Source organism: Gammaproteobacteria bacterium, from assembly GCA_029862005.1.
Taxonomy (GTDB): Bacteria; Pseudomonadota; Gammaproteobacteria.
Genome location: JAOTYD010000007.1, coordinates 1 through 115,343, shown reverse-complemented (window position 1 = coordinate 115,343; position 115,343 = coordinate 1). Strand labels below are relative to the sequence as shown.

The window sequence follows — 115,343 nt, the reverse complement described above, 5'->3', positions numbered from 1 at the left end:
TGGCAGGCCGCGTTATTGAGTTCCATTAACGGTATTGCAGCCGGGCTGCGTAACACCGGGTAAGCTGATATCACCCAATAATTCCAGGCCGTAAACAACAGGGTAAATAATATGAAACTAGTCAGCTATCAGTCAGCCGACAACGAGACTCACCTCGGCGCAATACAGGGTGATCAAGTTGTCAATTTGCATCAGGCCAGCGGTGGAAAATTGCCGAACGACATGCTTGAGTTTCTCAAGTCCGGTGAAATCGCAATGCAGGCTGCAATCGAAGTACTTACTGAAAACCATGAAGGATTAGCCGCGAAATCGGTGAACCTGCTATCGCCAGTGCCCAATCCCAGCAAGGTCGTCGCAATCGGTTTGAACTACATGGACCATATTAGAGAAGCCGACATTGGTGTTCCCGAACTCGCGACCATGTTTTGTAAATTCCCGTCCTCGATTATTGGCTGCGATGCCCACATCCGCTGGTCGAGTGCGCTGACACAACAGGTCGATTATGAAGCCGAACTGGCGGTGGTCATCGGCAAGGCGGCGCGGAATGTCAGTGAAGCCGAGGCCTACGGTTACATCGCCGGTTACATGAACTGCAACGATGTCAGTGCCCGCGACCTGCAGTTTCGACCCGGCGATCAGTGGCTGCGCGGCAAATGCCTGGACAGTTTTTGCCCGCTCGGCCCCTGGCTCGTTACCACCGACGAAATCGAAGATCCGCATAACCTGTCGATCCGCTGCAGTCTGAATGGTCAGCTCATGCAGGATTCGAATACACGCGAAATGATTTACCGTATCCCCTACCTGATCCAGTACCTGAGCGAAGCTTTTACCCTGCTGCCCGGTGACGTCATAGCCACCGGTACTCCTCATGGCGTTGGCGCATTTCGGGATCCGCCGATCTGGCTCGGCGACGGGGATATTGTGACGGTTGAAATCGAGGGCCTGGGTGTGCTCAGCAATCGCTGCATGATCAGTGACTGAACCCGCTATTTTAACCCTGTCTCGCGGTGACGGGGCCGGGCTTTGTCGAAAAAGTTCAACTGGTCGAAAAAACAGTTTCCATACCGCGTTCCGGCGCACCCGGCACCAACTGTGACAGTAGCAGCGACGCAAATGCAATGGCCGCACCGATAATGAATACCAGGGACGGTGACACCACCCACAGCAGGCCCAGTGCAAATGGAAGCACCACGGCGGCGATATGGTTAATGGTAAAAGAAACCCCGGCAGTGGCAGCCATATCGGCCGGATCGGCAATTTTTTTCAGGTAACTCTTGAGCGCGATCGCCATCGCGAAAAAGATGTGATCAACGATATAAAGTGATGCCGCGAACCAGGCGTTTTCGGCAAATGCATAAGCCGTAAAAATAATCACGAGGCCCGTGTACTCGAGGGTCAAGGTGCGCTTCTCCCCCCAGTAACTCACGAGACGACCGATGCGAGGTGCCAGGTAAATCGTCAGTACTCCGTTGACCAGGAATAGCAGCGTCATTTGTCCCACCGTGAAACCGAACTTCTCGACCATCAGGAAGCCGGCAAAGACCACAAAGATCTGCCGTCGCGCACCCGACAGGAAAATCAACAGGTAGTAAAGCCAGTAGCGTTTGCGCAGCACCATATGCTTGTTTTGTTCGGCTTCACCCGTGAAATGCGGGCAGCCGAAATACATTACGCAGGCGAGCAATAGCGTTCCACAACCAAACAGCAGGTATACCCACAGGTAATCGAGTGCCAGCCATTCGGCCAGTATGTAAATGGCGGCAAATACCGCGAGGCCGGTAAACGCGCCGACCGCGATTTGTCGACCAAGCACCTGCGGCAGGCGCTCACGGCTGATGAGCTGCAGCGACAGCGATTGCGAGATGGTTTCCGCGTAGTGGAATCCCACCGACATCAGCACCGTCGTAAAATAGAGTCCCAGCACCGAGGGCAACATGCCGGTAATCGCGGTGCCGATGCCCAGTGCCAGCAACGATACGAAAGCAATGGTTTGCTCGCGCATCAGGACCAGCAGGAATACCACTCCAAAAGCCAGAAAACCCGGAACCTCGCGCAGGCTTTGCATGATACCGATTTCGATCCCGGTAAAACCTACCTGCTCGATCGCAAAGTTATTAATCAGCGCCTGCCAGCTGGCGAAGCTGATCGGAACCGCCGCGGCGAACAGGTAAAGAAAAACCTCGGGTTTTTGCAGGTGCTGCTTTAACATGCGCGCATTCTGGACCGTAATCGAGTTTTGTTCAATGCACGCACTGGTGTTCGGCTTCTCGCTCGGATTATCGCTGATTCTGGCGATCGGAGCACAGAACGCGTTTGTACTCAAGCAAGGTTTAAAGAACGAGCATGTCTTGCTGATATGCCTCATTTGCGCACTGTCCGACGCGGCGCTTATCCTCATCGGCGTCAGTGGATTTCACGTACTGGTGGCGTCGTTTCCCTCGCTGGTAAACATCGCAAGATTCGGTGGCGCCGCGTTTTTGTTCATCTACGGATTGATCAGTTTCTATAACGCTGCGCGTGTGCAGCAAGGTTTGCAGCCAAGCGAAATCAAGAGCAGTAGCGCATGGCAGTCGGTACTGACCTGCCTGGCCTTCACCTGGCTTAATCCGCATGTCTATCTCGATACGGTGGTTTTACTGGGCTCGGTTTCGAGCCAGTTTGGCGCGCAGGTTACCTGGTTTGCGGCAGGTGCCACGACTGCATCCTTCGTATTTTTCTTTGCGCTCGGGTATGGTGCGCGCCTGCTACGCCCCCTGTTTGCCAGGGCCAGGTCATGGCAAATTCTGGATATTCTGATCGGATGCATTATGTGGGGAATCGCGCTGCGGCTGGTGTTTATGACCGGAACCTGAAGCCACGCGGGCGACATTCCGCCAGGCCCCGACCTTCTAGATCGACCTGACAACCAGGTAAGCACCGAGAGCCAGCAACGCAACAAAGAAAATTTTTCGGAACAGAACCTCGGGGAGCTGTCGGCGTATTTTCTGGCCCAGCATCATACCAACCAGGGCCGGCACTATCGCGCTGGCGGAATACAAACCGAGTTCAAGGTTCAACAGGTCATTGGTCTGCAAAGCAACCGCAAGTGCGAGTGTCGATACCAGGTACAGCATTCCCATCGACTGCACCAGCATGTCACGCGGCAAATCCAGGGCTTGCAGATAAATGGTTCCCGGTACTACCGATGACCCGGTCATTCCGGTAATGATTCCGTTGACAACGCCAACCATGGGACCGAGCCAGGTTTCGAAGCCTGGTGAAACCTTGAAATGAACTCCGAGCAGACTGGCCGACGAGTATGCAATCATGACCATGCCCAGGAATGCCGTCAGCAACAACAGGTCAACTCGAGTTAATGCCATCGCACCGATCAGTACTGCAAGTGTCACTGCCACGAAAAATGGCCACAGGCGAGAGGTCAATTCACGTGCATAACCACCGACCATAGCCTGCCATATGTTGGTTGCCGTCGCAGGTGCCAACAGCAGGGCCATTGCAGTAACCAGATCTAGCGCGATAGTCAGGACGGCAAGCGCCACTACCTGGATCCCGAAACCGGTGATGCCTTTGGCAGCACCAGCAATCAGGAACGCAAGGACGACGATTGCCAGGATATTAAAATCGATCAACGGGTGATCCCATGCTCACTTCCCCGTTGCGAGCTGCTGCTTGGCCTGAATTATTTTTTGTATAGTTTCCAGAGGTAGGTTCTTGCAGTCTTCACCGTATTGAATCAAATACTGTGCGTACATGCCCTGCTCAAACATCAGGTTACTTTCCGCGATACATTCATCACGACAAGCCAGGATTTTCTGAGCCAGGTGCTCCGCATTGCTAACCGGTTCAAATTCGAAATCGGATATCAACTCGATACGGGTGATTGTCTCCAAGATCACGCAGGCCTCGGCCCAGTACCTGGCAAACGATTCCCTGCCGAAATGGCGCTGGAAAATTTCGTCCCCCTCCAGCTCGACCTCAATGAAGGGTTTACGAAACATGACGCAACAGGCGCGAACGCTTTTGATTCTGTAGCTCTTCGGAGGCCAGAAAACCAGTTCATCGATAATAGGGTTGTCCGCGTATCGATCAAGCGCTAAGTTCATGCTGGCCTGTTAGCAGCAATCATCGAGCAGGCTCGGTGGTACCAAGGATCGCCGCATGGTTGGATATCAGCCAATACTCCTGCTCGGGAGTTTCCGGTACCCGGACACCTCGCATCTTGGACACATGGGCAAAGGCCTGCCGTGGGTCCAGATCGCATTGCAGGAGTATTCCAGCGGCCAACAGCCCGGACCGTCCGATTCCCGCATGACAGTGGATCAGTGTATTCACTCCGCCGTCGACCTGTCGCAGCAACATTTTCGAGAGGCTGGCAAATTCATTTACCGACGCCGGTAATCCCATGTCCGGAATCGGAAAAGAAACGAAGTCCATGTCGTGGGCCTTAACCAGTTCACGCTCGCCTTCAAGTCCCAGCACGCGGGTCTCGCCGATTTCAAGTAACGAAACCACCATGTTTATGCCGATGCGCGCAATATTAGCGATCGATGCAGGATCGCCGGGATCAAGCGAGGGTCGCGCCATGATGGCGAAAAAACCTTTACCGATTGTTCCAACCTTGTACATTTCGGCTCGCATCATAGGTCCCTTAAAGTGCTGTCCTCAAAAAGGCCGTAATCAACGGGTGAACGCAGGACTTTAGCGCTGAACGTTCCGGTTGAAAAGCAGTACCGATAAAAAATCGGTGGCCGGGTATTTCACACAGACGCGGCTCGCCGTTGTTGCCATGCCCGCTAAATTTCAACCCGCTATCGTCGAAGATATGCATAAGCTCCCGATTAACCCCGAAACCACAATGGTACTCCTCCATTATCCTGTCGGCTTGATAAATATCACCTGCCCTCGATTCGCGCTCAATATTAATTGCCTCGGATTCATCATAAAGCCTGCAGCCGAGTGCCGTAATCACCGGCATTGTCGCACCGGGATTATCCTCGATGCTTTCGGCCGACTCTAGTCCAAGCGCATTCCTCGCATATTCAATCACGGCATGCTGAAAGCCGGCACAGGTACCAAGAAACGGTATATCATTTTCACGCGCAAACCTGATCGCGCCGATAACCGCTCCCGGTTTTTCGTAGGGACTAAAAGGAACGCACCAAATTGCATCACAATCAGGCATGACAGTCGGATCCAGTTCCCGGGTTCTAATCCAGACCTGCCCGGCTTTTGCCTTCAGTAATCGCGCCGAAAGTTCGATCGCCCGTGGAATCGCCTGGTGGGCAACAACTTTTTTATCATAGTCTCCAACGAGTAAAATTTTCATTGCATCGGGTCAGCTTTCCCAGCCGACCTGTTTCTCCATGAACACGCTGAACGGATCTGCAACGTAAGATCCGAATGGGCCGCGTTCCCGGTACCCGAGTTTGCGGTATAAGCCCAGTGCCTCGGGTTGTTTAATCCCGGTTTCGAGGCGAAACAGGCTTATCCCGCGGCTCTGCAATTCAGTCTCCAGGTGACGCATGATCTCGTTCGACAAGCCCTTCCCACGATATCGATCGAGCACGAATAACCGCTTTATTTCAGCGTAGTCAACATCGTCCTGCAGGATCCTGGCCGCGGCACTGGCTACGAGTTCTCCATCGATGCGACAGCCAAGCAGAATTACGTCCGGCTTTTTCAGATCTTCGCTACTTGCGAGATGATTACTCTCGGCTGGATAAAGGTCAATATAGTACGCATCGGCAACCGCGATTAATGCCTGCACCTCAGACGAATCAGGATCGAGACTATCGATTTCCATGTTATGCGTTTTCGTTATCACCATTAATAAACGAATACATCTCGATCTCGTTGCGGTGTATCCAGCCCAGACTGGACCAGAATGCAATTCCGTCCGCGTTGGCACCGATGACATGCACATGCGATTTTTCGATGCCCTCTATTTTCAGTGCACCGAGACACAATTCGACGAGCCTGGCACCTAGACCCTGTCGGCGAATCCCGGGGGATATGGCCAGGTGCTGGATATAGCCGCGTCTGCCGTCGTGTCCAGCCATCAAGGTGCCAAGGATACCGGTCCTGTCCTCGGCAACGAAACTGAGCCCGGGATTACGTCGCAGGTACTTTTCCATGCCTTCGCGGGAGTCTGCGTCGCGCAGGCTGAGGCCGCCACATCCACGCCATAGCGCGATGACGCCATCGTAATCGCTAATTTTCAGGTTGCGGAAATTCATACGGCAGATATGTTAACGGATTGATTCGCTGAAGCAACTTTCCGGTCGCAGAACAGGAAACCACGCCTCACATGTCTGTCCCTACAAAAAACCGTGCCGTCAACCAGAATGTGGCTCTGCCCCCCAATCTTGGCCTCGTGCTGATCTACCGGAATTATAGACACGCGTCCCAGGCGCCCGATACAAGTACCCTGCGCCACGGTAACCGCTGAATTGAGACGACCTTCCACCTGTAACCAGTGGGCGAGCGCGGCATTGAGCGAACCGGTAATCGGGTCTTCACGCATGCCGCTAGACGGTGCGAGCATGCGCACTTCATAGTCACATTCGCTGCCCACAGGGTGCGCACCGATCAACCCGATTCCCTTGAAAACCGGCCAGTGCACGCGGGCGGAATCAAGCTTCAAAACGGTCTCGGCTGACTCCAGCTGCAGTGCCTGCCACACCGACCCATTATCCAGTTCCGCGCTGTGCAGGATTTTGTCGCGAGGTATTTCCAGCTGATTGACAATTGCCTCGAAACGATCAGAGTGCATCGCCCTTATTTTGGTGGGGGGCGCCAAGAATGCCGGCAGTTCTGGATTGCTGATATCGATTTCGACGATCCCGACACCACACTCCTGCCTGACAATCCCGGTTTCGCGCGGCGTTGCGCCACAGTGCAACCAGGCCGCGCAGCTTCCCAGAGTCGGGTGACCGGCAAACAACATTTCCCGTGCAGGCGTAAATATTTTCAGCCGGTAATCGGCGCCTGTATCTTGTGAAGGCAATATGAATGTCGTCTTGGCCAGATTTGTCCACGCAGCAAACCGCTGCATGGTCTCATCCGACAGGCCTTCTCCATCGACGACAACCGCGAGCGCATTGCCAAAAGTCGGCATAGGTGTGAAAACGTCACATTGAATAAATCGACGGGTGTGCATTCTTGCTCTCCTGGAAGGCTAGATTCAAGGCGAACTTGAGCCGAATTTCACTATATCGTTTGTTTCAGGTGGCTGCCTGGTTTTTAGCGGTTACCCGGCGCCAAGACGCTTCACCATGTTTTGTGTTTATGCTTTGGTTCGTTTGGCAAATAATTCGCAAAGTTCGGCATCGGGGATTTGTTGATTGGCAAAATTAAAGCTGCCCTGCTCGAGCATTTCCTGGGCAGCATGACGGACCAGGCCCAGGGTTGCTCTTGCCAGTGAACCACCGATGCTGATACGAGTGACACCGGCGTGGCGTAATTCTGCCAGAGAAACCGGTGTGCCAGATAATCCCATTACAACGTTGACCGGCCCATCGACGGCAGCAACCAGCTCCTGTATCGTTTCACTATCTCTGATGCCAGGAACGAAAAGGCAATCGGCACCTGCTTCCCGATAACGGTTAACCCGTTCGACCGAGTCTTTAAACGGTTTCGGACTACCATACAGATAACAGTCGGCGCGCGCTGTCAGGACAAACGGGTAATCAAGTTCCGAAACGGCCTCTTTTGCAGCGCGTACGCGATCAACGGCCAACTCGATATCGTAAAGTGGATGTCTCCTATCGCCGCAATAATCCTCGATACTGGCACCAACAACCCCTGTTGCAGCAATACGCTTCATATTATCGAAAACCGCCGTGGGTGCGTCGGCATAAGCATTTTCCGAATCCATGCTAACCGGGATACAGACAGCATTGGCGATTTCGCCGGTTTCCTGCAATGCCAACTCAATTGAGACTGCTGCTTCAGCGTCCGCATAAGCATGGCTGTAAGCAATGCCTGCACTGGTAGTACCGATAGCGTTGAAACCGGATTGTTCAAGCAGAACAGCACTACCTGCATTCCAGGCATTCGCCATGATGAAACAATTCCCACCCGCATGCAGTTGCTGAAATTCGATGGCTTTTTGTTCAATCATTTAATTCTCGCTGGTTTCATCCGGTAACACATGACCTGCCGTAATTCTTGCCTGGCGTTTACGCTCGCGTTCCACCTCACGACAGGCGTTACATCGCACCGCGGTTGCAAAAAAATAGCCTCCCGCCTCTTCGTACCACCATTTCTGTTGATCCGCGTTCCAGACCTCGATTTTTCCGCAGTCAATGCATTCAAATTCGATATCGTAATAAAATTCTGGCGCCGAGTCGTAGCTATTCCCCATGTTCAGCTTCTCGGCATTGACCGGCAGACGCGAGGCTGCCTTGTTTTTAGATCTGATCTTTCGGCGTTTAACTGTCATTACCATATATTCAATTGCCTCAAAAATTAATCCAATAAGTGAATATTATTTAACCTCATCAATAATTAATTTATTTTATGGTTAGCAGTGCTGCGGTTCCATCCTAATCCTCCCGGATTTTCTGCCTCATCGAGGAAAAACACCAGCCCCACCTTCCACGACAACGGTTCACGACCGAACGCTGTTTCACGGGATATAATTGATCAGAGTCAGTTGAGATCGAAATTCATTTGATCTTTGAGCGATATACTGTCAACCCAGACTTCCACCCCTGATAAACTTGGAGAATGTGAAAATGATTGATAACGAATCGAAAATGGCTGCTTAAAGCAGCCTCTCTGTACCGGCAAATAGAACGACAAACGACCGAGATGACCGACCAAAGACCCGCCATCAGACCAGAAGGACCGCTTAATCCCGAGCGGCAACCGCTGCCGTGGTGGCGTTATCTTGCCTGGTTTCTTGTGCTGGTTATTTTCAGCTATTACTTTTTGAACACTGAAACCAGTGAACAACAAACGCTCTCCTATAGTGAATTTAAAATCAGCGTCGCCGAAGACCAGGTCGCATGGGTAAGATTACAGGGCGACCAGGTTATGGGCGAATTCCGTCAACCCCGCATGGCTTCAGCAAAAGGCGACGCTTTATCCACTCACTTTGTGACCACCCTGCCGCCGGTACAGGATCCAGAACTGATCCCGCTGCTCGAACAGCACGATGTCGAAATACAGGCGGTTTCGGGTGAAGCTAACTGGTTGACCAAGGCACTGATCGGGGTACTACCCTGGATCCTGATCATCGGTCTGTTCTGGTACGGCAGCAGTAGAATGCAGCGCAGCCTCGGTGGTCTTGGTGGTCCATCCGGATTGTTCGATTTTGGTAAATCCAAGGCCAAGCGCTTTCGCCAGTCGGACTCAAACCTGAGCTTCGACGACGTTGCCGGACTGGAAAACGCCAAGCGGGACCTTTATGAAATTGTCGGTTACCTCAAGGATCCCGAGCACTATCGCAAGCTCGGTGCCAAAATTCCCAAGGGGATTTTGCTGATGGGCCCCCCGGGTACCGGTAAAACCCTGCTGGCCAAGGCCGTTGCCGGCGAAGCCGGGGTACCTTTCTTCAGTATCAGCGGTTCTGAATTTATTGAAATGTTTGTCGGAGTCGGTGCCTCCCGGGTCCGCGATATGTTTGCCAGCGCGCGCAAGGAAGCACCCGCCATCATATTCATCGATGAAATCGACTCGGTGGGCCGGGCAAGGGGTACCGGCCTCGGAGGTGGTCACGATGAGCGCGAGCAAACGCTGAACCAGATCCTCGGCGAAATGGATGGTTTCGATCCGCACGAAGCCGTCGTGGTGCTGGCTGCAACCAATCGACCCGACGTGCTGGATGCCGCACTGCTGCGCCCCGGGCGCTTCGATCGCAAGGTCACGCTCGACCTGCCGGACAAAAAGGCACGCCGCGCTATCCTCGCAATTCATTCAGCCGATGTGCCGCTTACCGACGATGTCGACCTGGACCGTATTGCGGCCCTGACGGTCGGGTTTTCCGGAGCAGACCTCGAGAACCTGGTTAACGAGGCCGCCTTGTTGTCGGGCCGAGAAAACCGGGAGAGCGTCGATATGGCGTCACTGCTGAACGCCCGCGACAAGGTTGTACTCGGGGGCAAGCGTGAACTGATCATTGGTGAAGACGAGAAAAATCTGGTCGCCCATCACGAGGCGGGGCACGCGCTGGTCGCCAGCCTGTTGCCAACCGCCGATCCGCTCGACAAGGTCACCATCATTCCACGTGGACGCTCACTCGGCGCCACCGAGCAGATCCCGGAAGAAGAACACTATAACCTGCGGCAAAGTTATGTACGCGATCGCATCGGCGTAATGCTGGGCGGCCGGGTCGCGGAGCAACTGGTATACGGCGAAGTCAGTTCCGGTGCCGAGGAAGACCTGAAACAGGCAACCCGCCTGGCGCGACACATGGTGACGCACTGGGGAATGAGCGAAAAGCTCGGGCCGGTCGCGTTCCGTCGCGGGGAAGAACATATTTTTCTGGGCCGGGAAATGACGCAGCAACGCGACTTCAGCGAACATACCGCGCAAATTATCGATGACGAGATTAGTCATTTACTCAAACATATCGAACAGGAAATAACGATCTTGCTGGAGCAACATCGAGCACAGCTGGAAGCCCTGGCAACGGCATTACTGGAAAAGGAAACGCTGGAAGCAGGCGAGATCCAGTCGATTTGCGGAAAGTAAAACAAGGTTAGCGACATGGCTTTTGAACGCGAACGGCAGCAAATGATCGCCGATATCGAATCCGGCGTTGCCTTCACGCGTTCAATGACGGGAAGGGATCATCTTGATCCAAGGGTTCTGGAGGCCATGCGCCGTGTACCCAGGGAGGATTTCGTACCGGATGATCTGCGTCGATCGGCCTTTCGGGACGGTGCCCTGCCCGTCGGCCATGGACAAACCATATCTCAACCTTACATGGTGGCGATAATGACCGACCTGCTCGATTTAACGCCGGATAGCGTGGTACTGGAAATCGGTACCGGAACCGGTTATCAGGCCGCAATTCTGGCCAACCTGGCGCAACAGGTATACAGCGTTGAACGGATTCCAGCACTGGCCAGGGCGGCGCAACAGAGGCTAAACGAAATGGGTTACGCCAATATCGAAGTCCGCTGCAGTGACGGTTACCTGGGTTGGCCGGAAAAGGCTCCGTTTGACGCTATCGTGGTTACCGCAGCAGCACCGGATGTCCCGGCAGCACTGCTGGAACAGCTTGGACCCGGTGGCCGTATGGTTATTCCGATCGGTTTGCCCTATAGCCACCAGGACCTCAAGCTGCTTACCCGCGACTCGCAGGGACAGGTTCACAGCAGTAAACTACTCGGCGTCGCTTTTGTGCCGATGATCGAGGGTACCTGACGCTTCAGCCGCTCTCGCGTTCCAGGCCGCAACAGCCAGCGTCTGGTGCGATTGCCAATTGGTCCTGCTGGCTCGATAAAATCGCCCCGGTCACTTCGTTGGGCCGAAAGGTAGTGCAGCCTTTTAATCCTTGCCGGTAAGCCTCGAGATAAAGATCCTTGAAGGCGCCAAACTCGTATTCACCCGGAACGTTAATGGTCTTCGAGATCGCGCTGTCGACATGTGGCTGCACTGCCGCCTGCATCGCCAGGTGTGCCCGTGGTGACAGGGAAAGCGCACTCGCGAAGTAATCGGGCAGATGCTCATTACCCTCCTGCTGCTGCCAGAGCCGCCAGGCATAATCACTGATTGTATGTTCGCGGTATTCACCATCGGCATCTCGAATCCGACGTCGGTATTGAAAATCGAATACCGGTTCAATACCGCTGGAGACATTATTCGCAAACAGGCTGATCGTGCCGGTGGGTGCGATGGCTGTCAGGTGACTGTTGCGAATGCCGTTTTCATGGATTGCCTGCTGGATGGCGTCAGGCAATCCCAGTATGAAGGGAGAGCCAGAATAGGCATCGCGTTCGAAAAACGGAAAAGCACCTTTTTCCCGGGCCAGTGCTGCCGACTCGCGATAGGCGTTAACGCAGATCTGCCGCATGACTTTCGCCGCGAGCTTGCGGGCAGATTCGTCTGCGTAGTGCAGCCCCAGCATTATCAGCATGTCGGCCAGGCCGGTAACGCCCAGGCCAATACGCCGTGAGCCCCTTGCCTGCTCAGCCTGTGCATTGAGCGGAAAACGGGATAGATCGATAACGTTATCCAGCATGCGCACGGCGATGGCAACCGTTGCTTCAAGGGCATCGAAGTCCAACCTTGCATTTGACGTGAAAGGCTGCCGCACGAAACGAGCCAGGTTGATCGAGCCGAGGTCGCAGGCGCCATAGGCCGGGAGCGGAATTTCACCACAGGGATTGGTGGCACTGATGTCTTCCCGGTAGTTGAGGTTGTTCAATTGGTTAATGCGGTCGATAAACAGTACGCCGGGTTCCGCCATGTCATAGTTAGCCTGCATGATTCGCTCCCACAACATGCGGGCGGAAACTCGTTTCACGACCCGGCAGGGAACGACCTTGTCCATGCCGGACCAGCTTCGGTGGACGATCTCCCCGTCATCCGGGCCTGGCTGATCAGCGATCACAGCGTGCGGAAATACCAGAGGCCAGGGATCATCATTCGCCAGGGCCTGCATGAATTCATCGCTGACCAGGATTGACAGGTTGAAATTACGCAGTTCGTGCGGATCACGCTTGGCGTCGATAAAGGTTTCGATATCCGGGTGATCGCAACGCAGCGTGGCCATCATCGCACCGCGTCGTGAGGCCGAGGATATCAGGGTGGCGCACATGCTATCCCAGATCCGCATAAAAGATACCGGACCCGATGCCATACTGCCGACCCGATGAGCCACCGTACCGGCCGGCCGCAAGGTCGAGAAATCGAAGCCTACACCACCACCCTGCTGCATGGTCACGGCCGCTTCTTTCAGCCCGCCGAAGATGCCCTCCATTGAATCTTCGATATGCCCCATGACGAAACAGTTAAACAGCGTGACATCGAAATCGGTGCCGGCCCCGGCGAGGATCCGTCCGCCAGGTAGAAAGTGGAAATCATTAAGAACTGAAAAAAAACGCTCGCGCCAGAGTTCCCGGTCCTGATCTTCCACCGCGGCCAGTGCCCCGGCTACCCGATGCCAGCTTGCCTGTAGCGATTTATCTAGCGCTAATCCGTCACGGACATAGCGATAACGCGTTTCCCAAATTTCGCGCGAAATATCGATATCAAACAGATTCTCGTTCATGGCTGGTTTTATCCGCTCAACTACCAAGCTTACACACCATTCCGGCTACGGGCTACCTGATCAAAGGCATCATATGCGCGTCTTCAGGGTCGATCGATTATATTTCGCGTTCATAAATCGAATTCGCTAACATGCAGTGCAACCGGACAATAATTAGTTTGTTACTGTGATTACCATGTTAGTTTACCTTGTTCGATGATTCGGATTGAAAATGTTTGCAAGCACTTTGGTGGCTTGAAAGCGGTCGATCATGTCTCGATAGAGATTGCCGAGGGTTCGATCACCGGCCTGATCGGCCCCAACGGAGCTGGCAAGACGACGCTGTTCAATACCATAGCCGGGCTCTACGAGCCGAGCGCAGGTCGAATTTATCTCGATGATGAAGAAATTACCGGTCTCAAGCCACATCAACTGTTCAACAAGGGTCTGCTGCGCACTTTCCAGATAGCACAAGAATTTACAAGGTTGTCGGTAGTCGAAAACCTGATGATGGTGCCGGCGCATCAATCCGGGGAAAACCTGGTTAATGCATGGTTTCGACGCCGGCAGGTCGATCGCGAAGAACAGCGCATCAATGAACGCGCGATGGAGGTGATCGAATTTCTGAACCTCGGTCACATCGCCGACGAAATTGCCGGCAATCTATCCGGGGGACAAAAGAAACTGCTTGAACTCGGTCGAACCATGATGGTTGATGCCAAGGTGGTTTTTCTGGACGAGGTCGGTGCCGGCGTGAATCGAACCCTGTTGCGCGAGATCGGCGATGCGATTATCAAGCTAAACCGCGAAAAGAATTACACCTTCTGCATGATCGAGCATGACATGGACTTCATCTCGCGTCTTTGTGAGCCGGTGATCTGCATGGCCGAGGGTGCGGTGCTGGCGCAGGGTACGGCTGACGAGGTAAAAAATAACGAGGAGGTCATCGAGGCCTATCTCGGGCGCGGTTTGAAAAACAAGGGAGCGATCGCGTGAGTTTTCTCAGCGGAGAAAACATGGTTGGCGGTTATGGCGGGGCGGATATTCTCAAGGGCTGCAGCATCGATGTCAACGAGGGTGAAATCGCGGTCATCGTCGGTCCTAATGGCGCCGGAAAGTCGACCGCCATGCGTGCCCTGCTCGGCATGCTCGACCTGAAACAGGGTGAAATAAAGTTTCGCGGCAAAGACATATCGCGGCTGTCACCGCAGGATCGCATCGCCGAGGGAATTGCTTTCGTCCCGCAGATAAGCAACGTATTTACTAGCATGACCGTACTCGAAAATCTCGAAATGGGTGCATTTCTGCGTAATGACGATATCAGTGAAACACTCGAACAAATTTACGCGTTGTTCCCGATCCTGGGGGATAAAAAAGATCAACTTGCCGGCGAGCTCTCCGGCGGACAACGCCAGCAGGTTGCAGTCGGGCGTGCGCTGATGTCACAGCCCGAAGTACTGATGCTCGATGAACCCACTGCCGGGGTCTCACCAATCGTCATGGACGAGTTGTTCGATCGCATTCTCGAAGTGCGACAAACCGGTGTCGCGATTCTCATGGTTGAGCAAAACGCTCGCCAGGCACTGCATATCGCCGATCGCGGGTTTGTAATGGTGATCGGCGAGAATCGCCATACCGATACCGGTGCGGCGTTGCTCGCCGATCCGGAAGTGCGACGCTCCTTCCTCGGGGGTTAAATGGAAGCCGTTACCGATTTTGCCAGCGCGGTGGTCCTGTTACTCAACTTTGTCATAATCCCGGGACTGTCATACGGTTCGCAACTCGCGCTCGGTGCACTTGGTATTACACTGGTGTTCGGCATCCTGCGTTTTGCCAACTTCGCCCACGGCGATACCATGGCTTTCGGCACCATGATTACAATCCTGGTGACCTGGTGGCTGCAGGCGCAAGGTATCAACCTCGGGCCCCTGCCGACCGCCCTGCTGGCACTGCCGATCGGCATCGTGGCGACCATCCTGTTGCTCGTGGCCACTGACAAAACCGTCTACCGTTACTACCGGCATAACAAGGCCGTGCCGGTAACCTTCATGATCGCTTCGATGGGTGTCATGTTCATGACCAACGGTATCGTGCGCTTCGTCATCGGGCCCAACGACCAGCGTTTTCTCGACGGCGAGAGATTTATCGTGCGTGCCCGCGACTTCAAATCCATGACTGGTTTAAGCGAGGGGCTCAGTATCAAAGTCTCGCAAGGACTGACGATCGTGATCGCCATTATCCTGGTCGCCCTGTTATTCTGGTTTTTACAAAAAACCCGCACCGGTAAGGCGATGCGTGCTTTTTCCGATAACGAGGACCTGGCGCTGTTATCGGGTGTCGATCCCGACAGGGTTGTAATGGTGACGTGGATCATTACCGCCATCCTCGCAACTATCGCGGGCACGCTCTACGGTCTCGACAAAAGCTTCAAACCGTTCACCTACCTGCAGCTATTGCTTCCCATGTTCGCGGCCGCAATCGTTGGTGGTATCGGCAATCCGATCGGCGCCATTGTCGGTGGTTACGTGATCGCATTCTCCGAAGTCATTGTCACCTATGCCTACAAGAAGGTTTTCATCTACCTGTTACCGCAAAGCCTCGAACCAGACGGCCTTTTGCAACTGCTGTCGACCGATTACAAGTTCGCGGTATCATTTGTCATCCTGGTGCTGGTGCTACTGGTAAGACCGACCGGCATACTCAGGGGCAAGGTGTTATGAGTAATTCGCGAAAAACCCAGCTCGCCTTTGCCCTGGTCGCGGTGTTACTGATCATCATCGGTGTGGTGCAGTCCTGGAATGTGTCGCTAGGAATCCTCAATCTATGCCTGATATCGGCACTGATGGCGCTCGGCGTCAACATGCAATGGGGATATGCAGGACTACTCAACGTCGGCGTAATGGGATTTGCGGCACTGGGCGGTATGAGCGCTGTACTGGTTTCCCAGGCTCCCATCGCCGAAGCGTGGCAAGCGAGCTGGAGCCGGTTGTTAGTCGCCGCACTTTGTTTTGCCGCGACCATTGCGTTATCGATCCTGTGTTTTCGCAAACTCGCAGCTGGTCGGCGTCGTGGCCTGGCCTTGACGGTGGTCATTGTCGCCGGCCTCGCGCTGACCCGCCTGTTCCTCGACCCCGCGGTTTCCGCGATCGAATCGATCGAGCCCGCCAAGACAGGATTTCTTGGCGGCATGGGATTACCCATAATTTTTTCCTGGATATTTGGTGGTCTCGTTGCGGCTGGAATTGCCTGGTGTATCGGTAAGGTAGCGCTGGGCTTGCGCGCCGATTACCTCGCCATCGCCACGCTTGGTATTTCCGAGATTATTCTTGCCGTTTTGAAAAATGAAGACTGGCTTACCCGCGGGGTTAAAAATGTAACCGGTTTAACGCGGCCGGTACCTTACGAGATCGACCTGCAAACCGCTCCCTGGTTTATCGAAATGATCAGCTGGTGGCATCGCGGTTCGCTCGAGGTTCTAGCCGAAGCAGATCAACAACAGGCGCTTAAACAGTTTGTCATCGACGGATCAAGCATCTTCGTCAAGCTCTGTTACACCGGGCTGTTTGCCGGTGTACTGATCATCATCCTGCTGCTCAGCGTCAAGGCACTCCATTCGCCCTGGGGACGAATGATGCGGGCAATCCGCGATAATGAAACTGCAGCCGGGGCCATGGGCAAGGATGTCACCCGGCGGCATCTTGAGATTTTCGTAATCGGTTCCGCGGTCATCGGAATCGCGGGCGCGATGCTGACCACGCTGGACGGACAGTTCACACCGACTTCCTATCAACCGCTGCGCTATACCTTCCTGATCTGGGTCATGGTTATCGTCGGCGGCTCGGGCAATAACATGGGTTCAGTCCTCGGCGGATTTTTAATCTGGCTGGTCTGGATAGAAGCCGAACCAATCGGGGTATGGATAATGGAGTTCGGCACCAGCTGGCTCGATGAAGGCAATGCCATTCGCGTTCACCTGATCGAAAATGCCCAGCACATGCGGCTGTTCTTCATGGGCCTGGTGCTGCTACTGGTACTGCGATTCAGCCCCGGCGGCATTCTGCCCGAGACCATCAGAAAACAGGGGGCATAAAAAAGCCCGGCCACGAAAACCGGGCCGGGCTTCAGATCGAATCGAGCCGAACTTAATGGATTTTAATGGTATTCCACTTGCCGTTACCGATTTCCAGCTCCTTGTAGGATCCAAATACCTCTCCCACATCGTTGAACTCAACGTTGGTTGCGCCCTGGTAATCGACATCACCGCCCGCGGCAATAATCTTCAATGCCTTGTCAAGTTCCCCCGGACCAATTTTCTTACCCGGTGAATTGGCAACCATCATCATTTTGGACTGTAATGCTGCTCGATCCGGGGAGCCCGCAGCCTGCATGGCCAGCACCAGCAGCGCGGCAGCATCGTAGGATTCCGGAACGAAAGGACCATCGGCGGTAATCCCTTTGGATTCGGCATAAGTCATGAAGGCATCAGCGCCGGATGCGCCGCCTGGCAAGGTTGCGATCGACCCGTCGAGCGCCGATCCGATAGCGGCAATCAATGAATCACCCACCATGCCGTCAGCCATGACGAAACTGTCGAACGCGTCGGCATCGACTGCAGCCTGGATAATCCCTTTGCCGCCCTGGTCAACATATCCAAAAACCGCAAGATGCTTTGAACCCGAGGCAGACAGGGCACCGACTTCGGCCGAGTAATCAGCCTTGCCATCTTCATGCGCGGCACTGATTGAAACCTTGCCACCCAGCGCCTTGAAAGCCGCAGTAAAGGAGTCGGAGAGGCCCTTGCCATAATCATTATTGGTATAGGTGACGGCCACTTCATCGATACCCCGGCTTTGTAAAACGGATGCCAGTACCTGACCCTGACGTGCATCAGAGGGTGCGGTACGATGGAAATAGCCCTTGTCGTCGATGGTCGACAAGGCCGGCGATGTTGCCGACGGTGAAACCATCACAACACCATTTGGCACCGCGACATTATTGGCGATCGCAGTGGTGACACCCGAACAATCGGCACCCATAATCGCCGCTACGCCATCAGCAGTTATTAAACGCTCGGCGACAGACGATGCGGCAGCGGCATCGATACAGGTCGAATCACCACGTACACTGACAATCGTTTTACCACCGAGAAAACTACCCGATTTGGAGGCTTCTGAAAGTGCGAGTTCCGCACCCGCAGCCATTCCGGGCGTAAGCGATTCAATCGGCCCGGTAAAGCCGAGAATTACCCCGACCTTGACATCCTCAGCAACAACTGATGCTGACAAAGCCAGCAGGGTTGATGCAATTATTAATTTTTTCATTACGAACTCTCTCCGAATTTATCTGGATTTATATGCGTCAGGTCATATTTTTTTATTCCGAACACTTCGGCCAATACTAACACCATTTTTCAGGGTATGCATGTGACCAGGAAACGCCAGGAGCCACGAAATCCACTGTTTTTACTAGCCTTTTTCACTAAATTCAGGCATTTTCAGGTGTTTTTGCCAGGCCACTAATTTAGATGCCGAAAAATGACAAAATGAAGGGTCATACCGCGCCTGCAAGCTGGCGGGATTTTCCGATTTCGCAGCAACCCGACTATCCAAATCAGGCCCGTTTAGAGGACGTGGAAAACCAGTTGCGCGCGCTGCCACCGCTGGTATTTGCGCAGGAAATTCGCGACCTCAAACAAAGCCTCGCCAGCGTTGCCGCGGGCAAAGGATTTGTTCTTCAGGCGGGAGACTGTGCTGAATCCTTCACCGAATTTAGCGCCAATAAAATACGGGATACCTTCAAGGTGTTATTGCAGATGGCCGTGGTCCTGACTTTTGGCGGTCGACGGCCGGTCACCAAAATCGCACGGATGGCAGGCCAGTTCGCCAAGCCACGTTCGGCCGATTTTGAGGAGATCGACGGTCACTCCTTACCCAGTTTTCGAGGCGATATTATCAATGCACCCGATGCTGACCCCAAAGCCCGGATTCCGGATCCTGAACGTATGCTGCGCGCCTATAACCAGAGCGCATCGACGCTAAACCTGCTGCGTGCTTTTGCCCAGGGCGGATTTGCCGATCTGCACCAGGTACATCGCTGGAACCTGAGTTTTGTCGAAGCCAGCCCCAGCAAGGATCGCTATCAAAAGATGTCGGAGCGTATCGAGGACGCGCTCGGTTTCATGGAGGTGTGCGGGATAACCTCGCAAACTTCTCCTCTGATTCGTGAAACCCAGTTATACACGTCACACGAGGCACTGCTGCTGAACTACGAAGAGGCTTTGTCGCGCATCGATTCGTTCACCGGCAGATGTTATAACTGCTCGGCACATTTTGTCTGGATCGGCGAGCGCACGCGCCAACTCGATCATGCGCATGTCGCATTCTTTAGGCAGATCGAGAATCCGGTCGGTGTCAAGATCGGTCCAGCAACGAAATCCGACGACCTGCTACGTCTTATCGATGCGCTTAACCCGGACAACGAACCCGGTCGATTGACCCTGATAACGCGCATGGGTGCAGACAGGTTACCCGAGTTGCTTCCGGGCCTGATTCGCGCTGTACAAAAAGAAGGGCTCGAGGTGGTCTGGTCTTCGGATCCAATGCATGGCAATACGGTAAAATCAGCCTCCGGATTCAAAACGCGGCAATTCGACGATATTCTGCGCGAACTCAATCAGTTTTTCGAGGTGCATCAGGCCGAGGGCAGTTACCCGGGCGGTATTCATCTTGAAATGACTGGTGAACATGTTACCGAGTGCACAGGTGGTGCCTACCAGATCTCCGACTCCGACCTGGCGACCCGTTATCTGACCAGTTGCGATCCGAGGTTAAACGCTGACCAGGTACTGGAACTGGCCTACCTGATCGCGGACGCACTCAAGCACGCCAAACCCGAAAATATAACCCGTTAACCCATCATCTCCCCGGAATAAGCGTTATGACAGAAACAGTCCCGAGTAAACTGGCCCAGGTATTGGCCGACGGCCAGTTCGCGATGACCGCAGAAACCTCACCTCCGGATTCTGCCTCAGCGCAGTTAGTTCTCGATCGCGTGAAATGTCTCAAAGATCTGGCAGACGCGGTAAACGTGACGGATGGCGCCAGTGCCCGGGTACATATGTCCGCGTTGGCGGCGGCAGCGATTATGGCGCGCGAAGGTATCGAACCGGTACTTCAACAAACCACACGCGATCGCAACCGTCTCGCTTTGCAGGGTGATGTTCTGGGCGCTGCAGCCCTTGGAATACACAACTTCTTATGCCTGACCGGCGACAAGATGTCGGCCGGAGACCAGCCCGAGGCCGCCGAGGTATTCGAGATTGACAGCGGCGAACTGATGCGCCAGATGCGTGATATGCGCGATTCCGGTACCTATCCGTCGGGACGTGAAATCGATCCCGCACCTGCTATTTTTCTCGGGGCCGCGGAGATGCCGGCAGAGCCGGGCGAAAACTGGCCCGCTGCAAGGCTGCAGGCCAAGATCGATAACGGTACCCAGTTTTTTCAGACCCAGTATTGTTTTGAACTCGACAAGGTCAAGCGTTATTGCCGGGCCCTGGTGGATGGCGGATTTACCGAGCAGGCGCATTTCCTGATCGGCATCGGTCCATTGGCATCGGCCAGGTCGGCGCGCTGGATGAACGACAACCTGTTCGGCGTGCATGTTCCGGATGCAATCATCGAGCGTCTCGAGGGTGCCGATGATCAAAAAACCGAGGGACGCGCTATCTGTGCCGAGCTGCTGCAGGGTTTCTCTGAAATCGAGGGCTGCGCGGGCGCCCACTTGATGGCGCCACATGGCGAGGCTTCCTGCGCGCAGGTTATCCTGGAGTCGGGATTGCTAGAACTCAGGAATTGACCAGGTTGAGAATAGAGTTCGATTCGGTTCTTTCGATCACACGTCCAACAACCTCAGCATGGTTATAACCCTGGTTTTTAAGCTGCATTAAGCATTCATCTGCCTGCGCTCCGGCAACACTTGCGAGCAGCCCCCCCGCAGTTTGCGGGTCATATAGCACCGGATAACTGGCGTGTGCGGCGAGATTGGCGCTGTCCCGGATACTGTGTCGAATCCGGATGTTCTGTGGCTGCAGTGAACTGGCGATACCATGACGCGCGAGATTCGCTGCACCGGGAAGCAGCGGTATCCGATCGATGTATATCTCGACTGCACAAGTCGAGTTGCGCGCCAGTTCGAACAGGTGTCCGGCAAAGCCGAAACCGGTAACATCGGTACAGGCGCTTGCCCGAAACTGTCGCAGGCAACTGGCTGCATCCCGGCTGGAAACCAGTAACTGCTCGATGGCGACATCGACCCAGCTACCCCGGGCTTTGCCGCGCATATCTGCTGCGAACAATATGCCACTCCCGAGCGGCTTGGTTAAAATCAGTTGATCGCCGGGCCGCATACCCGATTTCAGGAGCAAGTCCTCGGGCCTCGCAAAACCGTTAACGCTGAGACCGCAGCTCATCTGGCTGGCCTCGCCACTATGGCCACCAGCCAGGCGCGTGTTGTTTTGCTGCAGGGTTTCTGCGACACCCGACATCAACTGGTACAGGTCCTGGGATTGCTTGGCCTCGCTGCCGTAGACAACATTTGCAATCACCAGGGCGCTGTCTGCATTCACACCCATGGCGTGCAGATCCCCGAGGGCGTGGTTGGCTGCTATTCTACCGAACAGATAGGGATCATCTATGAAGCTGCGAAAATGATCGATTGACTGAACCAGTTCCTGTCCCTGTGGAACTTTTATCAGTGCGGCGTCATCGGGATGTTGGAGGCCGTCAGCGAACCCGGTTTCATATTTACGGCTTATCTTATCAAGCACCTGCTGCAGAATCTCACTGCCGACCTTGGAGCCGCAGCCACCGCAGCGCATCGGCGCGATTTCCGCGCTGGCTTCGTCGCTCCCAGGCATATCGGGTAGCTCGCTAAAGCGTCGGATAAACTGACGATCGATACGGTCCTTGAGCCACCAGCACCACTTGCCGCTAAATGCCCAGGAACCGCGACTGGCCACCGCGAAACGATCCCCAGTTGAAATTAGGGACAGGTACTGGGCTTGTGGTCTGAATGGTTTGAGGGGCCGTCGCTGGTGTCTGAGAACCAGGTTGTGCGCCAGCGGGACGCTCTGGCGAACGGCAAACACGCCAGATTTCGGCCTTGGGTAGTCGGCGACCGAGGCCACGTCGCCAGCAGCGAAGACATCTTCATGCGAGAGGCTCTGCAGACAGGGATTGACCGCGATAAAACCGCGCTCGTCGCATTCCAGGCCAGAATCGCTCAACCAGGTAGCGGGGCTTGCGTGCGTCGCCCAGATCGCCACATCGGCAACGATCGGGGTACTGAAGTTTCCTTGCAGGCAGCGTTCGTGAAAATGCGTTACCGAATGCTGGTAGTACACCTGGATCGAACGTGCCTGCAGAATTGCCGTAAACAGTTCCCGCACCCGCGGATTGTGACCTGGCAGTAACCGGTCGCGATCGGTAACGATGGACAGCTGAAGCCCTGCCCGGGACTGCGTCACCTGCGCTGCACGATACTGTAATGACAGGGCTAACTCGACGCCACCCGCGCCGCCGCCGATCACAGCCAGCTGCAGATCCCTGTCACTTGCCAGCAGTCGTTGCTCGAGTCGATGCCAGGATTCAAGAAATCGATCGACCGGCTTCACGGCAAACTGGTCGTCCTCCAGATCTTCACCGAGGGGGCTGGTGGGCGTGGAGCCGGTGTTGATCGACAATATGTCATATTCGAGGGGCGGACGTCCCGCAATCGCCACTTGCTTGCAGTCGGCATCGATAGCGGTTACCTCGGCATGAATAACGCGCGCGCCGGCGAATCTTGCCAGCGGTAACAGATCGATGTGCACCTCGTCGAACTGGTAGTGTCCGGCGATAAATCCCGGCAACATGCCCGAGTAAGGCGTGTGCAGATCACGCGTCACCAGGGTAATGCGTAACCCGGGCTGTGGATTCATCGCCAGGTGCTTGAGCACGAACAAATGGCTGTGCCCTCCCCCGATCAGCACCAGGTCGGAGGTTACAGGTGACTCATTTATTTGCATCGGCAATCGGCATCATCATATTGCGAGGAGTTCAGGCTTTCACGTCGCTCTGGTATTATGCGTGCAGCTTTTGTACTGTAAAGTCATGTTTACATTTACCCGATCATTTAACCGCGGCCTGTTGCTGGTACTCGCCTGTATCGCGACAGCACCGCTGGCAGCGCAGCAGCCTCGCGAGATTGAGCAAGGCTATCCCGGAATTCTTGTCGAAGAGCTGGTTGATGGCCTGGGCGTTCCCTGGGGAATGGCTTTCCTGTCCCCACAGCAGATCCTGGTGACCGAACGCGCCGGCCGCGTACGCCTGCTTGATATCAAAAAACTCGGCGTCGTCGAAATCGGGGGTGCCCCCGAGGTCGTCGCCGAAGGCCAGGGAGGCCTGCTTGATGTTGCGGTCGGGCCCAATTACGTCGACGATGGCTGGATATATTTTACCTACAGTAAGCCTTCGAAAGGCGAAGCGGCGACCACGCTGGCACGCGCACGTCTTGATCAAAACCGCCTGGTTGACTGGCAGGATTTGCTGGTCACCGATTCTGCAACTGACAGCAGAAGGCACTTCGGCAGTCGCATCACGTTTGACGACAGCGGGCACGTATTCTTTGGCGTTGGCGACCGCGGTAAGCGCCCCCTCGCCCAGGACCTGAGCAATCATATTGGCGGGATCATGCGACTGAACCTCGACGGCAGTGTTCCAGCCGACAATCCCTTCTTTGCCAATCCGGGCACGCGTGCGGAAGTCTGGAGTTTCGGTCATCGCAATCCCCAGGGACTGGTTTTTGATACGCAGACCTCGAGCTTATGGGAGATCGAGCACGGACCCCGTGGTGGTGATGAAATCAATCTGGTGGAAAAAGCTCGTAATTATGGTTGGCCTGTTATCAGCCACGGCAAGGAATACTGGGGGCCGGTTGCGGTAGGCGAAGGCACCAGTAAGCCCGGCATGGAGCAGCCGCGAAAGGTATACATTCCTTCGATCGCGCCTGGCAGCCTGGTTGTTTACCGTGGGGATGCGTTTCCGGAGTGGCGCGGGGACCTGTTTACGGGCGCGCTCAAGCTACGGCACTTGAACCGGATAAAACTCTCCGAATCAGGTCAGGCCATCGAAGAGGAGCGGATACTCGAAGATCTCGGCGAACGCATCCGCGCCCTCGCTATCAGTCCCGAAGGCTGGATTTACTTCTCCACCGATAGTGGCCGCATCATGCGTATTCTTCCCGAGGAATGATCAACCAGATCATTGAGGTGGCATCGCAGTGTCCCTACTGCTGGGAGGAAATTACCCTGCTCGTCGATGGTTCGATCGAAAACCAGGAATATATCGAGGATTGCGAGGTCTGTTGCCGTCCTATCGATTTTATTGTCGAGGTCGATGAACAGGGGTCCGCCAGCGTGCAGGCCCGTCTTCAACATGAGTAGAACCGGCCATCTGGTGCCGGGCACAGGGCAGCCGGGTTTCGGGTAATTATCGAATAACGAAACCGTTTGTCAGCGGCGTCTTATCCGTGTGTTCGACCACCAGGTCACTTACCCGCGCATGGGCTGGGCCGATCCGTATCTTCTCGATTACCTTAGCCACCGCACCGGCTTCGCCCTGCAGCAGAAACTGGACCCGACCATCGTCCAGGTTGCGCACGAAGCCGCCAAGGTTTTCAGCCTGTGCATGGCGCATCACGAAGTAACGGAAACCCACGCCCTGCACCCGACCTGACACAAAGCCGGTTACGCTACGAACCTGATCCATCTTGAACCTCGATGAAGGCTTTCAGTTGTGCAATGATAAGTGGCAGCTTCGGTTCGTCAATCTCGGTAAAAAAAGGTCCTGCCGGGGCAATTCGCATGGTCGGACCCTGCTCACAGCGGCCCAGGCATTCGCGCCGGACAATCGGAACCTCGAGACCCTCGTCAGCGATCATGGCCTCGATGCTCTGGATCAGGCCAAGGCTGCCACTCCCCACGCAAGAACGCTGGCCAGTGCCAAGACGCCGGTTGACGCAAACAATCAGTCGTACCGGTTTCGTCATGCTAGCCGGGATTCAACCTTGCCTCGATTGCCTGGCGCTCGCTATTCCAGAATTCGCCCCACCGCGCCAGTAACTGCAGGCCCCGGCGTTGCTGTACTTCGTCGCCGGCTTCGATCCCGACCCGGTAATTTTCAACACCCTTGATGAAATAACGTTCAAAGTTTTTCCCGAGGCGCAGGTCCAGATCATCGAGAAACTTGCGTTCGACCTGGAACGCCAGTTTCAAACCCTGGTCAAGCATCGCCAGTGCCTGCTCGAGTTCGGCCTGCTGCAGCGCAGAGGACTGCAACTGCCTGCCGCCCGCCTCAACCTGCTTAAGGGATTCAAGGAAATAGTATTTCTGGTCCTTCGCAACCTGTTCGTCGTCCGAAGACGAGCAGGCCACAAGATTGCAAAGCAGCAGGCAACCCAGCAGTATCCGGTGCAGTGCCGGGTTCATCTGTTTCCGGCGATACGCATCCGCAGCGCGTTTAACTTGATGAAGCCCTCGGCGTCTTTTTGATCGTAGGCGCCACGGTCGTCTTCGAAGGTTACGATCGCTTCATCAAACAGGCTGTTGGTTGCGGATTTACGACCGACCACGTTGACAGAACCCTTGAACAGCTTGACCCTGACTTCACCGTTTACCGTGTGCTGAGACGCATCAATCATCTGTTGCAGCATCTTGCGCTCCGGACTCCACCAGTAGCCGTTGTAAATCAGGTGGGCATACCTGGGCATTAGCTCATCCTTTAAATGCGCGACCTCGCGATCAAGCGTAATCGACTCGATTCCGCGGTGGGCCTTGAGCATGATACTGCCTCCGGGCGTTTCGTAGCAGCCGCGTGACTTCATGCCGACGTAACGGTTTTCGACGATATCCAGACGTCCGATACCATGTGCTCCACCCTCCCGGTTCAAACGGGTTAATGCCTGGGCAGGAGTTAAACGCTCCCCGTCAATCGACACGATATCACCATTTTCAAAACCCAGCTCCAGGTAGGTCGGTTTGTCCGGCGCGTTTTCCGGAGATACCGAACGTTGCCACATGTCATCCCGCGCCTCGTACCAGGGATCTTCCAGCTCTCCACCCTCGTAGGAAATATGCAGCAGGTTAGCATCCATTGAATACGGGGACCTGCCGCCCTGTTTCTTTTCGATTGCGATCCCCGCCGCATCGGCATAGGCCAGCAGGCTCTCGCGTGAATTCAAATCCCATTCACGCCAGGGTGCAATGACGCGAATATCGGGGCTGAGAGCATAGGCACCGAGCTCGAACCGGACCTGGTCATTACCCTTGCCGGTGGCGCCGTGCGACACCGCATCGGCACCGGTTTCGGCGGCAATCTCGACCAGGCGCTTGGCAATCAGCGGACGTGCAATCGAGGTACCCAGCAGGTACTCGCCTTCATAGACCGTGTTGGCGCGAAACATCGGGTAGACGAAATCACGCACGAATTCTTCCTGCAGATCTTCGATGTAGATTTCCTTGACCCCGTACTTTTCCGCCTTGATGCGCGCCGGCTCAAGCTCTTCACCCTGGCCGATATCCGCGGTGAAGGTAACGACCTCACACTCGTACTGGTCTTCCAGCCATTTAAGAATAACCGAGGTATCCAGGCCGCCCGAATAGGCCAGCACTACTTTGTTTACCGTTGTTTTGCTCATGTCTTTCCTGTTGCCGTCTGGCCGCGGATCCCGGGCCTCGAAAAAGGTGGGTATTGTCTTTAGAATTCGCACAAAAATCCAGCATAAGCGTATAATGCAAGCTTCGAAAATGGAGGGAAATCATGTCAGATCCTGGATTCAAAGTGCACGCGATGGAATTGGGCCCGATGGAAAATTTCGTTTACCTGGTCGAGGATGTTGCCAGCCGTCGATGTGCAGTGGTTGATCCCGCATGGGAAGTCGGCAAGATCGTCGCCAAGGCAAATCAGCATGATCTCAATATTACCGATATTTTGTTAACCCATAGCCACAATGATCACATCAATGGTATCGAGGAACTGCTCAATCACGCGAGTGCCGAGGTGCATTTGCTCAAGCCCGAGTACGAATTCTGGCAGCACGAACTGGACAAGCCCAGCCTGCACCATGGCGGCGACGAACTGACGCTGGGCGAAACCACGATCAAGATCCTGCATACACCGGGACATACGCCAGGCTCCGCCTGCTACCAGCTGGGCAATGAAATCATTACCGGCGACACGCTGTTTGTATTTGGCTGCGGCCGCTGTGACATGAGCGGTGGTAGCCCGGAAGACATGTTCATCACTCTCAAAAACATGAAGGAACGCCTGCCGCAGGATATGCTGATCCATCCTGGACATAATTACTCGGTATCCAAAACCTCGACCCTCGCCGACCAGCTCGAAGGCAATCCGTTCATGCACTATGAAGATGCGGAATCGTTCGTCCATTATCGCATGCAGGTGCATGACCGGACCCGAAATGAACCCTACGATGCGATCAGCAAACAGCAGTTAAAAATCGCCAATCTGCTATAACCGTGGCTTTGTCGTGAAAATCAAAAACATTATCGCCATCGTCGCGCTTGGGCTGCTCGTCGGTGCCTGTGCCAACAAGCAGGCACTTGTTATGGCCCCTGATACCGGGCCGGGTGATCAGTTGAAGCCGGAATATGTGATCGGTGACTGGTGTACCAATCGAGACCTTACTTCGCAAGCGAACAAGGATGCCGGGCATAGCGCACTTTCCAATCTATCCCCGCATTACTGGCGTTTCAGTAATGGAGGAAGCTGGCAGAATGCGGAATCAGGCTGGTTGTACCGTGATTACGGAAAATGGCAGCTTGAAAGTTTAAACACGATGATCCTGGCCAGGACGGAGGCCGATCCGCGTCGATACCAGGCCAATTTCAAGAACGAGGGAAAAGACCTTTACCTGACAGATGATGAAGACAAGTTTCTTGTCCTGTCGCGCTGTGAATAGGTTCATGAGGTTCGGACCGTCACCCGTCTATAATTCGAGCGGGCGCCTTTCTACCATCTCTGACTTAATCTGACTCAGATTACGCTCCAGACGCTCGATTATCGCTTCCGATTGCTCGGCGATCGCCTCCCGTATCATCCCGTGCAGCGCCTTAAAATGATCTTCACCAATCACTTCTCGTGCATCGCTTTCCAGCAATGCCTGAAATGCACCTACTACCTCGCTCGCAAGTGCCTTTGAATCGCTTCCCATGGCATTCCCCTATTTGGTATCAAACTATATTTCAGCCACTATTAGCGATGCCGAAGCTCGCAACATTGATCGGTGTCAACGTTATTAAATATATTGCGTACAGAATGAATATAAGCGATTTAATAGAGAATGCAGATGAACGACATTTTTAAGCTGGCTGACGATCTTGGTCCCTTAAAAGTAATCCATGTGCATGAGCCCGGTTCTGGCCTGAAAGGTGTACTGGTAGTCGATAATGTTGCCAGGGGGCCTTCGGTCGGTGGCGTGCGCATGGCGGTCGACGCTACCACCGAGGAATGCGCAAGACTGGCGCGCGCGATGACTTTTAAGAATGCCGCGGCAGATCTGCAGCACGGCGGTGGTAAAGCAGTCCTGGTCGGTGACCCGAAAATGCCACGGGTACAAAAAGAAATCCTGATTCGAGGATTCTGCTCTGCACTGCAAGAGGTGGAACAGTATATTTTTGCGCCCGACATGGGCACCGATGAAGAATGCATGGGCTGGGTCAAGGACGAAATCGGCCGCGTTGTCGGCTTGCCCCGTGAGCTTGGTGGTATCCCGCTCGATGAAATCGGGGCAACCGGTTTTGGGTTGAGTCACGCGGTCGACGTTGCACGGGAGTTCTGCGACTTCGACATCAAGGGGGCGCGCACTGTAGTGCAGGGTTTCGGCGCGGTCGGCAAACATGCGGCCAGATTTCTGTGCAAGCAAGGCGCGATCGTGGTCGCCGTTTCGGATACTGCTGGCACCATACACGATCCCGACGGCCTCGATGTTGACGCCCTCATCGATTTAAAGGCTGCTGGCCGCAGTGTTACCGAGCACGACGCGGGCGAGAAACTGGATGGCGATGCGATTATCGATATCGAATGCGAAATCTGGATTCCGGCGGCCCGGCCCGATGTCATTCACGAGGGCAATGTAGATCGGCTTAACGCCAGGATGATAGCTCAGGGTGCCAACATACCGATCACCTACGCGGCGGAAAAAATCCTGCATCAAAAGGGCGTCTTAAATATACCTGATTTCATTGCTAATGCAGGTGGCGTGATCTGTGCCGCGACCGAGTACCAGGGCGCCGGTGAAGCAGCAGCGTTCACCGCAATCGAGGAGAAACTGCGTCGTAATACGCGCGAGGTGCTGGAAACCGCAAACCGGGAACAGATCCTGCCGCGTGATGCGGCTTTAGCGATGGCACGCCGGCGAGTGGCGCAAGCAATGAGTTATCGCCGCTGGCATATATTTTAAAGAGACCAGAAACCATGTTCCGTATTCGATTTCATGGTCGCGGTGGGCAGGGAATGAAGACTGCAAGCCGAATTCTCGGCACTGCATTCTTCAGCGCTGGTTACGAAGTGCAAGATGCACCACGCTATGGCGCGGAAAGACGTGGCGCCCCGATTTTTGCCTATGTGCGGGCCGCTAAAACCACCATCAACGAGCGCGGCATAATCGGCCATCCGGACCTGGTGATCGTTGCCGATGACACCTTGGTCGGCATGCCCGCAGCCGGGGTCACCCAGGGCATGGACAGACATACCGTACTCTTGATTAATACCCGTGAAAGTGTCGAAACCTGGCAGCAAAGGTTAAATACCGATGCCCGGATCTTGATTCTCACGGCACAGGAAGAAGTCGAGGATCGTGCCGCACTGCCCTACATCGGTAGCCGCTGTGCCGCCGCGGCCGCTGCTCTGACAAATGCCGTACCTTGTAAAATCCTGCTGGCAGCGATCGCTGAAGAACTTGGTCACCTGAATCAGGATGTCATCGACCAGAATCTCGATATCGCTGGCAGGGTTTTTGATGAAATGACCTGCCATGCGGGTCTCGTCGAACAAAGCGGCCTGCCATCGGCCAAGGATTTCGTCAAACCTGACTGGATCGACTTTCCTTTTGAAAATGCCGAGATTTCTAATCTTGCCATACATGCTGGCGCAACCAGCGTCCAGGTTCGGACCGGCCTGTGGCGAACCATGCGGCCGGTTATTAATTACCCAAAATGCAACGGTTGTGCGTGGATTTGCAGCACTTACTGTCCTGATGGTGCGATTAATGTGCGCACGGACGGTTACCCCGAAATCGATTATGACCATTGCAAGGGCTGCCTTGTTTGCGTCGCACAATGTCCGCCTCATGCGATCGAATCGATAGCAGAACACGTTGCGCGCGAGCAGGAAAACGGAGCGACAACATGACACGTAAACTGTTAACCGGTAACAGCGCCGCGGCCTGGGGAGCTCGACTCGCACAGGTCGATTACATCCCGGCATTCCCGATTACACCACAGACCGAAATTATCGAGGATCTGGCCGCTTGGATAGATCGGGGTGAACTGGATGCCAGGCTGGTAACACTTGAATCCGAGCATTCGATGATTACTGCGGCTGGCAGCGCGGCATCGACGGGGGTGCGCGCATTTACCGCGACGTCTAGCCAGGGATTACTCTACGGCATGGAGATGGTGTATACCGTCGCGGGCTGGCGTACCCCGTTTGTCATGGTCAATGTCTCTCGCGGACTGGCATCTCCGATTACGCTCGAATCAGACCATAATGACATTATGGCTGCCCGCGATAGCGGCTTTCTGCAGATACATTGCGCCACTTGCCAGGAAATTGTCGATAGTATCCTGATTGCTTACCGCCTGGCCGAACATCCGGACGTGCGCATGCCCGCGATCGTCAATCTTGACGGCTTCTATCTTTCCTTTACGCGTGAACCGGTCGATCTGGCCGATGCGTCGAAGGCGAAGTCATTCGTTGGGGAATACGATCCGGAAAACTTGCAATTCAAAGGGAAGTCACCGTTGAGCCAGGCCATGGCCGTGCTCGGTGGTGGACCCTATTCATATTTTCGCTACGAAGCCCACCTGGCGGTGCAACAGGCCCTGACAGTTTACGACGAGATTGCGGACGAATTCGCCGAAGTTTTTGGACGGCGTCACGACATACTCGACTGCTACCGGATGGACGACGCCGAATATGCGTTTGTTTTGGTGGGATCATTCTCGACCAAGGCACGCGATGCAGTTGACAGCCTGCGCGGCGCTGGATGGAAGATCGGCTTGCTGCGTCCGCGACTGTTTCGTCCGTTCCCGCAATTGCAGATCAGGCAACAGTTACAGGGCTGTCTTGCCGTGGCCATCATCGATCAAAATATATCGATGGGTATGGGAGGTGTACTACACAGTGAATTCGCGACCGCGCTTTACGGTACCAGGAATGCACCCCTGCTGGCGAGCTACATTGGCGGACTCGGCGGTCGCGATATCAGCCAACAGGAGTTCTTTGCAATCGCAGATGAGTTGCGGAAATCAGATCAGCGCGGTGAATCTCCGCCTCCACGCCTGCTTTATACCGCGAACGAGATGACCGAAATGCGCAAATTGCAGGCGATTGCGAAGGCGGAACACGCGGAAATTCATCAAACCTGAGAGTGTTGTTATGATCAAGCAATCACCCGTTCACTTCCACCGCATGAAGGATATGCCCTCCACCCATCTGCTCGGGACCGGCACCCCGATGTGCGCAGGTTGTGGCGGCCTCGAAACCCTGCACACGATGTACGATATTCTTGGTCACAACACGGTATTCGTCAACGCGGCTGGTTGCATGACACTATTGTCGGTATACCCCTTTACACCGTTTCGCGGAGGCTGGCTTTACACTTCGATGGCATCAGCGCCGGCCGGTGCCCAGGGCGTCCGTGATGCGTTCGATATCCTGATGCAAAAGAACAAGTTGTCCGCGGACGAAAATGTCGAAGTGGTTGTAGTCACCGGCGATGGTACTGCTTATGGAATGGGAATGTCTGCCACCTCCGGCGCGATGGACCGCAATCTCGATTTCATCTACCTGTGTTACGATAATGAAGGCTATGGTAACACCGGTCAGCAATACTCCGCCGCCACCCCGCACGCCGCACTGACCTCGACCAGCAAAGGATCTCATGGCTACCCCGGCTACAAGAAAGACCTGTTCGCTATCTGGGCAGCTCATAATCCAGCCTATGTCGCCACGGTCATCGGCGCCGAACCGCTCGACCTGGCGAAAAAAATAGAACGGCTCCAAACCATGTCGGGTCCACGAATGTTGATCTCGCTGGCACCCTGCCCTACCGGTTGGGACTACGATCCCGAACTCAGCGTGGAAATCGGGCGACTCGCAGTACAGACCGGCATCTGGCCGCTAAAGGAATATATCGATGGCAAAGTGCGACATACCAAGATTCCGAAACAACGCAAATCCGTCGATGAATACCTTAAACTACAGGGACGCTTTCGACACCTGTTTGAACCAAAGCGAGACGAACCGGGCATCGCGGAAATCCAGGCGCGCGTTGATGATTACTGGGTTCGTGTAGAGAGTAAATGAATGCAATCGCTAAAAGCTACTTTCACCGTGGTGGCGAGCATCCATTGCTCGGGACGACAATCGCCGAGCATTTCCTGTCTATCGTAGGGCGCTTTTCCGACCGGGAAGCGGTAGTCTCTTTACCACAGCAACGTCGCCTGAATTACCGGGAGCTCAGCGAAGCCGTCGACCGGCTGGCGCGTGGAATGGCAAGTCTCGGCTTCGGCCGGGGGGATCGCATCGGCCTCTGGTCAACGAATAATATCGAGTGGCTGCTGGTACAAATGGCAACGGCACGTATTGGTGTTATCCTGGTCAATATCAATCCTGCCTATCGATTACAGGAATTAAGCTATGTACTGCAACAATCAAAGCTGCAGGGGTTATTTGTTATCCCTAGCTTCCGCAGTAGTGACTATGTCGCGATGCTACTGGAACTTATCCCCGAAATAAGGAATGCCGGGCCAGAAATCGACTCAAAGACCTTTCCGAATCTTTCACGTGTGTTCCTGTTTGATCCCGCCAATGCCGAAAATACGGAATCGCCCGCGCCCGGATTTACCCCGTGGCAGGACCTGATCCTGGCCGCTGAAACATTCTCCGAGGAGAAATTACAGCAGCTGAGTGCAGCGCTGGATCGGGATGACGTCATCAATATCCAGTACACCTCCGGCACCACCGGCTTCCCCAAGGCGGTAATGCTGACGCATCACAATATTCTCAATAACGCCTGGTTCAGCGCCCAATCGATGTATCTCGATGAACGCGATCGGCTTGTTGTTCCAGTACCTTTCTACCACTGCTTTGGTATGGTACTCGCAAACTTGCTGTGTTTTTCAGTTGGCGCCTGTGTGGTTATCGGTAGTGAGCATTTCGACGCGAAACGGGTACTTGAGGCAATTACTTCTGAACGTTGCAGCGCAATCCATGGTGTACCGACCATGTTTATCGAAATACTCGAACACCCTGAATTCGAAAGATTCGATCTCTCCAGCTTACGCACCGGAATCATAGCGGGAGCGCCCTGCCCGCCCGAACTGATGACCCGCGTGATCGAGGAGATGCACTGCAGTGGGATCCTGATCGGTTACGGTGAAACCGAGGCATCACCCCTGACCCACCTGACCACGGGCGACGACAGTTTTGAGCGGCGTATCGAAACTGTCGGGCATAACCTGCCCCACCAGGAAGTCAAGGTCGTCGATACCAAGACCGGTGCTACCGTAGCGCTGGGTGAGATCGGCGAGATCTGTTTTCGCGGATACCACGTCATGCGCGGCTATTACGATGAACCGGATAAAACGGCTCAAGCCATCGATCCGGCGGGCTGGTTATACTCCGGTGACCTTGGCACCATGGACGTAGACGGATACATTCGCATTACCGGGCGTCGCAAGGAGATGATCATCCGTGGTGGTGAGAATATTTACCCGCGAGAAATTGAAGACTTTTTGTTCAGCCACCCGAAAATTGCCGAAGTTGCGGTATTCGGAGTACCCGACGAACGTCTCGGAGAGCAGGTCGCAGCCTGGGTCCAAATGCATTCGGGGCAAAACGCCACCGAGGACGAGATACGCGCTTTCTGTAAAGATAGAATCGCGCATTTCAAGATTCCAGAATACATCCGTTTTGTTGATGAATTTCCAATGACAGTAACCGGGAAACTGCAAAAATTCAAAATGCGCGAAACCATGCAAAGTTTCCTGCAGCAGGAAACAGCTGTCGAGGGCTAGCCGGATCAGCTGCTTGCAGTAGTCGATTTAGCCAACGACTTTGATACTGGTCAGTTTGTTAGAATTGTTTTTTGCCATTATGCCTTTATCAATTAAAAAGGGGGGTTATATTCAATGCCTGCGCAAATATTGAAGCAAAAGCTCGACGACAACAAAATTAAATATATCAGTATTAACCACTCTCCTGCTTATACAGCGCGCGAAACGGCAGCTTCAACTTTTATACCCAGGCGCGAGTTTGCCAAAACGATCATCGTCGACCTCGATGGTGAAAAAGTCATGGCTGTGGTTTCGGCATCGCGTCACGTCGATATTGCCGCACTCAGGAGCCTTGCGGGAGCAAACATGGCCCGACTGGCCACCGAGGATGAATTCAGATCACTTTTCCCGGATTGCGAGGTGGGTGCCATGCCACCGTTTGGATCACTTTACGATGTGCGGGTATTTGTCGATGAAATGGTGACCGAGGTCGACGACCTCTGTTTCAATGCGGGTTCACATGAACAGATATTGCGCATGGACTGTGGCGACTACCTGAAACTGGAGCAACCTGTCGTCGGTTCGATTGCGATCAAGGAATAGCGACACCAGTGTAAACATGGATCGAGCAGACCGACCGGTTATGGCAAATTCGGCGCTAATCCAGGCTGCCAAAAACACGCCGCAATAGCTCGGTGGTACGTGCCGCGGGATTGGCGCGAATCCTGCCTTCTTCGTCCGCAATTAACACAAAAAGCCCCGCTATCGCCCGGTCGGTCGCATAAGACTCAAGATCAGGATCCACATCGTCCACCAGTGGCAACTGGTTATACTTGTTAACGATATCGCCGTAGTATCGAGTTGCCTTGGTCTGCTGCAGCGTGTCACTGACAATCGGTAGAAATTGCCGGCGCAGCTCACCACCCGTGGTCCGTACCAGGTACTGTGTTGCCGCGTCATCCGCACCGTTTAATATCTCGAAGGCATCTTGAATGGTCATCGAAGTTATCGCTTTTATAAATATCGGCTTGGCTTTGGTCGCGGCTTTTTCCGCACCACGGTTGAGCTGCTTGACAAATCGATCGACATCATTGCCCAGGCCGATTTTTCGCAGAGCCTCTTCCACCTTGCTGACTTCGGGGGGAAACTCGATTTTTAGCCGCGGATTGCCATAATAACCGTCTCTGGCCGATGCAATAAGAGCGCCCTTCGAAATTCCCTGTGAAAGCGAATCCTTGAGCGCAGCCGCGACCTCGGTTTTCGTCAGCGGCACGTCTTCGGTGCTATCGGTAATGATTTCATAAGCCTGCCGCAAGTCCTTTTCCGAGCAACCCGCTAGCGCCAGCACTGTGAACACAACCGCAACCAGACTTGTTATATTTTTCATAGGTACTCTATCAGCTCACCGAGTTCTTCAACCCGGATATCGGTAAATTCAGACCAGTCTACATCGCCGCGGGTATCCAGGTGTACCGTCGCCACACCCGCGCCCTTGCCAGCTTCAAGATCATACAGATAATCGCCGACCATTACAGTATCGTCCGCTTCGGCCTGCCACAGATCCAGCAATTGCCTGACGCCATCCGGTGACGGTTTCGGCATGCAGGCGTCGCGATCCAGAATGTGATGCAGCGGAAAAAAGTGATCGATCTTACAGGCCTGCAAGGTCTGCTTGACGACCGGCATGGTATTGCGCGTCAGGATTGCCAGCTGGCGACCATTATCATGCAATTTCTCCAGCAAATCACTGGCGCCCTGCATCACGGAGGCCTTACCCGCATAATAGAACTCGAGCTCGTTCAGGGAATCCCATAACGGTTCAGCCTCGCCTTCCGGCATGGCATGCAGGGCTTCTAGGATCGGTGTCTCCGGTGCCAGTCCCAGTTCGCGGCGTATGTGGTCAAAATCGTGCGCGCTCACGGTCAGGGTACCGTCCAGGTCAAAGATCCAGTGACCACGATGTTTGAGCAGATCAGGTTGCTGCATAAGGGCATCCATTATCGTTGGGAATTACCGGATTTCAAGGTAGTATCACGGTTCAACAATTTATCAAAAAGGAGTCGAATATGACAATCCAGGTGGGCGACAGATTACCCGCGGTCGATGTACAGCACAAGACCGACAGCGGCATCGAAACAATTAACACCGGCGAGCTGTGCGCCGGTAAAAAAGTGGTTCTGTTCGCACTTCCCGGCGCATACACACCAACCTGCTCGGCATCCCATCTGCCGGGTTACGTCGTCGCCTCGGATGAGCTGTTTGCTAAGGGCGTCGACCTGATTGTGTGTCTCTCGGTCAATGACGCCTTTGTCATGGATGCCTGGGGCAGAGAACATAATGCCGATGACTGCGTCATGATGCTGGCAGACGGCAGTGCCCATTTTACACGCGCCGTGGGCCTCGAACTCGACCTCGATGCAGCAGGTATGGGACTCCGTTCACAGCGCTACGCAATGGTAGTCAACGACAACGTGGTTGAAGTGTTGAACGTGGAAGCACCCAAGCAATTCGAAATCAGTGATGCGCAGACTATTCTGAGCTGTCTTTAAAAGTCATGCAGCATGCCTGATCCTAAAGGACCCAGTGAATTCGTCGACGCCGCCTATCATCTGGATGACGAGGCCAGTATGGTCGAGTTCTACCGGAAATGGGCCGCCGACTATGATCACCAGATGCTCGATGAGCTCGGCTACACATCGCCAACGAAAATTGCCCGGCAACTGTGCGATAACCTGCCCGATACCGATTCGGAAGTATTCGATGTCGGTTGCGGCACCGGCTTAACCTGTGTGTATCTGGCAGAAAAAGGATATACCAACCTTGATGGCATCGATCTCTCGCCCGACATGGTGCGTGTCGCCGGTGAACGCGGCATCTACCGTGAGCTGCTGGTTGGTGATATCAACCACAAGTTGGAACGCGATGACGCGAGCTATGACGCGGTCATTTCATCGGGGACCTTTACCCATGGTCACGTGGGTCCGGAACCCCTCGACGAAATATTTCGAATATTGAAACCAGGCGGCATTCTGGCCTGCACGATCCACCAGGATCTCTGGGAGTCGATGGGATTCGAATCGAAACTGGAGTCCCTGGTGGCTGCAGGTACCGCGCACCAGGTCAGTTGTGAAATAGGCAGTTACTACAAAGATCGCGAATCCGAAGGCTGGTTCTGTGTTTATCGAAAATTGCCTAGCTGACGTCCCGGGCCTTGATGAAATGTTCGAGTAACGTGGTCATATAGCATCCGGACGGTAGATCCGCCTGTAATAGCAGCGATCGGTTCCCGGCATCGTAGTCATAACTGAAGTTATCGACCACGGCACGCAAGGCGCGCATCTGTAATTTCGCGCCCTGCTGATCGAGACAGCTCGTGATTTCTTCACATTCAGCATAAACCCGTGCCTCGATCGAACGGGGTTCTCCGCTCAACAGGTTTTGGCCAGTGCCGTAAAGGCTTCCGGTACACGCAATATCCAGCAGCCGGTATCTATCGAACAGTGTATCATCGAGCGTATCAGTGAATATCGAGTGCGTTCCGCGCAACATGAATACATCTCCGTTCAACGGCAGATCCCAATGCCCGAGGTGAATACGCTGGGCCAGAACCCGGTTAAACAGGTAACTGCGCAATGCCGATATCAGCAGGCTCCTGCGGGACCGTTTTAGCCTGCGGCGAGGTAATTCGTTGAGCGCCAGTTTGACGTTGTCCTGCCGGCGACCAAATCGCTGTGTCCCAAAATAGTTTGCAAATCCCCGCCCGGCGATTGCGTCAAGTTGTTCACGGGCTGGTTCAGAAAAGTCGACGACGTCGTGTAATCGTACCTTGAAAGCGTTGTAGCTGTGGCTTCCCGGGCGCAGTTTGCGGGTGTGTCGGGCCTGTTTTAAAACCTGGTATCCGCTACCTTCAATCAACCCGCATGCCGGACTTTTACCCGGCAAATGCAAGCTTAGCCATTGACGGGTGAGCGCGTGCTTATCCTTGAGTCCACTGTATCCGATTAATTTTGGATCGAGCGAGTAATCCCTCGCGATACAGTCAATCAGTTCCCGCGTGCTAAGTCCACTCTTTTCAACCAGCAGGAAGAGGTGCTCACCCTCTCCTGCGGGTTCGAATCCGAGTTCCTCGCTTACCTCGAAGTCACCGGGCCTGGATTTGAAAACAGCGCTTGCAACCACCGGGCCATAGGGAAATACCGGCTCATGCATCATCAAGGTCGAGCTTTTTCGGCAACCTGGTTGCGAAGGTAATTGATATTGATCCGGCCTGCATCAACCACGAGACCCCGATCGATCGCTTGTTTTGCAAGCTTGAGTAGTGACCTCGCATCGGGCAATAATCCGCTATCAACTGGAAACACGACACTATCGCGTAACGCGTCGAGCCAGCCATGTCCACCACCGAATTCGATTGCCGAATCGATTACAACCTCGCTTAAGCTGCTTAACCGCTCCGTTCCAACGAGCTCGGCACAACCGTCCCCGCCTCGATGATAAACAGCCCAGTATAACTCCTGCATCCGCGCGTCCAGCGCTACCAGCGTACTATCGTAGTCGGTTCGATCCAGGCAAACCTGCGCCAGAACCGCCAGTGTTGAAACGGGTACCAGCGGTATGTTTAACGCGAGCGCAATTCCCTGGGCCTGAGCGGCGGCAATACGAATACCGGTAAACGCGCCCGGGCCATTACTGAAAGCACAATGCGAAAGCATCGACTTTTGCAGGTCAGACGTGGTGATCACCCGGTCCATCATTTCGGGTAACAGCCGCATGTGCCGGCGCGGAGCAATTTCAAATTCGTGAAAAATCACGCCATCGTCGCGTAACAACGCGGCGGAGCAGGCCTCGGTGGAAGTATCGATGGCGAGAATATTCACGCCGGTATGATAGGGGAAATCCCCTGATTTTGGCTAGCAGCCCTTTCCGGCCGTACGGTTCAATTCAGTTGCTTGATAACCTGTCCGGCATCCTTGCGCAGCGGATGATTTGGGTTTTCGTCGATGAATTGCCGCATGATAGCCCGGGACTTTTGTTTCTGACCCAGGCCGGCCAGGCTGATACCCTTACCAAACAGGGCATTCGGGCGCATGGCGCTTTGTCGATAGGTGCTGAGAAAACCGTCAAACAGTTCCACGGCCGATTCCAGTTCACCTTCGTCCATCATATTCTGCGCCTGGCTGAAATCTTCCAGTTCCGCCTGAAAACGCTCGTCCTGGGTTAAATCAGCTTTCCAATAGGGTTTCAATAGCGTATCGGTCGATTCTGCACCCCGAATTCCCGCGACGTAGGTCTGGGTCGATTTGGCAGACTGCTTTTGAGTTGGATTATATGACTTCAGATGGGTCCATACCGATTTAAACAAACCCTTGAACACGCTATGGGAGCTGGTTTCGTTAATCGTAGTCGCCGCCTGGGCGATAGTTGGCAGGTTGAAAGCAAAAACGCCAACAAACAATAATATAGTCACAATTTTCTTCACAATTTTAGTTCCTATTGGCTCAGAAGTTTACTAAACGCATCATACTCTTTTTTCAGATCTGCGTTCAACTGAATCGCCCTCTCGTAACTGGTTTTCGCCTGCTTTAAATCGCCAGCCTTGTACTGCGCCATTGCCAGGTTGATCCAGATACCACCATCGTCACTGTCCAGTTCAGCCGCCCGCGAATAATTCTCAATCGCCTTGTCATACGCCTGCTGCAGGAAGTACAGGTTACCCTGGTTGGTCTTCACCGCACTATTGTCCGGTGCAAGCTCATCCAGCGCTTCAAACGCTATCTCTGCATCTTTATATAGACCATAACGGGCATAAAGAATAGCGATCTGCAAGCGCGCCTTAATATTACTGGGGTCATTGGCCACCATGGTTTTGTAAGGCAATACCAGGCGATCGATGCTTTTTATCAATAATTCGTTTCGCGCCTGTTTTACCAGGGTTTCGGTACGCCTCTTTTCGGGCATTTTGATCGAATAGCTGGCCTTGCGCAGGGTTACCGGTTTATATTCCTGCCAGGCTTGTTCCAGATCAATGATACTGAGCTCACCCGCTGCCAGCGCCGCCTGGTATTTGTTCGCGCCCTCAGCCCAGGCCTCGATGAAATTGGTATTGATCATGGTCGCTTCCAGCGGTATCCACACCCTGTCATCCTTGAAAGCAATTAAACTGCTATCCTGGCTGATTAAACCTGAGTCGCTCGCGGCAATGCCGGTATCAAACATCAGGAATAAATGCCCGGGTATCTCGATCAATGCGGTTTTAACGCCGAGGTTTTCAAGGCCTGCGGAGAGCAATACCGATAAATCATCACAATCGCCGCTCTTCAGGTGCAGGGTTTCGCGCGGAAATTGCACATAGTCAATTTGATCGTCGCGTAAATCGGCAAAAGGGGTATTGGGATCGATAATGTAACTGGTTCCTGCCGCCGTCAGGCTGCTAAAAAACGCCATCGCCGAGACCAGTTTGTTGTTTAGTGGACCCGGATCTGGTTCAAAGGCATTTGCTACCTGGCGTACATAATTTCTAAGAGTGTCATCCTTTGGCGTTACGAATGAACCAACCATAGCCGGATCACCCCAGATAATCGCATTCTTTCCATATATCGTCATCGGCTGAGTCAGCGATATCTCGTCTTTCTGACCATCTTGCGAGTAAACAAGTTTGACTTCCACCTGAACACCGGTGTCTTCGTCCACTTCAAGGATCTTATTGTTGAAGGTCGCTTTGATCGGGATCTCCTGGATTTCGTTTCCCTTGATCGTCGCAATATCGACTGAAGATGGGAAATCCATAAACTCCTTTATCTCAAACGATAATTTCAGGTTTTTATAGTCGGTAGCTCCAGCATTTTTCAGTTTCACGCTGCCGATTGGCTGATCCTGGTATTTTTTATAGGCAGCCGAGAACAACCTTTGCAGATTCAAATCCGACAACAATAGCTGGGGTGCATTGTTGGCGAATTCGAGTGACTTCTTGCGTTCGGCAAAAGCCACGTTCAGGATCGCTCGATTTTCTACTGACGGATCCAGTGCGACCGCTTTTTCGAAGGCCATGACCGCCTCATCAAACAAGCGCCGTTTACGATAGAGATTGCCCAGGGCAGCATGGGGTTCTGCCCACGACGACCGCATGACCGCAGCCTTTTCAAGATGTTCGCGCGATGCATCGAACAAGTTGGCATCCTGATAAACTCGACCGATGCGATATTGAAGTTCAGGTGATGCCGGATCGAGGTTGATCGCCGTTTTCAGAAATTCAATAGCCGAAACGATCTTGCCCTGTTGATTGGCGATATCAGCCTGCAGCATCAGTACATCAATGTCCTCGGGCGACATACGCGCAACGGCTTCAGCATGGATCCTAGCGGTTCGATAATTGCGAGTCGCAAACAGTCCCTGCGCATATAACTTCTGTGCCAACAACGAATTGGGTTGCAGCACTACTGCTTTATTGAGGTAGACGTTGGCGTCCGGGTATTGCTGGCGTTCAAGTTCTATTTTGCCAGCAAGCAGGTATAACTCGAAGGCTTCGGGATTATGCCCGATGCCCTTAGCGAGAGCCTTTACTGCCTTCGGGAGCTGATTGATTTCTGAATAAGACCGTGCAAGCGATACCCAGACATCTGTGAGATCTGGCTTGTCATTACCAGCACGGGTTAAGCGTAATATCGCCTCCTTGTGATTACCCTGTTTTGCCGCAATTTTACCCAGCAGATAATGACCATCGCCTTTGGTATCCTGCTTCCCAGACAGTTTCAGTGCAATCGCCTTGGCCTCCTGATCACGATCCAGCTTGAGTAAAGCGTTCGCCTTGCCGACAGCCGCCTGGCCAGATTTGGGTTGTACGCTGAGTATCGCCTCATATTGGGTAAGGGAATCCTCATAGCTGCCAAGGTTGTAAAAATCCATTGCAATTCTGAGTCGTATTTCATGCTCATCCGGATTGGTTCTAACAATGGTCTGATAAGCCGTTCGGCCCTTGTCGGCCAAACCCGCGTCGATATAGGCTCGACCCAGCAAATACCGCAGCTCGACATTTCCCGGATGTAACGCCAGGCCATCTTCGGCACAGCCGACAGCGCCTATCGCATCAGCGAGTTCAAGGCTTATCCGGGTGCAAATCATATAGGGTTCCACATCGGGTGGGTTTCGTTCCAACAGAGCTTCGATTAATTCGCGGGCATCGAGGTACTGCTCGAGATTGTATAAGGCCAGTACCTGATAACGAATCGCCTTGTCGCGGTAGGATTCAACTGCTTCCAGTTGCTTGAACTCGGTAATCGCCCGCGTATAGTCCTTTATCTGGTAAAGGCTCAAACCAAGTATGTTTCGCGCATCGGCATTGTCTGGTGCAATTGTCAACAAACGATCCGCGAGTCTGACAACTTCGTCAAAATTACCTGCAAGGTAAAGCGAGGCAATTCTCTGGAATGAATTTTCCTTGGGTGCCGATGGCGATGCCCTAATTTCATGCGCACTCACTGACACAACCCTGAACCAGCTATAACTTCCTGCCGAGCTAACCCAAAGTGTTTGATTTAGATCGTAACTATTTGAAATCGCCTCAAATGGCCCTTTGCTATCCTTAGCACCCTGGATTTCATACCAGGCAATAAGCGGTGATTTACTGCTACTCCATTTAAGCTTGATCAACGTATTATCTGCCGAGATCCTTAATCCAAAGGCAGCATCGGGATATTCGAGTAAATCGAAGCGAGTGTTCGTTTGTAATTCGGAATCGTATACGTAGACACTGTTTTTGGCACCCGAATCCACCGATACCGAAGTTGCCTGCTTAAAATACGCCGCGGTTCCATTTTCACCTCCGGCACCAAATACCTGGTAAGGCTTCAATTCTTTGTAAACGATCACCGAGAAATCATTGAATTCGGTACTGGCGAGCGCATAGAGTCTATCCTGCTTGTCAATATCCAGTCCGTAAAACTTGTTTATCTTGTGGATCGGTCCACTATCGATATCGATCGTCGCGATCTTTCTTCGATCCTTACTGATCACATAGATTTTGCCCAGGGTACCGCCATCGGCAACATAAAGATTTTGCTTACTATCGACTACGATCGGTCCGATTTCGATGAAAAGACTCTCTTCACCTTGACGGGATTTGATTTCTTCGAGAAATTTTCCATCGGCAGCAAATACCTGCACCCGATTGTTACCCCTGTCGGCAACGTAATATAAACCGCCATGTATGAAAACATGACTTGGTTGCTTAAAATCTCCAGCCGCTGATCCACGCCGTCCAATCGAAAATACATGTTTGCCGTCGTGATAAAAGGCATGCAAATAATCCCTGTCGAGTACCGCGACTGTTTGATCACCAACATCGATTGAAGAAGGTTTCTTGGCTAATTCGGCAAACCTGCCCAGTTCCGTGCCATCGGATCCTAAAATAACGATACCCTGGTTATTTGGCTTGATGCACAGGATTTTGTCGTCGATAAAAGCCTTGACCACCGCACACGATGCCTGAGTCCTGGCACCAATCTTTATCCTGTCCCTGGCAAGCGGGGCCTTGAAACGGGTTTGATCCAGCTGATATACCTCAACTTTGTTATTTATTTTGTCGAGTACCGCGAGTTGTCCAAGCGCATTGACAGATAGATAGCTGATATCACGGTATTGCCTACGTTCTTGACCGAATACTCCAAATACGTCCAGCATCTTTTTTTTGCGCCAGTCAAAAATCGATATTCGATTGCTTACCCGGTCGCCGAGATACAGATTTCCATTCAGGTCCGTAGTCATCGCGCTTATTTCTGGAACATTGCCGAAAAGTTCTTTTAGCTCGCTGAACTTGATCCGCGATATCAGCTTTCCATACAAATCGAATATAGACAGGCGATCCGTGCCTTCGAGGACGTATACGTTTTCCTCGGCGTCGATGCTGACGTGGGTTGGTTTTAGTAGCTCGCCAACGCTGGAATCATGCTTGCCAAAACTATGCAAGTACAGACCCTGATCGTTAAATACGCTGATTTGCCTGTTTTTTACATCACCGACATAAATATTCCTATTGATCGATGCGGTGATCGGCCCGGGAGCTTTGAGTTCACCCGGACTGCTACCGGACCGGGAGAACCGGGTGATCAGTCTCAAGTCCGAATTGAGAATAGCAACCTGACTCGAGCCTTCGTTAACGACGACAAGGTTACCATCAGGCAATACTCCTATTCCGCCTAGATCGAAATCTGAAAATGCCGAGGGTACTAAACCGTTAGCTTCAATCTTGCCGTCGGCAATCTTTAAAATGGTTCCGTTTTCCTGGCTGGTTAGGTAAACGATACCATCATCGGTGAGTTTTAGTCCTGAGGCATTTTTCAATGCCTGGATATGCTCCTTCGCCTCGATGAAATGCAAGATTTCAAACGCCTGGGCCTGGCCTACCAGAATGGACAGGAAAACCGCGTAAACAATACCCAAAACTCGGGGTGGTACTTTCATGATTGTGCTCTTCGTTGCTACAGATGTTCTCGTTTTTTAAATATTATACTATTTCGAGAAACTCACTAACTGGCTATTCCTCTCTTACTATTTTTAACAAAATCGACGAATTCTTTAACCTCTGGGTACTGATCACATAGAGGCTGCAAATTCTCAAATGCCTGCTGCTTAGATCCTTTAGATTTTAACAGTTCACGAAATGATTTATGCAAGGCGCGTATTAAATTCTCGGAAAAACCTTTTCTTTTTAGTCCCTCTTTGTTAATTCCGACAACCCTGGCACGATTTCCGGCCGCGGTAGAAAAAGGTGGGATATCCTGGGTAACAACCGAGCCAAGGCCACAAAAAGCCTTGCTTCCGATCCGGGTAAACTGGTGCACCGAGGTAAATCCCCCCAGAGTCGCATAGTCTCCTACCTCAACATGCCCGGACAGCGAGGCAGCGTTGGCAAAAACAGTGTGGTCACCAACGACGCAATCATGCGCAACATGGCTATAGGCCATAAAAAGGTTATCGCTACCGATCAATGTTACCCCGTTACCTTCATCGGTGCCGCGGTTGAGAGTCACGAATTCGCGGATTACGTTACGATCGCCAAGTTCCAGCCTGGTTTGTTCACCCTGATATTTTTTATCCTGCGGCGCTTCCCCAACCGACGAAAACTGGAAAATACGGTTATCCCGTCCTATGTTGCTCGGGCCCATAATTACAACGTGGGGGCCGATTACGGTTCCCGATGCAATCTCCACGTCCGCTCCGACTATACTATAGGCGCCAATTTCAACGTCCTGCGCAATGCGTGCGCTGGCGTCGACAATAGCGGTTTCGTGGATCATGGATTACGGTCCTGGGCAGAACACATCATTTCAGCCTCGGCAACGACCTCCCCGTTTACGCTTGCATGGCACTGATACATGCCGATACCTCGCATATTGCGACTTAGAGAAATACTCAATACCAGTTGATCACCCGGAACGACCTGACCTCTGAATCGAGCCTTGTCAATGCCGACAAGCATGTAAAGCTTGGATTTATGCGCGTCCCCCATCGACGAAAAAGCGAGCAACCCGGTTGCCTGTGCCATCGCTTCGAGTATCAAGACTCCAGGCATAATAGGATGGCCCGGAAAATGCCCCTGGAAAAAGGGTTCGTTGATCGTAACATTCTTGATCGCCGTCAAACTTTTCCCCTGCTTGAATTCGCTAACCCGGTCCACCAATAAGAACGGATAACGATGCGGCAACAATTCCATCACCTTGTGAATATCAAATTCCAAATCAGTTCCTCAGTTAATCCAGCCTGCCCTTAAGTTACTTGCCTGTTTTATCAAGCCTGGTCACGGTTTGCGCCAGTTTTTCCAGCGATTTGTAGCGCGCGTTGCAACGGTGCCAAAGGCTATTTTCCAGTAACGGTGTACCCGATGAGTAAACGCCTGGTTCACGGATATCTTTTGTCACCAGAGACATCGCGGTGATCGTCACATTATCCGCCACGCTGAGGTGCCCCAACACGACCGCGGCTCCTGAAATCTTACAGTGGCTGCCAATAATTGCACTGCCGGCAATTCCGACGCAGGCTGCAATCGCAGTATGTGCGCCGATATGCACGTTATGGGCTACCTGGATCTGGTTATCGAGCTTGCACCCATGCTCGATAATCGTATCGTCCAATGCACCTCGATCAACGGTTGTGTTGGCACCTATTTCGACATCACCCCCGATATAAACGCTCCCGAGTTGCGGTATCTTTTCCCATCGCTGCTCATGCATCACCAGCCCAAAGCCATCAGAACCAATTACTACCCCTGGGTGCAATATGCAACGATCTCCCAGGGTTACCGATCGACCCAACGTAACACGACTATGCAAAAGGCACTGGTTCCCGACAACCACTCCAGCTTCAATTATTGAACCGGCCCCGATCGAGGTTCCTGCGCCCACCTCAACATCATCCTCGATTACAACCTGGGCACCGATTTTTACCCCACTGCCCAGGCTGGCGCTATCGGCTATTAATGCGCTCGGATGAATATTGTTGGTAGCGTCATGTGTCGATTCGATCTCAAGCGCCTTTATCGCCTGTACAAAGCTGTATTGAGGATTCTCGGAAAGCAACAACGACTTGCTTTCAAGCTTCGCTGCGAGTGCTGCCGGCAGAATAACAACGCTGCAGTGACTGGTGCTGATTTCATCCAGGAATTTTCGATCCTGAATAAAACACAATTCGCCGGGCTGTGCCGACTTTGGAGAAGCAACACCGTTGATCTCCAATCCGGCTTCACCGCGATACTCGAGTTCCAGGATCTTGGCCAGTTGTTGCAGGTTTAGACTCATGATCTGGTGGCGATTGGTCCTGGCGTGGTATCAGTGCAGATCGTTGAAGAATCTATTGCGCTTCTTCGCCGGATTCTGAAATCTGCTTCAACATTTCGATGGTATCTGCGGTAATATCGATCCGGTCAGAGACATAGCTGACCCCTTCGGTCAGTATCAGATCGAACTTTTGATCATCGCCCTGCATTTTTAGAACCTTGGAAATGACCTGCTGCAACTCGCGAATCTCTTCGTTACGTCGCAAATTCTGATCTTCACGAAATTCCTGCTCGAGGAATTTCAACTGGCTCACCTTGAGCCTGATTTCACGTTCGAGCTTTCGGCGAGCGTTGGCACTTAGCGTGCTATCCGATTTCAACTGGTCTTCAAGTGCAAGAATTTCCTGGCGTTTTTGTTTTAACTGGGCTTCACGAGGCTCGAATTCCGCCTTGAGGCGCTCTTCGACCCGGCGTGCCTGCGGTGCTTCTTTGAGCACGCGAGCCGTGTTTACAAAACCTATTTTGTAGGTCGGCTCCTGTGCAGGTACCGGCTGAAAAAACAGCAAAGCAGGCAATATTAAGAATGAGTAGATGAAGCGCTTCAATGTATTCTCTAAAATGTTGCACCCAGCAGGAATTGAAAGTTTCTGGTGTCATCACCAGATTCATCATTAACCGGAAACGCATAACTGAACTCGATCGGTCCGATAACCGAGAACCACTTGGCCGACAGGCCGACCGATTGTCTTAACTCGTCCAACTCGTAAGCATCGACATCTTCAAATACATTCCCGGCGTCGAAGTATACCCCAAGCCTGAAAGTTTCTGAACTGCCGAGATACTCGAGAGGAAACAGGACTTCCGCTGAGGTAACAACCTGGAAATTACCACCAAGAGGATCATCGGTGCTGTCCAGTGGACCCAGGCTGTTTTGTTCATAACCCCTGACGGAGCGCGGGCCACCGGCGAAAAACCTTTCATAGATCGGCAGGTCGTCGTAATCCTCCAGGCCTTCACCATAGCCTATTCTGCCCTTGAAAGAAAAGGTGAAGGTTTCGCTTAACTTATAGGCCGTTTGGTGACGGTATCTCACTTTATAGAAATCGAGATCCCCGGTCTGAACTTCCAGGCTGACACTGTTGAGATGTCCCGAATCAGCAAAGACTCTTCGGTTACGAGTATCCTTGGCCAAACCAACGGTGCTGAAGAAGGTATCGAAAGTTTCGTCTTCAATCTCGGACCGAGGTGTTGATTCGTCGTACTCGTCACTGTTGGCAATAATAAATTCGAATACCTCGTCGGACGATTCGCTGCTGGTCTCGATTTGAGTTTGCAGTGCGCCGGCCTCGAACCTGAGTGTATTAAACTCGGACAATGGAATACCATAATCGACTGACAGACTGATGCGATCGAGCAGATAATTACTGGTATTGTTTTCTGACGCATCTGTTTCGGCAAAGGAGAAATTGAAACCTCGACTAACCCCGTTGGCTGTGTAATATGGATTCTCATATTTAAAACCATAGCGCTCCGTCGAGGCGGAGTTATCAAACGTTAAGTCAACGGAGTTACCGGAGCCAAAAATATTCTCGTGTTTAAAACCAAGATTCACTATTACGCCCTGCACCTGGGAATAACCGACGCCGAGTGACAGGTTGCCTGAAAATCGCTCAACCACTGTCACTTCGATATCAACCTGGTCCTCGACACCGGGAACTTTTTGCAGGCTGAGATTAACCGTTGCAATGTAGTTCAACCGCTGCAAGCGAACCTTTGAACGATCGACTTTCGAGCGCTGATATATCTCTCCTTCGAACTGGCGCATCTCTCTTCGCAACACGAGATCCTTGGTTTTTTCGTTACCGTAAAAATTGACATAGCGAACCCGCATTTTATTACCCGGTATAACAAGAAACTGCAGCGAAACCGTTTTATTCTCCTCGTCAATTTCGTTCCGGACCCTGATTTTAGCGAAGGCATAACCATCTTCACCAAGGCGCTTTTGCATTGTCTCGATTACCTGGTTAATTTTCTTACGCGAAAAAACCTCCCCCTCACGAATATTTATTAGCGCCAATAATTCAGCGGCATCGACCACCAGTTCTCCGCCAACCTCGAGTCTGCTAAGCTTGAACTGCTCGCCCTCGCGAATACTGATAGCAATGCTGAAGTCCTTGCGGTCCGGGCTGATGGTAACCTGTTGAGAGATGACGTCAAACTGGATAAACCCCCGATCAAGGTAGAATGATTTGAGAGTCTCCAGGTCGGCAGATAGCTTGGTGCTGGAGTACTCGTCGGACGGGAACATACCGGCGCTGGATGGTTCCAGTTCGAAAAGATCGAGTAACTCTTCTTCGTCGTAGGTTTGATTACCGGTGATATTAATCGACCTTATAGTTGCTGACAGACCTTCGGATATGCTGATATCAATAGCCACGCGATTCTCATCCAGAACACGCCAGCTGGCCTCAATCCTGGCCGCATATTTACCCAGCGAGTAATAAATCTGTTGTAACTCCAGTTCAAGTTTTTCGAGCTGGTTTTCGTTGAATATTCTGCCCTTGGACATTCCCACCTGGTCCAGTGCCTGTTCCAGTGCCTCGTCTTCAATATCGTCATTACCTTCAAAATTAACTTCGGCAATCGACGGCCGCTCGACCACCTTGATGATCAGGGCATTACCGCTTCTGAGCAATTCAATATCGTCAAAAAAACCGGTAGAGTAAAGTTCACGGATGAGTTCGGGCGTGTTGTCCGTATCGAGGGCCTCACCCACATTGACTGGAAGATAGCTAAGGACCGTACCGACGGTAATCTTCTTGTTACCGATAACCTCGATACTTTCGACCGTAAAACTGTCAGCATGCGCCCAGCAGGAAATCGTCCACAGCGCCACTGCACCGACCCAGATGGAAATTCTCAAAATTATTCTACCAGGCGCAACAAATCGTTATAAATTGCGATGGTCATCAGGCAAAAAAGCAGCAAAATGCCAATCTTTTGCCCGATAATCTCGGTTGCCTCTGATACGGGACTGCCTTTTATTGCTTCAACCAGATAGTAAAACAGGTGACCGCCGTCCAGCATCGGCACCGGTAGCAGGTTTAAAACACCGAGACTAATGCTGATAATTGCGAGGAATCCCATAAAGGGTTCCAGTCCAATGCGCGCCGAGAGCCCGGCATAGTGCGCAATCGTGATCGGACCACTGAGGTTTCTAACGCTTGCCTCCCCGGTCACGAGCTTACCCAGTACCCGAAGGGTAAGCCAGGTCATGCGCCAGGTCTTGTCCAGGGCTTCTGTTAGCCCATCCAGTGGTCCGTAGCGCTCGGTCACCATCATTTCGAGACGGATCGACTCGGGTATTTCGATTCGGTTGCGAACGCCGATGTAGCCATAGGTTTCGCCGGCCTCGGTACGACTTCGCGGCATCAATCTCAGTTCAAGTTCCCTGCCGTCGCGTAATACCCTAAGCTCCATCTCGATGCCGGCATTATCACGAATTAAATCAACCCATTGCTGGGCGCTTTCGATCTTAATGTTATCTAGCGCCAGGATTTTGTCTTCGGCGCGTAAACCGGCCTGCTGTGCAGCGCCATCGGGGAGCACTTCAGCGATAATGGGTGGAACCCTGGGCCTCCAGGTAGACATGCCGAGGTCCCGCATCAGATCGATCTGCTCTTCCTGAAGCAGCTCCAGGTCGCTTATATCAATCACCTTGTCGCGAATTTGTAAATCCTGATCCTGTACCTGCAGGACAAGCTCCTCTGCACTCACCGATTCCTCCAGCATTGCGAATCGGGCTCGCTCCCAGGTCCTGGTTTTGAGCCCATTGACCGAGAGTATAAGGTCACCTTGCTGAATCCCAGCTGTATAGGCAGGGCTCGGATTATTGATTTCCCCGACAACCGGTTTGAAACCGCTGACACCAGACAGAAATATCAGGTAGTAGGCGACAATGGCAAACAGGAAGTTAAATGCCGGTCCAGCCGCCACGATCGCAAAGCGACGCCATAATGATTTTCGATTGAAAGCCCGCTCCAGTTCGTGTTCCGCTACGTCGCCTTCGCGCTCATCCAGCATCTTGACGTAACCACCAAGGGGGATCGTGGCAATCACGTATTCAGTTTCATCGGCACCGGCTTTTTTGAGCCACATTGGTTTGCCAAAACCAACCGAAAATCGTAATACCTTGACGCCCAGCTTGCGAGCAACCCAGAAATGACCAAATTCGTGCACGGTAACCAGCACGCCGATTGCCACTATGAAGGCGAGAATACTGTAGATAATGCCAAGGAAGTCCATATTGCTCAGTTCCGTATTTAAATAAGCTTGCGTGCCAGTTCACGCGCATTCAAATCCGCTTCCAGTATAACGTCCAGATCATCAGCGGGTAAGCTTGCTGCCTGCTCCATGACTCTGGTAATCATTTTCGGAATCTCGGTAAATTTTATCTGCCTGTTCAGGAAATGTTCAACTGCAATCTCGTTTGCAGCGTTCAATACCGTCGTGCTGGTACCACCCTGATGCCAGGCCTCTCGCGCCAATGCAAGGCATGGGTATCGCCTGTCATCGACCTGCGAGAAATCCAGGTGACTGACCTGCAAAAAATTCAATGGTTCAACTCCACTTTCCATCCGGTCGGGCCACGCAAGGGCATTGGCAATAGGCGTTCGCATATCAGGATTGCCCATTTGCGCAATGACCGAACCATCATTATACGCAACCATGGAGTGTACTATGCTTTGCCGATGCAGCAGAATTTCAACTTCGGTATGATCGACAGCAAACATCCAGCAGGCCTCGATCAATTCCAGCCCCTTGTTCATCATAGTAGCTGAATCCACCGATATTTTTGGTCCCATATCCCAGTTCGGATGGTCACAGGCCTGTTCCGGGGTGGCGTTTTCGAGCGATTCTAGCTCGGTATCCCGAAATGGCCCACCCGAACCGGTCAGGAAAATTTTCCGTACACCCTCACCCGCAACGCCCTTACCAATCGATCCTGGCGGCAGACACTGAAAAATTGCATTATGTTCGCTGTCAACCGGCAACAGCTCAGCGTTATATCGCTGAACCTCATCCATGAACAGGGCCCCTGCCATAACCAGGGCTTCCTTGTTGGCAAGTAACACGCGCTTGCTCGCGCGAACCGCGGACAAGGTCGGCATCAGGCCCACCGCCCCGACGATGGCAGCGACGACAACATCGACTTCATCAGCTGCGGCAACCCTGGCCAGCCCATCTTCGCCAGCCAGAACTTCAGTTGCCAGATCTGCGATCGACTCGTGCAGCTGCTGGGCACTGTCGGGATCACGCATCACCGCGAAATCTGGTTCAAACTGACGGCACAGTTGCACCATCTTTTGATGATTACTATTCGCGGTCAGTGCATAAAGTCGAAACCGGTCGGGGTGTCGTGCAACAATATCGAGCGTGGATTGCCCGATCGACCCGGTCGCACCCAGCATCGTAATCTGCTTCATAACGACCCCGCCAGAAAAGTACCAGCGACGAATACCGGAGACGCGGCGATCAGGCTATCGATACGATCCAGCACACCGCCGTGCCCCGGCAGCAACTTGCCGCTATCCTTCACGCCGGCTTCTCGCTTGAGAACACTTACAAATAAATCACCAACGACCGAAATCAACGACGTTGCCACACTGATCAGGAAAAATTCCGCTAATCCCAAACCCCATCCCGAACTCAGTTGATACACGCACGGTATCCAGAACAGGTTGGCGACAAGGCCACCGCATAAACCTTCCCAGGTCTTGCCCGGGCTGATGGTCGGGGCCAGCTTGTGTTTACCGAACCTTCGTCCGCTGAAATAGGCGCCAATATCGGCAATCCAGACCAGGCTGAACATGTAAAGCAGCATCCCGGCACCATACACGTAATGCAGGTAGATAAGACCATGTAAACAAATCCACAACAGGTCCAGTCCGAGACCAAGCAAGAGCACCCGCACCAGCAGCGGCAAGCGACCGCTGTGTCGATAAGCCATCAGTCCAAACGTGATCAATATCCACAACGCCATTCCTGCCAGTGCCTGCCAGTAAATCAGCAGTGGATTGACTTGCGTTAGCGACCACCAGAAAAGCAGTACAAATGCACCCGAAGCAATTGCAGTCGCCACAGCGGGCGATTTGATCGTCAGCCGCAACAATTCGGTGGTCGCCGCGAAAAGCATTGCGACGAACAAGAGGCTGACCCAGAAAGTATCGGGTACCAAAATTGTACCGATTACCACGACCGCAAGAACAATCCCGGTAATAATGCGCTGCTTGAGCACTAGTGTGCGGCCTCTATCTGCTCGCCCGTTTTGCCATAACGACGCTGCCGTCGAGCATATTCGGACAAAGCAAGACGCATATCATCGTCCGAAAACTCGGGCCAGAGCCGGTCACAAAAATAAAATTCTGTGTAAGCGAGCTGCCATAGCAGAAAATTGCTGACTCTCTGCTCACCCCCAGTGCGAATGAATAAATCGGGATCCGGACTGTCACCCAGTGAAAGTTCCTGTCTGAAAAGCTGCTCGTCAATTTGCGACGGCAATAATTCGCCAGCACTAACCCGCTCGGCAAGGATCCGGGCTGCATTGACGATGTCCCATTGGCCGCCGTAATTAGCCGCAATATTAAGTGTCATGACATCGTTTTCACAGGTCATGGTTTCAGTTTCGTCGATCCGTTGCTGCAGGTCTGAAGAAAACCTGGCCCGGTTACCAATGAAGCGTATGCGGATACCCTTTTCATGCAACTCGCTTGAGTATTTTTGCAAAGACTGCATGAAAAGATCCATCAACCCGTGTACTTCCTCGTCGGGACGATTCCAGTTTTCACTGCTGAATGCGAACAGGGTGAGGTGCTTGATTCCAGCACCTGCGAAATATTCAACGACTCGACGGGTTGTTTCGACACCTTGTCGATGACCGAAACTGCGAGGCATCATTCTTTTCTTTGCCCAGCGACCGTTGCCATCCATAATGATGCATACGTGGCCGGGAATCGATGCCTGTGATTGCGAAGTCATGATTCCTTTTCAATACCGCGATCAAATTTCCATCAATTCCTTTTCTTTGGTTTGTAACAATGACTCAACCTCGTCGGTAGACTGATTCGTTACTTGCTGAACGAGGTCTTGTCCCCGCCTTTCTTCATCCTCGGAAATGTCCTTATCTTTCAACAGGCCTTTCAGTTCATTGTTGCCGTCACGGCGAATATTTCTGATCGCAACTCGTGAATTTTCGGCAAGTTCCCGTACTACCTTAACCAGTTCCTTACGTCTCTCCTCGGTAAGTGGCGGCATCGGCACGCGAATAATGGTACCGGCCGTGGTCGGATTGAGCCCCAGATCGGAGGTCAGAATCGCCTTCTCGATCACCGGCACCATGCTCTTGTCCCAGGGCGTTACCGCAAGGGTGCGAGCGTCTTCAACCGTTATGTTGGCGGCCTGGCCAATCGGGACTTCGCTGCCATAGAAATCAACCGTAATATGATTGAGTAAACTAGGGTGCGCGCGGCCGGTTCTGATCTTACTGAGTTCGGCTTTAAAGGCTTCGATGCTCTTGCCCATTCGATTGCGCGCATCTTGTTTGATATCTTCTATCATTTTTCTACCTCTTTACGGGTTACCCGGGTTCCCACCTGCTTGCCCTTTGCCAGGTCGAGCAACGCTCCCGGCTGATTGATGTCGCAAACGACCAGGTCCAACGCGTTATCATTGCATAAAATCATTGCTGCGACATCCATGACCGCCAGGCGTTTATCGATTGCCTGGTCAAAAAACAGGTGCGTGTAGCGCACTGCATCGCCGTCTTTGACCGGGTCCCGGTCATAAATCCCGTCAACCTTGGTCGCCTTGATCAACAGGTCAGCCTGTATTTCTATGGCACGCAGACTCGCCCCGGTATCAGTCGTGAAATAAGGACTACCGGTCCCGGCAGCAAATATAATGATCTCCCCGGCGGCAATGCGTCGACGGGCATCGCGTTGCGTATAAAACTCGCATACCTGCGGCATCTCGAGTCCAGACATGACCGCGGCAGCCGCACCATGTTGCAGTAACTGGTCATTCAGAGCCAATGCATTCATTACCGTGGCCAGCATCCCCATATGATCGGCAGTAACGCGATCCAGCCCCTTCAGCGCCAGGTTAGCGCCGCGCATCAGGTTGCCGCCACCGACGACGCAGCCAATTTCGACGCCGTTGTTGTGTAATACAGCTAGCTCCAGGGCGAGTTTTTCGATCATTCTTGGATCGATACCCGTTTCATTATCGCCCTGCAGCGCTTCGCCACTGAGCTTTATTAATATGCGTTTATGTTTGATTTTCGCCATAGGATCGTGATCTGTGCCCGGCTTCATCGACCCGGTAAAGCCGGCACAATTTGCCCACAACTGCGGGAGTTAAAATAACATCGCGGCATTATAAGTCCATTGCCCGGCAAAGTACTTGTCAACAGCGCTTTTCGTCAAAAAAAAGCCGCGATTCTCGCGGCTTTGCTAACGTCAGGCATTTAGCTGAGAGGCCACTTCTGCGGCGAAATCTTCGACTTTCTTCTCGATACCCTCACCCACTTCGTAGCGAATAAAGCGATTCACCGAGGCACCCGCATCCGACAGTAGCCCCGCAACCTTCTGGTCCGGATCCTTGACAAACGGTTGTCCCAGCAGGGTTACCTCGGCCAACAACTTATCAAGCCTGCCCTGAATCATTTTTTCAATAATCTCGGCCGGCTTGCCGCTGGATTCAGCTTGTGCTACCAGTATCGATTTTTCGCTTGCAATAAAATCGGCTGGAACAGATTCCTGATCGACAAATTTCGGATTAACCGCCGCGACGTGCATGGCGATATCGCGAGCCAAATCGGCATCGGCGCTGGAATCAACCAGCACGCCAATGCGAGCGCCATGCAGATAAGCGGCAATCGAGTCACCGGATTCCAGAATTTCGAAGCGGCGTACCTGGATATTTTCTCCAACCTTGGCAATCAGTGTCTGGCGAGCTTCTTCCACCGATTGACCGCTTGCCAGTGACAATGCAGACAACGCGTCGATGGATTCCGGTCTATTTTGAGCAACAGTCTCCAGCACTTCATCGGCGAAGGCCTGAAAGTTATCATCCTTGGCGACAAAATCGGTTTCAGAATTAATCTCGAGAATAACAGCCGATTTACCATCCTCGTTAACCTTTATCTTGATCGCACCATCCGCCGCGACACGACCGGCTTTCTTGTCGGCCTTGGCCGCGCCGGACTTGCGCATCAGCTCTGCTGCTGCGTCAATATCGCCACCGGTTTCGACCAATGCTTTTTTACATTCCATCATGCCCGAGCCGGTTCGCTCGCGCAGTTCTTTTACTAGAGATGCTGTTATAGCCACTTCACTACCTCGTTATTCCCTGCTACTGGACAGGTGCCTGGTTAGTCCTTACTGGCGGCCTTTTTGGTCGCCGCTTTTTTCGTTGTTGCCTTTTTGGTTGCCGCTTTTTTCGTTGTTGCTTTTTTGGCCGCTGCTTTCTTGGTTGTCGATTTTTTGACTGCTGCCTTTTTAACCGCTGCTTTCTTAGTCGCCGCCTTTTTCACTGCCGCCTTCTTGGTCGCCGCTTTTCGGGTCGTAGCCGGTTCAGCACTGGCTTCCGGGGCCGCCGTCTCCGGCATCGCAGCATCTGCATCAGTTACCGCCTCTGCATCGGCTTGCTCTGGCTCTGGCTGGCCAGGCGACTCGTCTGCTAACGCGACGTCCTGGGCTTCAGCTGCTGCAGGCGCGTCAGGCCCAACTTCCCGTTCCGGCGCCGCGGCCTGTTTTACGGGAGCAGTCTTGCGAGCAGTAACTTTTACCGCGGGCTTGTCACTGACAACCTCTTCTTCGTTGATTTCGATGAGTTCGTCTTCACCGTCGTCAGCGGTAACAATGCTCTGCTTGCCTTCCAGGATCGCTTCAGCTACCAGCTTCGTATAAAGCTTGATGGCGCGCATCGAGTCGTCGTTACCAGGCACGATGTAGTCAATGTTCTCGGGTGAGTTATTGGTGTCGACAATGCCGACGACTGGAATGCCAAGCTTGGCGGCTTCCTGTACCGCAATTTTTTCGTAACCGACATCGATAACAAATAAGGCATCAGGCAAACCGCCCATCTCCTTGATACCGCCCAGGGTCTTGTGCAGCTTTTCCTGCTCGCGCGCGAGTTGCAATATTTCCTTTTTGCCGATTTTTTCATAGCTATTGCTCTCGGCCATATCTTCCAGTTCTTTGAGCCGCTTGATCGAGGCGCGTACCGTTCTGAAATTGGTTAACATGCCACCCAGCCAGCGGTGATTGACAAATGGCATGCCACAACGCTGCGCTTCTTCTCTTATGGAATCGCTGGCGGCACGCTTGGTGCCGACAAACATGACCTTGCCTTTCTTGGAAGCGATTTTACCGAGGTAATTAACCGCGTCCTTGCACAGCGGCATGGTTTGCTCGAGATTGATGATGTGGATCTTGTTGCGCTCCCCAAAAATAAAGGGAGCCATTTTTGGATTCCAGAAACGGGTTTGATGGCCGAAATGCACGCCCGCTTCCAACATTTCACGCATGGTGACGTTAGACATAAGTTTCTCCAGATGTCTGTGGACAGCACTTGTACGACTGTCCCGGGTTAAGCCTCCACATACCCGACGCTTACGACCCGCTCTCTGGTAAAATTCGGGCACCCATAAGCGCGTTATGGAATGTGTGTGTCGTTTAAAACAACGGGCCAAGGCCCGATGTCCTGTATATTTCCCGCGGCGGTTGCCGAAGGCGCGCGCTTTATACCATAATCCCGTATCCTCAACAACCAGTTAGCTCTGTTTTTATGGGTGTCACGATCAAATCCAGTGAAGAAATCGAGAAAATGCGCGTTGCCGGGCGCCTGGCTGCCGACGTGCTGCGCATGATCGAGCCCCATATCGAGCCCGGGGTTACTACGCAACAACTCAACGATATCTGTCATGAATTCATGGTCAATGAGCAGACCACCGTGCCAGCGCCGTTGAACTACCGGGGATTTCCGCGTTCGATATGCACCTCCGTCAACCATGTTGTTTGCCACGGTATTCCGGCCGAAAAAAAGTTGAAAAATGGCGATATCATTAATATTGACATTACCGTCATCAAGGACGAATACCATGGCGATACCAGTCGCATGTTCCTGGTCGGCAAACCTACGGTGCAGGGACAACGGATATCACGCATCGCCTACGAATGCATGAAAGTCGGAATTGAAATGATCAAGCCCGGCGTACGCCTCGGTGACATCGGGCATGCTATCCAGCAACACGCGGAAAAAAACAACTGCAGCGTGGTGCGCGAATATTGCGGGCATGGGATTGGTCGGGTTTTTCACGAGGATCCGCAGGTACTGCATTATGGCAAGCCGGACACCGGGCTGGTACTGGAGCCTGGGATGACCTTCACCGTGGAACCAATGATCAACCTGGGCAAACGTTACGTAAAGCTGCTGCCGGACGAATGGACCGTTGTTACCAAGGATCACAGCCTTTCGGCGCAATGGGAGCATACCAACCTGGTGACTGAGAATGGTTTCGAAATTCTGACCTTGCATCCCGATTTTGGATTCTGAACCCGTGAACGGGGTCATCGAGCAATATCTGCAGCAGGCCCTCGATGGTGACAAGTTAAACGCGAAAACGATTGCGGCTGGCCTCAGTGCTGCGCGTCAGCAGATTTACCGTGAATTCGACGAAGGCGTCGCGGTCGAAAAACTGATCCATGGAACCGCGGGGATGATCGATCGGGTCCTCGTATTCTGTTTCCAGCATTTGATCGCTAATCAGGATCAATGTGACTGCTGCCTGGTGGCTGTCGGCGGCTTTGGCAGGTCTGAATTATTACCGGGTTCCGATATCGACCTGATGATTCTGCTGGGAAAGAAGCCAGGCAAGGCCCAGCAGGAGGTACTCGCGGCTTTTCTGACCTTTTTGTGGGACATCGGCCTCGAGGTCGGGCATAGCGTGCGCACTATCAAGGACTGCGTTCGCGAAGGCAAATCCGATGTCACGGTCATGACCACGATGATCGAGTCGCGCCTGGTTTACGGCGACACCCGGCTCTACGAAAAATACCAGCAGGCGATTTCGCCGAGAAAAATGTGGTCATCACGCAAGTTTTTCGAAGCCAAGCTGGAAGAACAACATGATCGCCACCTGCGCTTTAATGACACCGCTTATAACCTCGAGCCCAATATTAAAGAAGGCCCGGGCGGCCTGCGTGACATTCAGATTATTGGCTGGGTGGCGAAGCGGCATTTTAATGCGGCTTCTTTCAAAGAGCTGGTTGAACACGGCTTCCTCACCGATGCGGAATTCGATCTGCTCGATACGGGCCAACAGCATCTGTGGCGCGTTCGTTTTGCACTGCATCGCCTGGCGGGTCGCCGCGAAGACCGCCTGTTATTCGATTACCAGAAAAAAGTCGCCGAATATTTCGGATTCAAATCTGGCGAGCACAACCTGGCGATCGAACAATTCATGCAACAGTACTATCGCACCATCATGGAACTCGAGCGACTCAGTGAAATGTTATTGCAGATTTTCAGGGAAGAAATCCTGTTAACGGCATCGCAGCGCAAAATCAAACCGATCAACGAACGTTTCAACTTGCGTAACAACTATATCGAGGTCGCCAATCCTGATGTTTTCAAAGCGCACCCCGAAGCACTGGTTGAGCTATTCCTGCTGATCTCGTTGAATGAACGCTGTGAAGGTGTTACCGCGTCGACGATCCGCCTGGTGCGTGAACATCTTTACCTGGTTGATGATGAATATCGAAGCGATGACACCGTCAATCACTTGTTCATGCAGCTGATGAGCGCGCCCAACGGCATGACCCACCAGATGCGCCGCATGAATTCCTACGGCTTTCTGGCGGCGTACATCCCCGCCTTCGGCAAGATTACCGGGCGCATGCAGTACGATCTATTCCATGCCTATACCGTTGATCAGCACACGATCTTCGTCATCCGTAACCTGCGCCGCTTTGCACTCGACAAACACGAGGACGAGTTTCCGTTCTGTAACCTGGTTTACAGCAAGCTCGAAAATCCCTGCCTGCTCTACCTGGCGGCTTTATTTCACGATATTGCCAAGGGCAGGGGAGGTGATCACTCGGAGCTCGGGGCTGAAGAAGCGACCCAGTTTTGTGTACAACACAAATTAAATCGCAAGGATACACGGATCGTATCGCAGCTGGTACGCCATCACCTGCTGATGTCTGTTACGGCACAGCGCAAAGATATTAGTGATCCCGACGTGGTGCGGGATTTTGCCCGCCAGGTGGGCAGCATGAATATGCTGAATTATCTATACCTGCTGACTGTCGCCGATATTCGCAGTACCAATCCGAAGCTGTGGAACAACTGGAAGGACGCGCTGCTTAAACAATTGTACCGCGCGACCAAAACCGTGATCAGGCGCGGCATCGAGCACGCACCCGACATCGATGAAATCATCCAGGAAAACCGCGATGCCGCACTCGAGGAAATGTCCGACCTGCCGTTTAGCGTGGTGCAAATCAATTCGGTTTGCGACCGGGTGCCGGGCGATTACTTTCTACGACATCATCCGCTGGAAATTAAATGGCATGTCAATGCGATTCTAAGTCACACTGACCAACCCAGGCTGGTCAGTATTCGCCAGTCCACCGAAACCCGCAATACCAAGGTTTTCGTTTATGGTGATGAGGCCGCGCATACCTTTTCGCAAGTGACGGGCACCCTCGGAGCCATGGGTTTATCCATTTTAAACGCTGAAATCTTCACCACCAGGGATAACAAAATCATGGATACCTTTATTATCCAGGACCAGAATAACCAGGCGGTTACCGACCCAGAGATTATCGAGCGCATCGAGCACAACCTGCTCAAGGCGCTTGAATCGGACTCGATTTACCAGGGCAAAATCAATACGCGCAAACCCCGGCAGTTGAAGGCTTTCGACCATCCGACCGAGGTTCAGTTTGAGCAGGATTATCTGAACGGCCGCACCGTAATGGAAATCAGCGCCATCGACATGCCCGGCATGCTGTCAGTTATCGCCAATGTCATCGCTGAAATGGACATCAATATCACGCACGCGAAGATTTCAACCCTGGGCGAAAAGATCGATGATATTTTCTATCTCACGACCCCCGATGGGAAGGCCATCACCAATCAGTCAATACTGGACGCCCTCGAACAGGGTCTGGTTACCGCCCTCGAAGCGAAGAAAGCTGCCTGAGGCAGTCCGGCAATGGATAGGATCCTGGGTAATCCCATTGAGCAGGTAACGGACGGTGAAAACAACCCGGTAGAGTTTGATTTTGCCTATCCTGTTAAGGCTGACGTGGTCACCGCGATTAACCAGTTAAAGCAATTACATGGAGGCGATATTTACCTGGTTCCCATGTCCGGAACCTCGACCGGGGGCGGAATATTCCAGCCCGCCCGGAAACCGTCCGGAACCGTCGTTGGCTTACGTTTTGATCCGCCACTCGGTCCGCGAGTGAGCAGGGCTTCGCGCCCGGGGATAACCGACATCGGCCTCGACGAAATCGTCATTGATACCGAGCATCAGCAGGTCAGTGCCGGTAGTGCGATTACGCTGGACCAGTTGAACCGCGTGCTGGTACAGGAACTCGGGCAGGGTTTCAAGGTGCCGGGCGCCGATTTAACCAGTTACCTGTATGCCGCCGTTGGCGCCACCTTCATGACCGGGGGCATGGGCCCGCAACGCAGATACTTCAGCGACAGCGTTATCGAAATTGCGCTCTTCGATGGCAGCACGATCGTCAGCATCCAGGGTGATGAACTGCGAGGGTATGCCGGTACCTACGGCTGGAGTGGGATCGTCTGCGCGGTGCGCTGCAATTACTGCCGCTTTCCGGCGAACGAAGTCGCGTTTGCACTGCCGGTTTCAAACCGCCCCGCTGATCTTGCCAGGTTGCTCGAACACTTATCTCCTCATGTCTTCCTTGACCTGGATAGCGAACCGGTCAAGTCGCGCACGGGGAACCACGATCTCATTCTCGGAATCGAACACGTCAGCAGGGGTTCAATGCAGCCCCTGCTCTCCAGCGCAACCGATCATCCCGCACGAAAACGAGCCGAGGTCATGCAACAAAAATGCGTTGCCGCGGGTGCCACTGGACTGGTCTTCGTCAATGGATACAGCGAGCGGCCCGCTGACGAGTTCCTGATCAGCCTCGCGGACGACCCGCAGGCGCAGGAATACACGATTGCAGGAATCGGACTCGAATATGCCGAAATCTTCACCGAGCCGGAGGAAATGCGGGCGCTGCGTGAGGCAATACCCTACACCGCTCGAACCCAGGTGCCCAGCGGACGCATGGTCTACAAGAATCACTCCGATGCAAATATACGGGTTTCGGCGCACGCGGTTGCAGCAGTTGTAGAGCAGCTTTGGGAGATTAATCGTGATTACATCGCGCGCGTTGAAGACTATTTTGACGGTAACCGTGAAATCGACGGCCAGATCCTGGTTTATGGTCACCTTAATCCCTATGGTCTCGATCCACACAACCGGGTCACGATGAGCAGTAATAGTGAATCTGCGTTTCGACAAGCCCGCGATTTCCTGATCGAACAACGCGCGCAGTTCTACCGCGCACTGTCGGCATTGTGTAAAGATGACAGCGCGGTATTCGTGGGTGGCGAAAAAGCGGCCGATTCGGAACTCGGTATATACCTGGCCCTTGGTGGTCCGGAGAACGCCCCAGCGGCGCTGTTCAACCGCTTCAAACAACAGCAGGCAACGATTCGGCGGGCCGCTAAAATATTCAACTGGCGAGCGCCACCACCCTATGGCTGAGGCGGGAGCTTGATATACCGCTCAGGTTTTATCCGGCAGCAGCCGCGTGAGTCCGGGCAGACTGATCGCGGGATGCATACCCAGTGCCTTGAGGTCATCGACAACCGGGATTGGCAAAGCTTCTGCATCGATCTTCTGGTTTAACACGCCACCGATAATAACCGGCAGCGACAGGGATGCATCGTCGAGCATCTGTTTTAACTGGTTGGCATACTCGAGCGCCATGCCGTTGTGGGTACTCAACAACAGGGCATCGACCGGCTGCGCCAGTAGTGCGGCCACCAGATCTGATGGATTCTGCTCGGCCCCGAGGTAAACGACATCGGCATCGGTTTCACTGAGCAACTGTGCCAGCGCCCCGGCTGCATGCTCGTGCACGTCGCTGGAGGCAACCAGGAAACGTTTCCCCTTGACCCGGTCTCGAAACGTGGCCTCGGCGAACATCGGGCGATACTCGTCGATAACACCCTGCGCCATGGCGTACATATCGGTCACGAATTCGGGGCTGCCAACCTGATCGGCAGCAAAGAGTTGCTCGAAACCCTGCGCTCCCAGCTTTTTCAGCACGTAAAGCATTTGCAACGGATTGGTGATATCGACACCCAGATCGGCCAGGCCCGAGAGTGCATTCCGGTAAACATCCTCACCCTCGCGGCAGACGATTTCGGCAAAGGATTCCGCCGCCGAGAAATCGACATGCGGGTAGAGACGTCGCGCGCTCGCCTCCACCTGGCGACCGAACAGTTGCGCTTCAATGATTTCATCGGCCGACGGAATCCTGATTGCTTCCGTCACCGGCAGCGGTAATACCGCGTGACCGCTGGGTGCATGCAACTGCACCAGGATATCCCACAGCAGGTACTCCGCCGTGACCGCCCTATTCTTCTCGAATTCATGGCCAAAGGAGAGGGTATCCCCGTAAATCATTGAACCAACCTGCTCGCCGCGATGGATTTTGTGCAAGGCCAGCACCCAACCGGCGCGTTTCACCGGATCCCGGGTCAAGCCACCGATACAATGCGTCAGGCGCGTACCAATGAGTTCTTCAACCAGGTAACGCTCCAGCATCGCCCAGGCTGCGACGGTCGAATAATGCTGGAACAGGGCGCCAAAGCCGTCTTCGAGGTAGGAATGCAGCATCGCGCCCTGCTCGCGAAACTCACCCAGCAAGGCCATCGCAGTGTAAGTCTGGGCAGCAGTTTCGGCAGTATCACTCCAGCCGGGTGCTTCAAAGGTAAAATACTGCGACAGGTTGCCAATCGTGGTACAGCCAATTCGCAGCGCCTGTACCGCGTTGCCAACCGAAGCCGGCTGCCCGATCATGAAATCTCCGAAGTGCGGCTGGATCGGTGCCACTTGCGCAATATTGCGCCAGTCTTCATCCTGCACCAGCATCGGTCCGGTTTCGGCCGCCGCCGCGGCACGCATTCCGGGGGGTAAACCCATGCGTCGATCGATTGCGAATCCTGCCCGGTCGAGCCGATATCCCTTAAGTGACAACTCCTCGTGAATTCTGGTCAGCGCCTGCACGGTTGCATCGATATCGTTCATGCCGATATGCGCGTGGTACATGACGTGGTTGTCACGCATTGCCTGCAGCTTGTACTCGAGCTCGGACTGGACGCCGTATTCGTCGAGGAATGCCGATCGACCGACAGTGATCTGCGTTGCCAGGTCAACGGCCTGCTGCCGCAGGCGGTTGAGGTCAGGCAGATCGTACTGCGCTGCTCGCCTGACCCGCTCGATCGCTTCCTTCACCACGGTTTAGGGGCATCTGACTGGAGACAAACTGCGACCCAATTATCGGGAAGTATGCGCTGCATTAGCCTGACGATACCGGTTTGTCGCCCCAGACTGCAAACTCGTTACCACTGGGCTCACTAAAATGGAATCGGCGCCCACCAGGAAACTCAAATACCGGTTTTTCGATGCGCCCGCCAGCCTGTTCCACTCTGGCCAGGGTCGCCTCGAGGTCATCGCTGAAAAATACCAGCAATGCGGCGCCACTGAGCGTGCTTGAATAAAGCTCCGAGCGATAGAATCCGCCATCCAGGCCCTGGTCCGAGAAAGCACAGTAGCCCGGACCGAAATCCTCGAATGTCCAGCCGAATACCTCGTTGAAAAAGCGTTTGGTAGCGTCCAGGTCACGCGCTGGCAATTCGACATAGTTAAGCTTCTCATGCTGTTTCATACTACCTCCTCCGGTTCTGTCTTAAGCCACACCGCGGTATCATGATAAATCGCACCACCGTTCGGTAAACCGGGTTCGGCGGAGACCAGCGCGTTTACACCCAGCCCTTCGATGAAGGCGTGGTTTGGCCATATGCTTTCGATAATGACGACTCCGGGCTGCATACCATCAAAGATTTTTGCATGCAACAGGATATCCGCGATGCGATTCCCGACCCTGACAAGGCCGCCATCTTCGATTCCATGGTGCGCCGCATCTTCGGCCCTTAGCATCAGGGTTGGCCTGTGTTCAGCCTTTTGCGAGGTCTGGGTCTCGGTAAAACTGGTATTCAGAAACTGGCGCGCAGGTGCAGCGACGAGGCGGAAAGGATGCTCATCGTCGGTATCATTAGCCACCGGCATGTGATCCGGTAGTTCGGGCATCTGCTCGTAGTCAGGACCTATCCGGCTCCAGTCGGGCTTGAAATGAAAGCGTCGATCAGGCGTCTCGAAACCATCGAGAAAGTTACCGGTTTCAAATTCAGGCGCGCAGTCAATCCAGTGATCCTGGTACAGCGTCTGCTCATCCGGAAGCCCGCTGAGCCTGAGACTCTCATCGATCAGTTCTCGCGCTTCCTTGCGGAAGCCTGCGTGGTCGAATCCCAGTCGTTGCGCCAGCTGCCCCAGCACCCAGTGATTGCTGCGACACTCGGCAAACGGATTTACCAGTCCGCGGGTGACCTGCACATGCGTATGTCCCCCGGCCTGGTAAAAGTCGTCGTGCTCGAGGAACATCGTGGCCGGCAGCACGATATCCGCCATGGCGGCCGTTTCGGTCATGAATTGCTCGTGCACGCAGGTAAACAGGTCATCGCGTGCAAAACCCTCGATCACCTTGCGGGTCTCGGGCGCGACGACGACCGGATTGGTATTTTGCACCAGCAGTGCGCTCACCGGCGGTCCTCCCTGCAAATCCCTGGGATTACCGCACAGTACATCACCGATTCGCGATTGATCCAGGATACGGGTATCAGGATCGAGAACATCGAGCCCCTTGATGATCGACTGGTCAATCGCGTATAGGCCACCATTGGCATACAGCGCGCCGCCGCCCGGGTAGCGCCAGGCCCCGGTCAGGGCGGGTAAACAGCTCGCCGCGTGCATGTTTGCGGCCCCGTTACGCGAGCGCGTGAAACCGTACCCGAGACGCAGAAAACTGCGCTCGGTGCTGCCATAATGTCGCGCGAATTCAATGATTTCTTCCGCATCAAGTCCGGTAATCGCAGCCGCCCAGTCGGGTGATCTCGATTGCAGGTGATCCTCGAGTTCGCGCGGCACATCGCAAAACTGATCCAGGTAATCGCGATCGACCAGATCATCGGCGAAAAGCTGGTGCATGACTGCGCAGGCCAGCGCACCATCGGTACCGGGTTTCAGCATCAGATGCTGGTCAGCTTTTTTAGCGGTCGCGGTATGATAGGGATCGACGACCACCAGCCTGGCACTACGTTCACGGCGAGCTTTGGCAACGTGATGCATGACGTTTACCTGGGTATAAACGGGATTACCGCCCCACATCACGATCAGGTCGCTATGCGCCATGGTTCTCGGGTCGGAGCCGCGTTTTACCCCGGTACCGGCGAGCCATCCCGCATCGGCGAGCGTAATGCAAAAAGTAGAATGTTGGCGCGACGTTTTCAGCAGGTTGCGGAACAGTTCGATACTGTCACGCTGGATCAGGCCCATGGTGCCGGCATAGTGATAGGGCCACAGCGTTTCGTTGCCGTGTTTTTGCATGGTGCGGGCAAAGGCCTCGGCAACCTCATCCAGCGCCTGCTCCCAACTGATCGCTTCGAATGCCGAACGGCCTTCGCCTTTGGCACCGCGGCGACGCAGCGGTTGACCGATTCGTGCCGGATGATGAATGCGTTCGGCATAGCGGGCAACCTTGGCACAGACAACCCCGGCGGTGTAACTATTGTCCCTGGCACCTGCAACCCGACCGATAGTGTTGGCATCGAGCAGCTCGACCTCGAGTGCGCAGGTACTGGGGCAGTCGTGGGGGCAGGTGGAATGGGCCCTCTGCGGATAGTTTACGGCCTTCATGCAACACATTTTGCAAGATTGCCCTAAACAGTGCCAGCACTAGTCGATGTGCTTTTTTAATTTGTCTGACTAATGCTAGAATCGCCCTCCTTTGTGAACCAATAACCGGGGATCCTGATGAGCGGCAAAGACAATCGACACTTTAAAACACGCGAAGTACGTGCCGGGGTCAAGCCAGACCCGGTCACGGGCGCTATCCTGACGCCTATCTACCAGACCACGACCTACGTCCAGGAATCCGTCGATCAATACCTCGAAAAAGGCTATTCCTACAGCCGCTCCGGTAATCCGACCGTGGCAGCACTCGAAGCTAAAATTACCGCGCTCGAGGGTGGCGTCGGCAGTCTCTGTTTCGCGACCGGCATGGCCGCCACCAGCTGCACCATCATCGGCATGGTCGGCACCGGCGAGCACGTGATTCTGTCGGATGTTGTCTACGGCGGAACCCATCGCGTTACGACCAAGGTTTTGAACCGCTGGGGGCTGGAATGCAGTTTTGTCGATACCTCCGATCCTGCAAATGTGCAAAACGCAATCCGTGAAAACACGAAGTTGATTTTTACCGAATCCCCGGCAAACCCGACACTCAAGCTAACCGATATCGCCGCGATTTCGGAAGTAGCGCAGGCAGCCGGGATTCCACACGTGGTCGATAATACTTTCCTGACACCCTACTACCAGAGACCGCTCGAACTCGGTGCCGATATCAGCCTGCACAGCACCACCAAGTTCATGGAAGGCCACAACGTCAGCGTGGGCGGCTCCATTACCGCGGCTAACCAGGATCATCTCGAGCAAATCATGTTCGTGCGCAACTGCCTCGGCAGCAACATGACACCGATGGTCGCGTTTTATACGCTGCAGGGTGTCAAAACCATGAGCACCCGGCTCGAAGCACAGTCGGTCAACGCGCTCAAGGTGGCCCAGTTCCTCGAAACCCATCCGAATGTCGATCGCGTATGCTATCCCGGGCTGGAATCCTTTCCGCAAAAAGAACTCGCCGACCGCCAGGCCAGCGGACATGGTTCGATGCTGTGGTTCGACGTTCACGGCGGGGTCGAATCCGGTAAAAAACTGATGGATACCCTGCAACTCTGGAGTCTCGCGGAAAACCTCGGATCGGTCGAATCCCTGGTCACGCACTCGGTGACCATGACGCATGCCGATATGCCCAAAGAGGAGCGCCTTGCCGCCGGTATTACCGATGGCCTGGTGCGCCTGTCGACGGGCCTTGAGTCGGCCGAGGATCTGATTGCCGACCTGAAACAGGCACTGGACGGACTCTAGGCACACAGCGCATGCTGATCACCAGCGTCGAAACCTTTGCCACCGAGTACGTAACGCTGGTGCGGGTGCGCACCGATGATGGGGATGAGGGCTGGGGACAGGCATCGCCCTACAATGCTGACCTTACCGCCGAGGTTGTCCACCGCCAGGTCGCCTGTCACGTACTCGGTATGGATGCCTCCGACATCGACGCGATTACCGCCACCGTGCTCGACCGCGAGCACAAATTCCAGGGGACTTACCTGTACCGTGCGCTTTGTGGTGTCGATACCGCGCTGTGGGACATCCGCGGCAAGCGCGCCGGTAAAAGTGTGCAACAGCTGCTGGGTGGTAACCGCAGCGAGTTTCCGGTTTATGCCTCGAGCATGAAGCGCGACATTACTCCACAACAGGAAGCCGAGCGCATGCTCGCGTTACGCGACGAATTCGGCTATCACTCGTTCAAATTCCGCATCGCGCAAGAATGTGGACATGATATCGATCAGTGGCCCGGTCGTACCGAGGAAATCGTCAAAACCATGCGCGCTACCCTGGGAGACGACGTCACCCTGATGGTGGACGCGAACAGCGGCTATACGCCGCAGAAAGCGATCGAGGTCGGACAACTACTTGCCGATTACGGGATTAGCCATTACGAAGAACCCTGCCCTTACTGGGAGCTTGATTGGACCCGGGAAGTGAGCACAGCACTCGATATCGACGTCACCGGGGGCGAACAGGACAACAACATGATCGTCTGGAAACAGATGATTGATAGCCATGCGGTTGATATCGTGCAGCCCGATATCTGCTACATGGGTGGAATAACCCGCACGCTGCAGGTTGCGGACTACGCCAAACAGGCCGGTATTCCCTGTACGCTCCATTCGGCGAATCTAAGCCTGGTTACCCTGTTTTCGATACACTTCATGGCGGCTATCGAAAACGCGGGCAAATACGTCGAATTCTCGATCGAGGGCAGTGACTACTACCCGTGGCAGGAGAATATTTTCGGCCCACAGTTCCATATCAAGGATGGTAATGTGTTAATAACTGATAAATCCGGCTGGGGAATCGAAATCGATCCCGAATGGATTGCCCTCAGTAATTATCGAATCAGTTATAATGGCTCACGATTTTAACCCGATCATGGCACCCGAATATGACGATCTATAATTCTGTACTTGAACTGATTGGCAATACGCCGATTCTGAAACTCAAGCAGTTTGATACCGGCCCTTGTGACCTGTTCATAAAAATGGAATCGGAAAATCCGGGGGGTTCAATCAAGGACCGGATCGCGGTAACCATGATCGAGGCCGCCGAGGAAGAAGGTAAACTCAAGCCCGGCGGTACGATCATCGAAGCAACCGCGGGGAATACCGGGTTGGGACTCGGTCTGGTTGCCGCACAAAAGGGTTACAAGCTGATCCTGGTCATTCCGGACAAAATGAGTCCGGACAAGATACGTCACATTCGCGCAATGGGCGTCGACGTGCGCCTGACCCGTTCGGATGTGCAGAAAGGCCACCCCGAGTATTACCAGGACTATGCCAAGCGCCTCGCGGCCGAAATCCCGAACTCTTATTTCATCGACCAGTTTTCGAATCCCAACAATCCAAAAACCCATCGAGTCGATACTGGACCGGAAATTTTGCGGCAAATGGATGGCAAGCTCGATGCCATGGTGGTCGGTGTAGGATCGAGCGGGACCGTGACCGGACTTGGCTGGTATTTTCACGAGCATGCACCCGGTTGTGAAATGATCGTTGCCGATCCGGAAGGCTCGATTCTTGCTGAAACGATTAACACCGGGCATACACCGAAGGCAGGTTCATGGCTGGTCGAAGGTATAGGCGAAGACTTCATGCCGCCGATTTGCGATATCAGCCTGGTCAAGAAAGGTTATTCAATCAGCGACAAGGAGGCCTTTCAAACTCAGCGTGAACTGTTGCGCAAGGAAGGCATTATCGCGGGTTCATCTACCGGGACGCTGCTGGCAGCCGCATTGCGTTATTGTCGCGAACAAACCACGCCGAAGCGGGTACTCACCTTTGCCTGCGACACCGGTAACAAGTATCTGAACAAGTCGTTTAACGATTCCTGGCTTGCCGACCAGGGCTTGCTGGAACGGGAAAGCCACGGTGACTTGCGGGACATTATCGCGCGGCCAATGGATAGCGGCGATGTCGTTACCGTCACCTCCGAAGACAACCTGCTCACGACCTATAAACGGATGCGCATGTTCGATGTGTCACAATTGCCTGTTGTCGACGATGGGCATATCGTCGGGTTAATAGACGAGTCCGATATTCTGCTCGGCATCTACGAAGACGAGGATAACTTCCAGATGAAAGTTGCCGAGGTCATGGTAACCCGCCTCGAGACAGTCTCCCCAACCGCAAGCATCGATGACATCGTCGCGCTGTTCAAGGAAGACAAGGTTGCGATCATCGCCGATGGCGATACCTTTTACGGCTTGATTACCCAGATCGACCTGATCAATCATCTGCGCAAAACCACGCACTAGACGGATCCATACGGAATATCAAATGGCCCGTCATACGGCCGTTTTGACTTCCAACAGAAAACATTATTAAATGCCAGGGCTCGCCCGGCTATTGAGATGAACTAATACAACCAGAGATTCCCGCTATGGAAGTTCAGCGTCTGCATACCAGTCTCAGCTCCAAGATCATTACCCAGTTCAGTGTCGTTGTAATCGCGGTGATCATACTGATCGCGCTTAATTTTGATCTGATCTACCCGTTTTACTTTGAAAACCAGCTGACCAATATCGGGATTGCGATCAATAGTACGATCCTGGGGCTACTGACTATCGGGCTTGGTAATATTTTTTATAACCTGCTGCGCTATCGTCGTGAAGAAGCCACCATCGCTGCTTTTGTAAATAATGTCGACTCGCTAAAGCCTGATCTCATGGAGGGCCTCCCGGCCAATTCGGTTGTTGCCAAGCGGCATGTAACGATGCGCTCTATCCAGAAGGCAAACGGTGAAATCAACCATGGCGCGCTCGCGGCAATGTTAAACGCCGATGAAGCCACGCATTTTGGCTTAATTCGTTATATCAATAATATTCTAATCCTGACCGGTGTTTTCGGCACCATACTTTCTCTGTCGATTGCATTACTGGGTGCGTCCGACCTGATCGACTCGGCCGATGCCAGCCTTGGCGGTATGGGACTGGTGATCTCCGGTATGTCAACCGCGCTTTCAACCACCATTACCGCCATCGTCGCCTATGGCATATTCGGCTACTTCTATACGCGTCTGAATGACGTGCAAACGCATTTTCTCAGCGGAGTTGAACACCTGACCTCGGTTTATCTACTACCCCGGTACGTGCGCTCTGGCGACGATATCCTGCACAAGATGGGTGATTTGATCAAATCGGTCATTTTCGCTACCGACAACATGAAAAAGACCCAGCAGCTATACCATGACTCCGCCGTTTCGCTGCAGCAGACAATCGACGCAAACCAGCAGCAAATCGACAACCTGAACCACGAGATGGAGGCCATCAAACAAATACTGCGTGAAGGTTTTCGGCTGCCAACGCTCGGCAGCGAGCGTTAGAGACCGATGGATGCTGGCTTTCCATCTATCGGCGGCAGCCACGCGGGGATTGGCGGCGAAAACAGCTTCTGGCCGTCTTTCACCGACATCATGATGGTGATCACGATGATTTTCCTGATGGCAACCAGCCTGCTGGTCGTGCGCAACTGGCAGCTGGTCGCAGAACTGCAGGAAAGCATTACGGCAGAACAAATAGCGTCGCAGATGATCGAGTCGACAACGCTGGAAAACGCGACGCTCGAAGAACGTCTTGCCAATGCCGAACAAAGTAACTCTATTTTACGGCTGCGCCTGTTGAAGAAAGAGGAGGAGCTTGATCTTGCGCAAACCGCAATACGTGAGCAGGAAACCCGAATTGCCTCGATAGAGCTGCAAAATACCGAGTTGCAATTCACGGTGCAGCAATCCCAGTCACAACTCGAAGCGGCCGGTCTCGAAATCGACGCCGCGAACGCACAATCCCAGGCCTTGTCGCAACAGATTGCCGAATTGAATCAACGGATGTCTCAACAGCAACTGGAAAGCGATCAAGCCCGGACACAGCTCGAAAGCGCGCGCCAGCAGATTGCCGGCTTGTCCGAATCCAGCACTCGTCAACAACAGAGTATCGCGCAGTTAACACAGGACAAGCAGCTACTGAACAAGGAAATCGAATCCTATAACCAGCAGCTGCTGACGCTCAAAGGCGACTACGAAACGGTCAAGTCCAAGTATCAGGAATTAATCAAGCCCGCGCGTACCGCGAGGGGCAAGTTCATTGCCGAAGTCTACTATGTCAAGGGAGAATCCGGGAACGTAATTCGCTACCGCCAACCCGGCGACAAGGATTTCAGCAGGCTCAGCCTGGCTGAAGTCGAAACTCGCCTGGCGCAACTGAAACGCGAACAGGGTGCAAATCTTTACGTCAAGATCATCATCCCCGATGACAGCGGCCTGACTTACAACGAGGCCTGGGATTTCATGCGCAAACTGCTGGTCAAGTACGACTATTACTACCAGGAGTAATTGACTTCAGCAGCGTTAAGTGAGAAACGGGATTGTCTGCGTGAATCCCGTATTCGATCATAAAGCGTCAATTTTCGCGAGACGGCCTAACTGCTATAATTTCCGATCAACGTCCCCGTGGCACAACTGGATAGCGCGACGCCCTCCTAAGGCGTAGGTTGCAGGTTCGATTCCTGCCGGGGACGCCACCACACCTGTCGGGTGCAGGTCAATACCTTATCAGCAATGGCATCTTTATGACCGATTTGGCCTACGAACAAAAGAAACAAAACCTGAGCGCCCAGCTACAGCGTAATAGCGAGGCTATCCGCCTCGAAAAAACGACGTCCAACCTGTTCAGAACCCGGGATCAGGCCGGGGGTCCGAAACTCGACGTACGTTCACTCAACCAGGTACTCGAAGTCGATGCCGAAAACCGGGTTGTCGAGGTTGAGGGTATGACGACTTATGCACAACTTGCCGATGCCTGCCTGGCGCAGGGCTGCATGCCCCTGGTCGTGCCACAACTGAAATCAATTACGATCGGTGGCGCGGTATCGGGCATCGGCATCGAATCCACATCTTTCCGTCATGGCCTGCCGCACGAGTCAATCGAGAGCATGGAGGTCCTGCTTGCGGATGGCGAGGTTGTCACCTGCACACCCGGGAATGAGCATTCGGAGCTGTTCTTCGGCATTCCCAACTCCTATGGCACGCTGGGTTATATCCTCAAACTCACCACCCGGACCATGCCGGTGGAACCCTTCGTCAAACTCGAACACGTTCGCTACACGGATATCGAAGAATACTTCTTAGCCGTTGAAGAGGCCTGTAATAGCGACGTTGATTTCGTTGACGGTTCGATATTCAATGATCGAGAACTCTATCTGACCCTCGGCAGATTTGCTGAAACAGCGCCTTACACCAGCGATTACACCTGGTTAAAAATGTACTTTCGCTCGATTCGGGAGCGTCACGAGGACTACCTGAGCGTTCATGACTATATCTGGCGCTGGGATACGGACTGGTTCTGGTGCTCGAAAAACCTGTTTGTGCAAAACCTGCCGATGCGGCTAATTCTGGGGCCTCGCCTGTTGAATTCGATCACGTATCAAAAAGTCATGCGCTGGAACAATCGCACAGGCCTGACGGCGACCATCAATAAATTACTGGACCGTCGTCCCGAGGGCGTGGTTCAGGATGTAGACATTCCAATCGCAAAGGCGGCCGATTTCCTGCGTTTTTTTGTCGAAGAGATCGGTATTCGCCCGGTCTGGATGTGCCCCATTGGCGGTCACGACCCAACGCGACGTTACCCACTGTACCCGCTGCACGGCGATGGACTTTTCGTCAATTTCGGCTTCTGGGACATCGTCCCCAACCCGGAAAAGTACGAAAGCGGCTATTTCAATCGCAAGATAGAAGCGAAAGTTCAAGCGCTCGGCGGGGTCAAGTCACTCTATTCCGACGCCTACTACGACGAAGACAGGTTTTGGCAACTCTATGACGGCGAGCTGTATTTCAAGCTCAAGCAGAAATACGACCCGCAGGGGCGATTAAAGAATCTTTACCAGAAGTGCGTGCTCAAGCAATAGCCTATCGCGTTGTCTATCGCAGCGATCAGAGCGATCCACCGGTATGGCAAAAGCCTCAAGCGTCGGTCAGTTCCTGCCTCGGCGTTGACTGGCGGGTCTTGCCCGGGTAAAGGTGCGCACGCGACCAGGGTAGCTCGTTGTTCCTGCTGCGTGAAAAAACAACCTGGAAAAGTTGCAACTCGCCGACGTTGAAGGCCGCGATCGAGCCTGCAAGATAGAGCCGCCAGGCCCTGACAAATTCCTCATCCATCATCGCACGAACCTTGTCACTGTTTAACTCGTACCTGTGCAGCCAGTGTTGCAGCGTCCTGGAGTAATGCAGGCGCAGATTTTCGACATCGAGTATCGAAAGCCTGTTCGGTTCGAATATCTCCATCATTTCCTTGAGGCTCGGAGGATAGGCACCCGGGAATATGCGACGCTCGATCCAGGCGTTCATCGGTGCGGGGCGGTTACGACCAATCGTGTGAATCAGCCCACGTCCTTCCGGCTTCAGGCAACGGTCTATGACCTTGCCCAGGGTGGGGAAATCACCCTTGCCGACGTGTTCGAGCATACCGACCGATACAAACGCATCGTATTGACCGGTGATATTACGATAGTCGTCAAGTACATACTGGACCTTGTCAGACAGGCCTGCTTTATCCGCAACATAATGCGCATGCGCGACCTGTTCCTTCGATATGTTGTAGGCTTTCACGTTCACGCCGTAATGTTTTGCCATGAACAGTGCCAGCCCTCCCCAACCGCAACCCGCTTCGACAACGGTGTCGCCGGGCTTTAGTTGCAGCTTACGACAAACATGGTGCAGCTTTTCTACCTGTGCCTGCTCGAGCGTCATTTCCGGATCCGAGAAATAAGCGCAGGTATACTGCATTACCTCGGTATCCAGCCATAACTTATAGAAATCGTTACCGATATCGTAATGGTGATAGATATTGTCTTTGGCCTTATCGTGAGAGTTGGCAATGCGTCGGTGTCCCAGCCAGATTATGGCTCGCTTAAACCGGCCGCCTCTGCCGCCGTCCTCGAGATTCGAATAGATAATCTCCGAAAACCTGACCAGATCGCCCTCGACCGTGGCCTGACCGGTCGAATACAAATCGCCGAAATAAAGCTCGGGATTCAAAATGGTTTTGATCATCGCGCTGCGATTGTAATAGCGAATAGTCGCGATCGGATTCGTGACCGGCGGTGTAACCGCGACGCCGTCCCAGAGAATTAACACAATGGGCGGATTTCCCACCACTTCCAGCATTTGCCTAGCAATCCAGCGGTCCAGTTGCGTTACAACTGAGCGGGTCACGCGGGTGTTACATGGTTTGGGCAGGATTACACCTGGCCTTGCCGAGACAGCTATATCTTCCTTAGCTCCATGTGACTCGTGTTCAGCAATCTCATTTTCAAAATTAGCGTTCGCACTCATCGATTTCACTCACATCTAGAGTTCCACGGACGGTTAGGGTAATAAATTTTTAGCCTTTTTACAAAGCCGAAGATCCTGATTCACCGGTTCTAATGCGTACTACATGATCCAGATCAGCTACAAATATCTTACCATCCCCAATTTTACCGGTTCTGGCGGATTCGATAATCGCATCGATGACCTGATCGACAAGCTCATCATCGACGGCAACGTCAATTTTAACCTTGGGGATATAGTCAACCACGTATTCTGCGCCGCGATACAGTTCGGTGTGGCCTTTCTGGCGACCAAAACCCTTGACCTCGTAAACGGTCATTCCATGAACACCGATGTCAGACAGGGCGCTGCGTACGTCATCCAGTCTAAACGGCTTGATTACTGCACTGACTACCTTCACTGTGACTCCTGCTATTTGCGCTCGAACACGGCCATGGATTCGACATGTGCTGTCTGGGGAAACATATCCATGATGCCCAGGTGTGTCATACGAGATCCATGGGTGCAGATAATAGCAGCATCTCGCACCAGGCTGGAAGGCTGGCAGGAAACATAAACGATACGGAGTGCCCTGAAACACCCTATTTCCCTGGCCATCTCGAGCGCACCAGAGCGCGGTGGATCGAGCAGGATCTTGTCGTAATGCCCTCGCATCCAGCTTAAATCCACATCAGGTTGCGTCAAGTCGGCCCGGTGATACTCGGTATTGTCAATATTATTGGCCAGCGCGGACTCGCACGCGCGCGTTACCATCGCAGCATCAACCTCAACGCCGGTAACCCGGGCGCAGTGCTGCGCCATGGGCAGTGTGAAATTACCCAGTCCGCAAAATAGATCGAGCAGCCTGTCAGTGGGCTGTAAATCCATCAATCGAAGCACCTGGGCCACCATTTTGTGGTTGATCTCGCTATTGACCTGCACGAAATCGAGCGCATTGAAGGCAATTCCCAGCTGCCCGTCGCCGACAGGATCCAGTTTAAGCGCCTGCCTTTCCGGATACAGGTTGTTTACCGTTTCCGGTCCACCAGGTTGCAGCTGGATTTGGAAGTCTTGCTGCCGGGCAAATTCAATCAGTACCTGACGATCGTGCTCCGACAGCGGTTGCAGATGGCGAAATACCAGCTGGATGTGATCCTCATCGGCAGCTACTTCGATTTGCGGTATCTGCGCACGTGCTTCGAGTTGATCGATTATCTGGGAAATCAGGTCAAGTTTATGGCCTACACTCGGAATTAAAACTTCACATCGATGCATGTCCGCGATGAAGGGCGTATTGCGTTCACGGAACCCAACCAGCACCCGTCCCTTGTTCGTTACATATTTAACTCCAAGACGGGCTTTTTTGCGATACCCCCAGTCGACAGCACGCAGCGTCGGTAAAACCTCGTCGTACTCGATCCCGGCATGGGTCATCATATCGAGCAGCGCCTGTTGCTTGAGAGCTACCTGGTCGTCGGTGGCAAGATGCTGCAAACTACAGCCACCACAAACCTGGAAAGCCTCGCATCGCGGCTCGATACGCTGGGGTGATGCTTCGATGACCTCGAGCACGGTCGCCTGGTCATAACTGCGTGTTCGCTTCAGCACCTGAATCTGCACGGTCTCGCCTTCGAGGGCACCAAACACGAAGACTGTCTTACCGTTGACGTGGGCGATGCCACGTCCCTCATGCGACATTGCCTCGATGGTAACTTGCCTGGGTTCCGGTAGCTTGCTGCGCCGTCGACGTTTAGACATCGTGCCAGGCGGCTTCAAAATCGAGCAAATGCTGTTGGCCGGTTGATTTCAACTCGTCCCGGACCCGCTGGCATTCGGCCTGGTACTGGATTTGGTCCAGGTTGCCGCGGCTACGTTCAAAATTAAGAAATACGAGGTAGGTATTGAGCACGTCGGTCTCGCAATAATCCCGGATTTCCTTGATCTGGCCTTGCTGGTAAGCGTCCCAGACCTTTGACCCACTCATTCCCATTTTCCCGGGAAAACCACAAAGGCCGGCAATTTCGTCCAGGGGCGCATTGGCACGCGGCTGATAGGCCGCAAGTACATCCATCAGGTCGGTGTGGCGCTCGTGGAATCGATTCAGGTAGTTGTTGTAACGAAAGCTGGTGTCATTTTGACCGGTTTCCCAGTAGTGCGCGGCGTTAATCGGATAGAGTAGACTACGGTAGTGCATCACCGGTAAATCGAAGCCACTGCCGTTCCAGGAAACAAGGCGTGGCGTATAGCGCTCGATGCCGCTGAAGAAACGTTGCAGTAAATCCTGCTCATTGGCGTCGATGTCACCCAGCGACCATACCTTGAACTGGTCGCGGGTGCTCAGCACGGTCGATATCGCAACAATGCGATGCAGGTGGTGACGCAGGAATTCGGTGCCGGCCTGCTGGCGTCGTATCTGGAATATGGCCCTGGCCACGTCATCATCAGATAGACCGTGCAGATCATATATCCTGCGACAGCCATCGATGTCGGGAATGGTTTCAATATCAAATACTAGAACATTCATATTCAAGCCTGTATCAGGGATTGCTGAAGACCTCGGTTGTCAGGTAACGATCGCCTCGATCACAGATGATGGTCACGATATGGGCATCGGACAATTCCTGCGCCACGCGCAAGCTGGCGCAGACATTGCCACCGGAGGAAATACCGCAAAACAGCCCTTCCCTGGCGGCCAGCTGGCGGGTAAAGTCCTCGGCTTCGTCGCGCGACACGTCAATAATTCGATCGACCGCCTCGGGCTGGAAAATCCGCGGTACATATTCTGCAGGCCAACGCCTGATGCCGGGAATGGAAGACCCGTCCGCGGGCTGAACACCGACTATCTCGATCCGGGGGTTAACCTCGCGGAAATAGCGCGAGCATCCCATAATTGTGCCCGTGGTTCCCATCGCACTGACAAAGTGAGTGATTCCGTACTCCGTCTGATCCCAGATCTCCGGCGCAGTCGTCTCGTAATGCGCAAGCGGGTTATCCGGGTTAGCGAACTGGTCGAGCATTTTTGCCTTACCCTGCGCGTTCATATCTTCTGCTATATCACGCGCCTTTATCATACCTTCTTCCCGGGTGACAAGGATAATTTCAGCACCAAAGGCACGCATCGTGGTGAGTCGTTCGTGGCTCATGTTATCCGGCATGATCAAGGTCATGTGATAGCCACGCATCGCCGCAACCATCGCGAGTGCAATTCCGGTGTTGCCACTGGTCGCTTCGACCAGTCTATCGCCCGGGCCAATTTCTCCCCGCATCTCGGCATGCCGTATCATGCTAAAAACCGGCCGATCCTTGACCGAGCCGGCAGGATTGTTTCCCTCCAGTTTTACCGAAATCCGGTTACCCTTGCCAGCATTCAGTCGCTGCAATGTTACCAGCGGGGTATTTCCGATATAATCATGCAGAAACATCATATAAAAACGAGATAATCCAGGACGGAATCTAAGAAAAACAGTTTACTTTAATAGCGTCAGGCATGCCAAAGCAGGTATTCATTTGTCTTGCGGTATTAAAACTTTAACGGGGAATGGAATCGTGCTGCATCGCCGCTTTATCAGATCAATTCTCAGTGCATTGATCATTCTGGTCACTGGCATAATCACAACCGTGCAGGCGGCAAGCCAGGTAATCATTGTTAAAAGTAGCGATAACGCCTATTTTGATCAAACCATCCGAACCCTGATCAGTCACGTTGATTCAGCAACACGTTTCAAAGTCATCGAGGCCCCGCATCTCGCGGATGCAATATCCGGCTCGGATCCATATGATTTCTTTGTCGCTCTGGGCCAGCCGGCAGTTGAGGCGGTCGATCAACTCGGCACCGAAGCGAGCTCGATTAACGCCTACATAACGCTGGAGCAATACCACCATCTGCAACCTGACGATGACCTGACCATCGTACTGGATCAACCCATGTATCGGTACCTGGCTTTTTGCAAGCTCATGCTCGGTATCGAACGCGTCGGTATCATCGAGGAAAGCGAAATCGATTTAGACCGAGAACAGGCGCAAATCCTGGATGAGTTTAATCTGAAGTTAAACCAGTACCGGGTAAACCAGGCTAACAAACTGCTACCGGTACTCAGGCAACTATTGCGTCAAAACGATGCGTTACTGATGTTACCTCGACAATCGATTTACAATCGTGACACGCTAAAAGGCGTGCTGTTGAGCAGCTATCGGAATCGAAAGCCGGCCATCAGTTATTCGCCCGCCCATGTGAAATCCGGTGCCGTGGCATCGATATTTTCTTCCCCGGTAGACATCGGCAGACACCTGGCGCAATTACTGAATCAAACACTTAGTAGTCAGGCGCGCGCTGACAATCCGTTAGAATTTCCAAGGTTCTACACCATTGCAACCAATTTGCGCGTCGCAAATGCCCTGGGTATCGATCTTCCCGGGGAGCACGAGTTGCGGTCCAGAATAGACAATCTACAGCCATGAAACGCCTCGGCATCAAGTACCAGATTCTGCTGATCACGCTTATCCCGGTGTTTCTTATCGACCTGTTTTTCACCTACCAACACATCAATGGCAGCATCGGGCAGGCTAATGAACAGCTTCAAAGCAGGGGCCAGATAATCGCTCGCCAGATTGCCGGTGCGTCGGAATTTAACCTGTTTACCGGTAACGACAGTCAAATCCAGTATTTGCTGGCGCAAACGGTTGGCAGCAACAATATTGTTCTGGCCTCGATTTACGACCGGCACGGAAATCTTATTACAGAATCGGTCTCTCCCGATTTCCAACAATCGGATGTTGCGGACTACTACTACTCTAACCAGCCCATCCTCTCACAGAGTATCGAGCACTCGGATGTGTTTGCACCAGATATTGACGACGTACGCAAGACCGACATTCTCGGCTGGGTGCACCTGTATATTTCACGCCAGCAGTTAAAGCAGACAACCGGCCTGATCATTGCCGATGCAGTCGTGTTTTTTGTCACGATTTTGATGATGGCCGTGATATTAACCGTGATTATCAGCCGCAGGATTACACAGCCGATTTTTCGAATGATGGCACACCTGAAGCTGGTGGAAACCGGCCAACTCGGTAAGACGATTGAACCGATAGAACCGAACGAGATTGGCGCATTACAGCAGGGTTTCAATCGTATGACGCACGCCCTGCTGGCCAATCGCCGACTTTTGAATCGAAGGATACAGCAGGCGACCCAGCAACTTAACGAGGCCATATCGAGCCTTGAAACAAAAAATCGTGAACTGGGACTGGCACGTGACGAGGCACTGAATGCCGATCGGACCAAATCCGAATTTCTCGCCAATATGAGCCATGAAATCCGTACCCCGATCAACGGTATCAAGGGCTTTATCAGCTTGCTCAGCCAGTCGAGGCTTGATCAGTCTCAGCAGCGCCATGTCGATATTATTCTGAAATCCACCACTGACCTGACCAACATCGTCAACGAAATTCTCGATTTTTCGAAAATGGAATCGGGCAAACTACAAATAGTCAGCGAGGCATTTGATCTTTACGAAGTGATTGAGCAAACCCGCGACATTCTTTTTATCAACGTGTTACCCAAGAATATCGATCTGAACCTGATCATTTACAGTGACACGCCTCGCCGTGTTATTGGCGATAAGCTGAGAATCAAACAAATCTTACTAAACCTCATCGGTAATGCGATCAAGTTCACCGATCAGGGTCGTGTGGTCATAAAGGTCAGTCTTAAAGACAGGCGTTTCGACAGGGTCGATATTGAAATTGCCGTTGAAGACAGCGGCATCGGTATATCAGAGCAAGACCAGCAATCGCTGTTTCAGGCCTTTAGCCAGGTTGAAAGTTCCGCTACCAGACGTTTTGCCGGTACTGGCCTGGGCCTGGTCATCAGTAAAAACCTGGCGACCCTGATGGGCGGAGACATTTCAATGATTTCAACACCCGGCGAAGGTTCGAAGTTCACGCTAAATCTGCCTTTAGGACTCGAAGACGGGTCCCCGGAGGTTACCACCAGCACGAACGAAGACTGCAAGGCCATGATTTTCGCTGCCGATAAATATTGCCTGATGGAAGTCCGTACGCTTTTCGATCGCGCAGGCGTCAACACCGAGTCTCACCAGGTCGATAATCGACAGGGCAGCGATCCGGTCCTGCAGTGTATCCGGCGCAATCTCGCCCACGTAGATTTACTGGTTTTTGATTTACGGCATCTGAGTATCGATCTTGAAAAAGTCGTCGCCCTGGTCGCTGACAACAAGCTCCGCGTTATCGTCATGGACTATGACGAAAGTGGCCAATCGCCGGTTCGACCCGGCAATGCGGAAATCGTTTCGGTCATAAATACCAGCCAGGCTATCGCACAAATTGTTGCCCGCGCGACCGGGAAGTTACCAGAGCAGGCGCCGGTCGAGCGCGGGCCAACGGTCCGCAGCAAAAACGTGCTGCTGGTTGACGATAATCCGGTGAACCTGAAACTTGCCAGCGAACTCATCCGGCTCTGGGGACACCGGGTTGTAGCAGCCGAGAATGGAACAGAGGCGCTGCAGTATTACCGGAAACAGACATTTGACCTGATTATTCTCGATATACAGATGCCCGATATCGACGGTGTCAACCTGTTGCGCATGATACGCAAGCAAAATCCGGCGGATAAGACGCCGATCATCGCCTTGACGGCAAACGTGGTAAACGACGAGGCTGGAAAATTGATCGAGCAGGGCTTCGATTATTTTCTTGGCAAGCCCCTCGACGAGGAAAAATTTCGCAGCTTGCTCGATAGTGAACCACGTCGAAAACTGCCCGATACGATAAAATCCGAGCTTGAAGATTCAAATCCGGACTGCTCGCTAGACTATGCGAGATCTTTAGCCTTGTCGGCTGACAACGAATCTTTGCTCAAGCAGATATTTGAAATTCTGCAGCGCGATATTCCGGATCAACAGCTTCAACTCGAAATGGCCCTGGCGCAGCTCGATCAGGATCGACTTGCAGCAATCGTGCACAAGCTTCACGGGGTTACCTGCTATACCAGCCTGCCACGCTTGAAGCGCAAGTTATTAGGTTTCGAACAATCCCTGGCAAGCAGCGGCAACGGGTCGCTCGATCAGTCGGTACACAAACTGAATTCCGAGTTAAGTGCCGTAAAACGGGAGGTTGATCGCTACCTCGAGCAAATGGAAGCAGACGGCGTATCAAGCTAGGACTCGAGCACCACCATCGCGACCACGTAATGTTTCTCGTCGGATAACGAGATCATTGCATTTTTGATTTTCAGGCGGGAAACCAGATCAGTCGCGCTGCCAATGAATCGAAGCTGAGGTTTCCCCTGTTCGTTATTGTCGATCTGAATCGAGTGGAACCCGAACTGCTCGCCGATTCCGGTTCCGAGCGCCTTGGCAGCCGCTTCTTTCGCGGCAAATCGCGTGGCGAGATAATTATTCGACTGTCGGCGTCGATCGAACTCCACGAGTTCATCATCCGTTAAAATACGACGCGCAAAACGAGCACCAAACTTCGAACTCAATTTTTCGAAACGGGCCGTTTCCGCAATATCTACCCCAATACCGACAATCATGATCCCCGTGCTCTCGCGTCTATAATCAGTCGTTTGATATCCCGAATCGCCTGCTCCAGGCCCAGGAAAACAGCATCGGCAATAATGGCATGTCCGATATTCAGTTCGGTTATCAGCGGATTCGCCGCTATCGGGGTTACGTTATGTCGATTCAGCCCGTGACCCGCATTGACCTGCAAACCTTTCGCATGCGCGTAGGCCGCCGCCTCGTTTATTTCTTCCAGCAAACGTAATTGTTCATCCCCATGCGCATCCGCATAGTGTCCTGTATGAATCTCGATACACGGCGCACCGCATTCGATTACGGCGTCAATCTGGTCCCGACTCGCGTCGATAAAGGGTGATACCCGGGTTCCGACTTCTGCCAGGCGAGTACAGGCCGATCGCACCTGTTCAACCTGGCCGGCGACATGCAGGCCACCCTCGGTCGTGAGTTCTTCGCGTTTTTCCGGTACCAGGCAAACGTCTTCAGCCCTGAAATCCGTCGCAAACGCTATCATTTCGTCGGTAATGGCGATTTCCAGGTTGAGCTTGGTATTGACCACCTGCTTGAGCAGTAGCGCATCGCGTTCCTGGATATGACGTCGATCTTCCCGCAGGTGAAAGGTGATCGAGTCAGCGCCTGAATGTTCGGCCACCTGGGCTGCATATACGGGGTCGGGGAAACGCGTGCCGCGTGCCTGACGCAGCGTTGCGACATGATCAATATTGACACCCAGGGTTACCGTGCTCGTCATTTTCGTTTCATCATTTCAAGATAAACATCGCGCGATTTTAGCGTTTTTCCATGCAAGTTAAAGTCAATAGTACTCCGCAGCGCCGTTTTGGCGAGGCGCAGTACGGCCGGCTTGCCGTAATCACCTGTGGACCAGTCGATCACGACCTGTCCTTTCACGGAATCCCTGGCAGCGTTCGAGCAGCTGATAAAACCACTATTGATGACAAACTGGTAAAAAGCGTCTGCCCTGATTTCCAGGCCGCTCGCCGCATCCCGTGACAGCTCGGGAAAATAGCCGAGTAACTGCATCAATTCGAGTTCAAATTTTCGTAATTCGGCTTCGCCTATTTCACCCGTCGAATGCTGTAATAGTAACTGGTAGCTGGCAAATACATCCGGATTAGCTTCCCCTTGCGGCAGTAACGCGGCCAGTAATTCATTCACATATAACAATGCCAGGTAGTTTTTTTCATCGACCGGCAGCGACTGACCTTCGATAGCGGTCAGGGTTTTTAGTTCCTGTCTGCCCACCCAGCTGATACTCAGCATTGCAAAGGGCTGGTACGGCGCTTTTGCCGGGTTACGACGTGCACCCCTGGCAATGGCGCGGATACATCCATGGTCCCGGGTAAAAAAATCCAGCATCAGGCTGGTATTCTGCCAGTCGCGCCGACGCAGAATAAAAGACAACTGGTCGCTAACCCTGGCTTCCATCCGAATAGCCAAAAGCCGCCAGCGACTGTTCGTCATCAGACCAGTCTGTGCGTACCTTCACCCAAAGCTGCAGGTACACTTTTGTTTCAACCAGCCTTTCTATATCGGCGCGTGCCAGGGACCCTATTTTTTTCAGCAGGCTTCCGTTTTTTCCGATGACTATCGCTTTCTGCGACTTGCGTTCAACCCAGATGGTTGCCGATATGCGCGTGATATCGACTTCCTCGGTATAGTAATCGATGTTAACCGTAATCGAGTAGGGCAATTCCTGTTTAAGCTCGCGAAACAGCTTTTCGCGTATAATTTCAGAGCAGATAAATCGCATCGATTTATCGGTCAGCTGATCATCCGGAAACTGCGGCACGGCAACCGGCAAACACGCCACTATCAATTGCTCCAGGCGCTCCAGGTTATCCCCGTTCAGTGCCGACACCGGGATACATTCAAAATCAGGTACCTGCTGCGAGATTTTCTGCATCACCGGCAAGCAGGATTCGCGACTTCGTTGATCTATCTTGTTGAGCACAACCAGCACCTTGCCATAGTTCGCCACACGCTGCAGGATCTTTTCATCTTCCCCGGTAAAATTCGATACGTCGAGCAGCACGCAGATCAGGTCAGCATCGTCCAGCATACTGGTTGCAGCACGATTCATGTAACGGTGGATTGCCTTTTTATTGGCATCATGAAGTCCGGGGGTATCAACGAAAATGCACTGGTAGGCCTCGGTCGTCTTGATCCCTAGAATTTGATGGCGAGTGGTTTGCGGTCGATGCGCCGTGATGCTGAGTTTATGTCCGACCAGTGCATTCATTAAGGTCGATTTGCCAGTGTTGGGTTTGCCGATCAGTGCAACGTACCCACAGCGAAACGCATCCATCATATTTTCAACTGGTCCAGTACTTTTTGTGCAGCCCGTTGTTCCGCTTTCTTGCGACTCGAGCCCTTGCCCTCGGTTTGCATATCGAGGTCAGAAACGTTACAGCTGACGGTAAAGACCTGATCATGAGATTTACCGCTGGTTTGCTCAACCAGGTAACGGGGGAGGTGTTTTTTATGCGCCTGCAGGTATTCCTGAAGTTGCGTCTTGGGATCTCGCAGATTGGCGCTTTCATCGATACCTTGTAAATGTGCCTCGAAGAGACGCAAAACCGTGGTTTCGGCCTGCTCGTAATCGCTATCCAGGTAAACGGCGCCAATGATCGCTTCCAGTGCATCAGAAAGAATGGATGCACGGCGATAACCGCCACTTTTCAGTTCCCCGCCCCCCAGGTGAATATGATCTCCCAGTCCGATTCCCGTGGCGACCTGCGCCAGGGTTTCTTTTTTTACCAGGGAAGCACGCAGACGACTCAGGTCTCCCTCGTCTGCATCCGTGAAGCGCAGGTAAATATGATTTGAAATGATCAGGTTGAGAATGCTGTCGCCGAGAAACTCGAGGCGTTCGTTGTTATTGCTGCGCGAGTAGCTGCGATGGGTCAGCGCCTGATCCAGTAAATCCTGCTGCCTGAATTGATATCCGGTAAGTGCGCAGAATTCTTCTGCATTCACCGCTCAATCACTACGCTTTCAACGAAATGGGCGCCGATAAACAGGGGCCCAAGATAATTATCTCTGACTTCGTAGTCGATAGTTACCGTGGTTTTACCATCCTTGCGTTCCATGGTCACATGTTCTCGCCGGATGGCCCTGACTTCATTTATGAATAGACGTTTTTGCAGGGATAGCCAGATCGCTTTCTTGGATTTCGAATCTATCTGTGTATCTTGTGCCAAACCGTCCAATGCCGCCCTGAGTTGATAATTACCGTAATAAAACGGGAAAACCTTGAAAAACATTAGCAGTAGTAATGCGAATATACCGAACACGGCAATCCAGCCAAAACTGGACATACCTCTTTGTCGGCGTTTTGAGTTCGTTGATCTATTCATCATCATTTCCTCAGTTCGAAATTTTACGGCCAACCCTGGACAATTCCAGCCCGGTGCCGTCTTTACGCCAGTCCCAGTGCATCCAGATCATGACAGCCTTTCCAACCAGGTTATCTTCGGGTACGTAACCCCAGATTCTGCTGTCATTACTGTGATCGCGATTATCCCCCATCACGAAGTAATGCCCTTCCGGTACGAATAGTTCACCATTAACACCAAATGTAGATCCTGGATTGGTCATGACTGTGTACTCCGCCTGGTCAACCCGCTCTAGAAATACCTGGCAATCGGCACCGGCACGGTCACATCCGTTCGCATACTGCATTTTGTTCAAATCACCCAGTCCCTCGTAAACACCGTCAGCCTTGATATCCAGCTGCTTACCATTAATCGATAAACGTCGATTATAGTATCCAACGTGGTCACCGGGTAATCCCACTATTCGCTTAATATAATCCTGTGACTCATCCTGAGGATAGCGGAAAACGACCACATCGCCACGCTTCGGCTTACTACCCCTGGTAATGCGGGTTTGCCAGACCGGCATTCTCAAGCCATAGGTAAACTTGTTAACCAGGATAAAATCACCCACCAGCAGCGTCGGCATCATCGAGCCCGACGGTATGCGAAACGGTTCAAACAGGAAGGCACGCAGTACCAGAACTGCTATCAGGACCGGAAAAAAAGCCCGCGAGTACTCAATTACAAGCGGTTCCTTTTTAATCTTGCTGGTCGCGGGTTGCTGTCGCAAACGTGCCAGCAGGAGCACATCGGCAAGCCAGATTACGCCGGTCACCGCGGTCAGTATTAACAATAAAAACTCGAAATCAAAATGGACCATTCAGTATGTCTCTACCTCGTGCGACAACAGTAATTAGCTATCTACTTTTAATACTGCAAGGAAAGCGTCTTGTGGAATCTCGACGCTGCCGACCTGTTTCATACGCTTTTTACCGGCTTTTTGCTTCTCAAGCAATTTCCGCTTGCGCGTGACATCACCACCATAACATTTAGCCGTCACGTTCTTACGCAACGCCTTGACATTCGTGCGGGCAATAATATTAGAGCCGATAGCAGCCTGTATCGCCACATCGAACATCTGCCGGGGAATCAGTTCTTTCATTTTGGAAGCCAGCTCCCGTCCCCGGTAATCCGCATTGCTGCGATGCACGATAAGTGACAGTGCATCCACTTTTTCGGTGTTGATCAGCACATCGAGTTTAACCAGGTTCGATGCTTCGAAGCGCAGAAACTCGTAGTCAAATGATGCGTAGCCACGACTGACCGATTTCAGGCGATCAAAAAAGTCGAGGACCACCTCACTCAGCGGCAGCTCGAAAACCAGCGATACCTGGTTGCCGAGGAACTGCATGTCCTTCTGTACTCCCCTTTTTTCGATACAAAGTGAAATGACCGCGCCAATATAAGCCTCCGGCAATAGTATGTTGGCCTGAATAATCGGCTCGCGTATTTCATTGATCTTGTTGATGGGCGGTAAATCCGCGGGATTATGGATTTCGACCAGTTCACCGGCCGTCGTTTCAACCTGGTAGACAACGGTCGGTGCCGTGGTAATCAGGTCAAGGTCGTATTCCCGCTCTAGCCTTTCCTGCACAATCTCCATGTGCAGCATGCCTAGAAAGCCACAGCGAAATCCAAAGCCGAGCGCCTGCGAGGTTTCAGGTTCAAACTGCAACGCGGCATCGTTTAGCTTCAGTTTTTTAAGCGCCTCGCGGCAATCTTCGTAATCATCAGAGCTAATCGGGAACAGGCCGGCAAATACGCGCGGCTGCACCTGTTTGAAATCTGCCAGCGCCTCGTCGGCCGGTTGTTGCGACAGCGTAATGGTATCGCCCACCCGGGCCAATTCGATGTCCTTGATACCCGCTATGATAAATCCAACGCTTCCGGCCTGCAGTTTTTCGGTTTCCTTGCGTTTGGGTGTAAAGATTCCAACCTTTTCGACCAGGAATTCCTGTCCACTCGACATCATCCTGATTTTTTGTTTGGGTTTTATCTGACCCTCCATGACGCGCACCAGGGTAATGACTCCGACGTAATTATCGAACCACGAGTCAATCACCAACGCCTGGGTCCGGTTGTCTTCCGAACCACCCGGTGGCGGAATCTTTTCGATGATCTGCTCCAGTAAATCCTCGATTCCAATCCCGGTTTTGGCGCTGATCTGGATTGCCTCGGAGGTATCGAGTCCAATGATTTCCTCGATTTCGAGTTTTACGCGATCCGGTTCGGCAGCGGGCAAATCTATCTTGTTCAGCACCGGGATTACCTCGAGATCCAGATCGATAGCGGTATAGCAATTGGCGACACTTTGCGCTTCGACGCCCTGGGAGGCATCGACTATCAACAAGGCGCCTTCGCAGGCCGCGAGCGATCTCGACACCTCGTAGGAAAAATCCACATGGCCCGGCGTATCGATGAAATTGAGAGTGTACAGCTTGCCATCGCGAGCCTTGTAATTGAGCGAGACGCTTTGTGCCTTAATCGTGATACCGCGTTCACGCTCCAGATCCATCGTATCCAGCACCTGCGCCTCCATTTCGCGCTCACTCAATCCCCCGCATAGCTGAATAAACCGATCAGCCAACGTGGATTTTCCATGATCGATATGAGCAATAATGGAAAAATTGCGTATTAACTCCATGCGCATAAGTATAGTAGCCGCCCTGCCCGGCTTGATGATTTCGCGAACTTGGTGATTTGCCAGCGTATAAAGATCTGGCCCTGGATGAAAAAACCCGGTGAGTTTACGCTAAAGCCATCACCGCTATCAATGCCGATTCATCGAAAAAAAAATGGCAGATTTCGGTATCACCGTAGCACAGTACTGGAACCCGGGCGTCAAACCGCCGGATCAATTCCGTATCCCGGTCAATATCCAGCTCATTCCAGCTCACCGAGGGATTTTTTCGGGCAAATACCACCAGTGCTTTGCGCATCGCATCGCACAGATGGCATTGTTCCCGGTAGTAGAGAGTAAGCTCCAATCGGCTTGCGCCAGTCAGTCGCCGAAGCTTACGAGTCTTCCGGACGTATCGCGAGGAATACCGGTCCGGCACGGCGTTGCACTAATAGTGCCACCGACTTGCCTGATTTTAATTCGTCAGTAATCACCGCAAAGTCATCCAGCGAATCGATTTCCTGGTTATCGATCATGGTGATGACGTCACCCCTGATAATTCCGGCATCACTGGCTGGTCCGTATTCATCTACTTCAACAACCTGTACGCCATTTTCTATTTTTAGCCGCTTGCTGGCTTCGCTGCTCAAGGCCTCAACCTTCATGCCGAGAGCTGAACCTTCCTTTGTTTTCTCTTCTTTCGGGGTGAATGAAGCCTGGGTTATCGCGGTTGGCAACTCGGCTATCTGAACGCCGATGGTACGCCGTTTCTTGTCACGTATCACCGTAACCCGTGCCTCTTCGCCAACCTTGGCCCGACCCACCAAAGGCGGTAATCCACTCGAGCGCATCACTTTCTTGCCGTTGAATTCAACGATGACATCGCCGACTTCGAGCCCGGCCTGGGCAGCGGGACTGTCATCCAGTACCTTGGCAACCAGGGCACCGTGCGGATTGTCCATACCAAATGATTCTGCGAGCTCCCGGGTAACTTCCTGTATCAATACGCCGAGCCAGCCCCGCGAGACCGAACCGGTCTCTTTAATCTGGTTGGCGACGTCAACCGCCATTTCGATCGGGATCGCAAAAGACAATCCCATGAAACCGCCGGTACGGCTGTATATCTGGGAGTTAATACCGATGACCTCGCCATCCAGGTTGAAAAGCGGTCCACCGGAATTTCCCGGATTTATCGCGACGTCGGTCTGGATGAAGGGAACATAGTTGTCACTGGGCAGGCTGCGACCCTTGGCGCTGACGATCCCCGCGGTTACGCTGTGGTCGAATCCGAAAGGCGATCCGATCGCAAGCACCCATTCACCGACCTTAAGCTTGTCGGAATCACCAAACTCCAGCACCGGCAGGTCATCGGCCTCGACCTTTAACACCGCGATATCGGATGCCTCGTCGGATCCAATGATTTTAGCGACATATTCCCTGCGGTTGGACATGCGCACGATTACTTCGTCTGCGCCTTCAATAACGTGGTGATTGGTTAAAATATAACCATCTTTGGAGACGATAAATCCGGAACCGAGAGATTGCGCGTCACGTCGCCTGCGATCGAATTCATCGCGATCAAAAAACTTTTCGAATAATTCTCCGAATGGCGATCCTTCAGGCAGCTCGGGAATTTCGTATTCGCGGGACCTGGTGGGTTTTGGTTTTGACTTGGTACTGATATTGACCACTGAATCCTTGGCCTGGTCGACAATTCTCGTGAAATCGGGTAATGCAGCCTGAGCCACCAACGGCATGAACAGAACAACGGCAAAAACGATTTGATAAATTTGCTTGCTTAGATATTTCATTAAAACTTCCCAAAAATTATAAATACAATCTTATGACCTCGAATGGAGTTCGGGGTTCACGATGATATCAACGATATAGGGTGCCAACTGCTCAGCGTCAAGTGCATTGGTAAGAAAACCGGCTAATTTATAGCCCGCAAAAAAACCGGCCAATGCGGCCAGCGCGACTATCACTTCCGGCGCAGCGACCAGGGCGGCCAGCAATCCCGCGCAAACCATACCCAGAAGCGGTAAGCCATAAATCGTCAGGCTGGCCTTGACCAGCGCGGATTCAGATAATCCCAGCTCCAGTCGGTCACCGGGCTCCAGTTGATGGTCGGTTTCGATCAGTATTGGTTTGCTGCGATGTCCGAGCAAACGGCCGAGAGCACCGGTACCGCAGCCCTTACTAAGTTCGCATTGGCCACAGGTCGAGTTCCGTTGCAACTCCAGTTCAACCAGTCTGCCATCACGGCGGGTGACAATCGCTGTTTCGGTAATCATTCGAGCAGGATTAATTCGTTATAAAGAAAAGCTGATTTTGATCTCTATTTGACGCGGCCGCAAGTTACACCTGTGGGCTGTACCCCCGATCGGCGACTTCATGATAACTATTACTGCCGGTAGGATATCGATTCGGCGACCTCTTTTACGGTTAACGCCGGCACTTCGCCGATTGCAGTCACCGAGTAATCATGAAGAATTCGGATAAAAGCGTTGACCGCGCCCATTGACGTGCCGCCCTGGTGGGTGACACCTGTCTGGCGTTCAATGAATATCGAAAGCGAGGCCAGGCCATCGGTATAGATCATTTGATGTACGAAGTGCTCGGTGCCGGGAACTTTTCGTTTCATCACCGATTCGCGCCAGAAGCCACCGGGTGTTCGCCCCAGCTGCCACGAACTATCCGCCGCAAACGATTTCGAGCTGTCTCCACTGTGGTAGCGCAGCATGGTGTAGTTCTCGTCGATCTGCGGCATCGTGTTTATCACCGGTTTATCATCACCGGTAAACAGTTTCAGGTTCGTAAACATGACTTTCTCAACGACCTTTCCGTTTTCGTTGATGAGGTTCGATCCCATCATTAACCCGTTTTGCTCGTTGATCCAGAACTTCATGCCATAGCGGTAGTTGTCTTTCGGGTCGATATGAACAATAACGGTATCCATGTTAGCAATGCGGTCCTTTCCCAGCAGCTTCATTTCATAGAATTTTTCCAGCCGGGCAATATCCTCCGGAATAAATATGGGTGAAAAACTGTTTTTACGTGACAGGTCAACGACCACCTTACGGCTCGAGGGCCAGATGCAGGTCAGATTCTGATTATCGCGAATGACTTCACGGGCCTCGCCGTTGAGCGAAACCAGTCGTTCCTTCTCGCCATGCTCATCCCGGTAGTGCGAAATTTGCATACTTTCAAGGTGGTTTTCATGCACGTAAACGAAATCGCCCTGGTAGTTAAGGTTTCGCATCGAGTCAGACATTTTCTGGACCCAATCCATCGCCGGATCGGCAAAAACCGGCAGGCTAGCCAGCGAAGATATCAGGATCGGAAGCAGTCTCGTCGATAAATTAGTCAAGCTTGCTCTCGGGTCATTGTTGTGAATCGAATCCCGCCACGCGGGCCTGTGGAATTAAACTTTGCATCGAATTGGAGTACTCGGTATGCGTCACCAGGTATGCATTCAGCTTTTGTTGCAGTTCGGGCATATCACGCTCTACTTTCCAGCGCATGCCGAGCGGCTGCACCTGGGTTGAAGCCGTGACCACGCCACCCGGGACCTGTTGCCTGACCAGTTGCTGAATTTTTTGCTGTTCGGCCGAAACGAGGCCGGTATCGCCCTGCCCCGACTCTTGCTTGAGCGGTTGCCACAATGCAACCGTAACAATCGCGACACTGGCTGCCACCGCCAGGCCAGCGAAAGGTTTCAATCCGATCCAGCTCAGAATCGACGTATTTCCCGCGTTTGTTTCCGGCACTGCTGACCCGGTTACCGGATCTGACTCCTGGTTACGAATTTGCGCCATGACATTGATGTGGAAATTCGTATCAATCGCTTCCGGTAGTTCGTGTCGTATGACCTCACCAATCATCCGGTAGCGCCGCGCACGGTACTGCAAATTAACGTCACCCATCACCTCTTCGAGGTTTGTATCGGCGTTTTCGCCGGGATGATCGTCCAAAAGGAACGATAATTTTTCGTCTTGATCTGTCATTTCCTGGTCCCGCATTAAGCCATCATTCATATTATGTCTGATATATTCAGGTACTTAGTCACTCTAATAGGGGTCTAAGTTCCTTATCTATTACATCTCTGGCACGAAATATTCTGGATCGAACCGTGCCGATAGGACAATCCATGACCTCTGCAATCTCTTCATAGCTCAAACCATCGAGTTCACGCAAGGTAATTGCCGACTTCAAATCATCGGGTAATTTTTCAATCGCGCTGAAAATCGTTGCCCTTATTTCATCCGTCAGCAGCAGATTTTCAGGATTGGCAAATTCCTTGAGTCCGGACTCACCCTCAAAATGCTCGGCATCATCGACATCTACCGCATAACCGGGCGACTTCCGCGCACGTGATGCAAGATGATTTTTAGCCGTGTTGGCCGCAATTCGGTAAAGCCAGGTGTAAAACTGGCTATCACCCCTAAAATTGCCGATCGCCCTGAACGCCTTGATAAAGGCATCCTGGGAAATATCCTGGCACTCCGCCGGATCCGACACAAACCTGCCGACCAAATTGATCACCTTGTGCTGATACTTTTGCACCAGGATATCAAAGGCGTCGGTCTCTCCGGCCTGTACCCGTTTCACCAACTCTGCATCGAGCAGATTAGTCCCCATTTATATCCCTGGTTTAATTATAGTTTGAGGAAATAACAGAATTTTTTAATCTGATCCCCGCGATAGAGACAGATTATATAATAAAAAGTTCTGCCTACTCCGGGGTTTTGAGTTGTGCAGGATTTCACTATACTGGCAGCCCATTTTCAGAGATTACTATATGAGTAATCAGCACAAGTTCGACGTTGTCATTATCGGATCCGGTACGGCAGGCCTCGCTGCGGCATTGCATTTGCCCACATCGATCGAAATTGCAATTCTGGCCAAGACACCGCTCGAACAGACTTCGAGCTACTGGGCCCAGGGTGGAATATCCGCGGTGCTCGATCCTGAAGACAGTGTCGATTTGCATACCCGGGACACCCTCGGTGCCGGCGCGGGTTTGTGCGACGAATCCGTGGTTAATTTTGTAACCGCCAATGGCGCCGAATGCATCGAATGGCTGGCCGATCTCGGCATGCCGTTTTCTCTGGACAACCCGGAAATTATTGACAGTGCCTACCATTTGACCCGCGAAGGGGGGCACAGCAAGCGCCGGGTCGTACATGTCGCCGATTCCACTGGCAAGGCCATGCAGCAAACCCTGCAGGCGCATATCGCCGAAAGGCGCAATATAAAGGTTTTCCATCAACATATCGCTGTTGACCTGATTCGCAATGAAGGTAAATGCGCAGGTCTATATGCTTACAATCGTTTTGACCAGCATGTCGATGTATTCAAAGCACATAAATTTATTCTCGCCACCGGTGGCGCGAGCAAGTCATATCTTTACACCAGTAATCCTGACGGCTCCACCGGCGATGGCATTGCAATGGCCTGGCGTGCCGGATGCAGGGTCGCCAATATGGAATTCAACCAGTTTCACCCGACCTGTCTCTACCATCCCGAAGCCAGGACCTTTTTGATTACCGAGGCTGTTCGCGGTGAAGGCGGTAAGTTATTGCTGCCCGATGGGGAACGCTTCATGCGGCGTTTCGACGAACGCGCCGAACTCGCTCCACGTGATACCGTGGCGCGCGCAATCGATCATGAAATAAAACGCCTGGGTATCGAGTGCGTCTTCCTCGATATCAGTCATAAAAGCCGGGCTTTCATCAAATCCCACTTTCCGGCCATTTACCGGCGCTGCCTCGAATATGACATCGATATCACCAGACAACCAATTCCGGTCGTTCCTGCAGCCCACTACACCTGCGGCGGTGTCATGGTTGATATTGATGGACACACGGACCTGGATAATCTCTATGCCATCGGCGAGGTTACCTACTCGGGATTACACGGTGCAAATCGGATGGCCAGCAATTCCCTGCTCGAATGCCTGGTGTTTTCCCGGGCCGCGGCACGACAAATTGCCTCGGAAATCGATACCGCTGCCGCTTTGCCTGAGCTTGAGCGCTGGGACGAATCCCAGGTTACCGATTCTGATGAAGACATCGTCGTGGCCCACAACTGGGATGAACTGCGGCGTTTCATGTGGGACTACGTCGGTATCGTGCGCACCAACAAGCGCCTCGAGCGCGCCCTGCATCGTACCGACCTGCTGAAAAGCGAAATCAACGAGTACTACGGCAATTACAAGGTATCCCCCGATCTGCTGGAGCTGCGTAACCTGGTCGTGGTCGCCGACCTGATCATCCGCTCCGCGCTGATGCGCAAAGAGAGTCGCGGCCTGCATTTCACGCTCGACTACCCCGAAACCAGCGACGAGTACCTCGGCCCAACCATCCTCGATCCCCAGCAACTCAAACAAAAACCCGCCAAACTCGCCTCGATCTAATCCCAAGCACACCATCTCAGTTATAAACCATTTCCAACGGTTCGAGCTCTGATTCAGCTTTTCAGAACTCCCACCTCGACTGTAAGCGTGCTCAGAAATAGACCTTTACCGAATTCTGTCACCTCATGAGTAGCCACCTCGGGACATGTTACGCAAAAGTGTAGCGCGGCAGGGACGCCGCGCTCCAAGCGGTTCCATGGATGGACCAACCGGCGCGTGCGCCGGTTGGAAGCGTCTTTTGCGTAACATGTCCCGAGGTGGTTACGGACAATGGCTTACTATTAGTTGAAGTGAGGCTCGGATGTTAAAATTATCGGATGATTGAGCAGCAAACGATAACGGTTCAGACCGAGGGGCGCGGGACGATCAACATTACCCGCGAGGTCGAGGAGTTCATGCGATCTTGCGGTGTCGAGCAGGGGCTATGCCATGTTTTCGTGAATCACACCAGCGCATCGCTGATAATCACTGAAAATGCCGACAGCAACGTGCGCCGTGACCTGGAAAATTATATCGCGAAACTGGTTCTCGACGGTGACCCGGCATACCTCCATGACCAGGAAGGCCCCGACGATATGGCCGCACATATACGCTCAGTGTTGACCCAGTCCGAAATCACGATTCCGATACGGGCAGGCAGGCTCGCACTCGGAACCTGGCAGGGCCTTTTTCTGTGGGAACACCGCTATCGGGCGCACCGGCGTAACATCACCGTTACGGTAACGGGCGCCCAGACAAGTTGATCGCCCCCGGGAATTGGCCCTTGCCAAGGCGGGATAAAACCGGAGAATGAAGTGTCTGATTTCAATTCAAGTTGGGGGAAATAATGAAAATCATCCTGTTGGGACCGCCCGGGGCCGGTAAGGGTACGATCGCGAAAGCCTTGATGCAGCATGACGGGTCGGTACAGATATCCACCGGCGATATTCTGCGGAGTGCGGTTGCCGCCGGCACAGAACTTGGAAAACAGGCGGAAGCGGCGATGAAGGCCGGTGACCTGGTCACCGACGAGCTCATCATGGGAATCATGGAAGAACGCCTGCAGGAAGAAGACTGCAAGCAGGGATACCTGCTCGATGGATTTCCGCGCACTATACCCCAGGCCGAAGCCTTGAAAGCCCTGCTGGCGAAACTTGGAGAAAAGCTCGATTGCGCGCTGGAGCTCGATATCCCTCGTGATGTGATTATCGACCGGCTAACCACCCGCCGCACCTGCACCAACTGCGGTGAGATCTACAACGTCAAGTCCAAGCCGCCAAAGGTGGATGGTGTTTGTGACGTCTGCGGCAGTCAAATTGTACAACGTGATGACGAGACCGAGGAGGCGATCGAAAACCGGTTGCAGGTGTATAACGAACAGACTGCCCCGCTGGTATCGTTTTACCGCGATGAAGGTTTGCTGGTATCGGTTCCCAGTTCAGATATGACGACGGTCATGGAGGCGATCAAGGACCGGGTCTGATCTTATTCGGTAGCGCTACGGGTTTCAATTTCAATGCGCTCGATTCCGGCGACAAACACCTGCAGACCATCCAGCGTCGTGAATCCGTCGCTTTGAATGTCACTTTTCATGGCCTGGTAAGACTTCGTGGCACCGGATTGCGTGTTGATGACATGCACGGTGACAACCGAACCGCGCTTATCGGCTTCAAGGTAAATCATGGTTCCGGCGGCAACGGCCATGATCACCATAAATCCAATTGCCGCATTACGCACCAACATTTTCTTGCGCTCGGCGCCAGGATTTGGAATCGTTTTCAGCACCGGTTTCGTTCGCGCCGACAGCATCCACATGCATGCCACGATGACTGCCAGAGTGATAAGTATTTTGCTGATCATTAAATCTCGAAGTGTGAGTTCGATCCTAGCTGCGGGGAAAGATGACCAGGTGGTCAACGTTAAGCCGAATCCCGATACGTTCGTTAATTTTATGATTATGGTGGCTGGGTGCAAGGCACATTACTTCAATTCCACTATCCATGCGTAAAAAATATAAAAAGTCAGCACCTCGAAATGCCTTTTCGACGACGATCGCCGAATCCTCTGACTCATCATCGTGAATGACATCGTCCGGTCGAATCAGGATATCCACCATCGTACCGGTTTCAGCCTCGATCCTGCTGTTGCCCTGAATCACACCAAGGCCGGTTTTGACAGTGGTTTGATTTTCAACCGTGGCCGGAATGATGACACCCTGGCCGATAAAATCGGCGACAAACCGATTCGTCGGCTTGTGATAAAGATCATAACCACTGCCCTGCTGCAGGATACGGCCCTCGTTCATGACACAAATCTGGTCAGCCATGGCAAATGCCTCGTTTTGATCATGGGTTACCAGCATGGCCGTATTATTCTCCTGCTTCAGGATACTTCTGACCTCGCGCGCCAGTTGCTCGCGAAGTTCGACATCCATGTTCGAGAAAGGCTCATCCAGCAGCAGGATTCGCGGGCGCGGTGCCAGCGCACGCGCCAGCGCAATTCGTTGTTGCTGCCCACCCGAGAGCTGATGAGGATACGCCTGCGCATAGGCTGGCATGCCGACAATCGCAAGCATCTCCTGGATTCGAGTCTGCTGGTCGCGCCGGTTCATTCCCTTCAGACCAAAGCGGACATTATCCTCGACTCGCAGGTGCGGGAATAACGCAAAATCCTGGAACACCATGCCAATATTGCGTTTTTCGGGCGGCAGATTGAATTTGCGCGAACTGACCACGGTATCGTCAATCAGAATGCGTCCGCGCCAGGCTGGCTCGAACCCGGCGACGGCGCGTAATACCGTGGTTTTACCGCAACCGCTGGGCCCCAGCACGCATCCGATTTCACCCGGTCGCAGCGAAAAACTGATCTGGTTCAGGACTTGCAGGTCATCGTAGCCGGCATCCAGTTTTTCGACGTCCAGTTTTGAAGTCATGAACCTGCCCGGGAGGTTTTTATACTGTGACTCAGCAGGATAACAGGTACCAGTCCCACGACAACTATCATTAATGCAGCCGTAGAAGAATCGGCGAGCCGCTCGTCTGATGCGAGCTCGAATGCCCTGACGGCAAGCGTATTGAAATTGAAGGGACGCAGTATCAGCGTTGCCGGCAATTCCTTCATGACATCGACAAAAACGATCAGGAATGCCGTCAGTACGGTGCCTTTCATCAACGGCAAATGAACCCGCAATAGTATTTCAAATGGTGTATAGGATAACGAACGCGCTGCATCGTCCATCGACAGCTTGATCCTGGTCAGCCCCGACTCGATCGACTGAATCGAAACTGCAAGAAAACGCACCATGTAAGCGAACATCACCGCAAACAGGCTGCCACTTAACAGCAGTCCGCTTGAAAATCCGAAGTGTTCACGCATTGCACTGTCGACACTGTTATCGATCCAGGCAAAGGGAATAATGACACCAACGGCGACCACGGTACCGGGTATTGCATAACCTGTTGCCACCACACGAATTGAAGCCGCCACCGTGTAGCTCGTGAACAACCGCTTGCCGTAACCCAGGAACAGCGCAAGCACGACCGCGAGTGCTGCGGCGCTTAACGCGAGCGCGATGGAGTGGTAGGTGAGTTTTATAAACGCCTCATCGATCATGTAGCCATAGGTTTCCTTCGCCCAGATAGCCAACTGGTAGGCTGGCAGCAGGAAACCCAGCAATAACGGGATAAAACAGGCGCAAAAAGCGAGCCAGGCACGAGAGCCGCTGAGCCGATACTGCGGCAGGGCACTATAGCGACCAGACGTATGATGATACTGGGCCTGCCGACGCGACCAGCGCTCGATGACGACCAGCACAAACACAAACATCAGCAGGATTGCTGCCAGCTTGGCCGCGGCGGTACCGTCCCCAAGACCGAACCAGGTGCGAAAAATTCCGGTCGTAAAAACGCCCAGTCCGAAGTAGGAAACCGTGCCGTAGTCGGCCAGGGTCTCCATCAGCGCCAGCGATAAACCCGCGACAATGGCAGGACGCGCCAACGGTATCGCAACGCGATAAAAACTGGCCCAGACCGAACAGCCCAGGGTCCGGCTCACTTCGAGCACGCAAACCGATTGCGCCAGAAACGAAGCGCGTGAAAGCAGGTATACGTAGGGATAAAGCACCAGTGAAAACATCGTCACCGCGCCGCCAAGTGAACGCACCTCGGGAAAGTAGTAATCACGCAAACCCCAGCCGGTAAGCTCCCTGATCCAGGTCTGCACCGGGCCGGCATAATCGAGCATCCCGGTATAGGTATAGGCGATGATGTATGCCGGAAACGCCAGCGGCAACAGCAGGGCCCAGGCAAAAAAACGCTTTCCCGGGAACTCGCATACGCTCGTCAACCACGCACAGCCCACACCGATCAGCAGGGTTCCACAGCCGACACCCAGCATCAGTAGCGCCGAGTTCAGCAGGTACTCACCAAGCACCGTACTGATTAAATGTTGCCAGACCTCGTTAGCAGGATGGATGATAAAACTCGCGATCGTAAAAATAGGCAGGCTGAACAGGATGGCAACCAGTAGAATTCCCGGTTTCCAAACGCGTTGCAGGTAAGGGTAGCTTGCGGTCACTGTATTCTTCTGGTTACTACTCGGTGTTGTTCAGGGACGTTAAGTGGCGACTGAACCGGGAAAATTGGTTTGCTGCATACCGATAAATTTACTGGTTTGCGAACTCGTTTCGGCGCTAAACTTGCCTTGCGGTAAATCATGCAAAAATCGCAAATAACAACGCAGATACTAATGAATATAGATAATAACGTAAATAATAACACTTCTCATTCGCATTAACATGGACGTAATTCCCGAAAAGCCAGACCTGCTCGACGAAAATCGCTTTCAGTGGCAGGAAATTGTTGCCTATTTAAAAGAAACCAGGACGCAATCGCAGGATATTGTCAAAATCGAACGCCTTGCGATCGCAAGCCCCTACGCGCTGCAACAACTGCAACAACGACCGGAATGGATTAAGTCCCTGCTTCAGCTTGAGGAATTCATGCCTGCAACGACTATTATCGATCCCGGCGCGGACAGCAAGATTGATCTCGAGCAAGTCAAGCAGCAGTTGCGCCGCTACCGCCATCAAAAATTGGTCGAGATCATTTACCTGGACGTGGTGGCCGCCAACCCGGTCGAGATGACGCTGCGCCATTTAAGCGACCTGGCCGATCAGCTGATCCGGGAAACCTTGCACGCCTGCCAGCAACAGCTCTCGGTAAAACACGGACGGCCGCTGGACTCGAACGGCGATGAAATGGAATTGAATATTATCGCCATGGGTAAACTGGGCGGGGGCGAACTTAATTTTTCGTCCGATATCGATTTGATCTGCTGTTACGACAGTGACGGGGAACTCAAAGGTTACGGACAATTGAGTTACCAGGAATACTTCAGTCGCCTGGTTAAACTGTTCACCCAGGTCTTGAGTGAAACCACCGCCGACGGTTTCGTTTATCGGGTCGACCTGCGCCTGCGACCCTGGGGGGAATCCGGACCGGTTGCCCTGAATCACAGTGCGCTCGAACATTACTACCAGTTACACGGGCGTGAGTGGGAACAGTACGCGATGGTCAAGGCCCGTATTCTGACCGGTAGCGATGCCAGTCGTGGCTACCTTGCAGCAATCATCAAACCGTTTGTTTACCGCAAGTACCATGATTACCGCGTGTTTGAAGGACTTGCCACACTCAAGCAAAAGATTGATTCCCAGGCTAAATCAAAAAAGATGCGTGTCAATATAAAGGTTGGCCAGGGCGGAATTCGTGAAATCGAGTTTTTTGTCCAGGCTTTTCAAATCCTCAAAGGGGGACGCAATCATCAACTGCAAAACACCAGTATCTTCGACAGCTTTAATGCCCTCGAAGCTCAGCAGATCGTTGACACCGAAACGATAAATATATTACGCGAGGCTTATTGTTTTCTGCGCCTGCTGGAAAATCGTATCCAGATGTACGCCGACCAGCAAACCCACGATTTACCCGATAATCCCGTGCAGCAGATCCGCATCGCCGCGACAATGGACTTTACCGACTGGGCAGCGGTTGTCACCAAACTGCAGCAGCATCGCGATCAGGTTTACCACTGTTTCAGCGAGCTGTTCCAGCAGGATGTCGCGAGTCCGGAGCCGGTAATCGATGATGGTTTCGACGAGGCAATCGATGACAGCAGGCAATGGGAATTTATCGCCAACGCTAAAATCGATGAGGCCCGGGATATCAACCAGTTGCTCAATCGGTTTTTACAATCGAAAGCCTGGAGCTTCATGTCGGCAAAGGCTAAACAACGCTTCAGCACACTGTTACCGATTTTGATCGAGGCCATCCGGCCCTGCCCTCATCCGGCTATCTTGTTTGAGCGATTCATGCGTTTGTTTTCGTCGATTGCGGGACGTAGCGTTTATTTCGAGCTGTTGTTTCAAAACCAGGCACTGCTGCAAAAGCTGGCCTCCCTGTTCGAGAAAAGCGCCTGGATAGCCGAAGAAGTCTCGCAATACCCGATGCTGCTTGAGAATCTGATCCAGGCGGGTGAACGAGACCGCTTCGACAAGCCAAAGTTACTGCAGCGTTTACAGCAACAACTTGACAACATCGAAGGTGATGCCGAGCTCGAACTCGACAGCCTGCGCATATTCAAACGCGAGCAGACTCTGGTAATTGCCTGTGCCGAGCTGGCACAGGAGATCGACGCCAGCCAGGTCAGTCGTTACCTCTGTGAACTGGCGGAAGTCGTACTCGAAGCAGTCTGCCAGTTAGCCAGCAAAACACTGCAGCAGCAGTACGGCGTACCGGAGTGTACCGAATCGGATACGCGTCGACAGGCCAACTTTGCGATCGTCGGGTACGGCAAGCTAGGCGGCCGCGAAATGCATTACCAGTCGGACCTCGACCTGATCTTTCTGCATGATTCGAGTGGCGAACAGCAGCATACGAGCAGTGAAAATTGTGTCGAAAACTCGGTCTATTTCGCACGCCTCGCGCAGAAAATTATCTCGATGACCAGTGTCCTGACCGCATCGGGCAAGCTCTACGAAATCGATTCGAGACTGCGGCCGGAGGGATCGTCGGGATTGCTGGTATCGTCAACCCAGGCCTACCAGCGCTACCAGTTGGAAAAGGCCTGGACCTGGGAACACCAGGCGCTGGTGCGCGCGCGCGTGGTTGCCGGTGAGCTTGCGCTGAAACCCGAGTTTGATCGTATTCGCGAAACGGTACTCAGGCTACCGCGGGATATCGACAAATTAGGTCGCGACATTGTTGAAATGCGGGAGCGAATCTATCTCAGCAAGCGACCCCCGGAGGGTGAGCGCCGGGATTTGAAGCAATCGCGCGGCGGCATGGTTGATATCGAATTCCTGGTGCAATACTGGGTGCTGGCACACGCAAATAGTATTGGCCCCGATTGTTTATATTCTGATAATATTCGCCTGCTCAACGAGTTGTTTCGGTTAAATCTGATCACCAGTTCGCAGTCGCAACTGGCTGAAATTTACCAGACCTATCACCGGTTGCTGCACGAATCCGTGTTGCAAAATCAATCCGCCGAGGTTGAAGCCGATTTGATTGTCGAGCAGGTAAACCATGTTATTAACTGCTGGAACACGTGTTTCAGCGTGCAGGAGAATTAAAATGTCGATGGCTGATCGCGATGGGGTCATCTGGTTTGACGGTGAAATGGTCGCCTGGCGAGATGCCACGGTGCATGTCTTGACCCATACCTTGCATTACGGCATGGGCTGTTTCGAGGGCGTGCGTGCCTACCATGCCGACCAGGGCACCGCGATCTTTGCCCTAGACGCGCATACCACGCGCCTGCTGGATTCGTGCAAGGTACTCGGCATGGCGATTCCATTTGACAAACAGCAACTGATCGACGCACAGATTGCCGCGGTGCGTGAGAACAAGCTCGACAGCGCCTATATACGACCGATGGTTTTTTACGGCTCCGAGGGTATGGGGCTGCGCGCGGACAATCTTAGCGTGCACTGTATCGTCGCCGCCTGGGAATGGGGCTCCTACCTGGGCCAGGAAGGACTGGAGAAAGGTATTCGAATCAAGACTTCCTCGCACACCCGCCACCACCCCAATATCGCGATGACCAAGGCCAAGGCGAACGGGCAGTATATCAACTCGATGCTGGCGCTCGGTGAAGCCCTTAAAGACGGTTACGATGAAGCCCTGTTACTTGATCCCGAGGGCTATGTCGCCGAGGGTAGCGGCGAGAATATCTTTGTGATCCGGGATAGCGTAATCTATACCCCTGAAACCACGACGGCGCTGAACGGCATCACGCGCAAAACCATTTTCAAGCTCGCTGCAGACCAGGGCCTCGACATCATAGAACGGCGCTTCACCCGTGATGAAATATACATCGCCGACGAGGCTTTTTTCACCGGCACGGCGGCCGAGGTCACGCCGATTGCCGAGCTCGACAACCGCCCGGTTGGCAGTGGCAAGCGCGGCCCGATTACCGAGCGCCTGCAGTCGGGCTACTTTGACCTGGTGCACGGGCGTAACGAGAAATACCTGGACCTGCTAACTTTCGTAAATTAGGAAATCGATGGTCAATCCAGACACAGCATCAAACCAGTCCGCATACTCAACACCCAATGCGAAAACCGCGGTCGAAGTAAAGACCGACGACCTGCCCATTCACTGCCCTATGGAAGGCTCGAGCCTGTGGAATTCACACCCGATGGTGTACATACCGGTCGCGGAAAATGGCGGCGAGGCCAGGTGCCCCTATTGCGGCACCATCTTCAAGATTATTTAGCCGTCTAACAGCAAACAAACCTTAAAACCTGCCAGGCGCTGCTGACTTCCCTATGCCATTGTCTGATCGGGACCAGTGATCTTTGAATCGATTTTATAACGAACATAAAAAAGGGGAAACGCTGTTTCCCCTTCGCTACAACAAAATTACCAGTATGCGCTAAACTGTCGCGGCCTCTCCTTCGGCAACGGCTTTCATACTCAGGCGTATGCGGCCCTGCCGATCCACTTCGAGCACCTTGACCTTTACCATGTCGCCCTCCGAAAGCTTGTCGCTGACGCTCTCGACACGCTCATCTGAAATTTGCGAGATATGTACCAGCCCGTCTTTTCCGGGAAGAATGTTCACGAAAGCCCCAAAGTCCATGATCTTGGCAACCTTGCCTTCGTAAATCACACCAACCTCGACGTCTGCGGTAACCTGCTCGACACGGCGACGGGCCTCGTCACCGGCGGCTTTTTCGACCGATGCGATTTTTACCATGCCATCATCGTCCACTTCGATCGTGGCGCCGGTTTCCTCGGTAATCGAACGGATCGTTGCCCCGCCCTTACCGATGACATCGCGAATTTTTTCTGGATTGATACGGAAGGTGATCAGTCGCGGCGCGTATTCGGACATCTCGGCACGGCTTTCGCTCAGCTCTTTGGCCATTTCAGCGAGAATATGCAGCCGACCTTCGCGGGCCTGGTCCAACGCCTGCTGCATAATCTCGGTCGTAATACCGTCGATCTTGATATCCATCTGCAGCGCGGTAACGCCATCGTTGGTACCGGCAACCTTGAAATCCATATCGCCGAGGTGATCCTCGTCGCCGAGGATATCGGACAGTACTGCGAAATCATCGCCTTCCTTGATCAGGCCCATCGCGATACCCGCAACCGGTGCCTTTAAAGGAACGCCCGCGTCCATCAGCGCGAGACTGGCGCCACAGACGCTCGCCATCGACGAAGAGCCGTTTGATTCGGTAATCTCCGAGACGACGCGAATAACGTAGGGAAAGTCATCCAGGTGTGGCATCACGGCCTGCACGCCGCGCTTGGCGAGGCGGCCATGCCCGATCTCGCGACGCTTGGGAGAGCCCACGCGCCCGACTTCACCGACGCTCGAAGGCGGAAAGTTGTAATGCATCATGAAATTTTCTTTACGGGTTCCTTCGATAGCGTCGATTAACTGCGCATCACGCCCGGTGCCGAGGGTCGTCACCACCAGTGCCTGCGTTTCACCGCGTGTAAACAGGGCTGAGCCATGAGTTCGTGGCAACACGCCTGTGCGGATGCGGATGGGGCGTACAGTCCGGGTATCGCGTCCATCGATACGCTTTTCACCGGCGATGATGAGACCGCGCACAATTTTCTTTTCAAGCTTGCTGATTGCTCCGCGCACGCCCTCTTCGCTCGGAGAATCTTCCGCTTCGCTGACCAGTGCAGCGACTATTTCGGTGCGGATTTCACCCAGTTTGTTCTGGCGTTCCATCTTGTCGGCGATGGTATAGGCCTGCGCAATCGCTGACTCACCCTGGGCGCTTACTTTTTCAGCCAGGGTTTCGTCGGTTTCAGGTGCCTGCCATTCCCAGGTTTCAACTCCGACTTCAGCGGCTAATTCTTCGATGGCCCGGATTGCGGTCTGCATTTGCTCATGACCGTAAACCACCGAATCCAGCATCACCGATTCGGACAGGCAGTTGGCTTCCGATTCCACCATCAGGACTGCATTTTTGGTACCTGCAACCACCAGGTCCAGGTCCGATTCGGCGACCTGGCTATTGGTCGGGTTGAGGACGTATTCGCCGCCAATATATCCAACACGGGCAGCGCCTATCGGGCCGCTAAATGGAATTCCGGAGACGGCCAGAGCCGCGGATGTACCCAGCAAGGCCAGAATATCGGGATCCACTTCAACGTTCATTGAAATCACGTTGGCGACGACCTGGACTTCATTCATGAATCCTTTCGGAAACAGCGGACGGATCGGTCGATCAATCAGGCGGCAGGTCAGTGTCTCTTTCTCACTGGGCCGACCCTCGCGCTTGAAAAATCCACCGGGGATTCTGCCCGCGGCATAGGTCTTTTCCTGGTAATCGACCGTCAGTGGAAAGAATCCACGGCCGGGATCAGCGCTCTTCGTGGCCACCACGGTGACCATGACGACCGTGTCAGCCATGCTTACGATTACAGCACCGCTGGCCTGGCGCGCAATTTCTCCGGTTTCCAGCGTGACTTCGTGTGCGCCGTACTGAAATGTCTTTTTGATTGGATTCACTATTCTCTCACCTTAATTAACGACGCAATCCGAGTTTTGCTATCAAGTCTTTGTATCGTTGCTGATTTTTGGATTTCAGATAATCCAGTAAATTGCGACGCTGGTTAACCATCCTCAACAGGCCACGGCGTGAATGATGGTCATGAATATGCTGTTTGAAGTGCTCGGTAAGATGACCGATTTGGTGCGACAATAGCGCCACCTGCACTTCGGGTGATCCGGTGTCACCGCTACCTTGCTGATAATCAGCGATAATTGCAGCCTTCTGCTCAGCTGACATTGACATGGATAAACCTCGTGGGCCCGAAAAAGGCAGGTATTCTACCTATCTGGGCAGGTGGTAACAAGAACTTTCACCGGAATAACCCCGGTTATTGGCGAGGGCCATACCATATAGTGCTATCTAGCTGTATTCATTAGTCTTTTGGCTTTCAGTTCGCCCTCGGGGCCGACCTCACCGAGGCCGATAAAACAGCCCTCGTCGGACACCAGTCGACACAGCCCGGATGCTCGAGCATGACCCAGCTGAATCCGTTTCCCGTGGCAGATATCGACGCAGCTCGCAGCATCCAGCTCGAGTTCGGGAAACTGCGCCAGGGCACTGGCAACCGGCAGCAGCAATGCGTCAATCCGATCCATGCCCTGGTGCTGCAATTCCTCTAACTCCTCAAGCGTAACCGCTGCCGATTCAGCAAAATTACCAACCGCGGTGCGTCGCAACGCGGTCAAATGGGCACCGCATCCAAGCGCGGCTCCGATATCCTCGGCGAGTGTCCTGATATACGTCCCCTTGGAACAGGACACCTCGATCGACAGGCTATCGTCGGTGCAGGCCAGCAGTGTCAGATCGTAAATCTTTATCTTACGTGGTTTACGTTCAACCTGCTCACCGGCGCGCGCGAGCTTGTAAAGCCGCTGACCCTGGTGCTTGAGGGCGGAATACATCGGTGGAATCTGCTCGATTTCACCGACGTATCGTTCGAGCGTCTGCCTGATCTGCGTTGGGTCTACCTGTACAGGCACCGTTTCAAGCACCTCTCCTTCGGCGTCTCCGGTCGTCGTCGTCTGCCCGAGACGACAGTAAGCACGGTAAGTCTTGTTGGCGCCCAGCAGGTAGCTGGAAAACTTGGTCGCCTCGCCCAGGCAAACCGGTAACACACCTGTCGCCAGCGGATCGAGGCTGCCACAGTGCCCCGCTTTGCGTGCGCGATACAGTTTGCGGACCTGCTGCAGGGCCTGGTTCGAACTGAGGCCGGGTGGTTTCTCCAGAATCAGGATAGCGTCGATATCCCGATAATCGCTGGGCCCGCGCTGCTTGCCCATTAGCGTCCGGATTTAATCTTGTCGTTTGCGACAACCGAGTCGATCAGGTCGGACAACTGGCGCCCGCGGATATCGGTATCGTCGTAGATGAAGCTGAGTTTCGGGGTGATGCGGGCCTTGAGGCTCTTGCCGATTTCGTGCTGTAAGAATCCACTGGCACGGTTCAGGGCCTCGAGACAGTCGCCGGCATCATCCGGATTCAACACGCTGAAGAAGACCCGCGCATGCGACAGGTCCTTGCTGACCTGAACCTCGAGTATGCTCGGCATCGACAGGCGCGGATCCTTCAGGCCACTTTGAATCAGCGCGGCTAAAGCGCGCTGGATCTGCGAGGCTATCCGTTCACTGCGCGGATAATCTTTGGGCATAACGATTCACACTCAGTCGAGCGAGCGCGCCACTTCGATACGTTCGAACACCTCGATCTGGTCGCCGGGTTTTACGTCGTTGTAATTTTTTACCGCGATTCCGCACTCGGTCCCCATGCGAACTTCTTCGACTGGATCCTTGAAGCGTCGCAGCGACTCCAGCTCGCCTTCGTAGATGACGACGTTATCGCGCAGCACGCGAATCGGTGCACCCTTGCGCACCACGCCCTCGATCACGATCGAGCCCGCGACATCGCCAAATTTCGGCGACCGGAAGACATCCTTGACCTCGGCCAGGCCGATGATGTTTTCCTGCGATTCGGGTGACAGCATTCCCGACATCACGGCCTTGATATCATCGATGATGTCGTAAATTACGCTGTAATAGCGGATTTCGACCCCGTAATCGCCGGCGACACGTTTGGCTGCCGCATCCGCACGCACGTTAAACCCGATCACGATAGCATTTGACGCTGCCGCCAGGTTAACGTCGGATTCATTGATACCCCCGACGCCGGTCGAAACCAGCTTGGCACGTACCTCATCGGTAGACAGTTTTTCCAGCGACTCGCGGATTGCCTCGGAACTACCCTGCACGTCCGCTTTGATCAGCACGTTGGTTTCAGCGACTTCGCCTTCGGCCATGACATCGAACATACCCTGCAGCTTGGCCTTTTGCTGGTCAGCGAGTTTGCTTTCACGCGTTTTGGCTTCGCGAGTCGCGGCAAATTCACGCGCCTTGCGTTCGTTTTCGACGACGAAGACCTCGTCGCCGGCGTTGGGCACGCCCGACAGGCCCAGCACGACCGCGGGCATGGAAGGTCCCGCTGATTTGATCGCCTTGGCCGATTCGTCATACATCGCACGTACCCGTCCGAACTGGGTTCCGGCGAGCAGCATCTGCCCCTGTTGCAGCAATCCCGATTGCACCAGCACCGTTGCCACGGGACCACGACCCTTGTCGAGAGACGCTTCGATCACAATACCCTTGGCATTGCCTTTTTCGGCCGCTTCAAGCTCGAGAACCTCGGCCTGCAACAGGATCGAGTCGAGCAGGCTATCGATTCCGTCACCGGTAATGGCCGATACATTGACGAAAATATTCTCGCCACCCCACTCCTCGGGAATGACTTCCAGCGCCGCGAGTTCATTCTTGACCCGGTCCGGGTCCGAGTCCTCTTTGTCGATCTTGTTGACGGCGACGACCAGAGGTACTTTCGCCGCCGCTGCATGCTGAATCGCTTCCTTGGTCTGCGGCATGACGCCGTCATCGGCAGCGACTACGAGCACAACGATGTCGGTTGCCTGCGCGCCACGGGCGCGCATCGCGGAGAACGCGGCGTGCCCCGGCGTATCGAGGAAGGTGATGATGCCCTTGTCGGTTTCGACATGGTAAGCACCGATGTGCTGGGTGATGCCACCCGCTTCACCCGAGGTAACCCTGGATTTTCGGATGTAGTCGAGCAGCGAGGTCTTGCCGTGGTCGACGTGACCCATGATGGTGACCACCGGTGGCCGGGTAACCTTGTCCTTGCCCTCCTGGCCGGTACTCGCGAGCAGCTCCTTTTCGAAGTCGTCTTCGCTGGCGGCGGTAACCACCTTATGACCCAGCTCCTCGACCACGAGCGTGGCAGTGTCATGGTCGAGCACCTCGTTGATGGTCGCCATGGTACCCATTTGCATCAAGACCTTGATCACGTCACCGGCCTTTACGGCCATGCGCTGTGCCAGTTCGGCCACGGTGATCGCTTCGGGGACCTCGACGCTGCGCACCACCGGCGCGGTCGGCTTCTCGAACCCGTGCAGATTCTTGATGTCGTGTACCTGTCGTTGTCCCTTCTTGAATTTCTGCTTGCGGTTCGGCTGATGGGCAGATTCCTTGACATGCAGCTCCTTGCGCCCGTAACGGGTACTCTTGTCATCGTGCTTGCCATGCTTGCCGGTTTTCTCGCCCGTCGTCGCGGCCGCACTCGCGGCTGCGGCTGCCTCAAGTGCGACGCGTGCCGCCTCTTCAGCGGCCTCAGCAGCCTCGGTTTCGGCACGTTGTTGCTCGATTGCTTTCTGCGCGGCCTCGACTTCCTGCAGGCTTCTTTCGTAGGCCTTCTTTTCGGCTTCTTCACGAATCGCCTGTTCCTCGGCCGCGCGGGCAGCCTCTGCCTGCACCTGGGCCGCTTCCTCGGCCTGCCTGGCCTGCTCCTCGGCCTGCTCATGCTCGTCCCTGGTTTTTTCTTCAACCTCGGCCTCGGCTTCCTGCTGAACCTTGGCCTCCTCGGCCTCGATATCGGCACGCCGCACGTAGGTGCGCTTTTTACGCACCTCGACGTTGATCGTCTTGGTGGTGACGTTACGCCCCGAGCTGCCAGAAACCCTGAGCTCACTCTTGCTCTTGCGGCGCAGCGTTATTTTCTTGGGACCTTCAGAATCTTCCTTACCATGGCTGCTGCGCAGTGATTCCAGCAACTTCATCTTGTCTTCGTCAGAAATCGGGGCGTTCTCGTCCTTGACGTCAACACCCGCGGTATTGAGCTGGTCGAGCAGTTTTTCGACGTTGACGCCGATAACTTCCGAAAGTTGTTTAGCTGTAATTACATTTGCCATGATCTACCTTCCACTTGCTAACTTGCATCCGATGCCGCTGCGCTTACCTGCTCGGCTTCTGCCTCGGCAAACCAGGGTTCGCGGGCCTTCATGATCAACTTACCCGCAAACTCGGCATCGATGCCTTCGATCTCTTCGAGTTCCTCGGTCGATTGCTCGGCCAGGTCTTCCATGGTGCAGATGCCGATGCGCGAGAGTTTATGCGCAAGCTCGCTGGTCATGAATTCCATGTTCAGCAGATCGTCCTGCGGCTCGCCGGCCTCGGCGGTTTCTTCACGCGCAATCGCCATGGTCAACAGGGCATCGCGAGCCCGTCCCCGCAGTTCCTGCACAATTTCTTCGTCAAATTCTTCAATTTCATTCAATTCGGATTCCGGGATATAGGCCACCTCGTCGATCGTGGTTAAACCTTCCTGCACCAGGATAATAGCCACTTCCTCGTCAACATCGAGCTGGCTCATGAAATTTTCCACCAGCTGGCGCGACTCGCCTTCTGATTTTTCCTCGGCCGCGGCCTCGTCCATGACGTTCAGCGTCCACCCGGTTAACTGGCTCGCGAGCTTGATGTTCTGGCCACCGCGTCCAATCGCCTGCGACAGCTTGTCTTCGGGCACCGCGATATCCATCGAATTGGATTCTTCGTCGATGACGATCGAGGCAACTTCGGCCGGCGACATCGCGTTGACTGCGAACTGGGCGGCGTTCTCGTCCCACAATATGATGTCGACGCGCTCACCGGCGAGTTCATTCGAGACCGACTGCACGCGTGAACCCCGCATACCGACACAGGCACCGACCGGGTCCATGCGCGGATCGTTGCTCTTGACTGCGATCTTGGCACGCATGCCGGGATCACGCGCCGCGGACACGATTTCGATCAGGTCCTGGCCGACTTCCGGCACCTCGAGCTTGAACAGTTCGACCAGGAATTCCGGTGCGGTACGACTGATAAACAATTGCGGGCCGCGCACTTCGGAGGCAATCTTGTACAGGTAACCACGCACCCGGTCACCGGGGCGCACCGATTCGCGCGGAATCATTTCCTCGCGCGGAATAAAACCCTCGGCATTGTCACCGAGATCGACGTAGACGTTGCCGCGCTCGACGCGTTTCACCTGCCCCATGACCAGTGAACCCTCGCGGTCCTCGTAGGCATCGATGACCTTGCGGCGCTCGGCCTCGCGCACTTTCTGCACGATAACCTGCTTCGCGGTCTGCGCCGCGATACGGCCGAATTCGACCGACTCGATCTGCTCCTCGATAAAATCGCCGAGCTGGATATCGGGATCATCGACTTGCGCCGCCTCGAGCGTTATCTGGCGCAGCGGCTCTTCGAGACCGCCATTTTCTGCCGGTTCGACTACTTCCCAACGGCGATAGGTATCGTAGTCGCCGGTCATACGGTCGATATCGACCCGCACCTCGATATCCTGCTGATGTTTCTTGCGCGTCGCCGACGCGAGCGCGGCCTCGATCGCTTCGAATATAATTTCGCGATCCACACCCTTCTCGTTGGAGACGGTATCTGCTACCAGCAGGATTTCTTTGTTGTCCATCGTCGTTAATCTCAATATGTTCAAATGTTCGACTGCCCTGCGTGGCAATCGGTTTAATCCAGTTCAAATATCCCCGACCAAATTCGCCTTGGCGATATCGGCATAAGGCAGATCGAAGGTCTCACCATCGACCTCTATCTTTACCCATTTCGAGTCAGCCACTCCCTGTAGCTCACCCCTGAAATTCTTGCGACCCAGCTGGCCCACTGCCAGCTTGATTTTCGCCTTGCTGCCGGCAAAGCGTTCAAAATCCGCCAGCTTGAACAGCGGCCGGTCGATACCTGGCGATGAAATCTCCAGGTCATAGGCCTGCTGAATCGGTTCCTCGACATCGAGGATGCCGCTGATCTGGTGGCTGATCGCCGCACAATCGTCCAGGCTGACACCGCTGTCACGGTCGATATACACCCGCAGCGTACCGTGGTGACCCGAACCCTGGAACTCGACGCCGACCAGTTCATAACCCATCGACTCGACCACCGGCTCAAACAGTTGCGTTAAATCCCGCACGTTTACGTCCTAAAAAAACCACTCAAAAACTTACCAATAAAAAAGGCCCTGATAGGGCCTTTTAACTGACTACTGACTCGTCGTTGGACCTGGATCCCATCGTTAGCCAGTTAAATTTAGGTAGCGGAGAGCGTTAATCCGCCGGGCTCGTCCTGCGCCCTTCTGGTCAAGCATCCCTCTTCACCACTTGCGGGCGCGAATGTACGCCTTTTTGCATAAAAAATCAATAGGATACTGAAAGTAAGACATAGTTTCTTGTAGTCAGATATGTCTGCTTATTGATGAGAGGTTAGGGGTGACTAGTCATACCCCATATCACGGATGGGGTTAAACTCCAAATGCTGGCATAAAAAAGCCACCTCGAATGAGATGGCTTTAATATTAACTTACCTGGTCAGTTACTAGCTGCACGCTTTGCGACGTGCGAAACCTAAAACTAACAGGCCCAGTCCAAACAGCGCGATAATAGAAGGTTCCGGCACACGGCTTGCGGTAATTACTCGTATCCAGTCACCGGGTTCGGTAACGCGCATGGTCAATGTCAAGGCATTTCCGGAAACATTATAACAGTCATCCGAGGCAGGGCATGGTGGGATACCCTCCAGGCCTCGGGCACTAAAAGGTAAAACAGGATAGAGTGTCCCTGCTGCTCCAAGGAGGCTACTGCTTGCAACTTCAAGACTGCCAGAAGAATCTGACATAACGCCTAAAATGAGACCGTCGAACAACCATTCGACATTAAAATGTTCGATTAACGTTCGATCATCTCCTGGCCCACTGTTAAGAAAGATCATGTGGCTATCTGGACTTCCCAGGGTTTAGTAGACGCCTTCTAGCTTCGAAAAATAGTCCGCTTCGAATTTAGCAGGAGACACGCCACCGGTATGGCTATGTCGCTTCACCGGATTGTAAAACATCTCGATGAAATTAAATATCTCACCTCTAGCTTCGTCGCGTGTCGCATAGATCTTTTTCTGGATCACTAGCTTTTTAAATGTGGCAAAGAAACTCTCTGCAACTGTGTTATCGTGACAATTGCCTCGGCGACTCATCGACGGCTCTAGAGTGTTCTCCTTCAGGAATGCCAGATAATCCGCGCTGCATACTGGCTACCCTGGTCACTATGGACTAGCACCGGTTCCTTGGGCTGACGCTTCCAAACAGCCATCAACAGTGCATTGAGAACCAAGTGCCGATCAATCGTTTTGTCCATCGACCAGCCGACAATGCGGCGTGAAAACAGATCGAGCACGGTCGCCAGATATAGAAAACCTTCATAAGTCCGAACGTACGTGATGTCGCTCACCCAGGCCTGGTTAGGCGCATCCGGGCTAAAGTTACGATCCAGGTGATTGGCAGCAACGCTGGCCAACTTGCCACCCTTGATATGACGGCGCTTGAAACCGATCTGCGCCTTCAGTTTATTCTCTCGCATAATCCGAGCGACACGATGGACGCTACAGGTTTCACCGGCTTCGCGCAGGTCCCGATGGATCCAGGGACTACCATAAGTCGCCCCGCTTGCCACATAGAATCGTTTGATCAACTTCAGCAATCGTTGGTCTTCGATCGCTCTGGCCGACATTGGCTTGTGCAACCAGGCATAAAAACCACTGAAATGCACTTTAAAGAGCCGGCACATCGCTCGAATCGAAAACTCGCCACGATGATCACGGATAAAGGCGTACTTCACCCGTGGTCGTTGGCAAAGTA

111 protein-coding genes, 1 tRNA gene and 1 pseudogene (1 of these 113 running past the window's edge) are annotated in these 115,343 nt (G+C 53.3%); 41 read left to right on the top strand and 72 right to left on the bottom strand.

Annotated features, from left to right (window positions below; translation table 11 throughout):
• Positions 1-63 carry the final stretch of a phosphoenolpyruvate carboxylase gene (gene ppc / locus OES20_07200; protein MDH3634477.1) on the top strand. 2,763 nt of this gene lie to the left of the window's left edge, so the window shows 63 of its 2,826 coding nt (coding positions 2,764-2,826); the start codon falls outside the window, past its left edge; the stop codon is at positions 61-63.
• A 48-nt stretch (positions 64-111) separates the two neighbouring features.
• On the top strand, positions 112-981 hold the full coding sequence (locus OES20_07195; GenBank protein ID MDH3634476.1) for a fumarylacetoacetate hydrolase family protein: 870 nt from the start codon (positions 112-114) through the stop codon (positions 979-981).
• Between the two features lie 55 nt (positions 982-1,036).
• Here OES20_07195 and OES20_07190 read toward each other — a convergent pair whose 3' ends face one another.
• A complete protein-coding gene (locus tag OES20_07190; GenBank protein ID MDH3634475.1) occupies positions 1,037-2,209 on the bottom strand; it encodes an MFS transporter in 1,173 nt (390 codons plus the stop codon).
• 34 nt (positions 2,210-2,243) lie between these two features.
• On the opposite strand from OES20_07190, the gene OES20_07185 reads away from it, so the two are divergent.
• Positions 2,244-2,852, top strand: a complete 609-nt coding sequence (locus OES20_07185) for a LysE/ArgO family amino acid transporter (GenBank protein MDH3634474.1) — start codon at positions 2,244-2,246, stop codon at positions 2,850-2,852.
• Between the two features lie 36 nt (positions 2,853-2,888).
• On the opposite strand, the gene OES20_07180 is transcribed toward OES20_07185, so the two are convergent.
• The 9 genes from OES20_07180 to OES20_07140 form a co-directional block, all read right to left on the bottom strand.
• Positions 2,889-3,629 carry a sulfite exporter TauE/SafE family protein gene (locus OES20_07180; protein MDH3634473.1) on the bottom strand — a complete coding sequence of 247 codons (741 nt, stop codon included), beginning with the start codon at positions 3,627-3,629 and terminating at the stop codon, positions 2,889-2,891.
• Positions 3,630-3,644: 15 nt separating this feature from the next.
• Positions 3,645-4,103 (bottom strand): hypothetical protein, encoded by a 459-nt coding sequence (locus tag OES20_07175; protein MDH3634472.1) that lies wholly within the window; start codon positions 4,101-4,103, stop codon positions 3,645-3,647.
• 19 nt (positions 4,104-4,122) lie between these two features.
• The gene (locus tag OES20_07170) at positions 4,123-4,641 is read right to left on the bottom strand and encodes a protein tyrosine phosphatase (GenBank protein MDH3634471.1); all 519 of its coding nucleotides are present in this window, start codon (positions 4,639-4,641) and stop codon (positions 4,123-4,125) included.
• 7 nt (positions 4,642-4,648) lie between these two features.
• Entirely contained in the window at positions 4,649-5,326 is a 678-nt protein-coding gene (locus OES20_07165) for a hypothetical protein (protein MDH3634470.1), read from the bottom strand.
• Positions 5,327-5,335: 9 nt separating this feature from the next.
• The gene (locus tag OES20_07160; protein MDH3634469.1) at positions 5,336-5,827 is read right to left on the bottom strand and encodes a GNAT family N-acetyltransferase; all 492 of its coding nucleotides are present in this window, start codon (positions 5,825-5,827) and stop codon (positions 5,336-5,338) included.
• Positions 5,805-6,236 carry a GNAT family N-acetyltransferase gene (locus OES20_07155; protein ID MDH3634468.1) on the bottom strand — a complete coding sequence of 144 codons (432 nt, stop codon included), beginning with the start codon at positions 6,234-6,236 and terminating at the stop codon, positions 5,805-5,807. Before OES20_07155 ends, OES20_07160 begins: the two co-directional genes overlap by 23 nt.
• Entirely contained in the window at positions 6,233-7,159 is a 927-nt protein-coding gene (locus OES20_07150; GenBank protein MDH3634467.1) for a PhzF family phenazine biosynthesis protein, read from the bottom strand. Before OES20_07150 ends, OES20_07155 begins: the two co-directional genes overlap by 4 nt.
• Positions 7,160-7,285: 126 nt before the next feature.
• Positions 7,286-8,122, bottom strand: coding sequence for an isocitrate lyase/phosphoenolpyruvate mutase family protein (locus OES20_07145; GenBank protein MDH3634466.1), 837 nt, complete (start codon positions 8,120-8,122; stop codon positions 7,286-7,288).
• On the bottom strand, positions 8,123-8,443 hold the full coding sequence (locus tag OES20_07140) for a zinc-ribbon domain-containing protein (GenBank protein MDH3634465.1): 321 nt from the start codon (positions 8,441-8,443) through the stop codon (positions 8,123-8,125).
• A gap of 371 nt (positions 8,444-8,814) precedes the next feature.
• On the opposite strand from OES20_07140, the gene ftsH reads away from it, so the two are divergent.
• On the top strand, positions 8,815-10,698 hold the full coding sequence (gene ftsH / locus OES20_07135; protein MDH3634464.1) for an ATP-dependent zinc metalloprotease FtsH: 1,884 nt from the start codon (positions 8,815-8,817) through the stop codon (positions 10,696-10,698).
• A 15-nt stretch (positions 10,699-10,713) separates the two neighbouring features.
• Positions 10,714-11,376 (top strand): protein-L-isoaspartate(D-aspartate) O-methyltransferase, encoded by a 663-nt coding sequence (locus tag OES20_07130; protein MDH3634463.1) that lies wholly within the window; start codon positions 10,714-10,716, stop codon positions 11,374-11,376.
• 4 nt (positions 11,377-11,380) lie between these two features.
• Here OES20_07130 and OES20_07125 read toward each other — a convergent pair whose 3' ends face one another.
• Positions 11,381-13,225 (bottom strand): adenosylcobalamin-dependent ribonucleoside-diphosphate reductase, encoded by a 1,845-nt coding sequence (locus tag OES20_07125; protein MDH3634462.1) that lies wholly within the window; start codon positions 13,223-13,225, stop codon positions 11,381-11,383.
• 195 nt (positions 13,226-13,420) lie between these two features.
• Between OES20_07125 and OES20_07120 the strand changes: the two genes are divergently transcribed.
• Genes OES20_07120 through OES20_07105 form a run of 4 tightly spaced genes read left to right on the top strand, consistent with a single transcriptional unit; the run spans position 13,421 to position 17,294 of the window.
• Positions 13,421-14,200: an ABC transporter ATP-binding protein gene (locus OES20_07120; GenBank protein MDH3634461.1), complete on the top strand. Its 780-nt coding sequence runs from the start codon at positions 13,421-13,423 to the stop codon at positions 14,198-14,200.
• 20 nt (positions 14,201-14,220) lie between these two features.
• Positions 14,221-14,901, top strand: a complete 681-nt coding sequence (locus OES20_07115) for an ABC transporter ATP-binding protein (protein ID MDH3634460.1) — start codon at positions 14,221-14,223, stop codon at positions 14,899-14,901.
• Positions 14,902-15,924 carry a branched-chain amino acid ABC transporter permease gene (locus OES20_07110; GenBank protein MDH3634459.1) on the top strand — a complete coding sequence of 341 codons (1,023 nt, stop codon included), beginning with the start codon at positions 14,902-14,904 and terminating at the stop codon, positions 15,922-15,924.
• Entirely contained in the window at positions 15,921-17,294 is a 1,374-nt protein-coding gene (locus tag OES20_07105; protein MDH3634458.1) for a branched-chain amino acid ABC transporter permease, read from the top strand. Before OES20_07110 ends, OES20_07105 begins: the two co-directional genes overlap by 4 nt.
• 52 nt (positions 17,295-17,346) lie before the next feature.
• Here OES20_07105 and OES20_07100 read toward each other — a convergent pair whose 3' ends face one another.
• Positions 17,347-18,525: an ABC transporter substrate-binding protein gene (locus tag OES20_07100; GenBank protein MDH3634457.1), complete on the bottom strand. Its 1,179-nt coding sequence runs from the start codon at positions 18,523-18,525 to the stop codon at positions 17,347-17,349.
• A gap of 221 nt (positions 18,526-18,746) precedes the next feature.
• Here OES20_07100 and OES20_07095 point away from each other — a divergent pair, with 221 nt between their 5' ends.
• On the top strand, positions 18,747-20,114 hold the full coding sequence (locus OES20_07095) for a 3-deoxy-7-phosphoheptulonate synthase class II (GenBank protein ID MDH3634456.1): 1,368 nt from the start codon (positions 18,747-18,749) through the stop codon (positions 20,112-20,114).
• 26 nt (positions 20,115-20,140) lie between these two features.
• Positions 20,141-21,061, top strand: coding sequence for a methylenetetrahydrofolate reductase (locus OES20_07090; protein ID MDH3634455.1), 921 nt, complete (start codon positions 20,141-20,143; stop codon positions 21,059-21,061).
• Here the strand turns inward: OES20_07090 and selD are convergent.
• A complete protein-coding gene (selD, locus tag OES20_07085) occupies positions 21,051-23,270 on the bottom strand; it encodes a selenide, water dikinase SelD (GenBank protein MDH3634454.1) in 2,220 nt (739 codons plus the stop codon). The genes OES20_07090 and selD overlap by 11 nt on opposite strands.
• A gap of 61 nt (positions 23,271-23,331) precedes the next feature.
• On the opposite strand from selD, the gene OES20_07080 reads away from it, so the two are divergent.
• Together OES20_07080 and OES20_07075 are read left to right on the top strand one after the other, a co-directional pair.
• Positions 23,332-24,495, top strand: coding sequence for a PQQ-dependent sugar dehydrogenase (locus OES20_07080; protein ID MDH3634453.1), 1,164 nt, complete (start codon positions 23,332-23,334; stop codon positions 24,493-24,495).
• Positions 24,492-24,686, top strand: a complete 195-nt coding sequence (locus tag OES20_07075) for a CPXCG motif-containing cysteine-rich protein (protein MDH3634452.1) — start codon at positions 24,492-24,494, stop codon at positions 24,684-24,686. The genes OES20_07080 and OES20_07075 overlap by 4 nt, the downstream gene beginning before the upstream one ends.
• A 46-nt stretch (positions 24,687-24,732) precedes the next feature.
• On the opposite strand, the gene OES20_07070 is transcribed toward OES20_07075, so the two are convergent.
• From OES20_07070 to OES20_07055, 4 genes are read right to left on the bottom strand one after another with little or no spacing between them, the layout of a single operon-like run.
• A complete protein-coding gene (locus OES20_07070) occupies positions 24,733-25,011 on the bottom strand; it encodes an acylphosphatase (GenBank protein MDH3634451.1) in 279 nt (92 codons plus the stop codon).
• The gene (locus tag OES20_07065; GenBank protein MDH3634450.1) at positions 24,995-25,291 is read right to left on the bottom strand and encodes a (2Fe-2S) ferredoxin domain-containing protein; all 297 of its coding nucleotides are present in this window, start codon (positions 25,289-25,291) and stop codon (positions 24,995-24,997) included. Before OES20_07065 ends, OES20_07070 begins: the two co-directional genes overlap by 17 nt.
• Position 25,292: 1 nt before the next feature.
• Complete coding sequence (locus OES20_07060) at positions 25,293-25,730, bottom strand: hypothetical protein (protein ID MDH3634449.1); 438 nt, start codon at positions 25,728-25,730, stop codon at positions 25,293-25,295.
• A complete protein-coding gene (locus OES20_07055) occupies positions 25,727-26,938 on the bottom strand; it encodes an argininosuccinate synthase (GenBank protein ID MDH3634448.1) in 1,212 nt (403 codons plus the stop codon). The genes OES20_07060 and OES20_07055 overlap by 4 nt, the downstream gene beginning before the upstream one ends.
• A gap of 122 nt (positions 26,939-27,060) precedes the next feature.
• Between OES20_07055 and OES20_07050 the strand changes: the two genes are divergently transcribed.
• Both OES20_07050 and OES20_07045 read left to right on the top strand, forming a co-directional pair.
• Positions 27,061-27,777, top strand: coding sequence for an MBL fold metallo-hydrolase (locus OES20_07050; protein MDH3634447.1), 717 nt, complete (start codon positions 27,061-27,063; stop codon positions 27,775-27,777).
• 13 nt (positions 27,778-27,790) lie between these two features.
• On the top strand, positions 27,791-28,222 hold the full coding sequence (locus OES20_07045) for a hypothetical protein (GenBank protein MDH3634446.1): 432 nt from the start codon (positions 27,791-27,793) through the stop codon (positions 28,220-28,222).
• Positions 28,223-28,249: 27 nt separating this feature from the next.
• On the opposite strand, the gene OES20_07040 is transcribed toward OES20_07045, so the two are convergent.
• On the bottom strand, positions 28,250-28,474 hold the full coding sequence (locus OES20_07040; GenBank protein ID MDH3634445.1) for a hypothetical protein: 225 nt from the start codon (positions 28,472-28,474) through the stop codon (positions 28,250-28,252).
• A gap of 135 nt (positions 28,475-28,609) precedes the next feature.
• On the opposite strand from OES20_07040, the gene OES20_07035 reads away from it, so the two are divergent.
• From OES20_07035 to OES20_07010, 6 genes are all read left to right on the top strand, one after another.
• Complete coding sequence (locus OES20_07035; protein MDH3634444.1) at positions 28,610-29,722, top strand: Glu/Leu/Phe/Val dehydrogenase; 1,113 nt, start codon at positions 28,610-28,612, stop codon at positions 29,720-29,722.
• Between the two features lie 14 nt (positions 29,723-29,736).
• The gene (locus OES20_07030) at positions 29,737-30,672 is read left to right on the top strand and encodes a 2-oxoacid:acceptor oxidoreductase family protein (protein ID MDH3634443.1); all 936 of its coding nucleotides are present in this window, start codon (positions 29,737-29,739) and stop codon (positions 30,670-30,672) included.
• Entirely contained in the window at positions 30,669-31,910 is a 1,242-nt protein-coding gene (locus OES20_07025) for a pyruvate synthase (protein MDH3634442.1), read from the top strand. Before OES20_07030 ends, OES20_07025 begins: the two co-directional genes overlap by 4 nt.
• Positions 31,911-31,920: 10 nt before the next feature.
• Positions 31,921-32,850, top strand: coding sequence for a thiamine pyrophosphate-dependent enzyme (locus tag OES20_07020; GenBank protein ID MDH3634441.1), 930 nt, complete (start codon positions 31,921-31,923; stop codon positions 32,848-32,850).
• Positions 32,847-34,562: an AMP-binding protein gene (locus tag OES20_07015; GenBank protein ID MDH3634440.1), complete on the top strand. Its 1,716-nt coding sequence runs from the start codon at positions 32,847-32,849 to the stop codon at positions 34,560-34,562. Before OES20_07020 ends, OES20_07015 begins: the two co-directional genes overlap by 4 nt.
• Before the next feature lie 114 nt (positions 34,563-34,676).
• Positions 34,677-35,144, top strand: a complete 468-nt coding sequence (locus OES20_07010; protein MDH3634439.1) for a YbaK/EbsC family protein — start codon at positions 34,677-34,679, stop codon at positions 35,142-35,144.
• A 55-nt stretch (positions 35,145-35,199) separates the two neighbouring features.
• Here the strand turns inward: OES20_07010 and OES20_07005 are convergent, their stop codons facing one another.
• Positions 35,200-35,928, bottom strand: a complete 729-nt coding sequence (locus tag OES20_07005; GenBank protein ID MDH3634438.1) for a DUF4197 domain-containing protein — start codon at positions 35,926-35,928, stop codon at positions 35,200-35,202.
• A complete protein-coding gene (locus OES20_07000; GenBank protein MDH3634437.1) occupies positions 35,925-36,527 on the bottom strand; it encodes an HAD family hydrolase in 603 nt (200 codons plus the stop codon). Before OES20_07000 ends, OES20_07005 begins: the two co-directional genes overlap by 4 nt.
• Positions 36,528-36,607: 80 nt before the next feature.
• On the opposite strand from OES20_07000, the gene OES20_06995 reads away from it, so the two are divergent.
• Both OES20_06995 and OES20_06990 read left to right on the top strand, forming a co-directional pair.
• The gene (locus OES20_06995; protein ID MDH3634436.1) at positions 36,608-37,090 is read left to right on the top strand and encodes a peroxiredoxin; all 483 of its coding nucleotides are present in this window, start codon (positions 36,608-36,610) and stop codon (positions 37,088-37,090) included.
• Positions 37,091-37,102: 12 nt separating this feature from the next.
• Positions 37,103-37,741 carry a class I SAM-dependent methyltransferase gene (locus OES20_06990; GenBank protein ID MDH3634435.1) on the top strand — a complete coding sequence of 213 codons (639 nt, stop codon included), beginning with the start codon at positions 37,103-37,105 and terminating at the stop codon, positions 37,739-37,741.
• Here OES20_06990 and OES20_06985 read toward each other — a convergent pair.
• The 17 genes and pseudogenes from OES20_06985 to rpsB all read right to left on the bottom strand — a co-directional run bounded on the left by OES20_06985 (position 37,734) and on the right by rpsB (position 57,910).
• Positions 37,734-38,753, bottom strand: a complete 1,020-nt coding sequence (locus OES20_06985; protein MDH3634434.1) for a tRNA pseudouridine(13) synthase TruD — start codon at positions 38,751-38,753, stop codon at positions 37,734-37,736. The genes OES20_06990 and OES20_06985 overlap by 8 nt on opposite strands.
• Positions 38,753-39,418, bottom strand: a complete 666-nt coding sequence (tsaB, locus tag OES20_06980; GenBank protein ID MDH3634433.1) for a tRNA (adenosine(37)-N6)-threonylcarbamoyltransferase complex dimerization subunit type 1 TsaB — start codon at positions 39,416-39,418, stop codon at positions 38,753-38,755. Before tsaB ends, OES20_06985 begins: the two co-directional genes overlap by 1 nt.
• A 59-nt stretch (positions 39,419-39,477) precedes the next feature.
• On the bottom strand, positions 39,478-40,008 hold the full coding sequence (locus tag OES20_06975; protein MDH3634432.1) for a hypothetical protein: 531 nt from the start codon (positions 40,006-40,008) through the stop codon (positions 39,478-39,480).
• A gap of 23 nt (positions 40,009-40,031) precedes the next feature.
• Positions 40,032-44,996: a tetratricopeptide repeat protein gene (locus OES20_06970; protein MDH3634431.1), complete on the bottom strand. Its 4,965-nt coding sequence runs from the start codon at positions 44,994-44,996 to the stop codon at positions 40,032-40,034.
• Between the two features lie 65 nt (positions 44,997-45,061).
• Positions 45,062-45,832: an acyl-ACP--UDP-N-acetylglucosamine O-acyltransferase gene (lpxA, locus tag OES20_06965; protein ID MDH3634430.1), complete on the bottom strand. Its 771-nt coding sequence runs from the start codon at positions 45,830-45,832 to the stop codon at positions 45,062-45,064.
• Positions 45,829-46,272, bottom strand: coding sequence for a 3-hydroxyacyl-ACP dehydratase FabZ (gene fabZ / locus OES20_06960; protein ID MDH3634429.1), 444 nt, complete (start codon positions 46,270-46,272; stop codon positions 45,829-45,831). Before fabZ ends, lpxA begins: the two co-directional genes overlap by 4 nt.
• Before the next feature lie 34 nt (positions 46,273-46,306).
• Entirely contained in the window at positions 46,307-47,329 is a 1,023-nt protein-coding gene (gene lpxD / locus OES20_06955) for a UDP-3-O-(3-hydroxymyristoyl)glucosamine N-acyltransferase (protein ID MDH3634428.1), read from the bottom strand.
• 52 nt (positions 47,330-47,381) lie between these two features.
• Positions 47,382-47,912: an OmpH family outer membrane protein gene (locus OES20_06950; GenBank protein ID MDH3634427.1), complete on the bottom strand. Its 531-nt coding sequence runs from the start codon at positions 47,910-47,912 to the stop codon at positions 47,382-47,384.
• A gap of 8 nt (positions 47,913-47,920) precedes the next feature.
• Complete coding sequence (bamA, locus tag OES20_06945; protein MDH3634426.1) at positions 47,921-50,230, bottom strand: outer membrane protein assembly factor BamA; 2,310 nt, start codon at positions 50,228-50,230, stop codon at positions 47,921-47,923.
• A gap of 2 nt (positions 50,231-50,232) precedes the next feature.
• Positions 50,233-51,612, bottom strand: coding sequence for an RIP metalloprotease RseP (gene rseP, locus OES20_06940; GenBank protein ID MDH3634425.1), 1,380 nt, complete (start codon positions 51,610-51,612; stop codon positions 50,233-50,235).
• A gap of 17 nt (positions 51,613-51,629) precedes the next feature.
• Positions 51,630-52,793 carry a 1-deoxy-D-xylulose-5-phosphate reductoisomerase gene (gene ispC, locus OES20_06935; GenBank protein ID MDH3634424.1) on the bottom strand — a complete coding sequence of 388 codons (1,164 nt, stop codon included), beginning with the start codon at positions 52,791-52,793 and terminating at the stop codon, positions 51,630-51,632.
• Positions 52,790-53,605, bottom strand: coding sequence for a phosphatidate cytidylyltransferase (locus tag OES20_06930; protein MDH3634423.1), 816 nt, complete (start codon positions 53,603-53,605; stop codon positions 52,790-52,792). The genes ispC and OES20_06930 overlap by 4 nt, the downstream gene beginning before the upstream one ends.
• Entirely contained in the window at positions 53,605-54,345 is a 741-nt protein-coding gene (uppS, locus tag OES20_06925; protein MDH3634422.1) for a polyprenyl diphosphate synthase, read from the bottom strand. Before uppS ends, OES20_06930 begins: the two co-directional genes overlap by 1 nt.
• 21 nt (positions 54,346-54,366) lie before the next feature.
• Positions 54,367-54,924 (bottom strand): ribosome recycling factor, encoded by a 558-nt coding sequence (frr, locus tag OES20_06920; GenBank protein ID MDH3634421.1) that lies wholly within the window; start codon positions 54,922-54,924, stop codon positions 54,367-54,369.
• Positions 54,921-55,652 (bottom strand): UMP kinase, encoded by a 732-nt coding sequence (pyrH, locus tag OES20_06915; GenBank protein MDH3634420.1) that lies wholly within the window; start codon positions 55,650-55,652, stop codon positions 54,921-54,923. The genes frr and pyrH overlap by 4 nt, the downstream gene beginning before the upstream one ends.
• 171 nt (positions 55,653-55,823) lie before the next feature.
• The gene (gene tsf / locus OES20_06910; protein MDH3634419.1) at positions 55,824-56,696 is read right to left on the bottom strand and encodes a translation elongation factor Ts; all 873 of its coding nucleotides are present in this window, start codon (positions 56,694-56,696) and stop codon (positions 55,824-55,826) included.
• A 482-nt stretch (positions 56,697-57,178) separates the two neighbouring features.
• A pseudogene (rpsB, locus tag OES20_06905) lies at positions 57,179-57,910 on the bottom strand (30S ribosomal protein S2).
• Positions 57,911-58,155: 245 nt separating this feature from the next.
• Between rpsB and map the strand changes: the two are divergent.
• Genes map through OES20_06890 form a run of 3 tightly spaced genes read left to right on the top strand, consistent with a single transcriptional unit; the run spans position 58,156 to position 63,166 of the window.
• On the top strand, positions 58,156-58,923 hold the full coding sequence (map, locus tag OES20_06900; GenBank protein MDH3634418.1) for a type I methionyl aminopeptidase: 768 nt from the start codon (positions 58,156-58,158) through the stop codon (positions 58,921-58,923).
• Entirely contained in the window at positions 58,913-61,576 is a 2,664-nt protein-coding gene (gene glnD, locus OES20_06895; protein MDH3634417.1) for a [protein-PII] uridylyltransferase, read from the top strand. The genes map and glnD overlap by 11 nt, the downstream gene beginning before the upstream one ends.
• A 12-nt stretch (positions 61,577-61,588) precedes the next feature.
• A complete protein-coding gene (locus OES20_06890) occupies positions 61,589-63,166 on the top strand; it encodes a hypothetical protein (GenBank protein ID MDH3634416.1) in 1,578 nt (525 codons plus the stop codon).
• A 21-nt stretch (positions 63,167-63,187) separates the two neighbouring features.
• Here OES20_06890 and OES20_06885 read toward each other — a convergent pair whose 3' ends face one another.
• The 3 genes from OES20_06885 to OES20_06875 form a co-directional block, all read right to left on the bottom strand.
• The gene (locus tag OES20_06885; protein ID MDH3634415.1) at positions 63,188-64,924 is read right to left on the bottom strand and encodes a hypothetical protein; all 1,737 of its coding nucleotides are present in this window, start codon (positions 64,922-64,924) and stop codon (positions 63,188-63,190) included.
• Positions 64,925-64,988: 64 nt separating this feature from the next.
• Complete coding sequence (locus OES20_06880; protein MDH3634414.1) at positions 64,989-65,357, bottom strand: VOC family protein; 369 nt, start codon at positions 65,355-65,357, stop codon at positions 64,989-64,991.
• Positions 65,354-67,441, bottom strand: coding sequence for a molybdopterin-dependent oxidoreductase (locus tag OES20_06875; GenBank protein MDH3634413.1), 2,088 nt, complete (start codon positions 67,439-67,441; stop codon positions 65,354-65,356). Before OES20_06875 ends, OES20_06880 begins: the two co-directional genes overlap by 4 nt.
• A 117-nt stretch (positions 67,442-67,558) precedes the next feature.
• Between OES20_06875 and OES20_06870 the strand changes: the two genes are divergently transcribed.
• The 7 genes from OES20_06870 to OES20_06840 all read left to right on the top strand — a co-directional run bounded on the left by OES20_06870 (position 67,559) and on the right by OES20_06840 (position 74,883).
• Entirely contained in the window at positions 67,559-68,728 is a 1,170-nt protein-coding gene (locus tag OES20_06870) for a PLP-dependent aspartate aminotransferase family protein (GenBank protein ID MDH3634412.1), read from the top strand.
• Between the two features lie 11 nt (positions 68,729-68,739).
• Positions 68,740-69,849, top strand: a complete 1,110-nt coding sequence (locus OES20_06865) for a mandelate racemase/muconate lactonizing enzyme family protein (protein ID MDH3634411.1) — start codon at positions 68,740-68,742, stop codon at positions 69,847-69,849.
• 20 nt (positions 69,850-69,869) lie between these two features.
• A complete protein-coding gene (locus OES20_06860) occupies positions 69,870-71,237 on the top strand; it encodes a pyridoxal-phosphate dependent enzyme (GenBank protein ID MDH3634410.1) in 1,368 nt (455 codons plus the stop codon).
• Between the two features lie 125 nt (positions 71,238-71,362).
• Positions 71,363-72,304, top strand: a complete 942-nt coding sequence (locus OES20_06855) for a hypothetical protein (GenBank protein ID MDH3634409.1) — start codon at positions 71,363-71,365, stop codon at positions 72,302-72,304.
• A gap of 6 nt (positions 72,305-72,310) precedes the next feature.
• Complete coding sequence (locus OES20_06850) at positions 72,311-73,309, top strand: hypothetical protein (protein ID MDH3634408.1); 999 nt, start codon at positions 72,311-72,313, stop codon at positions 73,307-73,309.
• A 111-nt stretch (positions 73,310-73,420) separates the two neighbouring features.
• Positions 73,421-73,497: transfer RNA gene (locus OES20_06845), tRNA-Arg, on the top strand.
• Positions 73,468-74,883, top strand: coding sequence for an FAD-binding oxidoreductase (locus tag OES20_06840; protein ID MDH3634407.1), 1,416 nt, complete (start codon positions 73,468-73,470; stop codon positions 74,881-74,883). The genes OES20_06845 and OES20_06840 overlap by 30 nt, the downstream gene beginning before the upstream one ends.
• Positions 74,884-74,938: 55 nt before the next feature.
• Here OES20_06840 and OES20_06835 read toward each other — a convergent pair whose 3' ends face one another.
• Genes OES20_06835 through cysM form a run of 5 tightly spaced genes read right to left on the bottom strand, consistent with a single transcriptional unit; the run spans position 74,939 to position 79,710 of the window.
• The gene (locus OES20_06835; protein ID MDH3634406.1) at positions 74,939-76,309 is read right to left on the bottom strand and encodes a cyclopropane-fatty-acyl-phospholipid synthase family protein; all 1,371 of its coding nucleotides are present in this window, start codon (positions 76,307-76,309) and stop codon (positions 74,939-74,941) included.
• A gap of 58 nt (positions 76,310-76,367) precedes the next feature.
• A complete protein-coding gene (locus OES20_06830) occupies positions 76,368-76,706 on the bottom strand; it encodes a P-II family nitrogen regulator (GenBank protein MDH3634405.1) in 339 nt (112 codons plus the stop codon).
• A gap of 11 nt (positions 76,707-76,717) precedes the next feature.
• Positions 76,718-78,043 (bottom strand): 23S rRNA (uracil(1939)-C(5))-methyltransferase RlmD, encoded by a 1,326-nt coding sequence (rlmD, locus tag OES20_06825; protein MDH3634404.1) that lies wholly within the window; start codon positions 78,041-78,043, stop codon positions 76,718-76,720.
• A complete protein-coding gene (locus OES20_06820; protein MDH3634403.1) occupies positions 78,036-78,809 on the bottom strand; it encodes a 3'-5' exonuclease in 774 nt (257 codons plus the stop codon). The genes rlmD and OES20_06820 overlap by 8 nt, the downstream gene beginning before the upstream one ends.
• 13 nt (positions 78,810-78,822) lie before the next feature.
• Complete coding sequence (gene cysM, locus OES20_06815; GenBank protein ID MDH3634402.1) at positions 78,823-79,710, bottom strand: cysteine synthase CysM; 888 nt, start codon at positions 79,708-79,710, stop codon at positions 78,823-78,825.
• Between the two features lie 121 nt (positions 79,711-79,831).
• On the opposite strand from cysM, the gene OES20_06810 reads away from it, so the two are divergent.
• Together OES20_06810 and OES20_06805 are read left to right on the top strand one after the other, a co-directional pair.
• Positions 79,832-80,743, top strand: a complete 912-nt coding sequence (locus OES20_06810) for a hypothetical protein (GenBank protein MDH3634401.1) — start codon at positions 79,832-79,834, stop codon at positions 80,741-80,743.
• Entirely contained in the window at positions 80,740-83,466 is a 2,727-nt protein-coding gene (locus OES20_06805) for an ATP-binding protein (protein MDH3634400.1), read from the top strand. The genes OES20_06810 and OES20_06805 overlap by 4 nt, the downstream gene beginning before the upstream one ends.
• Here the strand turns inward: OES20_06805 and acpS are convergent.
• The 14 genes from acpS to rpoE form a co-directional block, all read right to left on the bottom strand.
• Positions 83,463-83,840 (bottom strand): holo-ACP synthase, encoded by a 378-nt coding sequence (gene acpS / locus OES20_06800; GenBank protein MDH3634399.1) that lies wholly within the window; start codon positions 83,838-83,840, stop codon positions 83,463-83,465. The two genes, OES20_06805 and acpS, sit on opposite strands and share 4 nt — an antisense overlap.
• Complete coding sequence (pdxJ, locus tag OES20_06795; GenBank protein MDH3634398.1) at positions 83,837-84,577, bottom strand: pyridoxine 5'-phosphate synthase; 741 nt, start codon at positions 84,575-84,577, stop codon at positions 83,837-83,839. Before pdxJ ends, acpS begins: the two co-directional genes overlap by 4 nt.
• The gene (gene recO, locus OES20_06790) at positions 84,574-85,272 is read right to left on the bottom strand and encodes a DNA repair protein RecO (GenBank protein ID MDH3634397.1); all 699 of its coding nucleotides are present in this window, start codon (positions 85,270-85,272) and stop codon (positions 84,574-84,576) included. The genes pdxJ and recO overlap by 4 nt, the downstream gene beginning before the upstream one ends.
• The gene (gene era / locus OES20_06785) at positions 85,256-86,155 is read right to left on the bottom strand and encodes a GTPase Era (protein MDH3634396.1); all 900 of its coding nucleotides are present in this window, start codon (positions 86,153-86,155) and stop codon (positions 85,256-85,258) included. The genes recO and era overlap by 17 nt, the downstream gene beginning before the upstream one ends.
• Complete coding sequence (rnc, locus tag OES20_06780) at positions 86,152-86,823, bottom strand: ribonuclease III (GenBank protein MDH3634395.1); 672 nt, start codon at positions 86,821-86,823, stop codon at positions 86,152-86,154. The genes era and rnc overlap by 4 nt, the downstream gene beginning before the upstream one ends.
• Complete coding sequence (locus tag OES20_06775; GenBank protein ID MDH3634394.1) at positions 86,820-87,203, bottom strand: DUF4845 domain-containing protein; 384 nt, start codon at positions 87,201-87,203, stop codon at positions 86,820-86,822. Before OES20_06775 ends, rnc begins: the two co-directional genes overlap by 4 nt.
• 10 nt (positions 87,204-87,213) lie before the next feature.
• Positions 87,214-88,044, bottom strand: a complete 831-nt coding sequence (gene lepB / locus OES20_06770; GenBank protein ID MDH3634393.1) for a signal peptidase I — start codon at positions 88,042-88,044, stop codon at positions 87,214-87,216.
• Between the two features lie 33 nt (positions 88,045-88,077).
• On the bottom strand, positions 88,078-89,874 hold the full coding sequence (gene lepA, locus OES20_06765; GenBank protein MDH3634392.1) for a translation elongation factor 4: 1,797 nt from the start codon (positions 89,872-89,874) through the stop codon (positions 88,078-88,080).
• Positions 89,875-89,971: 97 nt separating this feature from the next.
• The gene (locus OES20_06760) at positions 89,972-90,211 is read right to left on the bottom strand and encodes a glutaredoxin family protein (GenBank protein ID MDH3634391.1); all 240 of its coding nucleotides are present in this window, start codon (positions 90,209-90,211) and stop codon (positions 89,972-89,974) included.
• A gap of 28 nt (positions 90,212-90,239) precedes the next feature.
• The gene (locus OES20_06755; GenBank protein MDH3634390.1) at positions 90,240-91,655 is read right to left on the bottom strand and encodes a DegQ family serine endoprotease; all 1,416 of its coding nucleotides are present in this window, start codon (positions 91,653-91,655) and stop codon (positions 90,240-90,242) included.
• Positions 91,656-91,685: 30 nt separating this feature from the next.
• Positions 91,686-92,138 carry a SoxR reducing system RseC family protein gene (locus OES20_06750; GenBank protein ID MDH3634389.1) on the bottom strand — a complete coding sequence of 151 codons (453 nt, stop codon included), beginning with the start codon at positions 92,136-92,138 and terminating at the stop codon, positions 91,686-91,688.
• Between the two features lie 110 nt (positions 92,139-92,248).
• Entirely contained in the window at positions 92,249-93,214 is a 966-nt protein-coding gene (locus OES20_06745) for a MucB/RseB C-terminal domain-containing protein (GenBank protein ID MDH3634388.1), read from the bottom strand.
• 13 nt (positions 93,215-93,227) lie between these two features.
• On the bottom strand, positions 93,228-93,851 hold the full coding sequence (locus OES20_06740; GenBank protein MDH3634387.1) for a sigma-E factor negative regulatory protein: 624 nt from the start codon (positions 93,849-93,851) through the stop codon (positions 93,228-93,230).
• Between the two features lie 58 nt (positions 93,852-93,909).
• Complete coding sequence (gene rpoE, locus OES20_06735) at positions 93,910-94,485, bottom strand: RNA polymerase sigma factor RpoE (protein MDH3634386.1); 576 nt, start codon at positions 94,483-94,485, stop codon at positions 93,910-93,912.
• Between the two features lie 160 nt (positions 94,486-94,645).
• Between rpoE and nadB the strand changes: the two genes are divergently transcribed.
• The 3 genes from nadB to OES20_06720 all read left to right on the top strand — a co-directional run bounded on the left by nadB (position 94,646) and on the right by OES20_06720 (position 97,724).
• Positions 94,646-96,262 (top strand): L-aspartate oxidase, encoded by a 1,617-nt coding sequence (gene nadB, locus OES20_06730; protein MDH3634385.1) that lies wholly within the window; start codon positions 94,646-94,648, stop codon positions 96,260-96,262.
• Between the two features lie 317 nt (positions 96,263-96,579).
• The gene (locus OES20_06725; protein MDH3634384.1) at positions 96,580-97,005 is read left to right on the top strand and encodes a secondary thiamine-phosphate synthase enzyme YjbQ; all 426 of its coding nucleotides are present in this window, start codon (positions 96,580-96,582) and stop codon (positions 97,003-97,005) included.
• A gap of 83 nt (positions 97,006-97,088) precedes the next feature.
• The gene (locus OES20_06720; GenBank protein ID MDH3634383.1) at positions 97,089-97,724 is read left to right on the top strand and encodes an adenylate kinase; all 636 of its coding nucleotides are present in this window, start codon (positions 97,089-97,091) and stop codon (positions 97,722-97,724) included.
• A 2-nt stretch (positions 97,725-97,726) separates the two neighbouring features.
• Here the strand turns inward: OES20_06720 and OES20_06715 are convergent, their stop codons facing one another.
• The 3 genes from OES20_06715 to OES20_06705 are packed head-to-tail and all read right to left on the bottom strand — an operon-like array spanning position 97,727 to position 100,816.
• Positions 97,727-98,101: a hypothetical protein gene (locus OES20_06715; protein ID MDH3634382.1), complete on the bottom strand. Its 375-nt coding sequence runs from the start codon at positions 98,099-98,101 to the stop codon at positions 97,727-97,729.
• Between the two features lie 25 nt (positions 98,102-98,126).
• Entirely contained in the window at positions 98,127-99,173 is a 1,047-nt protein-coding gene (locus OES20_06710) for an ABC transporter ATP-binding protein (GenBank protein ID MDH3634381.1), read from the bottom strand.
• Complete coding sequence (locus tag OES20_06705; protein MDH3634380.1) at positions 99,170-100,816, bottom strand: iron ABC transporter permease; 1,647 nt, start codon at positions 100,814-100,816, stop codon at positions 99,170-99,172. The genes OES20_06710 and OES20_06705 overlap by 4 nt, the downstream gene beginning before the upstream one ends.
• Before the next feature lie 220 nt (positions 100,817-101,036).
• Between OES20_06705 and glnE the strand changes: the two genes are divergently transcribed.
• Genes glnE through OES20_06690 form a run of 3 tightly spaced genes read left to right on the top strand, consistent with a single transcriptional unit; the run spans position 101,037 to position 105,013 of the window.
• A complete protein-coding gene (gene glnE, locus OES20_06700; protein MDH3634379.1) occupies positions 101,037-103,868 on the top strand; it encodes a bifunctional [glutamate--ammonia ligase]-adenylyl-L-tyrosine phosphorylase/[glutamate--ammonia-ligase] adenylyltransferase in 2,832 nt (943 codons plus the stop codon).
• A 1-nt stretch (position 103,869) separates the two neighbouring features.
• The gene (locus tag OES20_06695) at positions 103,870-104,793 is read left to right on the top strand and encodes a branched-chain amino acid transaminase (GenBank protein MDH3634378.1); all 924 of its coding nucleotides are present in this window, start codon (positions 103,870-103,872) and stop codon (positions 104,791-104,793) included.
• Positions 104,794-104,800: 7 nt separating this feature from the next.
• Entirely contained in the window at positions 104,801-105,013 is a 213-nt protein-coding gene (locus OES20_06690) for a zinc-finger domain-containing protein (protein MDH3634377.1), read from the top strand.
• 159 nt (positions 105,014-105,172) lie between these two features.
• On the opposite strand, the gene pnp is transcribed toward OES20_06690, so the two are convergent.
• The 10 genes from pnp to OES20_06640 all read right to left on the bottom strand — a co-directional run.
• Positions 105,173-107,275: a polyribonucleotide nucleotidyltransferase gene (gene pnp / locus OES20_06685; protein ID MDH3634376.1), complete on the bottom strand. Its 2,103-nt coding sequence runs from the start codon at positions 107,273-107,275 to the stop codon at positions 105,173-105,175.
• A gap of 16 nt (positions 107,276-107,291) precedes the next feature.
• Positions 107,292-107,561 carry a 30S ribosomal protein S15 gene (gene rpsO, locus OES20_06680; protein ID MDH3634375.1) on the bottom strand — a complete coding sequence of 90 codons (270 nt, stop codon included), beginning with the start codon at positions 107,559-107,561 and terminating at the stop codon, positions 107,292-107,294.
• A gap of 113 nt (positions 107,562-107,674) precedes the next feature.
• Positions 107,675-108,598 (bottom strand): tRNA pseudouridine(55) synthase TruB, encoded by a 924-nt coding sequence (gene truB / locus OES20_06675; protein ID MDH3634374.1) that lies wholly within the window; start codon positions 108,596-108,598, stop codon positions 107,675-107,677.
• Complete coding sequence (rbfA, locus tag OES20_06670) at positions 108,598-108,966, bottom strand: 30S ribosome-binding factor RbfA (protein ID MDH3634373.1); 369 nt, start codon at positions 108,964-108,966, stop codon at positions 108,598-108,600. The genes truB and rbfA overlap by 1 nt, the downstream gene beginning before the upstream one ends.
• A gap of 12 nt (positions 108,967-108,978) precedes the next feature.
• Positions 108,979-111,564, bottom strand: coding sequence for a translation initiation factor IF-2 (infB, locus tag OES20_06665; protein ID MDH3634372.1), 2,586 nt, complete (start codon positions 111,562-111,564; stop codon positions 108,979-108,981).
• A 17-nt stretch (positions 111,565-111,581) separates the two neighbouring features.
• Entirely contained in the window at positions 111,582-113,120 is a 1,539-nt protein-coding gene (nusA, locus tag OES20_06660; GenBank protein MDH3634371.1) for a transcription termination factor NusA, read from the bottom strand.
• Positions 113,121-113,183: 63 nt separating this feature from the next.
• The gene (rimP, locus tag OES20_06655; GenBank protein ID MDH3634370.1) at positions 113,184-113,630 is read right to left on the bottom strand and encodes a ribosome maturation factor RimP; all 447 of its coding nucleotides are present in this window, start codon (positions 113,628-113,630) and stop codon (positions 113,184-113,186) included.
• A 401-nt stretch (positions 113,631-114,031) separates the two neighbouring features.
• Complete coding sequence (locus OES20_06650; protein MDH3634369.1) at positions 114,032-114,424, bottom strand: PEP-CTERM sorting domain-containing protein; 393 nt, start codon at positions 114,422-114,424, stop codon at positions 114,032-114,034.
• A 24-nt stretch (positions 114,425-114,448) separates the two neighbouring features.
• Complete coding sequence (locus tag OES20_06645; protein ID MDH3634368.1) at positions 114,449-114,682, bottom strand: integrase core domain-containing protein; 234 nt, start codon at positions 114,680-114,682, stop codon at positions 114,449-114,451.
• Between the two features lie 23 nt (positions 114,683-114,705).
• Positions 114,706-115,343: IS3 family transposase (locus OES20_06640; protein MDH3634367.1), on the bottom strand; the 638-nt coding region annotated here is incomplete at its 5' end.

What these genes read in the sequence shown, in the direction of transcription:
- OES20_07195 (MDH3634476.1), top strand. Translation starts at nt 112, where the DNA reads ATGAAACTAGTCAGCTATCAGTCAGCCGACAACGAGACTCACCTCGGC.
- OES20_07190 (MDH3634475.1), bottom strand. Translation starts at nt 2,209, where the DNA reads ATGTTAAAGCAGCACCTGCAAAAACCCGAGGTTTTTCTTTACCTGTTC.
- OES20_07185 (MDH3634474.1), top strand. Translation starts at nt 2,244, where the DNA reads ATGCACGCACTGGTGTTCGGCTTCTCGCTCGGATTATCGCTGATTCTG.
- OES20_07175 (MDH3634472.1), bottom strand. Translation starts at nt 4,103, where the DNA reads ATGAACTTAGCGCTTGATCGATACGCGGACAACCCTATTATCGATGAA.
- OES20_07170 (MDH3634471.1), bottom strand. Translation starts at nt 4,641, where the DNA reads ATGATGCGAGCCGAAATGTACAAGGTTGGAACAATCGGTAAAGGTTTT.
- OES20_07165 (MDH3634470.1), bottom strand. Translation starts at nt 5,326, where the DNA reads ATGAAAATTTTACTCGTTGGAGACTATGATAAAAAAGTTGTTGCCCAC.
- OES20_07160 (MDH3634469.1), bottom strand. Translation starts at nt 5,827, where the DNA reads ATGGTGATAACGAAAACGCATAACATGGAAATCGATAGTCTCGATCCT.
- OES20_07155 (MDH3634468.1), bottom strand. Translation starts at nt 6,236, where the DNA reads ATGAATTTCCGCAACCTGAAAATTAGCGATTACGATGGCGTCATCGCG.
- OES20_07150 (MDH3634467.1), bottom strand. Translation starts at nt 7,159, where the DNA reads ATGCACACCCGTCGATTTATTCAATGTGACGTTTTCACACCTATGCCG.
- OES20_07145 (MDH3634466.1), bottom strand. Translation starts at nt 8,122, where the DNA reads ATGATTGAACAAAAAGCCATCGAATTTCAGCAACTGCATGCGGGTGGG.
- OES20_07140 (MDH3634465.1), bottom strand. Translation starts at nt 8,443, where the DNA reads ATGACAGTTAAACGCCGAAAGATCAGATCTAAAAACAAGGCAGCCTCG.
- ftsH (MDH3634464.1), top strand. Translation starts at nt 8,815, where the DNA reads ATGACCGACCAAAGACCCGCCATCAGACCAGAAGGACCGCTTAATCCC.
- OES20_07130 (MDH3634463.1), top strand. Translation starts at nt 10,714, where the DNA reads ATGGCTTTTGAACGCGAACGGCAGCAAATGATCGCCGATATCGAATCC.
- OES20_07125 (MDH3634462.1), bottom strand. Translation starts at nt 13,225, where the DNA reads ATGAACGAGAATCTGTTTGATATCGATATTTCGCGCGAAATTTGGGAA.
- OES20_07120 (MDH3634461.1), top strand. Translation starts at nt 13,421, where the DNA reads ATGATTCGGATTGAAAATGTTTGCAAGCACTTTGGTGGCTTGAAAGCG.
- OES20_07115 (MDH3634460.1), top strand. Translation starts at nt 14,221, where the DNA reads ATGGTTGGCGGTTATGGCGGGGCGGATATTCTCAAGGGCTGCAGCATC.
- OES20_07110 (MDH3634459.1), top strand. Translation starts at nt 14,902, where the DNA reads ATGGAAGCCGTTACCGATTTTGCCAGCGCGGTGGTCCTGTTACTCAAC.
- OES20_07105 (MDH3634458.1), top strand. Translation starts at nt 15,921, where the DNA reads ATGAGTAATTCGCGAAAAACCCAGCTCGCCTTTGCCCTGGTCGCGGTG.
- OES20_07100 (MDH3634457.1), bottom strand. Translation starts at nt 18,525, where the DNA reads ATGAAAAAATTAATAATTGCATCAACCCTGCTGGCTTTGTCAGCATCA.
- OES20_07095 (MDH3634456.1), top strand. Translation starts at nt 18,747, where the DNA reads ATGAAGGGTCATACCGCGCCTGCAAGCTGGCGGGATTTTCCGATTTCG.
- OES20_07090 (MDH3634455.1), top strand. Translation starts at nt 20,141, where the DNA reads ATGACAGAAACAGTCCCGAGTAAACTGGCCCAGGTATTGGCCGACGGC.
- selD (MDH3634454.1), bottom strand. Translation starts at nt 23,270, where the DNA reads ATGCAAATAAATGAGTCACCTGTAACCTCCGACCTGGTGCTGATCGGG.
- OES20_07075 (MDH3634452.1), top strand. Translation starts at nt 24,492, where the DNA reads ATGATCAACCAGATCATTGAGGTGGCATCGCAGTGTCCCTACTGCTGG.
- OES20_07070 (MDH3634451.1), bottom strand. Translation starts at nt 25,011, where the DNA reads ATGGATCAGGTTCGTAGCGTAACCGGCTTTGTGTCAGGTCGGGTGCAG.
- OES20_07065 (MDH3634450.1), bottom strand. Translation starts at nt 25,291, where the DNA reads ATGACGAAACCGGTACGACTGATTGTTTGCGTCAACCGGCGTCTTGGC.
- OES20_07060 (MDH3634449.1), bottom strand. Translation starts at nt 25,730, where the DNA reads ATGAACCCGGCACTGCACCGGATACTGCTGGGTTGCCTGCTGCTTTGC.
- OES20_07055 (MDH3634448.1), bottom strand. Translation starts at nt 26,938, where the DNA reads ATGAGCAAAACAACGGTAAACAAAGTAGTGCTGGCCTATTCGGGCGGC.
- OES20_07050 (MDH3634447.1), top strand. Translation starts at nt 27,061, where the DNA reads ATGTCAGATCCTGGATTCAAAGTGCACGCGATGGAATTGGGCCCGATG.
- OES20_07040 (MDH3634445.1), bottom strand. Translation starts at nt 28,474, where the DNA reads ATGGGAAGCGATTCAAAGGCACTTGCGAGCGAGGTAGTAGGTGCATTT.
- OES20_07035 (MDH3634444.1), top strand. Translation starts at nt 28,610, where the DNA reads ATGAACGACATTTTTAAGCTGGCTGACGATCTTGGTCCCTTAAAAGTA.
- OES20_07030 (MDH3634443.1), top strand. Translation starts at nt 29,737, where the DNA reads ATGTTCCGTATTCGATTTCATGGTCGCGGTGGGCAGGGAATGAAGACT.
- OES20_07025 (MDH3634442.1), top strand. Translation starts at nt 30,669, where the DNA reads ATGACACGTAAACTGTTAACCGGTAACAGCGCCGCGGCCTGGGGAGCT.
- OES20_07020 (MDH3634441.1), top strand. Translation starts at nt 31,921, where the DNA reads ATGATCAAGCAATCACCCGTTCACTTCCACCGCATGAAGGATATGCCC.
- OES20_07015 (MDH3634440.1), top strand. Translation starts at nt 32,847, where the DNA reads ATGAATGCAATCGCTAAAAGCTACTTTCACCGTGGTGGCGAGCATCCA.
- OES20_07010 (MDH3634439.1), top strand. Translation starts at nt 34,677, where the DNA reads ATGCCTGCGCAAATATTGAAGCAAAAGCTCGACGACAACAAAATTAAA.
- OES20_07005 (MDH3634438.1), bottom strand. Translation starts at nt 35,928, where the DNA reads ATGAAAAATATAACAAGTCTGGTTGCGGTTGTGTTCACAGTGCTGGCG.
- OES20_07000 (MDH3634437.1), bottom strand. Translation starts at nt 36,527, where the DNA reads ATGCAGCAACCTGATCTGCTCAAACATCGTGGTCACTGGATCTTTGAC.
- OES20_06995 (MDH3634436.1), top strand. Translation starts at nt 36,608, where the DNA reads ATGACAATCCAGGTGGGCGACAGATTACCCGCGGTCGATGTACAGCAC.
- OES20_06990 (MDH3634435.1), top strand. Translation starts at nt 37,103, where the DNA reads ATGCCTGATCCTAAAGGACCCAGTGAATTCGTCGACGCCGCCTATCAT.
- OES20_06985 (MDH3634434.1), bottom strand. Translation starts at nt 38,753, where the DNA reads ATGATGCATGAGCCGGTATTTCCCTATGGCCCGGTGGTTGCAAGCGCT.
- OES20_06970 (MDH3634431.1), bottom strand. Translation starts at nt 44,996, where the DNA reads ATGAAAGTACCACCCCGAGTTTTGGGTATTGTTTACGCGGTTTTCCTG.
- lpxA (MDH3634430.1), bottom strand. Translation starts at nt 45,832, where the DNA reads ATGATCCACGAAACCGCTATTGTCGACGCCAGCGCACGCATTGCGCAG.
- lpxD (MDH3634428.1), bottom strand. Translation starts at nt 47,329, where the DNA reads ATGAGTCTAAACCTGCAACAACTGGCCAAGATCCTGGAACTCGAGTAT.
- rseP (MDH3634425.1), bottom strand. Translation starts at nt 51,612, where the DNA reads ATGGACTTCCTTGGCATTATCTACAGTATTCTCGCCTTCATAGTGGCA.
- ispC (MDH3634424.1), bottom strand. Translation starts at nt 52,793, where the DNA reads ATGAAGCAGATTACGATGCTGGGTGCGACCGGGTCGATCGGGCAATCC.
- uppS (MDH3634422.1), bottom strand. Translation starts at nt 54,345, where the DNA reads ATGACTTCGCAATCACAGGCATCGATTCCCGGCCACGTATGCATCATT.
- frr (MDH3634421.1), bottom strand. Translation starts at nt 54,924, where the DNA reads ATGATAGAAGATATCAAACAAGATGCGCGCAATCGAATGGGCAAGAGC.
- pyrH (MDH3634420.1), bottom strand. Translation starts at nt 55,652, where the DNA reads ATGGCGAAAATCAAACATAAACGCATATTAATAAAGCTCAGTGGCGAA.
- map (MDH3634418.1), top strand. Translation starts at nt 58,156, where the DNA reads ATGGGTGTCACGATCAAATCCAGTGAAGAAATCGAGAAAATGCGCGTT.
- OES20_06890 (MDH3634416.1), top strand. Translation starts at nt 61,589, where the DNA reads ATGGATAGGATCCTGGGTAATCCCATTGAGCAGGTAACGGACGGTGAA.
- OES20_06880 (MDH3634414.1), bottom strand. Translation starts at nt 65,357, where the DNA reads ATGAAACAGCATGAGAAGCTTAACTATGTCGAATTGCCAGCGCGTGAC.
- OES20_06875 (MDH3634413.1), bottom strand. Translation starts at nt 67,441, where the DNA reads ATGAAGGCCGTAAACTATCCGCAGAGGGCCCATTCCACCTGCCCCCAC.
- OES20_06870 (MDH3634412.1), top strand. Translation starts at nt 67,559, where the DNA reads ATGAGCGGCAAAGACAATCGACACTTTAAAACACGCGAAGTACGTGCC.
- OES20_06865 (MDH3634411.1), top strand. Translation starts at nt 68,740, where the DNA reads ATGCTGATCACCAGCGTCGAAACCTTTGCCACCGAGTACGTAACGCTG.
- OES20_06860 (MDH3634410.1), top strand. Translation starts at nt 69,870, where the DNA reads ATGACGATCTATAATTCTGTACTTGAACTGATTGGCAATACGCCGATT.
- OES20_06855 (MDH3634409.1), top strand. Translation starts at nt 71,363, where the DNA reads ATGGAAGTTCAGCGTCTGCATACCAGTCTCAGCTCCAAGATCATTACC.
- OES20_06850 (MDH3634408.1), top strand. Translation starts at nt 72,311, where the DNA reads ATGGATGCTGGCTTTCCATCTATCGGCGGCAGCCACGCGGGGATTGGC.
- OES20_06835 (MDH3634406.1), bottom strand. Translation starts at nt 76,309, where the DNA reads ATGAGTGCGAACGCTAATTTTGAAAATGAGATTGCTGAACACGAGTCA.
- rlmD (MDH3634404.1), bottom strand. Translation starts at nt 78,043, where the DNA reads ATGTCTAAACGTCGACGGCGCAGCAAGCTACCGGAACCCAGGCAAGTT.
- OES20_06820 (MDH3634403.1), bottom strand. Translation starts at nt 78,809, where the DNA reads ATGAATGTTCTAGTATTTGATATTGAAACCATTCCCGACATCGATGGC.
- cysM (MDH3634402.1), bottom strand. Translation starts at nt 79,710, where the DNA reads ATGATGTTTCTGCATGATTATATCGGAAATACCCCGCTGGTAACATTG.
- OES20_06805 (MDH3634400.1), top strand. Translation starts at nt 80,740, where the DNA reads ATGAAACGCCTCGGCATCAAGTACCAGATTCTGCTGATCACGCTTATC.
- acpS (MDH3634399.1), bottom strand. Translation starts at nt 83,840, where the DNA reads ATGATTGTCGGTATTGGGGTAGATATTGCGGAAACGGCCCGTTTCGAA.
- pdxJ (MDH3634398.1), bottom strand. Translation starts at nt 84,577, where the DNA reads ATGACGAGCACGGTAACCCTGGGTGTCAATATTGATCATGTCGCAACG.
- recO (MDH3634397.1), bottom strand. Translation starts at nt 85,272, where the DNA reads ATGGAAGCCAGGGTTAGCGACCAGTTGTCTTTTATTCTGCGTCGGCGC.
- era (MDH3634396.1), bottom strand. Translation starts at nt 86,155, where the DNA reads ATGATGGATGCGTTTCGCTGTGGGTACGTTGCACTGATCGGCAAACCC.
- OES20_06775 (MDH3634394.1), bottom strand. Translation starts at nt 87,203, where the DNA reads ATGAATAGATCAACGAACTCAAAACGCCGACAAAGAGGTATGTCCAGT.
- lepB (MDH3634393.1), bottom strand. Translation starts at nt 88,044, where the DNA reads ATGGTCCATTTTGATTTCGAGTTTTTATTGTTAATACTGACCGCGGTG.
- lepA (MDH3634392.1), bottom strand. Translation starts at nt 89,874, where the DNA reads ATGCGCATGGAGTTAATACGCAATTTTTCCATTATTGCTCATATCGAT.
- OES20_06755 (MDH3634390.1), bottom strand. Translation starts at nt 91,655, where the DNA reads ATGAAATATCTAAGCAAGCAAATTTATCAAATCGTTTTTGCCGTTGTT.
- OES20_06750 (MDH3634389.1), bottom strand. Translation starts at nt 92,138, where the DNA reads ATGATTACCGAAACAGCGATTGTCACCCGCCGTGATGGCAGACTGGTT.
- OES20_06740 (MDH3634387.1), bottom strand. Translation starts at nt 93,851, where the DNA reads ATGACAGATCAAGACGAAAAATTATCGTTCCTTTTGGACGATCATCCC.
- rpoE (MDH3634386.1), bottom strand. Translation starts at nt 94,485, where the DNA reads ATGGGGACTAATCTGCTCGATGCAGAGTTGGTGAAACGGGTACAGGCC.
- nadB (MDH3634385.1), top strand. Translation starts at nt 94,646, where the DNA reads ATGAGTAATCAGCACAAGTTCGACGTTGTCATTATCGGATCCGGTACG.
- OES20_06725 (MDH3634384.1), top strand. Translation starts at nt 96,580, where the DNA reads ATGATTGAGCAGCAAACGATAACGGTTCAGACCGAGGGGCGCGGGACG.
- OES20_06720 (MDH3634383.1), top strand. Translation starts at nt 97,089, where the DNA reads ATGAAAATCATCCTGTTGGGACCGCCCGGGGCCGGTAAGGGTACGATC.
- OES20_06715 (MDH3634382.1), bottom strand. Translation starts at nt 98,101, where the DNA reads ATGATCAGCAAAATACTTATCACTCTGGCAGTCATCGTGGCATGCATG.
- OES20_06710 (MDH3634381.1), bottom strand. Translation starts at nt 99,173, where the DNA reads ATGACTTCAAAACTGGACGTCGAAAAACTGGATGCCGGCTACGATGAC.
- glnE (MDH3634379.1), top strand. Translation starts at nt 101,037, where the DNA reads ATGGACGTAATTCCCGAAAAGCCAGACCTGCTCGACGAAAATCGCTTT.
- OES20_06695 (MDH3634378.1), top strand. Translation starts at nt 103,870, where the DNA reads ATGTCGATGGCTGATCGCGATGGGGTCATCTGGTTTGACGGTGAAATG.
- OES20_06690 (MDH3634377.1), top strand. Translation starts at nt 104,801, where the DNA reads ATGGTCAATCCAGACACAGCATCAAACCAGTCCGCATACTCAACACCC.
- rpsO (MDH3634375.1), bottom strand. Translation starts at nt 107,561, where the DNA reads ATGTCAATGTCAGCTGAGCAGAAGGCTGCAATTATCGCTGATTATCAG.
- truB (MDH3634374.1), bottom strand. Translation starts at nt 108,598, where the DNA reads ATGGGCAAGCAGCGCGGGCCCAGCGATTATCGGGATATCGACGCTATC.
- rbfA (MDH3634373.1), bottom strand. Translation starts at nt 108,966, where the DNA reads ATGCCCAAAGATTATCCGCGCAGTGAACGGATAGCCTCGCAGATCCAG.
- infB (MDH3634372.1), bottom strand. Translation starts at nt 111,564, where the DNA reads ATGGCAAATGTAATTACAGCTAAACAACTTTCGGAAGTTATCGGCGTC.
- nusA (MDH3634371.1), bottom strand. Translation starts at nt 113,120, where the DNA reads ATGGACAACAAAGAAATCCTGCTGGTAGCAGATACCGTCTCCAACGAG.
- OES20_06650 (MDH3634369.1), bottom strand. Translation starts at nt 114,424, where the DNA reads ATGATCTTTCTTAACAGTGGGCCAGGAGATGATCGAACGTTAATCGAA.
- OES20_06645 (MDH3634368.1), bottom strand. Translation starts at nt 114,682, where the DNA reads ATGAGTCGCCGAGGCAATTGTCACGATAACACAGTTGCAGAGAGTTTC.